106 protein-coding genes, 1 tRNA gene and 2 pseudogenes are annotated in these 110,603 nt (G+C 66.9%); 65 read left to right on the forward strand and 44 right to left on the reverse strand.

The window, feature by feature from the left end:
* On the forward strand, positions 1-304 hold a 304-nt coding region (locus VK92_RS42590), incomplete at its 5' end, for a hypothetical protein (RefSeq protein WP_048029161.1).
* 683 nt (positions 305-987) lie between these two features.
* Here VK92_RS42590 and VK92_RS43135 read toward each other — a convergent pair.
* Positions 988-1,350, reverse strand: a pseudogene (locus VK92_RS43135) (IS5/IS1182 family transposase); the annotation flags it as partial.
* Positions 1,351-1,707: 357 nt separating this feature from the next.
* On the opposite strand from VK92_RS43135, the gene VK92_RS42025 reads away from it, so the two are divergent.
* The 4 genes from VK92_RS42025 to VK92_RS25550 all read left to right on the forward strand — a co-directional run bounded on the left by VK92_RS42025 (position 1,708) and on the right by VK92_RS25550 (position 7,464).
* Positions 1,708-2,178, forward strand: a complete 471-nt coding sequence (locus tag VK92_RS42025) for a hypothetical protein (RefSeq protein ID WP_131723361.1) — start codon at positions 1,708-1,710, stop codon at positions 2,176-2,178.
* Positions 2,179-2,709: 531 nt separating this feature from the next.
* The gene (locus VK92_RS25540; RefSeq protein ID WP_048025700.1) at positions 2,710-3,999 is read left to right on the forward strand and encodes a dicarboxylate/amino acid:cation symporter; all 1,290 of its coding nucleotides are present in this window, start codon (positions 2,710-2,712) and stop codon (positions 3,997-3,999) included.
* A gap of 4 nt (positions 4,000-4,003) precedes the next feature.
* The gene (locus tag VK92_RS25545; RefSeq protein ID WP_048025699.1) at positions 4,004-6,013 is read left to right on the forward strand and encodes a sensor histidine kinase; all 2,010 of its coding nucleotides are present in this window, start codon (positions 4,004-4,006) and stop codon (positions 6,011-6,013) included.
* A 95-nt stretch (positions 6,014-6,108) separates the two neighbouring features.
* Positions 6,109-7,464: a sigma-54-dependent transcriptional regulator gene (locus VK92_RS25550; RefSeq protein WP_027789045.1), complete on the forward strand. Its 1,356-nt coding sequence runs from the start codon at positions 6,109-6,111 to the stop codon at positions 7,462-7,464.
* 97 nt (positions 7,465-7,561) lie between these two features.
* Here VK92_RS25550 and VK92_RS25555 read toward each other — a convergent pair whose 3' ends face one another.
* Positions 7,562-8,098, reverse strand: a complete 537-nt coding sequence (locus VK92_RS25555; RefSeq protein ID WP_027789046.1) for a TlpA disulfide reductase family protein — start codon at positions 8,096-8,098, stop codon at positions 7,562-7,564.
* Positions 8,099-8,258: 160 nt separating this feature from the next.
* Here VK92_RS25555 and VK92_RS25560 point away from each other — a divergent pair, with 160 nt between their 5' ends.
* A complete protein-coding gene (locus VK92_RS25560) occupies positions 8,259-8,831 on the forward strand; it encodes a hypothetical protein (RefSeq protein ID WP_048025698.1) in 573 nt (190 codons plus the stop codon).
* Between the two features lie 332 nt (positions 8,832-9,163).
* Here the strand turns inward: VK92_RS25560 and VK92_RS25565 are convergent, their stop codons facing one another.
* Entirely contained in the window at positions 9,164-10,792 is a 1,629-nt protein-coding gene (locus VK92_RS25565; protein WP_048025697.1) for a YifB family Mg chelatase-like AAA ATPase, read from the reverse strand.
* A 310-nt stretch (positions 10,793-11,102) separates the two neighbouring features.
* Entirely contained in the window at positions 11,103-11,354 is a 252-nt protein-coding gene (locus VK92_RS25570; protein WP_006489451.1) for an accessory factor UbiK family protein, read from the reverse strand.
* Positions 11,355-11,709: 355 nt separating this feature from the next.
* Between VK92_RS25570 and VK92_RS25575 the strand changes: the two genes are divergently transcribed.
* The 7 genes from VK92_RS25575 to ptsP (VK92_RS25605) all read left to right on the forward strand — a co-directional run bounded on the left by VK92_RS25575 (position 11,710) and on the right by ptsP (VK92_RS25605) (position 19,128).
* Entirely contained in the window at positions 11,710-12,048 is a 339-nt protein-coding gene (locus VK92_RS25575) for a P-II family nitrogen regulator (RefSeq protein WP_027789049.1), read from the forward strand.
* Between the two features lie 37 nt (positions 12,049-12,085).
* Positions 12,086-13,585, forward strand: coding sequence for an ammonium transporter (locus VK92_RS25580; RefSeq protein ID WP_048025696.1), 1,500 nt, complete (start codon positions 12,086-12,088; stop codon positions 13,583-13,585).
* A 243-nt stretch (positions 13,586-13,828) separates the two neighbouring features.
* Complete coding sequence (gene gshA, locus VK92_RS25585; protein WP_011353295.1) at positions 13,829-15,118, forward strand: glutamate--cysteine ligase; 1,290 nt, start codon at positions 13,829-13,831, stop codon at positions 15,116-15,118.
* 26 nt (positions 15,119-15,144) lie between these two features.
* Entirely contained in the window at positions 15,145-16,101 is a 957-nt protein-coding gene (gshB, locus tag VK92_RS25590) for a glutathione synthase (RefSeq protein ID WP_027789051.1), read from the forward strand.
* 230 nt (positions 16,102-16,331) lie between these two features.
* Complete coding sequence (locus VK92_RS25595; protein WP_021163157.1) at positions 16,332-16,802, forward strand: PTS sugar transporter subunit IIA; 471 nt, start codon at positions 16,332-16,334, stop codon at positions 16,800-16,802.
* Positions 16,803-16,875: 73 nt separating this feature from the next.
* A complete protein-coding gene (locus VK92_RS25600; protein WP_006477716.1) occupies positions 16,876-17,145 on the forward strand; it encodes an HPr family phosphocarrier protein in 270 nt (89 codons plus the stop codon).
* A 210-nt stretch (positions 17,146-17,355) separates the two neighbouring features.
* Complete coding sequence (gene ptsP / locus VK92_RS25605; protein ID WP_021163156.1) at positions 17,356-19,128, forward strand: phosphoenolpyruvate--protein phosphotransferase; 1,773 nt, start codon at positions 17,356-17,358, stop codon at positions 19,126-19,128.
* A gap of 73 nt (positions 19,129-19,201) precedes the next feature.
* Here the strand turns inward: ptsP (VK92_RS25605) and VK92_RS25610 are convergent, their stop codons facing one another.
* The 3 genes from VK92_RS25610 to gpmA form a co-directional block, all read right to left on the reverse strand.
* Positions 19,202-19,954, reverse strand: a complete 753-nt coding sequence (locus VK92_RS25610) for a HesA/MoeB/ThiF family protein (protein WP_048025695.1) — start codon at positions 19,952-19,954, stop codon at positions 19,202-19,204.
* A gap of 106 nt (positions 19,955-20,060) precedes the next feature.
* Positions 20,061-21,608, reverse strand: coding sequence for a S41 family peptidase (locus VK92_RS25615; protein ID WP_021163154.1), 1,548 nt, complete (start codon positions 21,606-21,608; stop codon positions 20,061-20,063).
* Between the two features lie 278 nt (positions 21,609-21,886).
* Complete coding sequence (gene gpmA / locus VK92_RS25620) at positions 21,887-22,633, reverse strand: 2,3-diphosphoglycerate-dependent phosphoglycerate mutase (protein WP_021164239.1); 747 nt, start codon at positions 22,631-22,633, stop codon at positions 21,887-21,889.
* Between the two features lie 136 nt (positions 22,634-22,769).
* On the opposite strand from gpmA, the gene VK92_RS25625 reads away from it, so the two are divergent.
* The 5 genes from VK92_RS25625 (at position 22,770) to VK92_RS25645 (ending at position 25,696) form a co-directional block, all read left to right on the forward strand.
* Positions 22,770-23,192 (forward strand): rhodanese-like domain-containing protein, encoded by a 423-nt coding sequence (locus tag VK92_RS25625; protein ID WP_021164238.1) that lies wholly within the window; start codon positions 22,770-22,772, stop codon positions 23,190-23,192.
* Complete coding sequence (grxC, locus tag VK92_RS25630; protein WP_021164237.1) at positions 23,189-23,449, forward strand: glutaredoxin 3; 261 nt, start codon at positions 23,189-23,191, stop codon at positions 23,447-23,449. The genes VK92_RS25625 and grxC overlap by 4 nt, the downstream gene beginning before the upstream one ends.
* Before the next feature lie 107 nt (positions 23,450-23,556).
* A complete protein-coding gene (gene secB, locus VK92_RS25635) occupies positions 23,557-24,039 on the forward strand; it encodes a protein-export chaperone SecB (protein WP_011353285.1) in 483 nt (160 codons plus the stop codon).
* A 28-nt stretch (positions 24,040-24,067) separates the two neighbouring features.
* Positions 24,068-25,066: an NAD(P)H-dependent glycerol-3-phosphate dehydrogenase gene (locus VK92_RS25640; protein WP_027789057.1), complete on the forward strand. Its 999-nt coding sequence runs from the start codon at positions 24,068-24,070 to the stop codon at positions 25,064-25,066.
* A 105-nt stretch (positions 25,067-25,171) separates the two neighbouring features.
* A complete protein-coding gene (locus VK92_RS25645; RefSeq protein ID WP_048025694.1) occupies positions 25,172-25,696 on the forward strand; it encodes an O-acetyl-ADP-ribose deacetylase in 525 nt (174 codons plus the stop codon).
* Between the two features lie 33 nt (positions 25,697-25,729).
* Here VK92_RS25645 and trmL read toward each other — a convergent pair whose 3' ends face one another.
* Together trmL and VK92_RS25655 are read right to left on the reverse strand one after the other, a co-directional pair.
* Positions 25,730-26,200: a tRNA (uridine(34)/cytosine(34)/5-carboxymethylaminomethyluridine(34)-2'-O)-methyltransferase TrmL gene (gene trmL / locus VK92_RS25650; RefSeq protein WP_048025693.1), complete on the reverse strand. Its 471-nt coding sequence runs from the start codon at positions 26,198-26,200 to the stop codon at positions 25,730-25,732.
* A gap of 105 nt (positions 26,201-26,305) precedes the next feature.
* Positions 26,306-27,109, reverse strand: coding sequence for a ComF family protein (locus VK92_RS25655; RefSeq protein ID WP_048025692.1), 804 nt, complete (start codon positions 27,107-27,109; stop codon positions 26,306-26,308).
* Between the two features lie 81 nt (positions 27,110-27,190).
* Here VK92_RS25655 and VK92_RS25660 point away from each other — a divergent pair, with 81 nt between their 5' ends.
* The 8 genes from VK92_RS25660 to VK92_RS25695 all read left to right on the forward strand — a co-directional run bounded on the left by VK92_RS25660 (position 27,191) and on the right by VK92_RS25695 (position 34,275).
* Positions 27,191-28,156: a methyltransferase domain-containing protein gene (locus tag VK92_RS25660; protein ID WP_027789060.1), complete on the forward strand. Its 966-nt coding sequence runs from the start codon at positions 27,191-27,193 to the stop codon at positions 28,154-28,156.
* 195 nt (positions 28,157-28,351) lie between these two features.
* Positions 28,352-28,876 carry a DUF2244 domain-containing protein gene (locus VK92_RS25665; protein WP_021163744.1) on the forward strand — a complete coding sequence of 175 codons (525 nt, stop codon included), beginning with the start codon at positions 28,352-28,354 and terminating at the stop codon, positions 28,874-28,876.
* 57 nt (positions 28,877-28,933) lie between these two features.
* Positions 28,934-30,532 (forward strand): cytochrome c oxidase subunit II, encoded by a 1,599-nt coding sequence (coxB, locus tag VK92_RS25670; protein ID WP_048025691.1) that lies wholly within the window; start codon positions 28,934-28,936, stop codon positions 30,530-30,532.
* 43 nt (positions 30,533-30,575) lie between these two features.
* Positions 30,576-32,183 (forward strand): cytochrome c oxidase subunit I, encoded by a 1,608-nt coding sequence (gene ctaD / locus VK92_RS25675; RefSeq protein ID WP_021163746.1) that lies wholly within the window; start codon positions 30,576-30,578, stop codon positions 32,181-32,183.
* 80 nt (positions 32,184-32,263) lie between these two features.
* Positions 32,264-32,404, forward strand: a complete 141-nt coding sequence (locus tag VK92_RS42030; RefSeq protein ID WP_027789063.1) for a cytochrome oxidase small assembly protein — start codon at positions 32,264-32,266, stop codon at positions 32,402-32,404.
* Between the two features lie 35 nt (positions 32,405-32,439).
* The gene (locus VK92_RS25685; RefSeq protein WP_048025690.1) at positions 32,440-33,048 is read left to right on the forward strand and encodes a cytochrome c oxidase assembly protein; all 609 of its coding nucleotides are present in this window, start codon (positions 32,440-32,442) and stop codon (positions 33,046-33,048) included.
* Between the two features lie 16 nt (positions 33,049-33,064).
* A complete protein-coding gene (locus VK92_RS25690; RefSeq protein ID WP_021163748.1) occupies positions 33,065-33,265 on the forward strand; it encodes a DUF2970 domain-containing protein in 201 nt (66 codons plus the stop codon).
* Between the two features lie 152 nt (positions 33,266-33,417).
* On the forward strand, positions 33,418-34,275 hold the full coding sequence (locus VK92_RS25695; RefSeq protein ID WP_021163749.1) for a cytochrome c oxidase subunit 3: 858 nt from the start codon (positions 33,418-33,420) through the stop codon (positions 34,273-34,275).
* A 174-nt stretch (positions 34,276-34,449) separates the two neighbouring features.
* Here VK92_RS25695 and VK92_RS25700 read toward each other — a convergent pair whose 3' ends face one another.
* Positions 34,450-34,659 (reverse strand): twin transmembrane helix small protein, encoded by a 210-nt coding sequence (locus VK92_RS25700; RefSeq protein WP_011353273.1) that lies wholly within the window; start codon positions 34,657-34,659, stop codon positions 34,450-34,452.
* 84 nt (positions 34,660-34,743) lie between these two features.
* On the opposite strand from VK92_RS25700, the gene VK92_RS25705 reads away from it, so the two are divergent.
* The 5 genes from VK92_RS25705 to VK92_RS25725 are packed head-to-tail and all read left to right on the forward strand — an operon-like array spanning position 34,744 to position 38,825.
* Complete coding sequence (locus VK92_RS25705) at positions 34,744-35,454, forward strand: SURF1 family protein (protein WP_048025705.1); 711 nt, start codon at positions 34,744-34,746, stop codon at positions 35,452-35,454.
* Positions 35,455-35,514: 60 nt separating this feature from the next.
* Entirely contained in the window at positions 35,515-36,141 is a 627-nt protein-coding gene (locus VK92_RS25710; RefSeq protein WP_048025689.1) for an SCO family protein, read from the forward strand.
* Positions 36,142-36,165: 24 nt separating this feature from the next.
* Positions 36,166-37,278, forward strand: a complete 1,113-nt coding sequence (locus VK92_RS25715; protein WP_021163752.1) for a COX15/CtaA family protein — start codon at positions 36,166-36,168, stop codon at positions 37,276-37,278.
* A gap of 8 nt (positions 37,279-37,286) precedes the next feature.
* Complete coding sequence (gene cyoE, locus VK92_RS25720; RefSeq protein ID WP_006477738.1) at positions 37,287-38,189, forward strand: heme o synthase; 903 nt, start codon at positions 37,287-37,289, stop codon at positions 38,187-38,189.
* Positions 38,190-38,207: 18 nt separating this feature from the next.
* Complete coding sequence (locus VK92_RS25725) at positions 38,208-38,825, forward strand: SCO family protein (protein ID WP_042978155.1); 618 nt, start codon at positions 38,208-38,210, stop codon at positions 38,823-38,825.
* 144 nt (positions 38,826-38,969) lie between these two features.
* Here the strand turns inward: VK92_RS25725 and VK92_RS25730 are convergent, their stop codons facing one another.
* On the reverse strand, positions 38,970-39,260 hold the full coding sequence (locus tag VK92_RS25730) for a YciI family protein (protein ID WP_021163754.1): 291 nt from the start codon (positions 39,258-39,260) through the stop codon (positions 38,970-38,972).
* 225 nt (positions 39,261-39,485) lie between these two features.
* Between VK92_RS25730 and VK92_RS25735 the strand changes: the two genes are divergently transcribed.
* Together VK92_RS25735 and VK92_RS25740 are read left to right on the forward strand one after the other, a co-directional pair.
* Positions 39,486-41,123: a methyl-accepting chemotaxis protein gene (locus tag VK92_RS25735; RefSeq protein ID WP_048025704.1), complete on the forward strand. Its 1,638-nt coding sequence runs from the start codon at positions 39,486-39,488 to the stop codon at positions 41,121-41,123.
* A gap of 204 nt (positions 41,124-41,327) precedes the next feature.
* The gene (locus tag VK92_RS25740; protein WP_048025688.1) at positions 41,328-42,143 is read left to right on the forward strand and encodes a MetQ/NlpA family ABC transporter substrate-binding protein; all 816 of its coding nucleotides are present in this window, start codon (positions 41,328-41,330) and stop codon (positions 42,141-42,143) included.
* A 108-nt stretch (positions 42,144-42,251) separates the two neighbouring features.
* Here VK92_RS25740 and VK92_RS25745 read toward each other — a convergent pair whose 3' ends face one another.
* On the reverse strand, positions 42,252-42,560 hold the full coding sequence (locus VK92_RS25745; RefSeq protein ID WP_048025687.1) for a VF_A0006 family four-cysteine protein: 309 nt from the start codon (positions 42,558-42,560) through the stop codon (positions 42,252-42,254).
* A 333-nt stretch (positions 42,561-42,893) separates the two neighbouring features.
* Between VK92_RS25745 and VK92_RS25750 the strand changes: the two genes are divergently transcribed.
* The 11 genes from VK92_RS25750 to nagE all read left to right on the forward strand — a co-directional run bounded on the left by VK92_RS25750 (position 42,894) and on the right by nagE (position 59,119).
* Entirely contained in the window at positions 42,894-43,859 is a 966-nt protein-coding gene (locus VK92_RS25750; protein ID WP_048025686.1) for an ABC transporter substrate-binding protein, read from the forward strand.
* Between the two features lie 139 nt (positions 43,860-43,998).
* Positions 43,999-44,895, forward strand: coding sequence for an ABC transporter permease (locus tag VK92_RS25755; RefSeq protein WP_021163152.1), 897 nt, complete (start codon positions 43,999-44,001; stop codon positions 44,893-44,895).
* 1 nt (position 44,896) lies between these two features.
* On the forward strand, positions 44,897-45,691 hold the full coding sequence (locus tag VK92_RS25760) for an ABC transporter ATP-binding protein (protein WP_048025685.1): 795 nt from the start codon (positions 44,897-44,899) through the stop codon (positions 45,689-45,691).
* 348 nt (positions 45,692-46,039) lie between these two features.
* Positions 46,040-46,747: a translesion DNA synthesis-associated protein ImuA gene (gene imuA, locus VK92_RS25765; RefSeq protein ID WP_027789072.1), complete on the forward strand. Its 708-nt coding sequence runs from the start codon at positions 46,040-46,042 to the stop codon at positions 46,745-46,747.
* Entirely contained in the window at positions 46,680-48,185 is a 1,506-nt protein-coding gene (locus VK92_RS25770; RefSeq protein WP_048025684.1) for a Y-family DNA polymerase, read from the forward strand. Before imuA ends, VK92_RS25770 begins: the two co-directional genes overlap by 68 nt.
* A gap of 6 nt (positions 48,186-48,191) precedes the next feature.
* Positions 48,192-51,395 (forward strand): error-prone DNA polymerase, encoded by a 3,204-nt coding sequence (locus VK92_RS25775; protein ID WP_048025683.1) that lies wholly within the window; start codon positions 48,192-48,194, stop codon positions 51,393-51,395.
* A gap of 321 nt (positions 51,396-51,716) precedes the next feature.
* Complete coding sequence (locus VK92_RS25780) at positions 51,717-52,451, forward strand: GntR family transcriptional regulator (RefSeq protein ID WP_048025682.1); 735 nt, start codon at positions 51,717-51,719, stop codon at positions 52,449-52,451.
* 99 nt (positions 52,452-52,550) lie between these two features.
* The gene (gene nagA / locus VK92_RS25785; protein ID WP_048025681.1) at positions 52,551-53,654 is read left to right on the forward strand and encodes an N-acetylglucosamine-6-phosphate deacetylase; all 1,104 of its coding nucleotides are present in this window, start codon (positions 52,551-52,553) and stop codon (positions 53,652-53,654) included.
* On the forward strand, positions 53,647-54,654 hold the full coding sequence (locus VK92_RS25790; protein WP_048025680.1) for an SIS domain-containing protein: 1,008 nt from the start codon (positions 53,647-53,649) through the stop codon (positions 54,652-54,654). The genes nagA and VK92_RS25790 overlap by 8 nt, the downstream gene beginning before the upstream one ends.
* A 15-nt stretch (positions 54,655-54,669) precedes the next feature.
* The gene (gene ptsP / locus VK92_RS25795) at positions 54,670-57,252 is read left to right on the forward strand and encodes a phosphoenolpyruvate--protein phosphotransferase (protein ID WP_048025679.1); all 2,583 of its coding nucleotides are present in this window, start codon (positions 54,670-54,672) and stop codon (positions 57,250-57,252) included.
* Positions 57,253-57,349: 97 nt separating this feature from the next.
* The gene (gene nagE, locus VK92_RS25800) at positions 57,350-59,119 is read left to right on the forward strand and encodes an N-acetylglucosamine-specific PTS transporter subunit IIBC (protein ID WP_021161277.1); all 1,770 of its coding nucleotides are present in this window, start codon (positions 57,350-57,352) and stop codon (positions 59,117-59,119) included.
* 154 nt (positions 59,120-59,273) lie between these two features.
* On the opposite strand, the gene VK92_RS25805 is transcribed toward nagE, so the two are convergent.
* The 6 genes from VK92_RS25805 to rpoH form a co-directional block, all read right to left on the reverse strand.
* Positions 59,274-61,757 (reverse strand): family 20 glycosylhydrolase, encoded by a 2,484-nt coding sequence (locus VK92_RS25805; protein ID WP_048025678.1) that lies wholly within the window; start codon positions 61,755-61,757, stop codon positions 59,274-59,276.
* 589 nt (positions 61,758-62,346) lie between these two features.
* Positions 62,347-62,463, reverse strand: coding sequence for a cytochrome bd-I oxidase subunit CydX (cydX, locus tag VK92_RS39230; protein ID WP_021163033.1), 117 nt, complete (start codon positions 62,461-62,463; stop codon positions 62,347-62,349).
* 55 nt (positions 62,464-62,518) lie between these two features.
* Positions 62,519-63,655, reverse strand: a complete 1,137-nt coding sequence (gene cydB / locus VK92_RS25815; RefSeq protein ID WP_021163034.1) for a cytochrome d ubiquinol oxidase subunit II — start codon at positions 63,653-63,655, stop codon at positions 62,519-62,521.
* 31 nt (positions 63,656-63,686) lie between these two features.
* Complete coding sequence (locus VK92_RS25820) at positions 63,687-65,267, reverse strand: cytochrome ubiquinol oxidase subunit I (protein WP_021163035.1); 1,581 nt, start codon at positions 65,265-65,267, stop codon at positions 63,687-63,689.
* The gene (gene cydP, locus VK92_RS25825) at positions 65,257-65,541 is read right to left on the reverse strand and encodes a cytochrome oxidase putative small subunit CydP (RefSeq protein ID WP_027789087.1); all 285 of its coding nucleotides are present in this window, start codon (positions 65,539-65,541) and stop codon (positions 65,257-65,259) included. The genes VK92_RS25820 and cydP overlap by 11 nt, the downstream gene beginning before the upstream one ends.
* A 372-nt stretch (positions 65,542-65,913) precedes the next feature.
* Entirely contained in the window at positions 65,914-66,849 is a 936-nt protein-coding gene (rpoH, locus tag VK92_RS25830) for an RNA polymerase sigma factor RpoH (RefSeq protein WP_021163037.1), read from the reverse strand.
* A gap of 358 nt (positions 66,850-67,207) precedes the next feature.
* On the opposite strand from rpoH, the gene VK92_RS25835 reads away from it, so the two are divergent.
* Complete coding sequence (locus VK92_RS25835; protein ID WP_021163039.1) at positions 67,208-67,777, forward strand: acyloxyacyl hydrolase; 570 nt, start codon at positions 67,208-67,210, stop codon at positions 67,775-67,777.
* A 45-nt stretch (positions 67,778-67,822) separates the two neighbouring features.
* On the forward strand, positions 67,823-68,206 hold the full coding sequence (locus VK92_RS25840) for a nuclear transport factor 2 family protein (RefSeq protein WP_027789089.1): 384 nt from the start codon (positions 67,823-67,825) through the stop codon (positions 68,204-68,206).
* Between the two features lie 140 nt (positions 68,207-68,346).
* Here the strand turns inward: VK92_RS25840 and leuA are convergent, their stop codons facing one another.
* Positions 68,347-69,993: a 2-isopropylmalate synthase gene (gene leuA / locus VK92_RS25845; protein WP_048025677.1), complete on the reverse strand. Its 1,647-nt coding sequence runs from the start codon at positions 69,991-69,993 to the stop codon at positions 68,347-68,349.
* A gap of 379 nt (positions 69,994-70,372) precedes the next feature.
* Positions 70,373-71,347: a DNA-binding protein YbiB gene (gene ybiB / locus VK92_RS25850; RefSeq protein WP_021163043.1), complete on the reverse strand. Its 975-nt coding sequence runs from the start codon at positions 71,345-71,347 to the stop codon at positions 70,373-70,375.
* Between the two features lie 193 nt (positions 71,348-71,540).
* Between ybiB and maiA the strand changes: the two genes are divergently transcribed.
* Positions 71,541-72,185, forward strand: a complete 645-nt coding sequence (gene maiA, locus VK92_RS25855) for a maleylacetoacetate isomerase (RefSeq protein WP_048025676.1) — start codon at positions 71,541-71,543, stop codon at positions 72,183-72,185.
* Between the two features lie 83 nt (positions 72,186-72,268).
* On the opposite strand, the gene ftsY is transcribed toward maiA, so the two are convergent.
* Entirely contained in the window at positions 72,269-73,423 is a 1,155-nt protein-coding gene (gene ftsY, locus VK92_RS25860; RefSeq protein WP_021163045.1) for a signal recognition particle-docking protein FtsY, read from the reverse strand.
* Positions 73,424-73,639: 216 nt separating this feature from the next.
* Between ftsY and rsmD the strand changes: the two genes are divergently transcribed.
* The 3 genes from rsmD to VK92_RS25875 all read left to right on the forward strand — a co-directional run bounded on the left by rsmD (position 73,640) and on the right by VK92_RS25875 (position 75,189).
* Positions 73,640-74,254, forward strand: a complete 615-nt coding sequence (gene rsmD, locus VK92_RS25865) for a 16S rRNA (guanine(966)-N(2))-methyltransferase RsmD (protein WP_048025675.1) — start codon at positions 73,640-73,642, stop codon at positions 74,252-74,254.
* 111 nt (positions 74,255-74,365) lie between these two features.
* A complete protein-coding gene (gene coaD / locus VK92_RS25870; RefSeq protein WP_021163047.1) occupies positions 74,366-74,863 on the forward strand; it encodes a pantetheine-phosphate adenylyltransferase in 498 nt (165 codons plus the stop codon).
* A 59-nt stretch (positions 74,864-74,922) separates the two neighbouring features.
* Positions 74,923-75,189, forward strand: coding sequence for a YfhL family 4Fe-4S dicluster ferredoxin (locus VK92_RS25875; RefSeq protein WP_006477774.1), 267 nt, complete (start codon positions 74,923-74,925; stop codon positions 75,187-75,189).
* Positions 75,190-75,273: 84 nt separating this feature from the next.
* Here the strand turns inward: VK92_RS25875 and hisC are convergent, their stop codons facing one another.
* From hisC to VK92_RS25915, 8 genes are all read right to left on the reverse strand, one after another.
* On the reverse strand, positions 75,274-76,341 hold the full coding sequence (gene hisC, locus VK92_RS25880) for a histidinol-phosphate transaminase (RefSeq protein WP_021163049.1): 1,068 nt from the start codon (positions 76,339-76,341) through the stop codon (positions 75,274-75,276).
* Positions 76,342-76,454: 113 nt separating this feature from the next.
* Complete coding sequence (gene pth, locus VK92_RS25885; protein WP_021163050.1) at positions 76,455-77,054, reverse strand: aminoacyl-tRNA hydrolase; 600 nt, start codon at positions 77,052-77,054, stop codon at positions 76,455-76,457.
* 120 nt (positions 77,055-77,174) lie between these two features.
* Positions 77,175-77,780, reverse strand: a complete 606-nt coding sequence (locus VK92_RS25890; RefSeq protein ID WP_021163051.1) for a 50S ribosomal protein L25/general stress protein Ctc — start codon at positions 77,778-77,780, stop codon at positions 77,175-77,177.
* A gap of 161 nt (positions 77,781-77,941) precedes the next feature.
* Positions 77,942-78,904 carry a ribose-phosphate pyrophosphokinase gene (locus tag VK92_RS25895; RefSeq protein WP_027789096.1) on the reverse strand — a complete coding sequence of 321 codons (963 nt, stop codon included), beginning with the start codon at positions 78,902-78,904 and terminating at the stop codon, positions 77,942-77,944.
* Between the two features lie 44 nt (positions 78,905-78,948).
* Positions 78,949-79,025, reverse strand: a tRNA-Gln gene (locus tag VK92_RS25900).
* Positions 79,026-79,080: 55 nt separating this feature from the next.
* Entirely contained in the window at positions 79,081-79,962 is an 882-nt protein-coding gene (gene ispE / locus VK92_RS25905; protein ID WP_048025674.1) for a 4-(cytidine 5'-diphospho)-2-C-methyl-D-erythritol kinase, read from the reverse strand.
* A 25-nt stretch (positions 79,963-79,987) separates the two neighbouring features.
* Entirely contained in the window at positions 79,988-80,608 is a 621-nt protein-coding gene (gene lolB / locus VK92_RS25910) for a lipoprotein insertase outer membrane protein LolB (protein ID WP_021163054.1), read from the reverse strand.
* On the reverse strand, positions 80,608-82,431 hold the full coding sequence (locus VK92_RS25915; protein ID WP_048025673.1) for a tetratricopeptide repeat protein: 1,824 nt from the start codon (positions 82,429-82,431) through the stop codon (positions 80,608-80,610). Before VK92_RS25915 ends, lolB begins: the two co-directional genes overlap by 1 nt.
* An 86-nt stretch (positions 82,432-82,517) precedes the next feature.
* Here VK92_RS25915 and mutM point away from each other — a divergent pair, with 86 nt between their 5' ends.
* Together mutM and mutY are read left to right on the forward strand one after the other, a co-directional pair.
* Positions 82,518-83,345, forward strand: coding sequence for a bifunctional DNA-formamidopyrimidine glycosylase/DNA-(apurinic or apyrimidinic site) lyase (gene mutM / locus VK92_RS25920; RefSeq protein ID WP_048025672.1), 828 nt, complete (start codon positions 82,518-82,520; stop codon positions 83,343-83,345).
* 38 nt (positions 83,346-83,383) lie between these two features.
* Positions 83,384-84,490: an A/G-specific adenine glycosylase gene (mutY, locus tag VK92_RS25925; RefSeq protein WP_021162604.1), complete on the forward strand. Its 1,107-nt coding sequence runs from the start codon at positions 83,384-83,386 to the stop codon at positions 84,488-84,490.
* 107 nt (positions 84,491-84,597) lie between these two features.
* On the opposite strand, the gene VK92_RS25930 is transcribed toward mutY, so the two are convergent.
* From VK92_RS25930 to kdsD, 11 genes are all read right to left on the reverse strand, one after another.
* On the reverse strand, positions 84,598-85,233 hold the full coding sequence (locus tag VK92_RS25930; RefSeq protein WP_021162603.1) for an LON peptidase substrate-binding domain-containing protein: 636 nt from the start codon (positions 85,231-85,233) through the stop codon (positions 84,598-84,600).
* Positions 85,234-85,260: 27 nt separating this feature from the next.
* Positions 85,261-86,169: an RNase adapter RapZ gene (gene rapZ / locus VK92_RS25935; protein WP_021162602.1), complete on the reverse strand. Its 909-nt coding sequence runs from the start codon at positions 86,167-86,169 to the stop codon at positions 85,261-85,263.
* A gap of 75 nt (positions 86,170-86,244) precedes the next feature.
* Positions 86,245-87,213, reverse strand: a complete 969-nt coding sequence (gene hprK, locus VK92_RS25940) for an HPr(Ser) kinase/phosphatase (RefSeq protein ID WP_011353227.1) — start codon at positions 87,211-87,213, stop codon at positions 86,245-86,247.
* 131 nt (positions 87,214-87,344) lie between these two features.
* Positions 87,345-87,884 (reverse strand): PTS sugar transporter subunit IIA, encoded by a 540-nt coding sequence (locus VK92_RS25945; RefSeq protein WP_034195946.1) that lies wholly within the window; start codon positions 87,882-87,884, stop codon positions 87,345-87,347.
* Positions 87,885-88,052: 168 nt separating this feature from the next.
* Complete coding sequence (gene hpf, locus VK92_RS25950) at positions 88,053-88,412, reverse strand: ribosome hibernation-promoting factor, HPF/YfiA family (RefSeq protein ID WP_006477786.1); 360 nt, start codon at positions 88,410-88,412, stop codon at positions 88,053-88,055.
* A gap of 158 nt (positions 88,413-88,570) precedes the next feature.
* The gene (locus VK92_RS25955; protein WP_048025671.1) at positions 88,571-90,076 is read right to left on the reverse strand and encodes an RNA polymerase factor sigma-54; all 1,506 of its coding nucleotides are present in this window, start codon (positions 90,074-90,076) and stop codon (positions 88,571-88,573) included.
* Between the two features lie 171 nt (positions 90,077-90,247).
* Positions 90,248-91,024 carry an LPS export ABC transporter ATP-binding protein gene (lptB, locus tag VK92_RS25960; protein WP_021162599.1) on the reverse strand — a complete coding sequence of 259 codons (777 nt, stop codon included), beginning with the start codon at positions 91,022-91,024 and terminating at the stop codon, positions 90,248-90,250.
* Positions 91,021-91,686, reverse strand: coding sequence for a lipopolysaccharide transport periplasmic protein LptA (gene lptA, locus VK92_RS25965; protein WP_021162598.1), 666 nt, complete (start codon positions 91,684-91,686; stop codon positions 91,021-91,023). Before lptA ends, lptB begins: the two co-directional genes overlap by 4 nt.
* 20 nt (positions 91,687-91,706) lie before the next feature.
* The gene (gene lptC / locus VK92_RS25970; RefSeq protein ID WP_021162597.1) at positions 91,707-92,321 is read right to left on the reverse strand and encodes an LPS export ABC transporter periplasmic protein LptC; all 615 of its coding nucleotides are present in this window, start codon (positions 92,319-92,321) and stop codon (positions 91,707-91,709) included.
* 3 nt (positions 92,322-92,324) lie between these two features.
* Positions 92,325-92,861: a KdsC family phosphatase gene (locus VK92_RS25975; RefSeq protein WP_021162596.1), complete on the reverse strand. Its 537-nt coding sequence runs from the start codon at positions 92,859-92,861 to the stop codon at positions 92,325-92,327.
* Positions 92,861-93,844 carry an arabinose 5-phosphate isomerase KdsD gene (kdsD, locus tag VK92_RS25980; protein WP_048025670.1) on the reverse strand — a complete coding sequence of 328 codons (984 nt, stop codon included), beginning with the start codon at positions 93,842-93,844 and terminating at the stop codon, positions 92,861-92,863. Before kdsD ends, VK92_RS25975 begins: the two co-directional genes overlap by 1 nt.
* A gap of 126 nt (positions 93,845-93,970) precedes the next feature.
* On the opposite strand from kdsD, the gene VK92_RS25985 reads away from it, so the two are divergent.
* The 5 genes from VK92_RS25985 to purU all read left to right on the forward strand — a co-directional run bounded on the left by VK92_RS25985 (position 93,971) and on the right by purU (position 99,112).
* Positions 93,971-95,977 (forward strand): monovalent cation:proton antiporter family protein, encoded by a 2,007-nt coding sequence (locus tag VK92_RS25985; RefSeq protein ID WP_048025703.1) that lies wholly within the window; start codon positions 93,971-93,973, stop codon positions 95,975-95,977.
* A gap of 82 nt (positions 95,978-96,059) precedes the next feature.
* Positions 96,060-96,626, forward strand: coding sequence for an adenine phosphoribosyltransferase (locus VK92_RS25990; RefSeq protein ID WP_011353218.1), 567 nt, complete (start codon positions 96,060-96,062; stop codon positions 96,624-96,626).
* Between the two features lie 41 nt (positions 96,627-96,667).
* A complete protein-coding gene (locus VK92_RS25995) occupies positions 96,668-97,282 on the forward strand; it encodes a LysE family translocator (RefSeq protein WP_021162592.1) in 615 nt (204 codons plus the stop codon).
* A 5-nt stretch (positions 97,283-97,287) separates the two neighbouring features.
* Positions 97,288-98,154 (forward strand): NUDIX hydrolase, encoded by an 867-nt coding sequence (locus VK92_RS26000; RefSeq protein ID WP_048025669.1) that lies wholly within the window; start codon positions 97,288-97,290, stop codon positions 98,152-98,154.
* A gap of 73 nt (positions 98,155-98,227) precedes the next feature.
* Positions 98,228-99,112, forward strand: a complete 885-nt coding sequence (gene purU, locus VK92_RS26005) for a formyltetrahydrofolate deformylase (RefSeq protein ID WP_021162590.1) — start codon at positions 98,228-98,230, stop codon at positions 99,110-99,112.
* A gap of 85 nt (positions 99,113-99,197) precedes the next feature.
* Here the strand turns inward: purU and VK92_RS26010 are convergent, their stop codons facing one another.
* Entirely contained in the window at positions 99,198-100,283 is a 1,086-nt protein-coding gene (locus VK92_RS26010) for an AI-2E family transporter (protein ID WP_048025668.1), read from the reverse strand.
* 253 nt (positions 100,284-100,536) lie between these two features.
* Positions 100,537-103,422: an excinuclease ABC subunit UvrA gene (gene uvrA / locus VK92_RS26015; protein ID WP_048025667.1), complete on the reverse strand. Its 2,886-nt coding sequence runs from the start codon at positions 103,420-103,422 to the stop codon at positions 100,537-100,539.
* A 263-nt stretch (positions 103,423-103,685) separates the two neighbouring features.
* Here uvrA and VK92_RS26020 point away from each other — a divergent pair, with 263 nt between their 5' ends.
* From VK92_RS26020 to VK92_RS26030, 3 genes are all read left to right on the forward strand, one after another.
* On the forward strand, positions 103,686-104,873 hold the full coding sequence (locus VK92_RS26020) for an MFS transporter (RefSeq protein WP_048025666.1): 1,188 nt from the start codon (positions 103,686-103,688) through the stop codon (positions 104,871-104,873).
* A gap of 101 nt (positions 104,874-104,974) precedes the next feature.
* Positions 104,975-105,532 carry a single-stranded DNA-binding protein gene (locus VK92_RS26025; RefSeq protein ID WP_021162583.1) on the forward strand — a complete coding sequence of 186 codons (558 nt, stop codon included), beginning with the start codon at positions 104,975-104,977 and terminating at the stop codon, positions 105,530-105,532.
* Positions 105,533-106,160: 628 nt separating this feature from the next.
* On the forward strand, positions 106,161-106,442 hold the full coding sequence (locus tag VK92_RS26030) for a hypothetical protein (protein ID WP_131723340.1): 282 nt from the start codon (positions 106,161-106,163) through the stop codon (positions 106,440-106,442).
* A 12-nt stretch (positions 106,443-106,454) separates the two neighbouring features.
* Here the strand turns inward: VK92_RS26030 and VK92_RS43140 are convergent.
* A pseudogene (locus VK92_RS43140) lies at positions 106,455-106,782 on the reverse strand (IS5-like element ISCARN85 family transposase); the annotation flags it as partial.
* 52 nt (positions 106,783-106,834) lie between these two features.
* On the opposite strand from VK92_RS43140, the gene mug reads away from it, so the two are divergent.
* The 3 genes from mug to VK92_RS26050 all read left to right on the forward strand — a co-directional run bounded on the left by mug (position 106,835) and on the right by VK92_RS26050 (position 108,859).
* Positions 106,835-107,383, forward strand: coding sequence for a G/U mismatch-specific DNA glycosylase (gene mug, locus VK92_RS26040; protein ID WP_048025663.1), 549 nt, complete (start codon positions 106,835-106,837; stop codon positions 107,381-107,383).
* A complete protein-coding gene (locus VK92_RS26045; protein WP_048025662.1) occupies positions 107,370-107,993 on the forward strand; it encodes a DNA-3-methyladenine glycosylase in 624 nt (207 codons plus the stop codon). Before mug ends, VK92_RS26045 begins: the two co-directional genes overlap by 14 nt.
* A gap of 101 nt (positions 107,994-108,094) precedes the next feature.
* Positions 108,095-108,859 (forward strand): ParA family protein, encoded by a 765-nt coding sequence (locus VK92_RS26050; RefSeq protein WP_048025661.1) that lies wholly within the window; start codon positions 108,095-108,097, stop codon positions 108,857-108,859.
* A gap of 34 nt (positions 108,860-108,893) precedes the next feature.
* On the opposite strand, the gene VK92_RS42040 is transcribed toward VK92_RS26050, so the two are convergent.
* Positions 108,894-109,079, reverse strand: a complete 186-nt coding sequence (locus tag VK92_RS42040; RefSeq protein WP_124924046.1) for a hypothetical protein — start codon at positions 109,077-109,079, stop codon at positions 108,894-108,896.
* Positions 109,080-109,364: 285 nt separating this feature from the next.
* Here VK92_RS42040 and phaP point away from each other — a divergent pair, with 285 nt between their 5' ends.
* Together phaP and VK92_RS40615 are read left to right on the forward strand one after the other, a co-directional pair.
* Entirely contained in the window at positions 109,365-109,949 is a 585-nt protein-coding gene (gene phaP, locus VK92_RS26055) for a TIGR01841 family phasin (protein ID WP_048025660.1), read from the forward strand.
* 291 nt (positions 109,950-110,240) lie between these two features.
* The coding region (locus tag VK92_RS40615) for a beta-ketoacyl synthase N-terminal-like domain-containing protein (protein WP_048028489.1) at positions 110,241-110,603 on the forward strand (363 nt) is incomplete at its 3' end.

Genomic DNA, 110,603 nt, shown 5'->3' on the forward strand with positions numbered 1-110,603 from the left:
CAGCGCGCTCGGTATGGCCAGCGGTGGTTATTACGTGTTCGGACCGTCGGGCGTACATGGCGGCATTCACTATGAGTCGGCGATGGCCAACCTGCTGTCCCTTGACGAGGGCATTGGCGCCATGACCAAAGGCGAAGTGGTCGCCTACCGGATCAATCGCGAATACCCCACTTCCCCCGGGGCGGCCAATGTGCCGACGACCGCCGAATCCACCTCGGTGGCCTTCAGTATCGGCTTTGTCCTGACAAGTCACGTCACACCCTGGAATATCCGATCGGCAATAAGCTCACTTGTTCTTGGATAATATCTGTAAAGACATCGTGGAGTAAGTCGTGACTGTCCTTGTGAGATGGGGTGTGCTTGTCGCCGTTATATTTTATGCTTCCGCAGTGACTGCGAGGGAGGTTTATCACACTGTGGAGGATGACGGGCTGACAAATCAAAATCATGATCTGACGAAGGAAGTTGCTGCTCATAGATCATTTTCTGTATACAAATCTTTAGGTTGCCGCTTAATAGGTGAGCCCATCAATTTGGATGACAAGGGAAAAGCATTTCTATTCACCACGAAGGATGCATGCGGATGGGGAACTGCTCTCGGACCTATGTGGATCGTGCATGTGAGAAACGGTCATGCTGGCAAAGTGATTTTGGCCGCAGGGGGCTACTCTGTCGAGGGCAGGTCTAGTTTCTCGCATGGAATGCGAGACGTAGAAATCCGATGGGGTAACGCGGGGTTTATAGCGGCACAAAGTTACCGCTTTGACGGTGTGCGATACAGATCCGTCGGCCCCGCGAGAAGGCTCGCTCCGGCGGGGGGGCTCCGATAAGGGAAACAAAGATGGAGGTGGGACGTGAGACAGATCGTGTAGCCAAACGGCAAGTGAGTTCTCTTACGCTAGAGGCAAGGAGAACTCGATGAAGATCGTCGTCTGCCTGTTAGAGACGGTTTCATAAAGACTGCTAATTCCGCAGCAAGGTGTTCCATCAGATCAAACAGCAACCGAGTTCGAGGAAAGCTTGATGGATATCGGCGCGATGCTCAAAACCGATGCGGGGACGTCGGAGGTGATGCAATCAGGCATGCGTGCGCGCAACGACCCAGCGAACCTTTACGAGACCGCTGCCGTGAGGTTCCCCGAGCGTGGCGATACTGGTTGGAATGCCGTGTTCGTGCAGGATGCGTCGGTGATCGTAATCACGATTCGCGTAGACGCGTCTGGGACGGCTCAGTGGTCGAGCGCGAACACTTTTGAGCGGCGCAGTCGACTCGATCAAGGGAGTCAATTGCGTGACGGCGTTACGGTTTGCGCCAGTCAGGATCGCCGCGATCGGCGTGCCTTGGGCGTCGGGAGTTTTTTTGTATCCACTTCATTTTTGATGATGGGGAGTATGCCATCGAGTTCAGTGTTGAAAATGCAGGTTGAGGCCTGAGTTGTGTGTTGCTTATTAATGGATTTCGTGAGGGGTGATGCGCAAAAGTGAATTGTATTTGGTTGATCTGGGGCAGTTTTTTTGCGCTTGTCGGTAATCGTTTTTCTGTTTCTTTTTGGGCTCCCTGTCTCGGAACTCAGTGAGTCGATGCAGCATTATGGTTTTTATCAGAACTGTGGCCTGTCACTTAGCCTTCCAAGGATCCTTGCTCCCGTTGTTGATTCTGAGGTCAGTCCTTGTGCGAACTCGTATCGAGAGCAAAGTGGAGCAACGATGCTGATTGGTTCTTTAGTTGGTGGCCGGAGAAATCCAGATCTACTCGAAAAATTGCCAGCGTTACACATCTACAGGCGGGATCTCGATCGTGTTCTGAATTCATTGAATGGAAGTGGCTTGCGTCGAATTGCAAATGGATCTGTCATCTCGACAAGCGAACTGGAAGAGGCAGAGTGTGGATTATCTGGGGCGGCACATATATCCGAGATCGCGGGAGCGAATTGGAGCGGCTGGATCGCAGAGGATTTTTACAAAAATAACCAAGGCATTGCATCGAGTCGTGGCCACTGCGAGCGATTTGACAATCGGCACCGATGTATCAGGTTGGTCATTGGAAACGTGAAAGAAACAGTGGCAATGAGCCAATATTGCCTGGTGCGTCGAGATGGAGACTTCGACCTGGATGACGGGCTGAGCTACGAAATTTTTATGGAAATCCTCAAGTCTGTAAAACTGCTTGGAGAGTGAGACAAGAACCAGGGGCCACGTCACCGCTACCATGATGGCCTCTAGAGCATTAACAGGGTCGGATCGCTATCTGACGAGACACTTCACTTCGGCAAATAGTGAATGTAGGCGCAGTTGGTCCCGTCGCTCAGGCTCCACCGCAACCCCTGCATCCGTCCGAATCCCCGGACGGATACTTTCCGGAAATCCGGAAAGCCGGATTTCCTTGCCTGCCGCATTATGAGAAATACAATGAAAACAACGGCTTGAGGGGTTACGGAAACCTGGCATCGACCTTGCGATATAAAGCGCACGGCCATCCCCCGGCCGAACTACTACAGCAAGCAGCTATGCATGGGACTGGAGTAAGCGCTGAAGCGCTAACTCCAATCGACAGGAGACAACCGATGACCACTGCCTTCCTCCCCCTCCGGATGTCCTGAGGCATCGCTTGTTGCGGCACGGCAGCCGCGCGGGCGATTTGTTTCCCCTGACATTCGTCCGCGCGCGTGACGCCGTTTCCACGGCTCATCTACTTCAGCAGGAACCATCGTGAAGAAGAAACCCTTCTACAAAGTGCTCTATGTGCAGGTGATTTTCGCCATCATCGTCGGCGTGATCCTCGGCCATTTCTACCCGTCGATCGCCACCGACATGAAGCCGCTCGGCGACGGCTTCATCAAGCTGATCAAGATGGTCATCGGCCCGATCATCTTCTGTACGGTCGTCACCGGCATCGCCGGCATGGAGGACATGAAGAAGGTGGGCCGCGTCGGCGGCAAGGCACTCCTGTACTTCGAGATCGTGTCGACCTTCGCGCTGGTGCTCGGCCTCGCGGCCACGCACATCCTGCGTCCGGGCGTCGGCTTCAACATCGATCCGGCGACGCTCGACGGCAAGGCCGTCGCGTCGTACGCGGCGAAGGCGCACGGGCAGTCGACGGTCGACTTCCTGATGCACATCATCCCGAACACGATGGTCGATGCGTTCGCGCAGGGCGAGATCCTGCAGATCCTGCTGATCGCACTGCTGTTCGGCAGCGTGCTCGCGCACCTCGGCGAGCGCGGCAAGGTCGTCACCGACTTCATCGACGGGCTCACGCGCGTGCTGTTCGGCATCGTGCACATCGTCACGAAGCTGGCACCGATCGGCGCGTTCGGCGCGATGGCGTTCACGATCGGCAAGTACGGCGTCGGCTCGCTGGTGCCGCTGCTCAAGCTGATCGGCACGTTCTACCTGACGTCGGTCGTGTTCGTGCTCGTCGTGCTCGGCACGATCGCCCGCGTCACGGGCTTCTCGATCATCCGCTTCGTGTCCTACATCAAGGAAGAACTGCTGATCGTGCTCGGCACGAGCTCGTCGGAAGCCGCGCTGCCGCAGCTGATGGAAAAGCTCGAGAAGGCCGGCTGCTCGCGCTCGGTCGTCGGCCTCGTCGTGCCGACCGGCTATTCGTTCAACCTCGACGGCACCAACATCTACATGACGATGGCCGTGCTGTTCATCGCGCAGGCGACCAACATCGAACTGACGTGGATGCAGCAGCTCACGCTGCTGGCTGTCGCGATGCTGACGTCGAAGGGCGCGAGCGGCGTCACCGGCGCGGGCTTCATCACGCTCGCCGCGACGCTGGCCGTCGTGCCGACGATCCCGCTGTCGGGCATGGTGCTGATCCTCGGCATCGACCGCTTCATGAGCGAATGCCGCGCGCTGACCAACATCGTCGGCAACGGCGTCGCGACGGTCGTCGTGTCGGCATGGGAGAAGGAACTCGACCGCAACAAGCTGCGCCAGGCGCTGAAGGGCAGCGGCGAAGTCACGCCGACCGAGACGGCCGGCGTCTGACGTCATGAAGGAGCAGGCGGCGGCATCGCCCGCGGGCGGTGCGGCCCGCGGCGGCCAGGGCGGGCAGGTGGAGGCCTATGACACAATAGGCGATCCGCATCGCCAGGAAGCCTCGACCGTGACGCGCCGCCTGCTCATTCTCGTCGTGCTTGCCGCCGCGCTCGCCGCGGCGTGCACGCTGACGTGGACGATCACCTGGCGGCGCGGCGTCGCAGAGTTGCAGCGCAACGCCGCGGTGCGCGTCGACCGCACCACCAACGCGCTCAAGAGCACGCTCGACCGCTACGAATCGCTGCCTTATCTGCTCGGCAGCCATCCGTACGTGCAGGACCTGCTCGCCGAGCCGAAGCGCACCGACTACACCGCACGCGTCAACCGCTATCTCGAAGACCTCAACGAACACGCGCACGCGACCGTCACCTACGTGATCGGCGCGGACGGCCTGTGTGTCGCCGCCAGCAACTGGCGCGCGCCCGACAGCTTCGTCGGGATCGAATACCGCTTCCGCCCGTATTTCCTCGATGCGATGAACGGCCAGGTCGGCCGCTTCTTCGGGATCGGCACGATCTCGCGCGATCCCGGCTACTACATCTCGCAGCCCGTGTGGCGCGACGGCAGGATCGCGGGCGTCGTCGTCGTGAAGCTCAACCTCGAATGGTTCCAGGGCGCCGATGCGTCCGAGCCGCTCGTCGTCGCGGACGACCACGGCGTCGTGTTCCTGTCGTCGGTGCCCGCCTGGAAGTACCACACGCTGCGGCCGCTGACGGGGTCTGTCGCCGCGTCGATCTACGAGACGCGCCAGTACGCGCAGCAGCCCGTCACGCCATTGCCGCTGCGCATCGAGCAGGTGCTGGGCCCCGATGCGGAAATCGTGCGTCTCGGCGCGGGCCTGCGCGCGCCGCGCTACCTCGCGAGCAAGCGCCGGATCGGCGAGCCCGACTGGCTGCTCGTCACGCTGGCGCCGATCGCGCCCGTCGATGCCGATGCGCGCAACGCGACGATCGTCACGGGCTTCGGCTTCGTGTCGGTCGCGCTGCTCGCGTTCTACTGGCGGATGCGCCGCGCGCGCGTGCGCGAAATGATCCGCGGCCGCGCGCTGCTGCAGCAGGCGTACGCGGAGTTGAACCGGCGCGTCGAAGAGCGCACGGCCGACCTGTCGGAAGCGAACGAGCAACTGCAGAAGGAGGTCGGCGACCGGATCCGCGCGGAACAGGAACTGCGTGCCGCGCACGACGAACTGATCCAGGCGAGCAAGCTCGCCGCGCTTGGCCAGATGGCGGCCGGCATCACGCACGAACTGAACCAGCCGCTCGCGGCGCTGCGCAGTTTCTCGGACAACACGCGTGTGCTGCTCGATCGCGGCGAGCAGGCGGCCGCGCGCGAGAACCTCGAGGCGATCGCCGCGCTCACGGAGCGGATGGGCAAGATCACGAACCAGCTGAAGCTGTTCGTCGGCCGCGCGAAGCCGCGCAACGAGCAGGCGCTCGTCGTGCGCGCGCTGCGCAGCGTGCTGTCGTTGCTCGACGAGCGCTTGCGCGGCGTCGCGCTCACGCTGACGTTGCAGGATGCGACCGTGTCGCCCGCGCACGATGCGCCGCTCGACCTGGCGCGCGACTATCCCGAACTCGTCGCGCGCTGCGAGGACCTGCGCCTCGAACAGGTGCTGATCAACCTGCTCGGCAACGCGCTCGACGCGGTCGCCGGTGTGGCGGCGCCGGCGATCGAGGTGACGGTCGCGGTGTCGGCCGCGACGCTCGCGATCGAGGTGCGCGACAACGGCTCCGGCATCGCGCCCGACCTGCTGCCGCGCCTGTTCGAGCCGTTCTTCACGACCAAGGAAATGGGGCGCGGGCTCGGGCTCGGGCTCGCGATCTCGTCGTCGATCGCGAGCGACGCGGGCGGCGCGCTGACCGCGCGCAACGCGCCGTCGGGCGGCGCGCTGTTCGTCTTGACGCTGCGGCGCGCCCGCACGCATCATCCGGACTCCGTGTCCGAGCCGGCGGGCTCGCGCTAGGCGCGCCATGCCGCCCGCCCGATCGGTGCACGATCGGTATCAACCGACGCCGCGCGCGCTGCCGCCGTGCGGCCCGTCAGGAGCAAGTGAGTACGATGGCCAACCGCCTGCAAGTGATCTATATCGAAGACGATGCGCTCGTTCGCCGGGCAAGCGTGCAGAGCCTTCAGCTGGCGGGGTTCGACGTCGCCGGCTTCGAGTCGGCCGAGGCAGCCGAGAAGGCGATCGTCGCGGATACCGCCGGCGCGATCGTCAGCGACATCCGGCTGCCCGGCGCGAGCGGGCTCGACGTGCTCGCGCAGTGCCGCGAGCGCGTGCCCGACGTGCCCGTGATCCTCGTCACCGGGCACGGCGACATCTCGATGGCCGTGCAGGCGATGCGCGACGGCGCATACGACTTCATCGAAAAACCGTTCGCGGCCGAGCGCCTGATCGAGACGGTGCGCCGTGCGCTCGAGCGGCGCGAGCTGGTGCTCGAGAACCACGCGCTGCGGCGCGAGCTTGCCGGGCAGAACGTGGTCGCGCCGCGCATCATCGGCCGCAGCCCCGCGATCGAGCAGGTGCGCAAGCTGATCGCGAACGTCGCGCCGACCGACGCGTCGGTGCTGATCAACGGCGACACGGGCGCCGGCAAGGAGCTGATCGCGCGCAGCCTGCACGAGCTGTCGCCACGTCGCGACAAGCCGTTCATCGCGGTGAACTGCGGCGCGCTGCCCGAGCCGATGTTCGAATCGGAGATGTTCGGCTACGAGCCCGGCGCGTTCACCGGCGCCGCGAAGCGTCGGGTCGGCAAGCTCGAGTACGCATCCGGCGGCACCTTGTTCCTCGATGAAATCGAAAGCATGCCGCTCGCGCTGCAGGTGAAGCTGCTGCGCGTGCTGCAGGACGGCGTGCTGGAGCGGCTCGGCTCGAACCAGCCGATTCGCGTGAACTGCCGCGTCGTCGCGGCCGCGAAGGGCGACATGAGCGAGCTCGTCGCGGCCGGCACGTTCCGGCGCGACCTGCTGTACCGGCTCAACGTCGTGACGATCGCGCTGCCGCCGCTTGCCGAGCGCCGCGAGGACATCGTGCCGCTGTTCGAGCACTTCATGCTCGACGCGGCCGTGCGTTACGCGCGGCCCGCGCCGGTGCTGACCGACCGGCAGCGCGCGAGCCTGATGCAGCGCGACTGGCCCGGCAACGTGCGCGAGCTGCGCAACGCGGCCGACCGCTTCGTGCTCGGCGTGGCCGACATGCCGCAGGAGACGGGCGCGAACGGCGGCGACGCCGACAACGAGCAGACGCTGAAGGAGCGCATCGAGCAATTCGAGCGCGCGGTGATCGCCGAGGCGCTGAACCAGACGGGCGGCGCGGTCGCCGCGACGGCCGACCGGCTGCATGTCGGCAAGGCGACGCTGTACGAGAAGATGAAACGCTACGGGCTGTCGGCGAAAGGCGAAACCGAGCGCTGAAAAGCGAACGGACCGCGGAACCGGGTTGCCCGGTCGTGCGGTCCGTCGTGCAGGGAAGGGCGCGGCGCGCGGCCCTTCGAGCCGGATCGGGCGGCGCTCAGGCCGCGTTGCTGTCGAGTGCCTTCTTGAGCAGTGCGTCGAGTTCCGCGAACTGCGGTGCGCCGACGTAGCGCTTCAGGATCTTGCCGTCCTTGTCGACAACGAAGGTCGTCGGCGTGAGCTGCACGTTGCCGAACTGCTTCGCGACGCTGCCGTCGTCGAGCGCGACCTTGAACGGCAGCTGGCGCGTCTGCGCGTAGTTCGCGACGTACATCGGCGGATCGTAGTTCATCGCGACCGCGACGAATTCCAGCCCCTGACCCTTGAAGCGATTATAGGTATCGACCATCTGCGGCATTTCCTGCATGCAGGTCGCGCAGCTCGTCGCCCAGAAGTTCACGAGATAGACCTTCCCTTTCAGGTCGCCTGCGGTCGAGACCTTCTGGCCCGACAGCAGCGTGAACGTGGCGTCCGGCACGGTGGACTTGCCGTTGAACGCGAAGAAGCCGGCAACGGCGATCGCCGCGACGACGGCGGCGGCGACGATGTAGCGGACGGGGCCGGCGCTGCGCCGGGCGGGAGGCGTGGTGTTCATCTGGGGCTCTCGGAGTCGGTCGATGACGCGGATCGAAGCAAAGGACATCGAAATTCGGCGCTCATTTTAGCGCGAATGCGGGATGTGCACCGACGGCGGCCGCACATCCCGGAATTCACGTTCGGCGGATAATGCCCGTTTTGCCTGCCCGCTCCACGCCATGCCGAAGGAAGTCACCGATTCGTTGCGCCCCCTTTTTCGTCCGCTGCGACACTTCGCCGCGCTCGCGTGCATCAGCGTCGCGCTGGCCGCGTGCTCGCCGTCGTATGACTGGCGCACGCTGCACAACGACGCCGGCTACACCGTCGACCTGCCGGCGAAGCCGACCGTCGAGCAGCAGCCGGTGGCGATCGGCGGCGCGTCGATGCCGATGCGGATGCAGGCCGCGCACGTGGACGGCGCGGTGTTCGCGGTCGGCACGCTGACGCTGCCGGACGACAGCGACGACACGCGCCGCGCGGCGCTCGAGTTCCTGCGCACCGGGCTGTCGCGCAATCTCGACGGCGCGCCGCAGACGGCTGCGGTGCCGGTGCCGCTTGCGGCCGGCGGCGCGGTGAACGGGCTCGAGCTGCGCATCGCGGGCGCGGCCGCTGGCGGCGATCGCGCGCGCAAGACGATCGTCGCGCGGCTTGTCGCGCGCGGTCGGCATGCGTACCAGGCCGTCGTGATTGCCGACGGGCCGCTTGCCCAGGAGCAGCTCGACCAGTTTTTCGGGTCGTTCAAGCTCGACTGACGGCATCGGCGAGCGCGCCGGGGCACCCCCTGACAACTGAAAGTTCGTTCGCAACTTTCGGCGCTAGTCGCCGGATTTTGCGAGGTTTTTTCGGCTATCCACAGCGCATGTGGATAACTTTGTTGAAAAGTTGCCCGAATTTCCCGCCAAGCCGCGCGGGACGGCCTTCCGGTCCATTTGGTCGCTCGCTCGCGTTTTTGGAAAAGCCAATCAAAACAACGAGATACGGATTCCGTGCTGCAAAGGTCCCGCCGAGCCCCGATCCGGGGCCGGATTGGTGGAATTGTGCATAAGTCAAGTCTTGACAGCCGGATTTTGTCCTCCGAGGGCACTCACAGCGCCGTCAGCGCGCGTCGGTAGCGGATCGCCTCGGCGATTTGCGCGGCCGTCGGCAGCGGGTCGCCGGCCAGGTCGGCGATCGTCCGCGCGACCTTCAGCACACGGAAATACGCGCGCGCCGACCAGCCGAAACGCTCGCCGGCCTCGCGCAGCAGCCGCTCGCCTTCGTCGGTCGGCCGGCACAGGTCGTCGGTTTCGCGGCCGCTCAGCATGTGATTCGTCTTGCCCTGCCGGTCGAGCTGCAGCGCACGCGCGTGTGCGACCCGTGCGGCCACCGCGGCACTCGGCTCGCCGGGCGCCGTCGCGCGCGACGCGAGTTCGGCCGGCGACAGCGCGGGGAGGTCGATCTGGATATCGATGCGATCGACGAGCGGCCCCGACAGCTTGCGCAGGTAGCGCGCGGCGACGTCCGGCGTGCAGCGGCAGCGGCCGGACGGATCGCCGTGCCAGCCGCACGGGCAGGGATTCATCGCGGCGATCAGCTGGCACGCGGCGGGAAAGTCGGCCTGCTGCGCCGCGCGCGAGATCGTGATGCGGCCGGCTTCCAGCGGCTCGCGCAGCATTTCGAGCACGTGCCGGTCGAATTCCGGGAGCTCGTCGAGAAACAGCACGCCGAGATGGGCGAGCGTGATCTCGCCCGGTTGCGGCGGGTTGCGGCCGCCGACCAGCGCGGCGGCGCTCGACGAATGATGCGGGGCACGGAACGGCCGCCGGCGCCACTGTGCCGGTGAAAAGCCGACGCGGCTGGCGGAGAGGAGCGCCGCCGACGTCAGCGCCTCGTCGTCGGTCAGCGGCGGCAGGAGGCCCGGCAGCCGTGCGGCCAGCATCGACTTGCCGGCGCCCGGCGGCCCGACCATCAGCATGTGATGGCCGCCCGCGGCCGCGACTTCCAGCGCGCGGCGGGCACCGCGCTGGCCGACCACGTCGGCGAGATCGGGGGCGGCCGGCATCGGCAGGCCGTCGAGGCACGGTGCCGCGACCGGTGGGAGCCGGGCGTCGGGCGTGCCGGCGAGGTGGGCGCACAGCGCGGGCAGGTCCGGCGCACCGAACACGGTGACGCCCGGCACGAGCGCCGCCTCGGCGGCGCTGGCGAGCGGCAGGTACAGCTCGGGAGCATTTGACGCGACGGCGGCCGGATCGGGGGCGGCCCGTTGATCACCGCTGCCCGAACCGGAAGGCGCGCTGGCGCCCGAACCGGAACCCGCACCGCTCTCCGCGACCTGCGAGTCCCGCGCGACCCCGCACGCCATCGCGAACGCGCCGCGCATCGGCCGCAGCGCGCCGGTCAGCGACAGTTCGCCCGCGAATTCGCGGCCGGCCAGCGCGTCGGCCGGGATCTGGCCGTTCGCGGCGAGGATGCCGAGCGCGATCGGCAGGTCGAACCGCCCCGACTCCTTCGGCAGGTCGGCCGGCGCGAGGTTGACGGTGATGCGGCGCACCGGGAATTCGAAGCCGCAGTTCTGCAGCGCGGCACGCACGCGCTCGCGGCTTTCGCGGACCTCGAGATCGGGCAGGCCGACGATCGAGAACGACGGCAGCCCGTTGGCGAGATGGACTTCGACGGTGACGTCCGGCGCACGGCCGGAGGCGGGCGCGCGACTGCGCACCACGGCGAGCGACATGGCGAGGCTCCTGTAAACAAGACGGACGGGCGACGCTGTTCGTGGCCGCGTGCCGCGGTAATCGGAGAAATCGGTGCGCGCTTGCCGGCGTGGCGCGAGGAAAGAACGAGGTGTTGCGAACGACGAACAGCGAAGAGCGGAGGTGCTGCGAAGAGCGATGAACGGCTAAGAGCGGCGTGCTGCGAAGAGCGATGGACTACGAAGAGCGGAGGGTGCTGCGAAGAACGACGGACGACGAAGTGCGGAGGAAGGTGCCGGACGCGGGCCGCACGAGGCGGCCCGCGTCCGGACCTTGCGGCCGGGTGGGGCGTCAGGCTTGCGGCGCGGCGAGCTTCTGCTCGAGTTCGGCGACGCGCTTTTCGAGTTCCTCGAGGCGCACACGGGTGCGGGCGAGCACTTGCGCCTGCGTGTCGAATTCCTCGCGCGTGACGAGGTCGAGTTTCGAAAAGCCTTGCGACAGCATGGCCTTCACGTTGCGCTCGACGTCCTTGGCCGGCGAGTTTTTCAGCAGATCGCTGACGCGCGACTGCAGATCGTTGAAAACATCGCTGGGTTGCTTCATGTGATTCCCCTTCCTTGCACAAAAAATGTGCATCTTCAGTTGCGTACGTGCCCATGATGCACGCATGACCGGAAATGGTGCGCCGGGAGCGCGAATTCCGGGCATGGCGCCGGCATGGGTGAATGGCCCGGTGACCCGGGACGTGCGTGCACTCTAGCAACGTTCCTTTCGCCGCGCCAGCAAACCCGCCCGCGTTGGCCATTCGGCCGGGCTTGCGCACCTTACATCGCGGGATGCGACCCCTTGATGAAGCCCTTTGAAACGGTGCTCGAACCGACATGGCATGCGAGTTGCTGAGGAGAGTCCGTTACAACTTTCCAACCAATTCGACGGGACAACTCAGCGAGAGGACTTCATGAAACTCATTACCGCAATCATCAAGCCGTTCAAGCTCGATGAGACGCGCGAGGCGCTGTCGGCGCTTGGCGTCTCGGGAATCACGGTGACCGAGGTAAAAGGGTTCGGCCGCCAGAAGGGGCACACCGAGCTGTATCGCGGCGCCGAATACGTGGTCGATTTCCTGCCGAAGATGAAGATCGAGGCAGCGGTGTCCGACGATCTCGTCGACCAGGCGGTCGAGGCGATCGAGCGGGCCGCGCGCACCGGCAAGATCGGCGACGGCAAGATCTTCGTCACGGCGATCGAACAGGTGATCCGGATTCGCACCGGGGAGACGGGCGCAGACGCGCTGTAACAGAACAGACAAGACAAGCGACAAGAGGAAACCCAAGATGCGCAAACTTCTGATGTCCCTGCTGATGGCCGGCTCGCTGATCGCGGCAGGCGTCGGCCCCGCGCTCGCCGACGACGCGGCGTCCGCGCCCGCCGCAACGGCTTCCGACGCCTCGGCTGCCGCCGCGCCGGCCGCTTCGGCACCGGCCGCAACCGATGTATCTGCACCGGCCGCTGCCGCCGCACCGGCTTCGGGCGCCGCCGACGCATCGGCCGCCGCCGCCGCGTCCGCGCCGGCCGCACCGGCTGCGCCGACCGCACCGTTCTCGGTCGATTCGTCGAAGATCAGCGCGGGCGACACCGCGTGGATGCTGACGTCGACCGCGCTCGTGCTGTTCATGACGATCCCGGGCCTCGCGCTGTTCTACGCGGGCATGGTCCGCAAGAAGAACGTGCTCGCGACCGTGATGCAGAGCTTCGCGATCACCGCGGTGATCACGGTGCTGTGGACGGTGGTCGGCTACAGCCTCGCGTTCACGCCGGGCAACGGCTTCATCGGCGGCCTGTCGCGTGCATTCCTGCACGGCATGAACTACATCAAGGGCGACAAGGCGACGACGCTGACCGTCAGCCATCTCGCGACGACGATTCCGGAATCGGTCTACTTCGTCTACCAGATGACGTTCGCGATCATCACGCCGGCGCTGATCTGCGGCGCGTTCGCCGATCGCATGAAGTTCTCGGCGATGCTCGTGTTCATGACGCTCTGGTCGCTGATCGTCTACGTGCCGGTCGCGCACATGGTGTGGGAGCCGACCGGCTGGCTGTCGGCCGACGGCGTGCTCGACTTCGCGGGCGGCACGGTGGTGCACATCAACGCCGGTATCGCGGGCCTCGTGTCGTGCCTCGTGCTCGGCAAGCGCGTCGGCTACGGCCGCGAATCGATGGCGCCGCACAACCTCGTGCTGACGATGATCGGCGGCTCGATGCTGTGGGTCGGCTGGTTCGGCTTCAACGCGGGCTCCGCGGTTGCCGCTGACGGCCGTGCCGGCTTCGCGATGCTGACCACGCAAGTGGCGACCGCCTGCGCGGCGCTCGGCTGGATGTTTGCCGAGTGGATCGCGAAGGGCAAGCCGTCGGTGCTCGGCATCGTGTCGGGCGCGGTCGCGGGTCTCGTGGCGATCACGCCGGCCGCCGGTTTCGTCGGCGTGGCGGGCGCACTGGTGATCGGCATCGCCGCCGGCGTCGTCTGCTTCTGGTCGGCGACCTGGCTCAAGTCGAAGCTCGGCTACGACGATTCGCTCGACGCGTTCGGCGTGCACGGCATCGGCGGGATTCTCGGCGCGCTGCTGACGGGGGTGTTCGCGGTCAAGGACATCGGCGGCGCCGACGGCAGCCTGCTGCTGCAGGCGAAGGGCGTGCTGATCACGCTGGTCTACAGCGGCGTGCTGAGCTTCGTGCTGCTGAAGCTGATCGACCTGACGATGGGCCTGCGCGTGTCCGAAGAGGAAGAGCGCGAAGGTCTCGACGTGATCCTGCACGGCGAGCACGTGGAATAAGTCACACGAATCAATGGCGGGCCGCCGCGACGACGGCGCCCGCCCCGAATGAGCGCAGCGACTTCGGCCCGCCCACCCGGCGGGCTTTTTTTCTCCTGTCACGCACTGACGTAGCGGATAACCCTTCACTCTATCGGGTCAATAGCCGAAAACTTCCTGCATATCCTTGTGAAGCCGGGAACAATCCCCAAATGGGCAAGGCAATTGCTCTACAATCTTCATTCTCCCGCTCGCGAGTGATTCATGGTTCCCCACCTCGTTACGGCGTTGAACGGTCCGCTGCTCGAACTCGAGCAGAAGATCCTCGACGCGACGCCTGCGATCGAACGCTGGTTCAGGCTCGAATGGCAGGAACACACCCCGCCGTTCTATTGTTCGGTGGACCTGCGCAATGCCGGCTTCAAGCTGGCGCCCGTCGACGCGAACCTGTTTCCCGGCGCGTTCAACAACCTGCCGTCCGAAGTGCTGCCGCTCGCCGTGCAGGCCGCGATGGCCGCGATCGAGAAGATCTGCCCGGACGCGAAGAACCTGCTCGTGATTCCCGAGCTGCCGACCCGCAACGCGTTCTACCTCGAAAACGTCGCGCGCCTCGCGACGATCATGCGCCAGGCCGGCCTGAACGTGCGCTTCGGCTCGCTCGACCCGAGCATCACCGACATGACGCCGATCACGCTGGCCGACGGCCAGAAGATCGTGCTCGAACCGCTCGAGCGTTCGCAGCGCCGCCTCGGCCTGAAGAATTTCGACCCCTGCTCGATCCTGCTGAACAACGACCTGTCGGCCGGCATTCCGGCCGTGCTGGAAAACCTGCACGAGCAGTACCTGCTGCCGCCGCTGCACGCGGGCTGGGCCGTGCGCCGCAAGTCGACGCACTTCTCGTGCTACGACGACGTCGCGAAGAAGTTCGCGAAGATGGTCGGCGTCGATCCGTGGATGGTGAATCCGTATTTCGCGCACGTGGAAGGCGTCGACTGGCAGGCGCATGAAGGCGAACAGGCGCTCGCCGACGCGATCGACGGCGTACTGAAGAAGATCGCGCGCAAGTACCGCGAATACGGGATCAGCGAGAAGCCCTACGTCGTCGTGAAGGCCGACGCGGGCACGGCGGGGCGCGGCGTGATGACCGTGCACGACGCGGCCGAGATCGGCCGGATGTCGAAGGCCGAGCGCGCGCAGATGGCCGAGTCGAAGGCCGGCCTCGCGGTGCGCGACGTGATCGTGCAGGAAGGCGTGTATACGTTCGAGCGCGTCGGCGACGAAGTGGCCGAGCCCGTTGTATACATGATCGACCGCTACGTGGTCGGCGGCTTCTACCGCACGCACGCCGGCCGCGAGCGCGACCAGAACCTGAACGCGCCCGGCATGCACTACGTGCCGCTCGGCTTCGAGCACACCGCGCTGCCGGATGCCGGCGCGAAGCCGGGTGCCGCGCCGCCGAACCGTTTCTACATGTACGGCGTCGTCGCGCGGCTGTCGCTGATCGCGTCGTCGATCGAACTGGAAAAGACCGACCCCGAAGCCATCCAGGTATAACGGACCTTCGCCACGTACAGGACCTCATGGACATTCTCTTTATCGCCGACCCGCTCGAGCGCTTCAAGATCTACAAGGATTCGACCTACGCGATGATGGCCGAGGCCGCGCGGCGCGGGCATGCGGTGTACGCGTGCCAGCCGCACCAGCTCGCATGGACGGGGAGCGGTGTCGAGGCGGACGTGCAGCGCGTGACGATCGTCGGCGACACGGCCGACCTGCACCGCGAACCGTGGTACGAGGCGGCCGCTCACGAGTCGCGTGCGCTGACGTCGTTCGGCGCGGTGCTGATGCGCAAGGATCCGCCGTTCGACATGGAATACGTAACGGCCACGTGGATGCTCGAGCTTGCCGAACGGGCGGGCGCGCGTGTGTTCAACAAGCCGCAGTCGATTCGCGATCACTCGGAAAAGCTCGCGATCGGCGAGTTTCCGCAATTCGTCGCGCCGACGCTCGTCACGCGCGATGCGGCGCGCCTGCGCGCCTTCCACGCCGAGCACGGCGACGTGATCGTGAAGCCGCTCGACGGGATGGGCGGGATGGGCGTGTTCCGCGTGAAGGCCGACGGCATGAACCTCGGTGCGATCATCGAGATGCTCGGCCATGACGGCACGCGCTCGCTGATGATCCAGAAGTTCATTCCCGAGATCAAGGCCGGCGACAAACGCATTCTGCTGATCGCGGGCGAGCCGGTGCCGTATTCGCTCGCGCGGATTCCGCAGGGCAGCGAGGTGCGCGGCAATCTCGCGGCGGGCGGGCTCGGGGTCGCGCAGCCGCTGACCGCGCGCGATCGCGAGATCGCCGACACGCTCGGGCCCGTGCTCGCGGCGCGCGGGCTGTTGCTGGTCGGCCTCGATGCGATCGGCGACTGGCTGACCGAGGTGAACGTCACGAGCCCGACGTGCTTCCGCGAGATCATGGAGCAGACGGGCTTCGACGTCGCCGCGATGTTCATCGACGCGCTGGAGCGTGCGGCCGCGTAGGCCGTCTCCCGCGCAACCCCGGCGGCGGCCGCGCAGGTCCCCCGTCGCCGGAGCAGCTCGACCGGCCTGCTACAATGCCCGCTTGCCCGGTGCCGCGATCGCGCACCAAAGGCCCGGCGGTCGGGCCGAAACTGTTGCAAGGCTGACCATGAAACGTTTCCCACACTCGCTACGCTCATTGCCCCGCCGCGGGGTATCGGCCCGCCAGGGGCGGCCGGGAGCGATCTGACATGGCCGGGATCCTGATCATCGCGCACGCCCCGCTCGCCACCGCGCTGCGGGACTGCATCGCGCACATCTATGGCGGCGTGCCCGCCCGCATCGGCTGTATCGACGTGATGGCGGACAGCGATCCGGCCCAGGTGATGGCGTTCGCGCATGCGGAGCTCGCGCGGCTCCGGGAAGACAACGGCGTGGTCGTGCTGACCGACATGTACGGCGCGACGCCGGCGAACATCGCCGGCCAGCTCGCGAAGCTCGACAACGTGCGCGTGCTGGCGGGCGTGAACCTGCCGATGCTCGTGCGGGCCGTCTGCTACCGCACCGTGCCGCTCGACAAGCTCGTCGACAAGGCGCTGTCCGGCGGCGCGAAGGGCGTCCACGAAGTGTCGGCCGGCACGCCGCCGCCGCCGACGGAAACCGGCTGCGGCCAGTGCGCGCCGATTCCGCCGGAACCGCAACCGCGCACCGAGTCGCACTGATTTCCCGTTTTCCGTTTTAGACAGCACCGCCGGCGCGCGCCGCCGGCGATCCCGACCGACCCGACCGAGAATCATGCTTCAACAAGAAACCACCATCGTCAATAAATTGGGGCTCCATGCGCGTGCATCGGCCAAGCTTACGCAACTGGCCGGCAACTTCCAGTCGGAAGTCTGGATGACGCGCAACGGGCGCAAGATCAACGCGAAGAGCATCATGGGCGTGATGATGCTGGCGGCGGGCATCGGCAGCACCGTGACGATCGAGACCGAAGGGCCCGACGAGCGGGAAGCGATGGACGCACTGCTGAAACTGATCGCGGACAAGTTCGGCGAAGGCCAGTGATCCGCGCGCGCCGCGCACGGGATCGTTGCCGTTTCCAGTCAGAATGCCGCGGATTCCGCGGCATTTTTTTCGTCGGAAGCATTGATGCGGAATGCGCAATGCTGCGGTGCATGCAGTCAGCGGGGAGTCGCGGAATTTATAATCGCTAACCGGGGTCATAAGCGCATCGCAGCAGTGTGCCGCGGCTTTACTTGTACAGAGGAGGTGCGCGTGTCCTTCACGCTGCATGGCATTCCCGTCTCACGAGGTATCGCGATCGGGCGAGCGTACCTGATCGCGCCGGCGGCGCTCGACGTCGCCCATTACCTGATCGACGCAAACCAGACCGATGCCGAGGTCGAGCGCTTCCGCACGGCGCTCGATGTCGTGCATCACGAACTCGAGGCGCTGCGCGCCGACCTGACCGACGACACCCCGAGCGAGGTCGGTGCATTCATCGACGTCCACGCGATGATCCTGGGCGACGAGATGCTCGTGCAGGAAACCATCGACCTGATCCGCACGCGCCGCTACAACGTCGAGTGGGCGCTGACCGAGCAGCTCGAGCTGCTCACGCGTCACTTCGACGACATCGAGGACGAATACCTGCGCGAGCGCAAGGCCGACATCGAGCAGGTGGTCGAGCGCGTGCTGAAGGCGCTCGCCGGTGCACCGTCCGCGTCGCAGGCGCTCGACCGCGCGGCCGCGAACGGCACGAACGAGATGATCGTCGTCGCGCACGACATCGCGCCGGCCGACATGATGCAGTTCAAGTCGCAGTCGTTCCAGGCGTTCGTCACCGACCTCGGCGGCCGCACGTCGCACACGGCGATCGTCGCGCGCAGCCTCGGCATTCCGGCCGCGGTCGGCGTGCAGCACGCGAGCGCGCTGATCCGCCAGGACGACCTGATCATCGTCGACGGCGACCAGGGCATCGTGATCGTCGATCCGGCGCCGATCGTCCTCGAGGAGTATTCGTACCGGCAGTCCGAGAAGCTGCTGGAGCAACGCAAGCTGCAGCGTCTGAAGTTCTCGCCGACGCAAACGTTGTGCGGCACCAAGATCGACCTGTACGCGAACATCGAGCTGCCCGACGACGCGAAGGCGGCCGTCGAGGCCGGCGCGGTCGGTGTCGGGCTGTTCCGTTCCGAGTTCCTGTTCATGCATCAGAAGGAGATGCCGGAAGAGGAGGAGCAGTTCGCCGCCTACAAGCGGGCCGTCGAGTGGATGAAGGGCATGCCGGTGACGATCCGCACGATCGACGTCGGCGCGGACAAGCCGCTCGAGGCGCTCGACGAAGGCTACGAGACGGCGCCGAACCCCGCGCTCGGCCTGCGCGCGATCCGCTGGAGCCTGTCCGAGCCGCAGATGTTCCTCACGCAGTTGCGTGCGATCCTGCGTGCGTCCGCGTTCGGCCAGGTGAAGATCCTGATCCCGATGCTCGCGCACGCGCAGGAGATCGACCAGACGCTCGACCTGATCCGCGAGGCGAAGCGCCAGCTCGACGACGCGGGGCTCGCGTACGATCCGAACGTGCGCATCGGTGCGATGATCGAGATCCCGGCCGCGGCGATCGCGCTGCCGCTGTTCCTGAAGCGGTTCGATTTCCTGTCGATCGGCACGAACGACCTGATCCAGTACACGCTCGCGATCGACCGTGCGGACAACGCGGTCGCGCACCTGTACGACCCGCTGCACCCGGCCGTGCTGCACCTGATCGCCTACACGTTGCGCGAAGCGAAGCGCGCGGGGGTATCCGTGTCGGTGTGCGGGGAGATGGCGGGCGACCCGGCGCTCACGCGCCTGCTGCTCGGGATGGGGCTCACCGAGTTCTCGATGCACCCGAGCCAGCTGCTCGTCGTGAAGCAGGAGATCCTGCGCGCACACCTGAAGGCGCTCGAAAAGCCGACGGCCGACGTGCTCGCCGCGTTCGAGCCGGAGGAAGTGCAGGCCGCGCTGCAGCGCCTGTCGGTTGCCGAGCCGCGCGCGGATGCGGCCGCATAGGCGCCCAAGCCGCCGCTGAAACGGTAGCGAAGTGTCACCACGCATGCGCCGCCTGGCGCATGCCCGTCGCGCGTCAGTGCCGGCCCCCGCACACGGGGCAGTCGGCCTGGCGCGCGATTTTCATCGTCGTCCATTCCATCCGCAGCGAATCGAGCATCATCAGCCGCCCGTTGAGCGTCTTGCCGATGTCGCCGATCACGCGCAGCGCCTCGGCGGCCTGCATCGCACCGATGATCCCGACCGTCGGCGCGAACACGCCCATCGTCGCGCACGCGACCTCCTCGAACGGCTGGTCTTCCGGAAACACGCATGCATAACAGGGCGCGGCCGGGTCGCGGAAATCGAACGTGCTGATCTGGCCGTCGAAGCGCAGCGCGGCGCCCGACACGAGCGGCACGCCGTGTGCGACGCACGCGCGGTTGATCGCGTGCCGCGTCGCGAAGTTGTCAGTGCAGTCGAGCACGACGGTCGCGTTCGGCACGTGCGCGTCGAGCCATGCGTCGTCGACGCGTGCGGCGACCGCATGCACCTTCACCTCGGGGTTCAGTTGCGCGAGCGTGTCGCGCCCCGATTCGACCTTGCTGCGGCCGACCGAGGCCGTCACGTGCAGGATCTGCCGCTGCAGGTTCGTGAGATCGACCGTGTCGGCGTCGACGAGCGTGATCGTGCCGACGCCCGATGCCGCGAGATACATTGCGGCGGGCGAGCCGAGGCCGCCCGCGCCGACGACGATCGCATGCGCATCGAGAAAGCGCTGCTGCGCCTCGATGCCGATTTCGTCGACGAGGATGTGGCGGGAGTAGCGAAGGAGTTGATCGTCGTTCATGGGGGGAGTCGTGGGCGAAGCGGCGGACGTGTCGTTATTTTAGGCGCGCATGAAAAACGGGCCATCGCGGTCTTCCCGCGATGGCCCGTCGGATGCCGGCCGGCGCTTACTTCGGCGCCGACGCGGGCTTCGGTGCGGAAGCCGGCTTCGCGCTTGCGCCCGATGCCTTCGGGGCCGTGGCGGCCTTGCCGGCCGTGGCCTTCGTGCTTTCGGCGAGCAGCGACTTCGATTCCTGCACCGGCTTGCCTTCGAGCTTGTTGAGCGCCTGCTGCATCATGAAGTCGTCGGCGCTGCCGAACTCGATCGGCTTGCGATCGCGATCCTTCTGGCGCTGCTCCGGCGTCTTCTTGTCGTTCTGCTCTTCGAGGACGCGCAGTTGATCCATCCGGCGCTGCTCGCGCTCTTCCTGTTCCTTCTTCTCGTTCGGATCCTGCGTGTTCGCGAGGTGGTTCGTGTAGTCGACCTCGCGCGTCACGAGCACGTCGTCCGGATCGCCGTCCGCGTACTGATCGACCGGCACGTCCGGCGTGATGCCCTTGTTCTGGATCGAACGGCCGCTCGGCGTGTAGTAGTACGCGGTGGTCAGGCGCAGCGCGGTGTCGGCCGTCATCGGGCGGACCGTCTGCACCGAACCCTTGCCGAACGTCGTCTTGCCCATGATCTGCGCGCGCTTCGAATCCTGCAGCGCACCGGCGACGATTTCCGACGCGGATGCCGAATAGGCGTTCGTCAGCACGATCATCGGCACCGTCTTGAAGACCGGCGGCAGGTTCTTCAGCGGATCGCCGTCGAAGGACGGCAGGCGATAGTTGTCGTACGTATCGCGGTAGACCTGCTTCGAATCGGGGATCTGGCCGTTGGTCGACACGACGACGGAGTCGGGCGGCAGGAACGCGCCGGCCACGCCGACCGCGCTCTGCAGCAGGCCGCCGCCGTTGTTGCGCAGGTCGAGGACGAGGCCCTTCAGGTTCGGCTGCTGGCGTGCGATGTCCTGCAGCTTCTGCGCGAGATCGGGCGTCGTGCGCTCCTGGAAGCTCGTGATGCGGACATACGCATAGCCCGGATCGAGGATCTTCATCTTCACGCTCTGGACCTTGATGATCGCGCGCGTGACGGTGACCGGGAACGTGCGGTCGTCGCTCTTGCGGAAGATCGTCAGCGTGACCTTGGTGCCCGGCTCGCCGCGCATCTGCTTCACGGCCTTGTCGAGCGTCATGCCGCGCACGGGCTTGTCGTTGATGCGCGTGATCAGGTCGCCCGGACGGATGCCGGCGCGGAACGCGGGCGTATCTTCGATCGGCGAGATCACCTTGACGAGGCCGTCTTCCTGCGAGATCTCGATGCCGAGACCCGCGAAGCGGCCCTTCGTCTGCTCCTGCAGCTCGTCATAGTCGGTCTTGTCGAGGAACGACGAGTGCGGGTCGAGGCTCGACACCATGCCCTTGATCGCGGCCGTCAGCAGCTTCTTGTCGTCGACCGGTTCGACGTACTCGCGCTTGATCTGTCCGAAGACTTCCGCGAACAGGCGGAGCTGGTCGAGGGGAAGCGGCGCCGTGGCGGTCTGCTCGGCCGATGCGGAAACCTGCAGCGTGGCGAACACGCCCGTGGCAAGGCCCGCGGCAATCAGGCCGATGTTCTTCAATTTCATTCGCATAGAGATCTGGTGCGGTCGGGAAGCGCGTGGCGGTAGCGGGGATGATGTAGCGGACAAGTATAACTGTTCGTCCGATAACTCAGTGGAACGGCGCGAAAAGCGTCGAACAGGCCCGGAGCCGGCCCGGCGGGGCGCCGCCGGATGCGCTGCGGGTTCGAAAGCGGTTTCGACAGCGCCGGGGCCGCGAAGGTTCGCGCGGCGCTCGCGACAAGGGCCTGGGGCGGGGCCGGACGGGCCGCAGCGGACGCCGCCCGCCCGGTTCGCCCGGCCGACGGGCGTCAGCCCGCCTTGCCCTGCTTCGCGACGGCGGCCTGCGCCTGCGCGATCGCGTCCTGATCGCCGAGGTAATAGTGCTTGATCGGCTTCAGGTTCTCGTCGAGTTCATACACGAGCGGCACGCCGTTCGGGATGTTCAGGCCGACGATGTCGCTGTCCGAGATGCCGTCGAGGTACTTGATCAGCGCGCGCAGCGAGTTGCCGTGCGCGGCGATCAGCACCTGCTTGCCGGCGCGGACCGCCGGGGCGATCGACTCGTTCCACAGCGGCAGCACGCGCGCGACCGTGTCCTTCAGGCACTCGGTGAGCGGCAGCTGCTCGCGCGGCACCTTCGCGTAGCGCGGGTCGTTGAACGGCGCGCGTTCGTCGGTCGGCTCGAGCGCGGGCGGCGGCGTGTCGTAGCTGCGGCGCCACACGAGCACCTGGTCGTCGCCGAACTTCGCCGCCGTTTCCGCCTTGTTCAGGCCCGACAGCGCGCCGTAGTGGCGCTCGTTCAGGCGCCACGAGTGGACGACCGGCAGGTACATCAGGTCCATCCGGTCCTGCACGTGCCACAGCGTGCGGATCGCGCGCTTGAGTACCGACGTGTACGCGATGTCGAACGTGTAGCCGGCCTCCTTGAGCAATTCGCCGGCCTGGTAGGCCTCGTTGCGACCCTGTTCGGTCAGGTCGACGTCGACCCAGCCGGTGAAGCGGTTTTCCTTGTTCCACGTCGATTCGCCGTGGCGGATGAGAACGAGTTTGTACATGGATCTTGCGGTCGGTAGTGATAGGGAAGCGGGGCGCGTCGTACGGGACCCGACCGGGGCCCGCCATCGCGCAAGACGGTTATTTTATAATGGCGGGATTGTCCTCATCCGATTTCTCTTTTTCCGGCGGAATTCCGTGACGTTCTTTACCGATTACACCAACCTGGCCCTTATCGCGATCCTGGTGGTATCCGGCGGCCTGCTGGCCTGGCCCGCGCTGCGCCGCGGTCGCGGCGGCCTGTCGGCCGCAGAGGCGACACAACTCATCAACCGCCGCAACGCGGTCGTGATCGACGTGCGCGCCGCGTCCGACTTCGCGGCCGGCCACCTGCCGTCGGCCCGTCAGGTCGCGGCGGGCGAGATCGGCGCGAAGATCGCGCAGGTCGCGAAGAACAAGAGCACGCCGGTGCTGCTCGTCTGCCAGAACGGCCAGCAGTCGCAGAAGGCGGCGCGCGAGGTCGAGGCGGCGGGCTACGCCGAGGTGCACGTGCTCGAGGGCGGCGTGGCTGCCTGGCAGCAGGCCGGGATGCCGGTCGTCAAACAAGGAGTGGCGAAGTGAACAAGGTTTTGATGTACAGCACGCAGGTGTGTCCGTATTGCATCCAGGCCGAGCGCCTGCTGAAGCTGCGCGGTGTCGAGCAGATCGAGAAGGTGCTGATCGACCGCGATCCGGCCCGCCGCGACGAAATGATGTCGCGCACGGGGCGCCGCACGGTGCCGCAGATCTATATCGGCGACACGCACGTCGGCGGCTACGACGATCTGTCGAAGCTCGACCGCGAAGGCGGGCTCGTTCCGCTTCTGCAAGCGGCCTGATTAGGGCAGAATGGCCGCCGGCCGCGCCGCGGCTTGGGCGCGCAGGATTCATCCGTGGCGGCCGGCGCGAAGCCGGGCCGCCCCGTCACCACTTTTAGGGAAACACCATGTCCGACGTCGAAAACCAACCGTTCTTCAACATCCAGCGCGTCTACCTGAAGGATATGTCGCTCGAGCAGCCGAATTCGCCGGCGATCTTCCTCGAGCAGGACATGCCGTCGGTTGAAGTCGAAGTCGACGTGAAAGCCGACCGCCTCGCGGAAAGCGTATTCGAAGTCGTCGTGTCGGGCACCGTCACCGCGAAGGTGAAGGACAAGGTCGCGTTCCTGATCGAAGCGAAGCAGGCCGGCATTTTCGACATCCGCAACATTCCGGACGAACAGCTCGACCCGCTCGTCGGCATCGCGTGCCCGACGATCCTGTTCCCGTACCTGCGTTCGAACATCGCCGACGCGATCACGCGCGCGGGCTTCCCGCCGATCCACCTGGCGGAAATCAACTTCCAGGCGCTGTACGAACAGCGTCTCGCGCAGCTTCAGCAGCAGGCCGGCGCCGCAGCAGGCGCGCCGAACGGCACGACGCTGAACTGACGTTTTGCTCGGAGGACCGGTGCTGGGTATGAAAGTAGCCGTTCTCGGCGCCGGTGCCTGGGGCACCGCGCTCGCGGGCCATCTGGCCGCGCGGCACGATACGCTTCTGTGGGCGCGCGATGCCGCGCTCATCGCCGGGCTGCAGGCCCGGCACGAAAATTCCCGCTATCTGGACGGCATCGCGCTGCCTGACGCGTTGCGCTACGACGCCGATCTCGGCGCCGCGCTCGCGCACGGCGCCGCGGACGACGCTCTGTGCGTGATCGCCGCGCCGGTGGCCGGGCTGCGCACGCTGTGTCACGCGATGCGCGCTGCGGGCTGCGTGCCCGCGCACATCGTCTGGGTCTGCAAGGGCTTCGAGGCCGATACGCATCTGCTGCCGCACCAGGTGATCGCGGCCGAGCTGCCCGAACAGCACAGCAACGGCGTGCTGTCGGGGCCGAGCTTCGCACGCGAGGTCGGGCAGTCGCTGCCCGTCGCGCTGACGGTGGCGAGCACGTCCGCCGAATGCCGCGAGCGCACGCTCGCTGCGTTCCATCACGGCGCGATGCGGATCTATACGGGTGACGACGTGGTCGGCGTCGAGGTCGGCGGCGCGGTGAAGAACGTGCTCGCGATCGCGACCGGTATCGCCGACGGCCTCGGCCTCGGGCTGAACGCGCGTGCCGCGCTGATCACGCGCGGCCTCGCCGAAATGTCGCGGCTGGGCGTCGCGCTCGGCGGCCGTGCGGAAACCTTCACGGGCCTGACCGGCCTCGGCGACCTGATCCTCACCGCAACGGGCGACCTGTCGCGCAACCGCACGGTCGGCCTGCAACTGGCGGCCGGCCGCACGCTGAACGACATCCTCGGCGCGCTCGGCCACGTGGCCGAAGGCGTGCGCTGTGCGCAGGCCGTGCTGGCCATCGCGCGGGCGCAGTCGATCGAAATGCCGATCACCGAAGCCGTGTGCGGCGTGCTGTTCGACGGCATCGCGCCGCGCGACGCCGTCAGCGGCCTGCTGCGGCGCGACGCGCGCGCCGAATAGCGCGGCCGGGCGCGGCCGGGCGCCGCCTGGCGCCGTGTTCGCCGCGGGCGCGCGGCGTCAAAGCGCGCTACGCTTGAACAGTCTCCGGCGTTCCGGGAGGTTGTCATGCTGCAGATCCATTCCACCACGCTCGATGCGCAGGTCGTCGACATCACGACGCTCGATGTCGACGCGATCGTCAACGCCGCGAACGGCTCGCTGCTCGGCGGGGGCGGCGTCGACGGCGCGATCCACCGCGCGGCCGGCCCCGGCCTGCTCGCCGAGTGCCGCACGCTCGGCGGCTGCGACACGGGCGACGCCAGGCTCACGCGCGGCCACGGGCTGCCGGCGCGTTACGTGATCCATGCGGTCGGGCCCGTGTGGCATGGCGGCGGGCGCGGCGAGGCCGACCTGCTCGCGTCGTGCTACCGCCGCGCGATCGAGCTGGCCGAGGAGGTCGCGGCGACGTCGATCGCGTTCCCGGCGATCAGCTGCGGAATCTATCGTTATCCGGCCGAAGAAGCCGTCGACATCGCCGTGGGCACCGTCGCCGAAATGTTGCCGCAGGCGCCGAACCTCGCGCGCGTGGTGTTCGCGTGCTTTTCCCCCGACATCTACGACCTGTACCGCGCGCGGCTCACGCGGATGTGACGCCTTCCGCGGGGCGGGAGGCGCCGTCCCGGGTCATGCGCCGCCTTCGAACCCGGCCTGGCGCCACGCCTCGAACACGACCACCGCGACCGTGTTCGACAGGTTCAGGCTGCGGTTGTCCGGCCGCATCGGCAGGCGCACGCGCTGTTCGTTCGGGAAGCGCTCGAGCAGTTCGGCGGGCAGGCCGCGCGTCTCCGAGCCGAACACGAACCAGTCGCCGGGCAGGAATGCATGATCGTGGAAGCGGCCCGAGCCGCGTGTCGTGAACGCGAACATTCGCGCCGGATCGGGCGTTTCCGCCGCGATGAACGCGTCCCAGTCGCGGTGTACGCGCATCTGCGCATACTCGTGATAGTCGAGGCCCGCACGGCGCATCCGCGCGTCGTCGAGCGGGAAGCCGAGCGGCTCGATCAGGTGCAGGTGCGCGCCCGTGTTGGCGCACAGGCGGATCACGTTGCCGGTGTTCGGCGGGATTTCGGGGGCGACGAGGACGACGTTGAACATGTTCCGGTTTGGCTGGGCCGGCCGGGGCGGCGCTACGCGCGCGTTCCCGGCCGGCCGGTTCGTGACGGCCGCCGCCGTGTCCGGTCGGTCGGCCTCTCTATCTAATTAATCCCTGGCGGTGCGCAGCGCAACCAGATTCGTCACGCGTGCGGCACCCGCCGCCTTCAGTGCGTGCGCGGCGGCCGCGAGCGTCGCGCCGGACGTCATCACGTCGTCGACGAGCGCAACGTGGCGGCCGGCGACGCCGCCCGCCACTGCGAATGCCGCGATCACGTTGTCGCGCCGTGCGTGCCGGTCGAGCCGCGACTGCGGCGCGGTGTCGGCGATGCGCGCGAGCAGCGCCGCATCCGCGCGCACCCCGAGCCGCCGCGCGAGCGGGCGCGCGATCGCCCACGCCTGGTTGTAGCCGCGCGCGACGAGCCGCCGGTGTGACAGCGGCACCGGCGCCAACAGGTCGAAGCCGCCGGCGCCGGGCGTATCGTCGATCAGCCGAGCGAGCCGTGCCGCGAACTCGGTGCCGAGCGCGAGTTGCCGGTGAAACTTCAGGCCGCGCGCGAGCCCGTCGAGCGGCGTGCGGTAATCCGCCAGCGCGAGCGTCGCATCGAACGGAGGCGGTGCCGCACGGCACGCGTCGCAACGGTACGCGGCCGCGCTGCCGGCGCCGGCGCGAGCGCCGCGAGGCCGGTGCGAACGCGGTTGCCCGATGCCCAGCGGTATCGCGCAGACGCCGCAGCGCAGCCGCGCTTCGTTCCAGTACGCGGCGTCGCAGGAGACGCAAATCATCGTGTGTGACAAATTGCCGCACAGTGCGCAGCGATTCGGCAGCGCGACCGCGGCGACGCGCGCGGCCAGCGCGCGAACCTGCGACAAAGCGACGCGCATCGTGCGCCGGGCGGAACTGCGGATCATCGCAACACTCCTGACACCCCGCCTCAATGAAGCCTGCTGGGCGAGCGAGTATACTTCGGGCTCTTCGCCAGTGTGCCCGACATGTCCCCAGCTTCGACTTCAACCGGCCGTCCGGCCAATGACGCAAGGCGCCTGCGGCGGATCTTCGACCGCCGCGCCGCCACGTTCGACGCGGTCGCGTTCCTGCCGCGCGAGATCGCGCAGCGGATGAACGAGCGCCTCGAATACATCAAGGTCAGCCCCGCGGCGGTGCTGGACGCGGGCTGCGGCCCGGGGGACGACCTGCCGGCGCTGCGCGCGCGCTTTCCGGAGGCACCCGTATTCGGCGTCGACCTGTCCGGCGCGATGCTCGCGCGAGCCGGTCAGCGCGAGGTCGAGCAGACGAGCTGGCGCCGCTGGCTGCCGGCCTCGCTCGGCCGTGCGCTCGGCCAGCGCGGCCCCCGCGTCGCCCAGGCCGACTTCGCCGCGCTGCCGTTCCCGGGCGGCGCGTTCGACCTGATCTGGTCGAATCTCGCGCTCCACTGGCATTCGCGTCCGGACACGGTGCTGCCCGAATGGCAGCGCGTGCTGCGCGTGAACGGGCTGCTGATGTTCAGCACGCTCGGCCCCGACACGCTGCGCGAACTGCGCGCGGCCTGCGCGGATGCGGAAGCGGCGCTCGGCATCGCGCCGCCCGCCGCGCGCGTGATCGATTTCGTCGACATGCACGACCTCGGCGACATGCTCGTCGAGAGCGGCTTCGAGATTCCCGTGATGGATCAGGAAGTGCTGACCGTCACCTACAAGACCCCCGATTCCCTGCTGGCCGACGTGCGCCGCTGGGGCGCCTATCCGTTCGAGCGCGAGGCGCCGCAGCGCGCGACCCGGCGCTTTCGCGCGGCGCTCGGCGACGCGCTGGAGGCGCGCCGGCGCGCGGACGGCACGATCGCCCTGACGTTCGAAGTGATCTACGGCCATGCGTGGAAGGCCGTGCCGCGCACGACTGCCGAGGGGCACGGGATCGTGCGCATCGAGGACATCGGAAAGGGGCGTCCGAAGAATCGGTAGAGCGGTAAAGAGGGGTTTTGTTATGTCTGAAATTAGCGGCGCAAAGCGGGGTCGAATTGGCGCCTGAAATGGCCGGAAAGCTTGTCGCGCTTGGCTTGCGGGGCGATAGCCGCTTGCTTGTGGATGCCATTGAACCCGCCTATAATGCGTCAGCTTGTCGTCCCGGGGTCCCCGCAATACGGGGCGACGAGTCCGATGCAGGCATGCATCGCATGCCATTCGCGTGAGGCGGCGATGGAAGCAGCGAGGGTTTTGGCGGAGACGACGAACGGCGAGCCGGTCCTCGAAGACTGGCTGATGAAACGCAATTGTTCGGCGTCGCCGCGCCAGTTCGTGCTGTTTTACGCGTCGCTCGCGGGCTTCTCGCTGGTGATCGCGACATTGCTGATGTGGCGGGGGGCCTGGCTCGTCATGCCCTTCACCGGAATCGAGTTGCTGGCGGTGGGTGTCGCATTTGCGATCTATGCTCGCCATGCGGTCGATTACGAACGCATCAGGCTGTATCCGCACCGGCTCGTGATCGAGCGGATGGATGCGGAGCGGCTCACGCAGATCGAATTCAACCCGCGCTGGGTGCGGGTCGAGCCGGGTGCGACGCCACGCGATCCGATTCGGCTGGTATCGCGCGGGCAGACCGTCGTAATCGGGCAGCATCTCGCGCAGTACAAGCGTGCGCAGTTCGCCGACGAACTGCGTGCATCGCTCAGGCGCTGCGGCTGACGAGGCGCGGGCACTGGCCGGAAACGGGCCGGGGGCTTGCGACGGGGGAGGGTTTGAATGGAAATTTTGGGTAAGGATGCTATGAAAACAATCAAGCGAGCCCTCACGGGCGTGCTGGCATGCAGCGGATTGCTCTTTGCCGGTGCCGCCCTGGCGGTCGGTGATAGCCCGGGCGGCCCCCGCGTCAACGAGATCAACTTTCAGCCGCCGGTCACGAAAATCGCCGAGGAGCTCTACGATCTCCACACGATGATGCTGATCCTGTGTACGGTGATCTTCGTCGGCGTGTTCGGTGTGATGTTCTATTCGATCTTCGCGCACCGCAAATCCAAGGGCCACAAGGCCGCCAATTTCCATGAAAGCACGACCGTCGAGATCATCTGGACGATCGTGCCGTTCGTCATCGTCGTGCTGATGGCGCTGCCGGCGACGAAGGCCGTCGTCGCGATGAAGGACACGACCAACGCCGATCTCACGATCAAGGTCACCGGCTACCAGTGGAAGTGGGGCTACGACTACGTGAAGGGCCCGGGCGAGGGCATCGGCTTCCTGTCGACGCTGTCCACCCCGCGTGACGAAGTGATGGGCAAGAAGCCGATCACCGACACCTACCTGCAGGAAGTCGACAACCCGCTCGTCGTGCCGGTCAACAAGAAGATCCGCATCATCACGACCGCGAACGACGTCGTCCACTCGTGGTACGTGCCCGCGTTCGGCGTGAAGCAGGATGCGATCCCCGGCTTCGTGCGCGACACGTGGTTCAAGGCCGACAAGGTCGGTACGTTCCGCGGTTTCTGTACCGAGCTGTGCGGCAAGGAACACGCGTACATGCCGGTCGTCGTCGAAGTCCTGTCGGACGACGACTACGCGAAGTGGGTCACCGCGCAGAAGGCCAAGCTGGCCGGCGCCGCAGTCGATCCGAACAAGGTCTACACGATGGCCGAACTCGTCGCGCACGGCGAGGAAGTCTACAAGGCGAACTGCGCGGCCTGCCACCAGGTGAGCGGCAAGGGCCTCGGCGCATTCCCGGCCATGGACGGCAGCCCGATCGTGAACGGCCCGATCGCCGGCCACGTCGAGCGCGTGCTGCACGGCAAGGGCGCGATGCCGTCGTGGGCGTCGCTGTCGGATCTCGACATCGCTTCGGTCGTCACGTACGAACGCAACTCGTGGGGCAACCACAAGAACGACCTGCTGCAGCCGAAGCAAGTGGCCGACGCGCGTAACGGCAAGATGCCGGAAGACGCGGCGGGCGCGGCAGCGGCACCGGCAGAAGCGGCTTCGGCACCGGCGCAAGCCGCGTCGGGCGCCGCTGAACAGCCGGCGGCGGCAGCGGCATCGGCCGCGCTGTCGACGATCTACTTCGAAACGGGCAAGAGCGTGCTGCCGGCCGACGCGAAAGCGGCGATCGCCGCCGCGGCCGACTATGCGAAGGCACATCCGGACGCGAAGCTCGCGCTGTCGGGCTTCACCGACAAGACGGGCTCGGCCGACGCGAACGCCGAACTGGCGAAGCATCGCGCGCAAGCCGTGCGCGACGCGCTGAAGGCAGCAGGCGTGGCGGAAGACCACATTATTCTCAAAAAGCCGGAAACGATCACGGGCGGGGCGGACGCGAAGGAAGCCCGGCGTGTCGAGATCGGGCCGGCGGCTTGACGTGTCGCTGAGTTAGTCGACGTATTCGCATTAGGAGATTCTCATGTCTAGCATCGGGCACGACGTAGCCGCGGACCACGCGCACGACGACCACGCGCACGAAATGCCGCACGGCTGGCGGCGCTGGCTGTTCGCCACCAACCACAAGGACATCGGTACGCTGTACCTGCTGTTCTCGTTCATCATGTTCCTGTCGGGCGGCGTGATGGCCCTCGGCATCCGGGCCGAGCTGTTCGAGCCGGGCCTGCAGATCATGCGTCCGGAGTTCTTCAACGAACTCACGACGATGCACGGCCTGATCATGGTGTTCGGCGCGATCATGCCGGCGTTCGTCGGCTTCGCGAACTGGATGATTCCGCTGCAGATCGGCGCATCCGACATGGCGTTCGCGCGGATGAACAACTTCAGCTTCTGGCTGCTGCCGGTCGCTGCCGTGCTGCTGGTCGGTTCGTTCTTCGCGCCGGGCGGCGCGACGGCCGCCGGCTGGACGCTGTACGCGCCGCTGTCGACGCAGATGGGCCCGGGCATGGACTTCGCGATCTTCGCGGTGCACATCATGGGTGCGTCGTCGATCATGGGCGGGATCAACATCGTCGTGACGATCCTGAACATGCGCGCACCGGGCATGACGCTGATGAAGATGCCGATGTTCGCATGGACGTGGCTGATCACGGCGTACCTGCTGATCGCGGTGATGCCGGTTCTGGCGGGCGCGATCACGATGGTGCTGTTCGACCGTCACTTCGGCACGTCGTTCTTCAACGCGGCAGGCGGCGGCGACCCGGTGATGTACCAGCACATCTTCTGGTTCTTCGGCCACCCCGAGGTGTACATCATGATTCTGCCGGCGTTCGGGATCGTGTCGCAGGTGATCCCGGCGTTCGCACGCAAGACGCTGTTCGGCTATAGCTCGATGGTGTACGCGACGGCTTCGATCGCGATCCTGTCGTTCATGGTCTGGGCGCACCACATGTTCGCAACGGGCATGCCGGTCACCGGCCAGCTGTTCTTCATGTACGCGACGATGCTGATCGCGGTGCCGACGGGCGTGAAGGTGTTCAACTGGCTCGCGACGATGTGGCGCGGCTCGATGACCTTCGAAACCCCGATGCTGTTCGCGATCGGCTTCCTGTTCGTGTTCACGTTCGGCGGCCTCACGGGCCTGATGCTTGCGATGGCGCCGCTCGACATCCAGTATCACGGCACCTACTTCGTGGTGGCGCACTTCCACTACGTGCTGGTGGCGGGCTCGCTGTTCGCGCTGTTCTCGGGCTGGTACTACTGGGCGCCGAAGTGGACGGGCTGGATGTACAACGAGACGCGCGGCAAGATCCACTTCTGGGCGTCGATGATCTTCTTCAACCTGACGTTCTTCCCGATGCACTTCGTCGGTCTCGCCGGCATGCCGCGTCGTTATGCGGACTACCCGGCGCAGTTCACGGACTTCAACCAGGTCGCGACGATCGGCGCATTCGGCTTCGGCCTCGCGCAGGTGTACTTCCTGTTCGCGGTCGCGCTGCCGGCCTACCGTGGCGGCGGCGAGCTGGAAAAGGCGTCGGACAAGCCGTGGGACGGCGCGACGGGCCTCGAGTGGACGGTGCCGAGCCCGGCTCCCTTCCATACGTTCGAGCAACCGCCGCACGTCGAATAAGTTTCACCCTGCGCTCCGCCGTTGCCTGCCGCGCAGGCAGGCGCGGCGGGCGCGGAATTGAAATGTCAGCGAAGTTTCAGATGAACCGGAATCCACAACAAAGACGAACGCCCGAGCAGATCCGCGCGGGCAACAAGCGGCTCGGCCTCATCCTGCTCGTCATCGCCGCCGTTTTTTTTGTGGGTGTCGTGATCAAGCAGTGGTGGCTGTCCACTCACTGATGCAGCAACAGACGCAGTAGCGAGGAAGTTGTCGTATGTCGAAGCCGGAAGAGGGCGCCGTCGATCGCGCGTTCAATCGTTCGATGCTGGTGAAGCTCTTCGTCGTGGCCGGGCTGATGTTCGGTTTCGGCTTCGCGCTGATCCCGATGTACCGGGCGATCTGCCAGATCACCGGCATCAACAACCTGGTGCAGCGCGATGTGAGCGAGCGCGAGGTGAAGAATTCGCAGGTCGACACCAGCCGCACGGTGTCGGTCGAGTTCGACGCGAATGCGCGCGGCCCGCTCGGTTTTAAACCGGAGCACAACAGCCTCGACGTGCATCCGGGTGAGCTGACGACGATCGTGTACGACGTAACGAACGGGCGGGGCAGGCCGGTCGTTGCACAGGCGATTCCGAGCTACGCGCCGAAGCAGGCGACGGAGTTCTTCAAGAAGATCGAGTGCTTTTGCTTTACGCAGCAGACGCTGGCCGCGAACGAATCGCGCAAGATGCCGGTGGTGTTCGTGATCGATCCGAAACTGCCGAAGGACGTGAAGACGATCACGCTGTCTTACACGTTCTTCGAGCTGAATACGCCGGCCACGCCGGCGCCGGCGCCGGGCAAGACCGCGGCGCAGGGCGCGGCGAAGCCGGACGCATGACGACGGAGGCGGGGCGATGACGGAGGTCAAGCGGGGCGGGTCGTTCGGTCAGGCGCTGAAGGCCGTGCTGTGGTCGTTCTTCGGGGTGCGCAAGCGGCGCGACCTGGAGGCCGACGCGACGCAGCTGAATCCGCTGCACGTGCTGATTGTCGCGTTGCTGGCGGCCGGTGTGTTCATCGGCGTGCTGATCCTGATCGTGCGTGCCGTCGTGGGCTGAGGTGCGCGGCTAGCGGCCCACGGCCACGAAAGAATGCAGTGCGCGGCGCCACGGCGCCGCGTGCAGGAAAGAGCGGTGGCGGTCACGCCGCGCAAGAAATAAAGCCGGAGCGGTTTCCGGTACACAAATTGGACAGAAGTGGAGAATCAAGCATGAGCGGTCAAAACCAGACCCCGTACTATTTCGTGCCGCATCCGTCGCACCATCCGATCAGTGCGGCCACCGGCCTGCTGGTCATGCTCGGATCGGCGGCGCTGTGGATCAACGGTCACGACTGGGCGCCGTTTACGGCACTGCTCGGCCTGCTGTGGTTGCTCTTCACGCTGTATCACTGGTTCGGCGACGCGATCGCCGAGTCGGAAGGCGGTCATTACGGCAAGAACGTCGACAAGTCGTACCGCTGGAGCATGAGCTGGTTCATCTTCTCGGAAGTCATGTTCTTCGGCGCGTTCTTCGGCGCGCTGTTCTATGCACGTGAAATCGCGCTGCACCAGCTCGGCAGCCTCGACTACAAGCTGATCTGGCCGGATTTCTCCGCCGTGTGGCCGAACGAAGGCCCGGCAGCACTCGCAGGTCACTTCAAGACGATGGGCCCGTGGCCGATCCCGACGCTGAACACCGCGTTCCTGCTGTCGTCGGGCGTGACGCTGACGATCTCGCACCACGCGCTGCGTGACGACCATCGCAAGAAGGCGATCGCATGGCTGGCCGCGACGCTCGTGTTCGGTATCTGCTTCCTGTTCCTGCAGGGCTTCGAGTACTACCACGCGTACAACGAACTGAACCTGACGCTGAACTCGGGCGTGTACGGTTCGACGTTCTTCCTGCTGACGGGCTTCCACGGTTTCCACGTGTTCCTCGGCGGCACGATGCTCGCGGTGGTGCTGGTGCGGATGATCCGCGGCCACTTCAAGCCCGATCATCACTTCGCATTCGAAGGCGCCGCGTGGTACTGGCACTTCGTCGACGTCGTCTGGCTCGGCCTGTACGTCGTCGTCTACTGGCTGTAAATGGAAAAACGGCCCGCGCAGCAATGCGCGGGCTGTTTTCATTGGTGTCGTGGGCGCGGCAGCGAGGCTGCGAGCGACACCACCCTGGCGCCGCCGCGACTCAGTCAGGCGGCGCTTTTGCTTGGTGGCGCGGCCGTGCGGCGAAATGTCACAGCGGCAGCCACGGCAACGGCATCAACGCCCGATCGGCAGGCCGGTCGAATGGATCCAGCCCATCCAGTTTGCGATCAGGATGAGCAGGAACAGCGAGACCGACAGCCCGACGCGGGTGGCGAGCGACCAGACCATGCGTTTCGTGTGGCCGCGGTCGTGCATCATGAAGTAGAGCGCCGAGCCCATGCTGGCAATGATGAGGACGAAGGCGATGGGAACGAGTATGTGCATGACACGAACCGGACGACGGCAATTCGGAAGGAAGAGGATAATTATCGCACTTCGCATTCCGGCACATGCCGGGCGGGCCGCATGATGAAGATTCGCTGGCTGCCTGCGCTGCTGATTCTCGTCGTCGTCGCGGTCACGATCCGTCTCGGTTTCTGGCAGCGCGACCGCGCGCACCAGAAGGAAGCGCTGCAGGCGAGCATCGAGCGCTACGAGCAGGCGGCGCCCATCGACGTCGGCGCGCAGCCGATGCCGCTCGCGTCGATCGAGTTTCACCGCGTGCGGGCGAAGGGCCGTTTCCTGCCTGAACAGGCGGTGTTCCTCGACAATCGGCCGTATAACGACCAGCCGGGTTTTTACGTCGTGATGCCGTTTAAACTCACGGGCGGCGGCGTCGTGCTCGTGAACCGCGGCTGGCTGCCGCGCAATATCGCCGATCGCACGGCGATCGAGCCGTTCGCGACGCCGACGGGCGACGTCGAGATCGTGGGCATCGCGCGTGCCGACGCGTCGCGTGCGTTCGAGCTCGGCGAAGGCGGGTCGGCGGCGCACCAGAAGATCCGGCAGAACCTGGACGTCGCCGCGTATGCGAAGGAAACCGGGCTGCCGCTGCAGCCGTTCGTGATCCAGCAGACGAGCGACGACGGCGACAAGCTCGTGCGCGACTGGCCGGCGGCGACGACCGGCGTCGAGCGCAATTACGGTTACATGTTTCAGTGGTGGGCGATGGCGGCGGCCGCGCTCGGCTTCGGCCTGTATGCCGCGCGGCGTGCGGCGAAGAAGTCGGCCGGCGCGTGAGCGCCATGCCAGGACGCGGCGCCGGCGCCGCGGGTTCGTTTCGAGAGGTCTGATTTGTCCATGCAATCTTCCCGTCAGGGTTCGGCCGCTGCGCCGATGTTGCCGGCGGCCCGCAAGCGCGGCCGCTGGATGCTCGTGCTGCTGGGTCTCGTGTGCGCGGCACCGATGATCGCGTCGTACTTCACCTATTACGTGATCAAGCCGAAGGGCGGCTCGACGAACTACGGCACGCTGATCGAGCCGCAGCGTCCGATCCCCGCGGATCTGCAGGTGACCGACGAAACCGGCAAGACCGTGCCGCTGTCGTCGCTGCGCGGCGTGTGGCTGTTCGTGATGACCGACCGCAGCGCGTGTGACGACGCATGCGCGCAGAAGCTCTATTTCATGCGCCAGATCCGCGTCACGCAGGCAGGCGAGCGGCACCGGATCACGATGGTGTGGCTGCGCAGCGATGCGGGCGCGATGCCGCAGAAGGTGCTCGACGCGTACCCCGACACGCGCCGGCTCGTCGCCGATCCGGCCGCGGTGGCCGCATGGCTGCCGGCCGATGCCGGCACGAAGGACAGCGACCACCTCTACTTGGTCGACCCGAACGGCAACCTGATGATGCGTTTCCCGAAGGATCCGAACCCCAGCAAGATCAAGTCGGACGTGACGAAGCTGCTGAAGTGGTCGAGCATCGGCTAAGGCAAGACGAGAGGCAAAGAACCGATGTCGTATCTACTGCAACTCGGCCTGATCGGCCTGTGCATCGCGCTGCTGCCGCTGTCGTACGTGTGGGTGAAGGCCGACGACAACAAGTTTCGCAAGCTGGTGTGGATCACCACCTTCCTGACGCTCGACCTCGTGATGTTCGGCGGCTTCACGCGGCTGACCGACTCGGGGCTCGGCTGCCCTGACTGGCCGGGCTGCTACGGCACGTCGTCGCCGTTCATCGCGCATGCCGCGATCACGGCCGCGCACCAGGCGATGCCGACAGGCCCCGTCAGCATGACGAAGGCGTGGATCGAGATGATCCACCGCTATTTCGCAATGGCGATCGGCGTGCTGATCATCGCGCAGGTCGTGATCGCGTGGTCCGCGAGGCTGCGCCGCCGCCCGCTGCACGTGTCGCCGTGGTGGCCGACGAGCCTGCTGCTGCTGATCCTCGTGCAGGGCGCGTTCGGCGCATGGACGGTCACGATGAAGCTGCAGCCGGTGATCGTCACGATCCACCTGCTGCTCGGCCTGACGCTGCTCGGCACGCTCGGGTGGCTTGCGGCGCGGCAGACGCCGCTGCCGTCGTACGATCCGGAAGCCGGCCGCTATCGCGCGGCCGCGCTCGCGGCGCTCGTGCTGCTGGTCGTGCAGATCGCGCTCGGCGGCTGGGTGAGCACCAACTACGCGGTGCTCGCATGCACCGACTTCCCGACCTGCAACGGCCAGTGGATTCCGCCGATGGACTTCCAGCACGGCTTCCACCTGTGGCGCGCGCTCGGAATGACGAAGGACGGCGACGCGATCACGCAGGACGCGCTGGTCGCGATCCACTGGACGCACCGCACGTTCGCATTCGTCGTGGTCGCGTATCTGGTCGCGTTCGCGCTGAAGATGCGCCGCTTCGAATCGCTGCGGCGGCCCGCGAACGGCGTGCTGCTGGTCGTCCTGCTGCAGTTCGTGACGGGCCTGACCAACATCGTGCTGCAGTGGCCGCTGCCGGTCGCCGTCGCGCACAACGGCGGGGCCGCGATCCTGCTGCTGCTCGTCGTCATGTTAAACTTTCGCATCCTTTCAAGCCGCCCCGGCCGTGTCGCGCAGCCTGCGCGCGACGCCGCCCCGGCGTGACCGCCCCCATGCAAAGCACCCTCTCCCAATCGCCCGGTAGCCGCTTTTCCCAGTACATGGCGCTGACGAAGCCGCGTGTCACGCAGCTCGCGGTGTTCTGCGCGGTGATCGGCATGTTCCTCGCGACGCCGGGCATGGTGCCGTGGCACGTGCTGATCGGCGGTACGGTCGGCATCTGGCTGCTGGCCGGCGCGGCGTTCGCGATCAACTGCCTCGTCGAACAGAAGATCGACGCGATGATGCGCCGTACCGCGTGGCGCCCGTCCGCGCGCGGCGAGATCACGACGCCGCAGATCCTGCTGTTCTCGGCCGTGCTCGGCAGCGTCGGCGCATGGACGCTCTACACGTTCACGAACCCGCTGACGATGTGGCTGACGATCGCCACCTTCGTCGGTTATGCGGTGATCTACACGCTGCTGCTCAAGCCGATGACGCCGCAGAACATCGTGATCGGCGGCGCGTCGGGCGCGATGCCGCCGGCGCTCGGGTGGGCCGCGGTCACCGGCGCGGTGCCGGGCGACGCGTGGATCCTCGTGCTGATCATCTTCGTGTGGACGCCGCCGCATTTCTGGGTGCTCGCGCTGTATCGCCGCAAGGACTACGAAAACGCGGGGCTGCCGATGCTGCCCGTCACGCACGGCGAGAAGTTCACGCGGCTGCACATCCTGCTGTACACGGTGATCCTGTTCGCGGTCACGCTGATGCCGTTCATCTCCGGGATGAGCGGGGCCGTCTACCTGACGAGCGCGGTGCTGCTCGGCGCGGTGTTCCTCGCGTATGCGTGGAAGATCCATCGCGACTATTCGGACGAACTCGCCCGCAAGGCCTTCCGCTACTCGATCGTCTACCTGTCGCTGCTGTTTGCCGCGCTGCTCGTCGATCACTATGCACGCCCGCTGCTCGGCGTGTAACCGCACGGTTTGAACGCAATGCTCCAATCACGGTTCGGGCGCCGCGCGCGCCAAGGCTGGATGCTCGCATGCGCATTCACGGCAGCGCTGCTGCTCGCCGGATGCGACAACGCGCCGAAATTCCAGAATCTCGACATCACCGGCAACACGCAGTTCGGCAGCGACTTCTCGCTGCCCGATACGGCCGGCAAGGTGCGCACGCTCGGCGATTTCAAGGGCAAGGCCGTCGTGATGTTCTTCGGTTATACACACTGCCCGGACGTGTGCCCGACGACGATGGCCGAGCTGTCCGAAGCGTTGAAGCAGCTCGGGCCCGATGCCGCGAAACGCGTGCAGGTGCTGTTCGTCACCGTCGACCCGGAGCGTGACACGCCGGCGCTGCTCGGCCAGTACGTGCCCGCGTTCGATCCGTCGTTCATCGGCCTGCGGCCGGCCGACGAAGCCGCGCTGAAGAAGGTCACGAAGGATTTCCGCGTGTACTACGCGAAGGTGCCCGGCAAGACGCCCGGCAGCTACACGATGGATCACACCGCCGCGAGCTACGTGTTCGACCGCGACGGCAAGCTGCGCCTGTTCGTGCGTGACGGCCAGGGCCCCGGCCCGTGGGTCCACGACCTGAAGCTGCTGGTCGACTGACCGGCCGCCGCCGGGCGCCCGGCCCGGCGTTGCGCGTGACGGCCGTCACGCGCTATCACCCTGGTTCTCTCCTCGTTGTTCGCATGCGCCGCCCGTCGGGCGGCGTGTCGGCGCGCGCGCATCGCGCACGCGTCGCATGTCGCGTTACGGCAGCGCGGGTACGTTGAAGCCGGATGCGGCACGCGTGATCCGGAATTCCGTCACGCGATACGTGGCAAGCCCCTCGGTGACGAACGGATCGGTCTTCAGGATCGCGTCCAGCTCGTCGCGATCGATGCGGGCCGCGAGGATCACGCCGCCTTCGCGCGGCACCTTCGGCCCGGCCGCGATGAAGATGCCCTTGTCGAACTGCGGCTGCAGGAACGCGCGATGGCGTTCGAGCGCATCGTCGATATGTTCGAGCGATGCGGTGTAGTGGATGTCGATGACGTACATGGATGGCCCCCGGAATGGTGCCGGCTCCTCGTGTGCCGGCCAGCCGGTCTTTTTAGCACAGCGGATGCGGGCTGTCGCGCTGCGGGCGGCCGACCGACCGGCGGTTTGCCGCACCCGCGCGTATTCAAGTTGTAAGCCTCGGTGCCGTAAATAAAAAGGCAAGCGTTTGCGCGGGGCGGGCCGTTCGCGCGCAGCGTGCGCATCGACATCGACAAAGGCACGCAGATGAGCAGAATGAGTTTGAACCGCAAGCTGTGGCTCGCGCTTGCGCTGGTATGGATCGGTCTGCTGGGCGTCGGCGCATGGAGCGCATACGAGACGCGCGCGACGATGCTCGCCGAACGCAAGGCAGGCATCGCGAATCTCGTCGACTCGGCGGCCGGCATCGTGAAGGCGTATCACGCACTCGCGCAGGGCGGCACGTTGCCCGAGGCCGACGCGAAGCGCGACGCGCTCGCGAGCCTGGCCGCGATGCGCTATGGCGATTCGGGCTACGTGTTCGTGATGGATTCGAAGCCGGTCGTGCTGATGCATCCGACGCTGCCGAAGCTGGTCGGCACGCAGGTCGGCGACTATCTCGACCCGGACGGCAAGCCGCTGTTCGTCACGATCCTGAACGCCGCGAAGGAAACCGGCAGCGGCTTCGCCGAGTACCGCGGGCGCCTGCCGCACAGCGAAACCGCCGTGCCGAAGATCAGCTACGTCACGCGCTTCACGCCGTGGGACTGGAACATCTCGAGCGGCGTCTTCCTGAAGGACATCGACACCATCTATTACCGGACGCTGCTCGGCCACCTCGCGGTCGTGTTCGTGATCGGCTTCGTGATCAGCGCGGCGATGCTGGTGATCATCCGCAACGTGCGCGGCAGCCTCGGCGGCGAGCCCGACGAAGCGGCCGCGCTCGCGGCGCGCATCGCGCAGGGCGACCTGACGCAGCCGGTGCCCGTGCGCGCGGGCGACCGTACGAGCATGATGGCCGCGATGCACGACATGCAGGCCCGCCTGCAGGCGACGATCGGCGGGATTCGCCAGTCGGCCGGATCGATCGCGTCGGCGAGCCGCCAGATCTCCGCCGGCAACGACGACCTGTCGCAGCGCACCGAGGAGCAGGCCGCGTCGCTGGAGGAAACCGCCGCGAGCATGGAGCAGCTGACCGCGACGGTGAAGCAGAACGCCGACAACGCGCGACAGGCGAGCGGGCTCGCGAACAACGCATCGGAGATCGCGCGCACGGGGAGCGACGTCGTGAACCGCGTGATCGGCACGATGGGCGAGATCGACGACAGCTCGCGCAAGATCGCCGACATCATCGGCGTGATCGAGGGCATCGCGTTCCAGACCAACATCCTCGCGCTGAACGCGGCGGTCGAAGCCGCGCGCGCGGGCGAGCAGGGCCGCGGCTTCGCGGTGGTCGCGGGCGAAGTGCGCTCGCTCGCGCAGCGCAGCGCGACGGCCGCGAAGGAGATCCGCGAGCTGATCGTCGACTCGGTCGAGCGCGTGCGCAACGGCTCGACGCTGGTCGGCCAGGCCGGCACGACGATGGGCGAGATCCTGCAGGCCGTCGCGCGCGTGACCGACATCATGGGCGAGATCGCGGCCGCGTCCGAGGAACAGGCGAGCGGCATCACGCAGGTCGGGCGCGCGGTCACGCAGATGGATCAGGTGACGCAGCAGAACGCGGCGCTCGTCGAGGAAGCGGCGGCGGCCGCCGCGTCGCTGCAGGAACAGGCCGCGCGGCTGCGCGATGCGGTCGGCGCGTTCCGGGTCGTCAATGCAGACGGCCTGTCGCCGCGCCGGGCCGGCGGGCAGACGGGCGAGCCTGCATTCGGCACGAAGGCGGCCGACCATGCGGCGGCGGCGTGACGCGCACCGGCTGACGCGCACGTCGCTAGAACGCAACTAACGGCCGAGTCGCGCAGCTTCCGCCGGCACCGCTGCGGTGCATACCCATATGAGCGGGATGTATTTCACTTCCCGCCGATCCTGTGACACCATTTGCCCCTTCCTGCGAGTCGGGGCTTACCCGTATCGCGCCCTATTTCCAGTAAGCAAGAAAGCGAGAAACAGATGAAGCGTCGCAGTCTCCTGAAGGTATTTTCCGTGCTGGCCACCGGCGCAGCGCTGACGCTGTCGGCAGGCGCGCACGCCGAAGACAAGGTGATCAAGGTCGGCACGGTGGCCGGCCCGGATGCGGAAGTGTGGCAGCTCGTGCAGAAGGTCGCGAAGGAGAAGGAAGGCCTGAACGTGAAGGTCATCGAGTTCAACGACTACGTGCAGCCGAACGCGGCGCTCGATTCGGGCGACCTCGACGCGAACAGCTTCCAGCACCAGCCCTACCTCGACAGCCAGGTGAAGCAACGCGGCTACAAGATCGTCAGCGCGGGCCTGACCTACATCTCGCCGATCGGCGTGTACTCGAAGAAGTTCAAGACGCTGAAGGACCTGCCGCAAGGCGCGAAGCTCGCGGTGCCGAACGATCCGTCGAACGAGAACCGCGCGCTGCTGCTGCTGCAGACGCAAGGCGTGATCAAGCTGAAGGCGGGCGCCGGCACGGGCGGCAACAACGCGACGGTGCTCGACATCGCCGAGAACCCGAAGAAGCTGAAGATCTCCGAACTCGACGCCGCGCAACTGCCGCGCGTGCTGTCGGACGTCGACGCGGCCGTGATCAACACGAACTACGCGCTCGCCGCGAACCTGCAGCCGACCAAGGACGCGATCGCGCTCGAATCGCTGACGAGCCCGTACGCGAACCTGATCGCCGTGCGCGCGAAGGACAAGGACCAGCCGTGGGTGAAGAAGCTGGTCAAGGCGTACCAGTCGCCGGAAGTGCGCGAATTCATCAAGAAGCAGTTCAAGGGCTCGATGGTCGCGTCGTTCTGAACGTCGCACACCGGCCGGACAGCTGAACGAAAGGGCCTGCATCGCGCAGGCCCTTTTTCATTGGCGCGGCCGGTCGGGGGGCCGCGGGATGCCGCGTTCGGCGCCGTCTCACATCTCGCCGCGCCGCGAGCAGATCGACATGATCTGCTGGATCGCATAGTTGTCGCGCACACCCGGCAGCGACTGCACGACGCACTCGTGAAAGCGCCGCTCGCGCGGCAGCAGCATCGCGTTGTTGCGGTACAGCGCGTCGCACGAGCGCTGGATCAACTGGGCCGCCGCACCGTTGCGGCTCTCGCGCAGCGCATTGAGCATGCAGTCGTCGTATTGCGCGCTGCCGTCGGTCAGCGCGAACGCCGCTCCCGGCAACACCAGCGCGACAGCCGCGAATGCGATGGCTCGGATCCCCCGTTTCATGTCGCCTCCGATGGCGTGGACTGGGTCGGCCGACAGCATAACGTAAAGCCGCGAGCACGGCTGACGCGTTGCGCCGGGGCCGGCCGAAACCGCCGTCGGCCGGGCTTCGCGCGCGGTCGCGGCGCCCCGGCGGGCGCCGCGACCCGGCCTCTTCAAGAAAGCCGGGAGTCAGGCGGTGGTCTGCGGAAATGGTATCCTCGTGCGTTCGCCGCTGCGCGCCTTCCCGGGGCGCGCACGGGCCGGCCGCCACCGCGTCGCACGCGTGGCGGCGCCCGCACGACGGCGGCGGGAATCCATCATCCAGAACCGACACAATACGGGGGAGACACACCCATGAAGCGTTTCAAGACTTTCGCGATCCGTTCGATCACGGCCGGCGTGGCCGCACTCGCGCTGGCCGGTGCCGCGCACGCCCAGACCGTCAAGGTGCTGTCGATCGTCGACCACCCGGCGCTCGATGCGATCCGCGACGGCGTGCGCGCCGAACTGAAGGCGGAAGGTTACGGCGACGACAAGCTCAAGTGGGAATACCAGAGCGCGCAGGGCAACACGGGCACGGCCGCGCAGATCGCGCGCAAGTTCGTCGGCGACCAGCCCGACGTGATCGTCGCGATCGCGACGCCGGCCGCGCAGGCGGTGGTTGCATCGACGAAGAGCGTGCCGGTCGTCTATTCGGGCGTGACCGATCCGGTCGCCGCGCAGCTCGTGAAGGGCTGGGGCCCGTCGGGCACCAACGTGACGGGCGTGTCCGACAAGCTGCCGCTCGATCGCCAGGTCGCGCTGATCAAGCGCGTCGTGCCCAACGCGAAGACGGTCGGCATGGTCTACAACCCGGGCGAGGCGAATTCGGTCGTCGTCGTGAAGGAGTTGAAGGGCATTCTCGCGAAGCAGGGGATGACGCTGAAGGAAGCGGCCGCGCCGCGCACCGTCGACATCGGCCCGGCCGCGAAAAGCCTGATCGGCAAGGTCGACGTGATCTACACGAACACCGACAACAACGTCGTGTCCGCGTACGAAGCGCTCGTGAAGGTCGCGAACGAAGCGAAGATCCCGCTCGTCGCCGGCGACACCGACAGCGTGAAGCGCGGCGGCATCGCGGCGCTCGGCATCAACTACGGCGACCTCGGCCGCCAGACGGGCAAGGTCGTCGCGCGCATCCTGAAGGGCGAGAAGCCGGGCGCGATCGCGTCGGAAACGAGCAGCAACCTCGAGCTGTTCGCGAACACGGGCGCGGCCGCGAAGCAGGGCGTGACGCTCGCGCCCGATCTGCTCAAGGACGCGAAGACGGTCATCAAGTAAGCCGCGGCCCGAGCGCCGCGCCTGCAGGCCCGATCCGGGCCTGAACGACACCGCCGGACGGGCGGCTCCCACCCGGGGCCGCCCGTTCGCTTCGCCCGGCCGTACACGTCCGGCCGGGAAGCAACAGGATTTCCCCATCATGTCTCTGTTCTCGTTTCTGGGCGCCCTGGAGATCGGCCTGATCTTCAGCCTCGTCGCCCTCGGGGTGCTGATCTCGTTTCGCATCCTCAACTTCCCCGACCTCACCGTCGACGGCAGCTTTCCGCTCGGCGGCGCCGTCGCCGCGACGCTGATCTCCGCCGGCTACGACCCGTTCAGCTCGACCTGCATCGCGATCGTCGCGGGCGCGGTGGCCGGCTTCATCACCGGCTGGCTCAACGTGCGCCTGAAGATCATGGACCTGCTCGCCAGCATCCTGATGATGATCGCGCTCTATTCGGTGAACCTGCGGATCATGGGCCGGCCGAACGTGCCGCTCATCACCGAGCCGACCGTCTTCACCGTGCTGCAGCCCGACTGGATGCCCGATTACGTGCTGCGCCCCGCACTGCTCGCGATCGTCGTCGTGGTCGCGAAGCTCGGCCTCGACTGGTTCTTCTCGTCGCAGCTCGGCCTCGCGATGCGCGCGACCGGCGCGAACCCGCGGATGGCGCGCGCGCAGGGCATCGCGACCGGCCGCGCGACGCTCGCCGGGATGGCGCTGTCGAACGCGCTCGTCGCGCTCGCCGGTGCGTTGTTCGCGCAGACGCAGGGCGGCGCGGACATCTCGATGGGGATCGGCACGATCGTGATCGGGCTGGCCGCGGTGATCATCGGCGAGACGCTGCTGCCGGCGCGCCGGCTCGTGCTGACGACGCTCGCCGTCGTGCTCGGCGCGATCGTCTACCGCTTCTTCATCGCGCTTGCGCTGAACAGCGAATTCATCGGCCTGAAGGCGCAGGACCTGAACCTCGTGACGGCCGCGCTCGTCACGATCGCGCTGGTGCTGCCGGCAACGCGCAAGAAGCTGTTCGCGCGCAAGAACGGAGGGGCCTGACATGCTGTCCGCACAAGACCTGAAACTGACGTTCAATCCCGGCACGCCGATCGAGACGCGCGCGCTGCGCGGGCTGTCGCTCGAGATTCCCGACGGCCAGTTCGTCGCGGTGATCGGCTCGAACGGCGCCGGCAAATCGACCTTCCTCAATGCGATCAGCGGCGACCAGGCCGTCGATGCGGGACGCATCTCGATCGACGGCACGGACGTCACGCGCAAGGCCGCGTGGGACCGCGCGCACCTCGTCGCGCGTGTGTTCCAGGATCCGATGGCCGGCACCTGCGAGGCGCTGACGATCGAGGAGAACATGGCGCTCGCGATGGCGCGCGGCGCGCGGCGCGGCTTTCGCGCGGCGCTCGACCGGCCGTCGCGCGAGCTGTTCCGCGACAAGCTGCGGCTGCTGAACCTCGGGCTGGAAAACCGGTTGACCGACCGGATCGGGCTGCTGTCGGGCGGCCAGCGGCAGGCGGTGAGCCTGTTGATGGCGTCGCTGCGGCCGTCGCGGATCCTGCTGCTCGACGAGCATACGGCCGCGCTCGACCCGAAGACGGCCGCGTTCGTGCTGGAGCTGACCGCGCGCATCGTCGCCGAGAGCAGGCTGACGACGATGATGGTCACGCACAGCATGCGGCAGGCGCTCGACTACGGCGACCGCACGGTGATGCTGCACCAGGGGCAGGTCGTGCTCGACGTGTCGGGCGACGCGCGCAAGGGGCTCGACGTGCCGGACCTGCTGCAGATGTTCGAGAAGGTGCGTCACGAGCAGCTCGACGACGACGCGCTGCTGCTCGGCTGACGAGCGGCTGGCGGGCCGGCGCGGCGCGGGGTGTTGCATCGTGCCGGTTCGCGTGAGGGGGGGCGTGCCGGCCCGGCGAGTCGGGGCGACAAATCTGCCCGACGAATCAGTCCGGCGAATCATCCCGACGAATTGGGGTGGCGCGGCGGGTCGGCAATTCGGCCCGGTTGGCGGTGGCGCGCGTTCGGGCGGCACGATCCGGCCATACCCGCTCCGGTGCGGCGTAACATGACGACCGCGCCGGCTTACCCGTCGTTTTTCCTCTGACGAAAACCGGTTTCGCGCCGGTGCTGTGCGACGCGAGCGCATTGCCATATACTGTATATCCATACAGTTGTGGGTGGCGTCATGCTCGCATCCTCCATTTCTCCCGAATCCCTTCATCCGTCCCTTTGGCGCGGTTCCCAGCTCGCGCGCGGCGGCCCGCGCACGATCGATACCGGCTTCGCCCCGCTGTCGGCCGAGTTGCCGGGCGGCGGCTGGCCGGTCGGCGGGCTTGTCGAACTGCTGGCCGCGCAGCCGGGCTGCGGCGAGATGCGGCTGCTCGCACCCGCGCTCGCACGCACCGTCAGCGCGCGCCGTCCGCTTGCGCTCGTCGCGCCGCCTCAAGCGCCGCATGCGACCGCGCTCGCCAGCCTCGGCGTACCGTCCGACGCACTGCTGTGGCTGCGTGCCGGCAGCCGCACCGATGCGCTGTGGGCCGCCGAGCAGGCGCTCAAGACGGGGTGCTGCGGCGCGCTGCTGCTCTGGCAGGATGCGCGGCCCGATGCGCTGCGGCGCCTGCATCTCGCAGCCGCGCGCACGGGCGACACGCTGTTCGTGATGCTGCGTCCGCTGTCGGCCGCGCGGCAACCGTCGCCGGCCGTGCTGCGTGTCGCGCTGTATCCGGTGCCGGGCGGCGTGTCGCTCGACATCGTCAAGCGTCGCGGCCCCGCACGCGGCGAGCCGCTCGTGCTCGACCTGCCGTCGCCCATCGTGGAGAGCCGCTATGCGCGTCTTGCTCGGCATCCATCTGCCGCGCCTGCCGCTCGACGTGTGCGCCCCGCCGCCGTCTGACGGCGCGGCGCAACGCGTAGACGAAGCGGACGAAGCAGGCTGCGCGGTGCTCGAGCAGGGTGTCGTGCTGATCGCCGATGCACCCGCGCGCCGGCAGGGCGTGCGCGCGGGCATGAAGCGCGGCGGCGTGCTCACGCTCGCGCCGCACACGCGGCTCGTCGAACGCGACCCCGCGCGCGAGGCCGATGCGCTGCGCGCGGTCGCGCTCGCGTTGCTGCGCTTTTCGCCGTGCGTTGCGCTCGACGACGAAGCCACGCTGATCGTCGACGTCGGCCCGAGCCTGCGCCTGTTCGGCGGCCTGCCGTCGCTGTGCCGACAGGTGCGCGCGACGCTCGCGGCACTCGGTTATGCGGCGCGCCTGTCCGCCGCACCGACCGGGCGTGGCGCGTGGCTGCTCGCGCGCGTGTCGGCCCGTGCACGCATCCGGCGCCGCGTCGCCGGCCAGGTGTCGCTCGTGCGTTCGCTCGACAGGCTGCCGTACGTGCTGCTGCCCGAGGCGCGTCCGTATGCGGGCTGGTTCGACGGCCTCGGCTGCCGCACGCTCGCCGACCTGCGCAACCTGCCGCGCGCGGGGCTGCAGCGCCGCTGCGGTCCCGCGTTGCTGGCCGCGCTCGATCGCGCGTACGGCGATGCGGTCGAGCCGCTCGCATGGATGGCGGTGCCGCCGGTGTTCGACGTGCGGCTCGAATTGCCGGAGCGCGTCGAATACGCGGAAGCCGTGCTGTTCGCCGCGCGGCGGCTCGTCGTGCAGCTGTGCGGCTGGCTGGTCGCGCGGCAGCTGTCGCTGGCCGCGATGACGTTCGATCTCGAGCACGAGCGCGGCCGCCAGGCCGTGCCGCCGACGTCGCTCGAACTCGCGTTCGCCGCGCCCGTGCGCGACGAGACGCACTTCATGCGGCTGCTCGGCGAGCGGCTCGCGCGCGTCGAGTTGCCGGCCGCGGTGATCGCGGTGCGTCTGACGGCCACGCGCGTCGAATCGGTCGCGCCGCCGGCCGACGATCTGTTCCCCGAGCCGGGCGGCACGAAAGAGACGCGCGCGCGGCTGTTCGAGCTGCTGGTCGCACGGCTCGGCGCGGAGAACGTGCTGCGCGCGGCACCCGTCGCCGATCACCGGCCCGAGGCCGCGAACCGCTGGCTGCCGCTCGATGCGCAGGCCGGCAAGCCGGCCGGCGGGCCGCCGGCCGTGCCGCCGAGGCCCGCGTGGTTGCTGGACGAGCCGCTGCCGCTGCTGATGCGGGGGGAGCGGCCGGTATTTCATACGCCGCTCAGGATGATGTCGTCGGTGGAACGGATCGAGGCCGGGTGGTTCGATGGCCAGCTCGCCGCACGCGATTACCACGTCGCGCAGGACGAAACCGGTGCGTGCTACTGGGTGTTCAAGGAGCGGGCAGCGAGCGAGGCCGAGCCGCGCTGGTTCCTGCACGGCCTGTTCGGGTGAACGGTCATGGTTGCGGAATTCAGCTGGCTGCCCGATTACGCGGAGTTGTTCTGCCGTTCGAACTTTTCGTTCCTGCATGGCGCGTCGCATGCGGAAGAACTGGTCGAGCGTGCGGCGGAACTCGGCTATCGCGGGATCGCGATCACCGACGAATGCTCGCTCGCCGGTGCACCGCGCATGCACGTCGCGGCGAAGGCGAAAGGGTTGCCGCTCGTCATCGGTTCGTACTTCGAAGTCACACCGGATGAAGTCGCACCGGGCCACGATCCGGGCCCCGGCGCGTTCGGGCTCGTGCTGCTCGCGCAGAATCGGGAAGGCTACGGCAACCTGTCCGAGCTGATTTCGTGGCGGCGGATGGAAGCGCCGAAGGGGACGTACACGCTGACGTCGCACATGCTGTCGAGGCCGCCCGAGGCATTCGCACACCTGCGCGGCATGCCCGACTGCTTCGCGATTCTCGTGCCCGCGTACCCGGTGCGCGCGGACGTGCTCGATGCACAGGTCGCGTGGTTTCGCGCGACGTTCGGCGAGCGTGCACGGCTCGGGCTCGTGCAGTTGCAGCGCGCGCTGGACGGTGCGCAGCGCGAGGAGATTCGTGCGGCCGGCGAGCGGCGCGGCGTGCGCATCGTCGCACTCGGCGACGTGACGATGCACCGGCGCTCGTGCAAGGAACTGCAGGACGTGATGACGGCGATTCGTGTCGGGATGCCTGTCGCGGAATGCGGTTATGCGCTCGCGCCGAATGCGGAGCAGCATCTGCGTGCGCGCGGGCGGATCGGGAAGCTGTTTGCGCCGGAGGAGATCGCGCAGACGTGCGCGATGCTCGACGGCTGCAATTTCTCCCTCGACGACCTGAAGTATGAATACCCGCTCGAACTCGTCCCGCGCGGGCATACGCCGGCGAGCTACCTGAAGCAGGAGACCTGGGCGGGTGTGGCCCGGCGTTACTGGAATGGTGTGCCGGAGAAAGTCGCCAGGCAGATCCGGCATGAACTCGCCCTGATCGCGAAACTGAATTACGAGCCGTTCTTCCTGACCGTCTACGACATCGTCAAATTCGCGCGCAGCCAGAACATCCTGTGCCAGGGACGCGGCTCGGCGGCGAACTCGGTGGTCTGCTATTGCCTCGGCATTACCGAGGTCGATCCCGATCAGAGCACGATGCTGTTCGAGCGCTTCATCAGCGTGGAACGCGGCGAGCCGCCCGATATCGACGTCGATTTCGAGCATCAGCGCCGGGAAGAAGTGATTCAGCATATCTACGAGAAGTACGGGCACGATCGCGCCGCACTGGCGGCCGCCGTATCGACCTATCGCCCGCGCGGCGTGCTGCGCGAGACCGGCAAGGCGCTCGGTGTCGATCCGGTGCTGGTCGATCGCGTCGCGAAAGCGCATCGCTGGTTCGACGGCAGTCGCGACCTGCTGCAGCAATTCTCGACGACCGGGCTCGATCCCGAGACGCCGCTCATCCAGGCGTGGGCCCGGCTCGCCGCGCGGCTGCTGAACTTCCCGCGCCATCTGTCGCAGCACTCGGGCGGCTTCGTGATCAGCCGCGGCAAGCTCACGCGGCTCGTGCCGGTCGAGAACGCGGCGATGGACGGGCGGCGCGTGATCCAGTGGGACAAGGACGATCTCGAAGCACTCGGGCTGATGAAGGTCGACGTGCTCGCGCTCGGCATGCTGTCGGCGCTGCATCGCGCGTTCGACATGCGCACCGCATGGCGAGGCCCGCCGAAGGCAGACGGCAAGCCGTTCACGTTGAAGCACATTCCGAAGGATGACGTCGCAACCTACGACATGATCTGCCGCGCCGACACGGTCGGCGTGTTCCAGATCGAATCGCGCGCGCAGATGTCGATGCTGCCCCGCCTGCGGCCGCGCACTTATTACGACCTGGTGATCGAGGTCGCGATCGTGCGGCCGGGGCCGATCCAGGGCGGGGCAGTGCACCCCTATCTGAAACGACGCCAGGGCCTCGAAAAGGTCAGTTATCCAAAGGAGGACCTGAAGCCCGCACTCGAACGGACGTACGGCGTGCCGATCTTCCAGGAACAGGTGATGCAGATCGCGATGATCGCGGCCGGCTTCACGGCCGGCGAGGCCGACCAGTTGCGTCGCGCGATGGCCGCGTGGAAGCGCAAGGGCAATCTGGAGCAATATCACGGCAAGATCGTCGACGGGATGCGCGAGCGCGATTACCCGCCCGAGTTCGCCGAACAGATCTTCGAGCAGATCAAGGGTTTCGGCGATTACGGTTTCCCCGAGAGCCACGCGGCGAGCTTCGCGAAGCTCGCCTACGCCAGCAGCTGGCTCAAATGCCACGAACCGGCGATCTTCCTCGCCGCATTGCTGAACAGCCAGCCGATGGGTTTCTATCCGCCGTCGCAACTCGTGCAGGACGCGAAGCGTCACGGCGTGCAGGTCCTGCCGATCGACGTCACGCAAAGCGGCTGGGAGGCATCGCTCGAAGCGCTGCCCGGCCAGCCGCCTCCGCACGGACAGCCGGCCGTCCGGCTCGGGCTGTCGCTCGTGAGCGGTCTGGGAGAAGCCGCTGTCCGCAGGATCGAAGCCGCACGCGCGGCGGGCCCCTTCGACAACGTCGACACTCTCGCGCGCCGCGCGCAGCTCGAACGCCGCGATCTCGAGGCGCTCGCCGCCGCGAACGCGCTCGCGACCCTCGCCGGCCACCGCCGCGACGCGCTGTGGCAAGCGGTCGCCGCGGCACCCGAGCGCGACCTGCTCGCGACTGCACCGATCGACGAAGCGGAGAAGCCGGCACTCGGCGCGCCGTCGGAGGCCGACGACATCCTCGCCGACTATCACACCACCGGCCTCACGCTGAACCGCCACCCGGTCGCGCTGCTGCGGCCCGAGCTGCGCGCGCGGCGGCTGTCGTCCGCGGCCGAACTGCACGACCGGCCCGACGGCCGGCTCGCGCGCGCGTGCGGGCTCGTGACCGCACGGCAGATGCCGGGCACCGCGAAAGGCGTGATGTTCATGACGCTCGAGGACGAAACCGGCTGCGTGAACCTGATCGTCCGGCCCGAGCTGCTCGCGCGGCAGCGCCGCGAAACCCTCGATTCGCGGCTGCTCGCCGTGTCCGGCGTGTGGCAGGTCGCGAGCGACGTGAGGCACCTCGTCGCGCAGCATTTCGAGGATCTGACGCCGCTGCTCGGCGGCCTGCGCACGTCGAGCCGCGAGTTCCATTGATGCCGGGGTGCCCCCGTCGTACCGGCACCCCCTACGCCGATGCATACCAGTCGGCCGAACTGGTTCTATTCCGGTATCGTTTCCCCCCCTCCAAACCCGGCAAATCCGGCGCTTGAACTGTCCCCTTGCATACCAATCCGGGTAAATCCCTATCCCGCATCGCGTTGTAAACAAAGGCTTTCTCGCAACTAAAACGCTTGCCGGGCAAGGCTTTCGGCGATTTTTGCGTCACTAATACCAGTTCGTTGACTGGTATTATGGTGGTTATATAATGCCCTCACTTTCGACGGCCCGAGGTCGTCGTCCGACACCCGGAGGCACATGGAAACCGGCTGGTCCGAACTGGCGCCCGATCCCCTCAGCGACACGCCGCTCTATCTGCAGCTCGCCCGCAACCTGGCGAGCGCGATCCACGCCGGCGCGTGGCGGGCCGGCGAGGCGCTGCCGTCGGAGCGGCTGCTGTCGGTGTCGGTCGGCGTATCGCGGATCACGGCCCGTCGCGCACTCGCGCTGCTGGTCGAGCAGGGGCTGATCAAGCGGGCGCGCGGAGCGGGCAGCTTCATCACGCCGCGCGTCGCCGATCCGCTGTCGCGTCTCGTCGGCTTCACCGCGAAGATGAAGCAGCGCGGCTTCGTGCCCGATTCGGTATGGCTGTCGCGCACGCTGCGCGCCGCGACCCGCGACGAGATCACGCATCTCGGTCTCGCCCCCGGCGCGACGGTGGCGCGGCTCGAACGGCTGCGCCGCGCGGACGGCATCGTGATGGCGGTCGAGCATTCGACGCTGCCGGCCGCGGTGGTGCCCGATCCGCAGGCGCTCGGTGCGTCGCTGTACGAGTACCTCGACACGCGCGGGATGACCGTCGTGCGCGCGCTGCAGCACTTTCGCGCGGCGAACGCGACCCACGCGATCGCGAAATGGATGGCGGTGAAACCGGGCTCGGCGCTGCTGGTGATCACGCGGATCGGCTACGGTGCCGACCAGCGCGCGATCGAAGTGAGCGAAACGTATTGCCGCGACGACTACTACGACTTCGTCGCCGAACTGAAACGCTGACGCGCGAGACTTGCCCGCGCGCGACAGCCGTGAAGCAACGACACGGAATTGCAAATCACGACGCGGATACCCGCGTCACCAGATCATCAAGAGAACGTCATGCTGACTGGAAACATCCTTACCCCCGACGGCTGGATTCAGGGTTCGCTCGATAGCGAGAACGGCCGCATCACGACACTCGACGGCAAGCCCGTCGATCCCGCGAAGAACGACGCGCCTTACATCCTGCCCGGCTTCATCGACCTGCACGTGCACGGCGGCGGCGGCGCCGACGTGATGGAAGGCGGCGACGCGATCGAGACGATCGCCCGCACGCACGCGCAATTCGGCACGACGAGCCTGCTCGCGACGACGATGACCGCGCCGCGCGACGAACTGATGAAAGTCGTCGGCAACCTCGGCAGCGTCGCGCGTACCCGCACGCCGGGCGGCGCGCGCGTGCTCGGCGTGCACCTCGAAGGCCCGTACATCAACCCCGGCAAGCTCGGCGCGCAGCCCGACGCGGCCGTCTCGGCCGTGCTCGACGAAGTGCTGAAGTACCTGTCGATCGCGCCGATCCGCGTCGTCACGCTCGCGCCGGAAATCGCCGGCCACATCGAGATCATCGGCGAGATGGCCGCGCGCGGCGTGCGCGTGCAGCTCGGCCACTCGCTCGCGACCTACGACGACGCGGTGGCCGCGCTCAAGCACGGCGCGTGCGGCTTCACGCACCTGTTCAACGCGATGTCGCCGCTGCATCACCGCAACCCCGGCCTGGTGGGCGCGGCGCTTGCTCACGCCGAATACGCGGAAATCATTCCCGATCTGCTGCACGTGCACCCGGGCGCGATTCGTGCGGCGCTGCGCGCGATCCCGCGCCTGTACGTCGTGACCGACAGCACGTCCGCGACGGGCATGCCCGACGGCGAATACCGGCTCGGCAGCCAGCACGTGACGAAGTGCCTCGGCGGCGTGCGTCTCGCCGACGGCACGCTCGCCGGCAGCACGCTGACGATGGACCAGGCGCTGCGCAACCTCGTGTCGCTCGGCCTGCCGATCGCCGACGTGTCGAACCGGATGTCGCGCTATGCGGCCGACTACCTCGGCATCGCCGATCGCGGCCGCCTCGAGCGCGGCGCATGGGCCGACCTCGCGGTGTTCGATCGCGACCTGAACCTCACCGCGACCTATGTCGAAGGAGAATCGATTGTCGAATATGCTTAAGGAAGCGCGCGAGTCCGCCCAGGTCGTCGCCGCGCAGATCGCCGACACCGCGCGCGTCGAAGCGCTCGCCGGCCAATTGCTCGATCACCCGCCGGCCGTCGCGCTGACGGTCGCGCGCGGCAGCTCGGATCACGCCGCGAGCTATTTCGCGAGCCTGACGATGAGCCGCCTCGGCGTGCCGGTCGCGTCGCTGCCGATGTCGGTCGCCACGCTGCAGCAGGCGCCGCTGAAGGTGCAGGACCAGCTCGCGATCGCCTTCTCCCAGTCGGGCAAGAGCCCCGATCTCGTCAACACGATGGCCGCGCTGCGCGAAGCCGGCGCGCGCACCGTCGCCGCCGTGAACGTGCTGCCGTCGCCGCTCGCCGACGCGTGCGAGCACCAGTTGCCGCTGCTCGCCGGCCCCGAATTGTCGGTCGCCGCGACGAAGAGCTATATCGCGATGCTGTCGCTGTCCGCGCAGATCGTCGCGTACTGGCAGCGCGACGCCGCGCTGATGACCGCATTGCGCGGCCTGCCCGACGTGCTCGCGCAGGCCGGCCGGCTCGACTGGTCGCAGGCCGTCGCCGCGCTGGCGGGTGTCGAGCGGATGATCGTGATCGGCCGCGGCCTGGGCCTCGCGATCGCGCAGGAAGCCGCGCTGAAGCTGAAGGAAACCTCCGGTATCCAGGCCGAGGCGTTCTCGAGCGCCGAAGTCCGTCACGGCCCGATGGAGCTGATCGACCGCGACTATCCGCTGCTCGTGTTCGCCCCGCCGGGGCCCGAGCAGGCCGGCCTGCTGCAGCTCGCGCAGGACATGCGCGCACGCGGCGCGGCGGTGCTGCTCGCGGCGCCCGCCGGCACGCCCGGCGCGACCTTGCCGCTCGCGCAGTCCGCCCACTCGGCGCTCGACCCGATCGCCGCCATTCTTTCGTTCTACGTGATGGCGGCGGATCTCGCCGTCGCGCGCGGCCGCAACCCCGACACGCCGCGCCACCTGAACAAAGTCACCGAAACGCACTGATAGCCGAGACAGCCGATGAGACGCGCCGAGGAGTCCCAGTTGAAGAGTTCTACCCATGATCAGATCGTCCTGCTCAGCCCCTTGACCGGGCCGATCGTCGCGCTGGCCGACGTGCCCGATCCGGTGTTCTCCGGCGGGATGTTCGGCGACGGCATCGGCATCGACCCGCTCGCGGGCCAGCTCGTCGCGCCGTGCGCGGGCGTCGTGTCGCATCTCGCGCGCACCGGCCACGCGGTGACGATCACGACGCCGCAAGGCGCGGAAGTGCTGCTGCACATCGGCATCGACACCGTCGAGCTGAACGGGCAGGGCTTCACCGCGCACGTCGAGGCCGGCGCGCGTGTCGAGGCGGGCGCGCTGCTGATCGAGTTCGACCAGGACGCGGTGGCGCGCAGCGCGCATTCGCTCGTGTCGGTGATCGCGATCGCGAACTCGGATGCGTTCGAGGTCGTCGATCGTGCCAGCGGCTTCGCGACGGCCGGCAAGACGCCGCTGCTCACGCTGCGCGGCAAGGGCGAAGCGGCTGCGCAGGCGGCACAAACCGGCGCAGCCGCGCATCACGAAGTGCGCCGTGAAATCGTGCTGGCCCAGCCGGGTGGCCTGCACGCACGGCCGGCCGCGCGGGCGCGCGAAGCCGTGCGCGGGTTCGACGCGACCGTCGACGTGCTGTTCGACGGCCGCAAGGCGTCGATCGCGAGCGTCGTCGGCCTGCTCGGCCTCGGTGCGGGCGAAGGCGCGACGGTCGAACTGGTCGGCCGTGGCGCGCACGCACAGCAGGCCGTCGATGCGGTCGAGCACGAGCTGCTGCGCGAAGCGCACGGTGAAGTCGAGGAAAAGCCGGCGCGGCTGAGGTCGCCCGCGCCGCAGACGGTTGCGCGCAACGTCGGCGCACCCATTGACCCGAATACGCTCGCGGGCGTGTGCGCGGCACCCGGCATCGCGGTCGGCACGATGGTGCGTCTCGACGATGCGGAGATCGTGCCGCCCGAACAGGCCGCCGGCACGCCCGCGTCGGAGAGCCGCCAGCTCGACCAGGCGCTGAAGGCCGTCGACGCCGAACTCGACGAAACGGTGCGCCACGCATCGGCGCGCGGCGCGGTCGGCGAAGCGGGCATCTTCGCGGTGCACCGCGTGCTGCTGGAAGACCCGACGCTGATCGACTCAGCACGCGACCTGATCAGCCTCGGCAAGAGCGCGGGCTTCGCATGGCGCGCGACGATCCGCACGCAGATCGACACGCTGTCGAAGCTCGACGACGCGTTGCTCGCCGAACGCGCGGCCGACCTGCGCGACATCGAGAAGCGCGTGCTGCGCGCGCTCGGTCATACGAACGGTGCCGCGCGTGCGCTGCCCGACGAAGCGGTGCTCGCGGCCGAGGAATTCACGCCTTCCGATTTGTCGTCGCTCGATCGCCAGCGCGTGACCGCGCTCGTGATGGCGCGCGGCGGCGCGACGTCGCACGCGGCGATCATCGCGCGCCAGCTCGGCATTCCGGCGCTGGTGGCGGTCGGCGATGCGCTGTACGCGATCCCGGACGGCACGCAGGTCGTCGTCGATGCGAGCGCTGGCCGGCTCGAACATGCACCGACCGCGCTCGACGTCGAGCGCGCGCGGCACGAGCGCCAGCGCCTGGACGGCGTGCGCGAGGCGAACCGGCAACTGGCGGGGGCCGCGGCCGCCACCGTCGACGGGCGCGCGATCGAGGTCGCCGCGAACATCGCGACGCTCGACGATGCGAACACCGCGGTCGACAACGGCGCCGACGCGGTCGGCCTGCTGCGTACCGAGCTGATGTTCATCCATCGCCAGGCCGCGCCGACGGTCGTCGAGCACCAGCAGAGCTACCAGTCGATCGTCGACGCGCTGCAGGGCCGCACGGCGATCATCCGCACGCTCGACGTCGGCGCCGACAAGGAAGTCGATTACCTCACGCTGCCGCCCGAACCGAACCCGGCGCTCGGCCTGCGCGGCATCCGTCTCGCGCAGGTGCGCCCCGACCTGCTCGACGATCAATTGCAGGGCCTGCTCGCGGTGAAGCCGTTCGGCGCGGTGCGCATCCTGCTGCCGATGGTGACCGACGCGGGCGAGCTCGTGCGCCTGAAAAAGCGCATCGACGAATTCGCGCGCGCCCAGGGCCGCACCGAGCCGGTCGAGGTCGGCGTGATGATCGAGGTGCCGTCGGCCGCGCTGCTGGCCGACCAGCTCGCGCAGCACGCGGATTTCCTGTCGATCGGCACCAACGACCTGACGCAGTACACGCTCGCGATGGACCGCTGCCAGGCCGATCTCGCCGCGCAGTCCGACGGCCTGCACCCGGCCGTGCTGCGCCTGATCGACATCGCGGTGCGCGGTGCCGCGAAGCACGGCAAGTGGGTCGGCGTGTGCGGCGCGCTCGGCGGCGATCCGCTCGCGGTGCCGATCCTGGTGGGCCTCGGCGTGACCGAGCTGTCGGTCGACCCCGTATCGGTGCCGGGCATCAAGGCGCGTGTGCGCCGTCTCGATTACCAGTTGTGCCGTCAGCGCGCGCAGGATCTGCTCGCGCTCGATTCGGCACAGGCGGTAAGGGCAGCAAGTCGCGAGGTCTGGCCGCTCGACTGAGCGTCGACGGCAGGTTCGCGACCCGTATTACGACGAAGGCAGTCAGCTCAACGACGATTAACGACGCTTAACGACGAGACAAGGATTGGAGGACTGAATGAACGGGAATCCGTTTCTGAAAATACAGGGCCTGGGCCGGGCACTGATGCTGCCGATCGCGGTATTGCCGGTCGCCGGCATCCTGCTGCGACTCGGCCAGCCTGACGTGTTCAACATCAAGATGATCGCCGACGCCGGCGGCGCGATCTTCGACAACCTGCCGCTGCTGTTCGCGATCGGCGTGGCGGTCGGTTTCGCGAAAGACAACAACGGCGTGGCGGCACTCGCGGGCGCGATCGGCTACCTGATCGAAACCGCGATCATGAAGGACATCGATCCCAAGCTGAACATGGGCGTGCTGTCCGGGATCATCGCGGGTGTCGTCGCGGGCCTGCTGTACAACCGCTACAAGGACATCAAGCTGCCGGACTACCTTGCGTTCTTCGGCGGCAAGCGGTTCGTGCCGATCATCACGGGGCTGGTGTGCGTGGTACTCGGCATTGCGTTCGGGTACGTGTGGCAGCCGGTCCAGCATGCGATCGACGCGGCCGGCCAGTGGCTGACGACGGCGGGCGCGATCGGTGCGTTCGTGTTCGGCTTCCTGAACCGCCTGCTGCTCGTCACGGGCCTGCACCACATCATCAACTCGCTCGCGTGGTTCGTGTTCGGCAACTTCACGCCGCCCGCCGGCGGCGAGATCGTGCACGGCGACCTGCACCGCTTCTTCGCAGGCGACCCGACCGCGGGCACCTTCATGGCCGGCTTCTTCCCGATCATGATGTTCGGCCTGCCGGCCGCGTGTCTCGCGATGCTGCACGAGGCACCGAAGGAGCGCCGCGCGATGGTCGGCGGCCTGCTGTTCTCGATGGCGCTCACGTCGTTCCTGACCGGCGTGACCGAGCCGATCGAATTCAGCTTCATGTTCCTCGCACCGGTGCTGTACGTGATCCACGCGGTGCTGACGGGGCTGTCGCTCGCGATCTGCCAGATCCTCGGCGTGAAGCTCGGTTTCACGTTCTCGGCGGGCGCGATCGACTACGTGCTGAACTACGGGCTGTCGACGAAGGGCTGGATCGCGATCCCGCTCGGCATCGCGTACGGCGCCGCGTATTACGGGCTGTTCCGCTTCTTCATCCGCAAGTTCAACATGGCTACGCCGGGCCGTGAGCCGGCATCGGCCGACGCGGCTGCCGAATCGTACGCATCGGGCGGCTTCGTCGCGCCGGCGGCGGGCGCCGCTGCGGTGGCTGCCGCGCCGCGCGCGCAGCGCTACATCGCCGCGCTCGGCGGGGCGGGCAACCTGTCGGTCGTCGACGCATGCACGACGCGCCTGCGCCTGACCGTCGTCGATCCGGAGAAGGTCTCGGAGCCGGAACTGAAGTCGATCGGCGCGCGCGGCGTGCTCAAGCGCGGCGGCAACAGCGTGCAGGTGATCATCGGGCCCGAGGCGGACATCATTGCCGACGAGATGCGTGCCGCGATCGGCAGCGGCGCGACCGGTGCCGCGTCGACGGCGACGGCCGCCGCGGCGCAACCCGTCACGGGTGCGGCCGCCGGTCCGCTCGATCCGGAGCCGACGCGCTGGCTCGCGGTGTTCGGCGGCGCGACCAACGTCGTGTCGCTCGACGCGATCGCGACCACGCGCCTGCGTGTGGTCGTGCGCGATCCGTCGGCGGTCGATCGCGATCGTCTCGGCGCACTCGACGTCGCGTGGGTGTCGCTCGACACGTTCCACATCGTCTGCGGCAATGCGGCGGCACGCTACGCCGAACAGCTCGGCGCGCGCCTGCCGCCGTCGGGCAGCGGGGCGGCCGCGCAGCCGGCCTGACGTGACCAGGCCGGCCCGATCTGCGATGCGGATTCGGGCCGGCCGGCAAAACGAAAACGGCTTGCGATCCTTGCGTCGCAAGCCGTTTTTTCTTGGTGCGGGCGATGGCGCGATGCACGTGTTTGCATCGCGCATCGCCCGGTCGTTCAGCCGATCACGGATTCGTCAGCGTGAAGGTCGGCTTCCGGTAGCCGACACCGGCCCGGTCGAGCTTCGGCAATTCGCGTTGCGTGAGCAGCGTCGCGAAACCGGCCCAGTCGCGCTGCAGCGCGGCCGTGTCGACGTGATGCGTGTCGCCGCGCTTGTAGCGCACGCCGGCCGCATACGGCAGTTCCCAGTCGGCGCGGTGCCAGGCGCGCTCGGCGAGCGCGAGCAGCCGCGGATAGGCCATGTACTCGAGGAAGGTGTCGTTGCGCATCACCTCGCCCCATGCCTGGCCCTGCATGCCTTCGATGCGCGGCGCGGGGCCCGTGCCGGTTACCTCGAACGGGTTGCCGTCACGGTCGCCCATCACTTCGGCGTTCTGCGGCAGGTTCTCCGGCGCGAGCGAGAACACCTTGTACTCGTCCGTCGCGTGCGAGCCCCAGTAGTAGCCGCGCTCGCGCGGGTTGAGCGTGTACGGGAAGTCGAAGTACAGGTAGTCGGGCAGCGCGAGCACCGTCAGGTAGCCCTTGCCGCTCAGGTCGCGCGCGCTGTCCGACGCCCCCCAGAAGATCGTGTCCCACAGCGACACCATCACGTGGCGCGTGCTGAAGTCCTGCGGCCCGTTCGCATGCTTGATGCCGTCCTGCCACGCGGCCATCGTGTCGATCCCGTTTGCGCTGACCGCCGCGCTCACCTGCTGAGCGAAACGCGTCGGCAGCTCGTCGATCGACTTGATCTCGCCGCGCTGGAGCAACGCCGTGCATGCGGGCGAACGCGCCCACGGCTTGTCCTGCGCGGCGAGATCGATGCGCCCCTTGTTCGGATCGGTGCCGTTCAGCGGCTGGAAGCCCGCGCCGAGGAAGATGTTCTTCGCCTCGTCGCCGCCGTAATGCCAGATGTGCAGCGGCGCCTGCGCATCCGCATGCATCGCCGCGATCTCGCGGATCACCTTCGATGCGAAATTGAGCGCGCCCGGCACGCACGGGTTCAGGTCGCTGCGGCGGTCGTAGAACTGCACCGTCGTCAGGTTCGACGTGTCCTGCGGATCGAGCAGCCGGTATGCGTTCGCTTCCTGCTCGCGCCCGGCCGCATGCAGCCGCCGGTAACGTGCCTCCATCGTCACGACGGCCGCGCGCGCATGTGCGGGCATGTCGATCTCGGGGACGATCTCGACGAAATGCGCGGCCGCGTAACGCACGAGCGCCACGTAGTCGTCGCGGGTCAGGTAGCCGCCGCCCGAGCGGTTGTCCGGGCCGGAGCCGAGCTGCGGCAGCAGGCAGCGCGTCTCGCTCGGGTCGTGACAGCGGCGCGAGCCGATCCCGGTCAGTTCGGGCAGGCCGGGAATCTCGATGCGCCAGCCCTCGTCGTCCGACAGGTGCAGGTGCAGGCGATTGAGCTTGTACGCGCTCATCTGGTCGATCAGGCGGCGCAGCGTCGCCGGGTGCTTGAAGTTGCGTGCGAGGTCGACGTGCATCCCGCGATGCATGAAGCGCGGCGCATCCTCGACGAGCATCGCCGGGATCGGGCCGCCGCCGGCCGGTGCGAGCGAGTAGAGCGTCTGCACGCCGTAGTAGAGGCCCGCGCGATCGTAGCCCTCGATCAGCACGCCGCGCGGCCCGATCGCGAGCCGGTAGCCGCCCGGCGTCGCGATGTCGGCCGGCAGCCGGCGCGGCGCGACCGCGCCCCGCACCGGCACGCGCGCGCCGTCGAGCCCGAGTGTCGTCGCACGTTCGCGCAGCGCCGCGACCTGCGCGTCCGGCAGATCGGGCAGGGCGAGCTCGACACCGCGCAGCTCGAGCGTGCCGGGTAGCGGCTGCTCGCGCTTCACGCTCGGCAGCGCGCGGCTCGGGTCGGGCCGTGCGGCCACCGGCGGCGCGTTGCCCGTCGAGTTGTTCTGCGCGTCGGCCGGCAGCGATTCGACGTAGCGCAGCTCGTCGTCGGTGTCGTTGTAGCGGAGCACGGCGGGCGGCGCGCCCTCGACAACCACGTACGGGCGCGGGATCACGTCGCTGTAGCGCAGCAGCCAGTATTCGGCGACGAACGGCAGTTCGATGCGCTCGCCCGGTGCCAGCCGCACCGAGCCGGGTTGCGGTGTCAGCTCGTACAGGTCGCCGGTGAGCCGCCGCAGCGCGAAGCCGGGGCGATCGATTCGCAGCAGGCGGCGGATGCTGTGCAGGTAGAGCTTCCAGCCGCCGTCGGCGATCGCCTGATGGCCGCGGTTCTGCAGGATCAGGCGGCCCGTCGCGCAGGCCGCGCCGTCGGCACCGAGGTCGGCGCACTGCACGCCGGCCGAGGCCGCGTGATTGTTGTCGACGGCGACGCGCAGCGCGAGGCCGTTCGACAGCCGCGCCGCGAGATCGGCCGGCGGCACGGGCGGGCGGACGGCACCGGCCGCCGCGACCGCCGCACTCGACGCGGGCAGCGCGCCGAGCGCGACCGGCGGCAGTGCCGCGATCAGCACGCCGGCAAACAGGGTGGACAAAGTTCGGCTCATGCGGACTCCTGAGAAAAAGGGGGGCGTAGCGGCGTCACGGGATGACGTCGCTGCGGGCGGGTCTTTCAACGGAGCTGCGGGGACAACAGGATGCGCGGGCGATGCGGCTGCCCTGCGCGCAGTCGGCACGCGGAAGCGTGCGTTACGGAACGGGTGGCGGGCAGGCGTGCCGGTCGGATCGGCGCGGGCGGGTGCGCGTCCTCATCGGCCGGGCACGGCGGCGGCCGCGGTTGCGGACGATGCTGACCCTGACGCGGTGGCGACGCGCCCGGTGACAAAGGCGCACGCGTGACCGGCGCGGACGACGGCGGCGCCGGGCGCGGACGAAGCGTAACCGGCCGCCGCGCGGCGACGGCGAGATGGCGCGCACGTGCGCGCCGCATACGGGATTCGCATGTCTCCCCCACCCAGATGGATTCGGCCTGTCAGCGGCCGTGTCCAAAGATCTTATGAAACCTTTTATTGGTATTCAAGTGGTATCAATCTGGCGCTAAATTGGCATCGGCATGTCCGGCTTGTCCGGGCGAAAAAAAACCTCGCGCGAGGCGAGGTTCCTTCCGGGCGGCGGCCGCTCGATCGGCCGAACGCGTCAGTTGCGGGTTACGCGTGCTTCCTGCGTTTTCTGCCGTGCTTCGAGCCACATCGCATTGACGATGCCGAACGACAGCGCGACGCCGATACCGAGAATCCAGCTGAAATACCACATGATCCGACTCCTTGCGAAACGGGGGCGGCGGGGCGCCTGCGCGCCCCGGCCGGGTTCAATACATCGAATGCGTGTTCTCTTCGAGCACCTCGCGCGTGACCTTGCCGCGCATCACGCGATACACCCAGCTCGTGTAGAGCAGGATGAGCGGCAGGAACACGATCACCGCGAACAGCATCACCTGCAGCGTCATGTGGCTCGACGTCGAATCCCACACGGTCAGGCTGCTCCTCGGGTCGAGCGACGACGGCATGATGAACGGGAACATCGAGAAGCCGGCGGTCAGGATCACGCCGACGATCATCAGCCCCGTGCAGAAGAAGGCCGTCTTCTCCTGCTTCGAGCCGGCGAGCAGCATCGCGAGCAGGCCGCCCGCGATCCCGACGACGGGCGCCGCGATCATCCACGGGAATTCGCCGTAGTTCGCGAGCCACAGGCCCGAGCCCGCGGCGACGTCCTTGAGCAGCGGGTTCGCGACCGTATCGGTCGGCGCGGCGTGCGTGATGTGGAAGCCGCCGACATACGAAGCGATCAGCACGCCGGCCAGCACGAACAGCACGACGGCGAGGAACGACGCCACGCGCAGCGCGATCGATGCGCGGCGCGCGATCACGCCTTCCGTCTTCATCTTGATGAAGGCCGCGCCGTGCGCGACGAGCATCGTGAGGCTGACGAGCCCGCAAAGCAGCGCGAACGGATTCAGCAACGCCCAGAAGCCGCCGTAATAGGTCACGCGCAGGTCGCTGTCGAACTTGAACGGCACGCCTTGCAGCAGGTTGCCGAACGCGACGCCGAACACGAGCGCCGGCACGAAGCCGCCGACGAACAGGCCCCAGTCCCAGCCCGCGCGCCAGCGCGGGTCAGGGCGCTTGCTGCGGTAGTCGAAGCCCACCGGCCGGAAGAACAACGCGAACAGCACGAGCAGCATCGCGAAGTAGAAGCCGGAGAACGACGCCGCGTAGACGAGCGGCCAGGCCGCGAACATCGCACCGCCGGCCGTGATCAGCCACACCTGGTTGCCTTCCCACGTCGCACCGACGGTGTTGACGATGATGCGGCGTTCCTCGTCGGTCTTGCCGAGGAACGGCAGCAGCGCGGTCGCGCCCATGTCGAAGCCGTCGGTGACGGCGAAGCCGATCAGCAGCACGCCGACGAGCAGCCACCAGATCACCTTGAGAGTTGCATAGTCCATAGCGATTCCTTGTTCCGTTTCAGGTGCGTGCTCAGGCCGGGGCGCGCTCGCTGGCGGCCACGAGTTCGTGGTGATAGCGGCCGGTATGCAGCGACGACGGGCCGAGGCGCGCGTACTTGAACATCAGCTTGATCTCGATGACGAACAGCGCCGTGTAGAACGCGATGAAACCGGCGAGGCTCAGGTACAGGTCCGTCGAAGTCAGGCTGGACGCGGACAGATGCGTCGGCAGGATGCCCGCGATCGTCCACGGCTGGCGGCCGAGCTCGGCGACGACCCAGCCGAATTCCGCGGCGAGCCACGGCAGCGGGATCGCCCACACCGCATAGCGCAGGAACCAGCGGCGGTTGTCCTGCAGCAGCTGCCGGCGCGCACAGAGCCAGAACGCGGCGACGAAGGTCGCGAGGAACAGGAAGCCGAGGAACACCATGATCCGGAACGAGAAGAACACGGGCGCGACCGGCGGGATCGTCTTCTTCGCGGCGGCCTTGATCTGCTCCGGCGTCGCATCGACCACGTTCGGCGTGAACTGCTTGAGCATCAACCCGTAGCCGAGATACTGCTTGTGCTGGTCGAACAGTGCGCGGGTCGCATCGCTCGTGTCGCCTTCCTTGATCTTCTGCAGGGCGCCGTACGCGAGCATCCCGCTCTGGATGTGCTCCTCGCTGCGCTTCGCGAGCTCGCGCAGGCCGATCACCGGCTCGTCGATCGAGCGCGTCGCGATCAGGCCGAGCGCATACGGGATCTTGATCGCGTAGTCGGTGCGCTCTTCCTTCTGGTTCGGAATGCCGATCAGCGTGAACGAGGCCGGTGCCGGCTGGGTTTCCCATTCCGATTCGATCGCGGCGAGCTTCATCTTCTGCACTTCGCCGGTCGTATAGCCCGACTCGTCGCCGAGCACGATCACGCACAGCGTCGCCGCGAGGCCGAAGCCGGCCGCGACCGCGAACGAACGCAGCGCGAAGTCGGTGTCGCGCTTCTTCAGCAGGTACCACGACGAGATGCCGAGCACGAACATCGCGGCCGTCACGTAGCCGGCCGACACGGTGTGCACGAACTTCACCTGCGCGACCGGGTTGAACAGCACGTCGAACAGGCTCGTCAACTCCATGCGCATCGTCTGGTAGTTGAACTCGGCGCCGACCGGGTTGTTCATCCAGCCGTTCGCGACGAGGATCCACAGCGCGGACAGGTTCGAGCCCAGCGCGACGAGGAACGTGACCATCAGGTGCTTGACCTTCGACAGGCGGTTCCAGCCGAAGAAGAACAGGCCGACGAACGTCGATTCGAGGAAGAACGCCATCAGGCCTTCGACCGCGAGCGGCACGCCGAAGATGTCGCCGACGTAGTGCGAGTAGTACGACCAGTTCGTGCCGAACTGGAATTCGAGCGTGATGCCGGTCGTCACGCCCATCGCGAAGTTGATCCCGAACAGCTTGCCCCAGAACTGGGTCATGTCCTTGTAGACCTGTTTGCCGGTCATCACGTAGACGGCTTCCATGATGACGAGCAGCCAGGACAGGCCGAGCGTCAGCGGCACGAACAGGAAGTGGTAGAGCGCCGTGATGCCGAACTGCAGACGCGACAGATCGACGACTTCGCTACTTATCATGGTGGTCTCCCTCGGTGGGTGCAGGCGCCGGCACCGAGAGCAGCTTCTCGGCGACGGCGGCAGGCGGAAGCGACATGTGCTCGGCCTGCGGATGATTGAAGAATGCGTATTTGAGCGACATCAGGAGGATCAGCTTGACGATCAACACCAGGCTGATGTCGCGGGCGAGGGTCGGGCCGCGTGCCCACGCGGCGATGCGCGCACGCCAGCCGATCGTACCGGCCGGCCGCGGGGGAGGCGGCGCAGGCTCTTTATTGATCGAGATCAAGGCGATTATCCTGAATCGATGTAGGTCGGAATTGGGGCGACTTTACGTCGGATTTATGACGGCCGTGAAGCTGTTTTAATCCTTTTGCGCCTGACATGCCAATTTTAAAAGGACTGCTTTCCGATGCCGAGTGCTGCGCTGCGGCAGACCGTCGCGAAACACGGGCCGAAACTTGAGGCAGATCAAGCTTATGCGGAAGGGGCCCGCGAACCGTCCAATACCTGATCAAACAGGTCGATTAATCGACGGAGAAACGAGCGAAGAGGCGGGCGGAAAGGCGAGTGATAAACCGGCCAAAAACCGGTGAAAAAGGCGGGCAAAAAAAACGCTGCCGGTCAGGCAGCGGTTTTCGATGAGGCGCTTTGAATCGCCAGTGATTTACGCGTATTCGGCGAGGGCAGTGCGCATCTTTTTCATTGCGCTCGCCTCGATCTGGCGGATGCGTTCCGCCGACACGCCGAACTCGGCGGCGAGATCGTGCAGCGTCGAGCCGCCCGAGCCGTCGTCGTCGACGTGCAGCCAGCGTGCCTCGATGATGCGGCGGCTGCGCGCGTCGAGCGCGTCGAGTGCCTGCGCGATGCCGTCCGTCTGCAGCGAGTCGCGCTGACGCGCGGCGAGCACGGCGGTCGGTTCGTTGTGCGAGTCGGCCAGGTAGGCGATCGGTGCGTACGACTCCTCGCCGTCTTCGACCTGCCCTTCGAGCGCGATATCGCCGCCCGACAGGCGCGTTTCCATTTCGGTCACGTCTTCGCGCTTGACGTTGAGCTCTTGTGCGAGGCCGTCGATTTCCTCGGGCGTCATCGCCTGCATGCTCTTCTTGTGGCTGCGCAGGTTGAAGAACAGCTTGCGTTGCGCCTTCGTCGTCGCGACCTTCACCATGCGCCAGTTGCGCAGGATGTACTCGTGGATCTCGGCCTTGATCCAGTGGATCGCGTACGACACGAGACGCACGTTCTGGGCCGGATCGAAGCGCTTCACGGCCTTCATCAGGCCGATGTTGCCTTCCTGGATCAGGTCGCCGTGCGGCAGGCCGTACCCGAGATAGTTGCGCGCGATCGACACGACGAGCCGCAGGTGCGACAGCACGAGGCGGCGTGCCGAGTCGAGATTGTTGCTTTCGCGGAATTCGGTCGCGTACTGGCGTTCCTCTTCTGCCGTCAGCAGCGGAATGCGATTGACGGCCTGGATATACGCGTCGATGTTGCCAAGCTGGCCCGGCAACATCGATTGAGCTGCGAGCGCCAGCGAGCCTGCCGATTCGGCCTTGGCCGGCGTCGGGCTCAGGGTGTTCGGGAGGGTCAGGGCGTTGCTCACTAAAAACTCCTTTGGAATCAGGGACAAACCCCCGGTCTCGAATGAGATTCCGTGGGGCATCTTAGCACTCCCGCAAGCTGAGTGCTAATTCCTTAGAGCAAGCGTGGGCATCGGAGTTCCCGTTTTTCTATCGAGTTAGTCGAGTCGATAGTCTATTCTGCGACAGGGGAGGTGAGGCGAAGTTCCGTAAGCCGTTGTTTCAGATGGAAATCAGTAGACGATTTCAATTTTTGTTGTTTTGGAAGGAAGCCATTTCGCTTCGTGATGCCGATCCGAAAAGTCCTTTACCATACCATTCAGTTCGCTCGAACCGGCCGCAGCGGCAGGTTCCATTCAACCCACAAAGTTGGAGTGTCAGATGAACAATAAGAAGAATCGCCGGCCCCGCAGCCGGCTTGTCCTGCACGCGATGCTGGCGGCGTCCCTTCTGGGAGGATCGGGCGCGGCATTCGCGGATCGGTGGGGGATTCAGGCGGGCGGCGGTTTTTCGGATCGCCACGGGGTCGACAAGGGCGATCTCGGCGTGGTGTGGGATCCGGGCTGGAACTGGTGGGAAATGGGCGGTTGGCACTTCGCGTTCGTCGTGGAAGGGCACGCCGGCTACTGGCACACGGGCGGCAACGTTCACGGCAGCATCGGCGAATTCGGCGTGACGCCGTTGTTCCGCTTCATCAAGAGCGCCGGGGAGATTCGCCCGTTCATCGAGGCCGGCGGCGGCGTCCGGCTGCTGACGCACCCGACGATCTCGGATCATTTCTCGCTCGGGACCGCGTTCCAGTTCTCGCCGACCGCGGGGGTGGGCGTGCAGTTCGGCCAACGGCAACAGTATCAGGTCGGCTACCGTTTTGAACATGTGTCTAACGCGGGTATCAAAGAGCCGAATCCTGGTATAAATTTCCACCAGTTCTACGTGCAGTACAACTTCTGATCCGCACGCCCGCGCACGGCGTGCGCGTTGCCGAGGAGTCAGGCGATGGCGAAGGTGATCGATGCGATCCGCGCGCTCGAGCGCGATCGGTTCCGGGCGATGGTGGACGGCGACGGCGAGGCGCTCGGCGCGCTTTTGTCGGACAAGGTGTTCTTCGTGCACACCAACGGCAAACGCGAAACCAAGCAGCAGTTCATCGACGCCATCGTCGCCGGCCGCCGCCGCTATCGCCAGATCGAAATCCAGTCGCAGGACGTGCTGCCCGTCGGCGATGAAACCTGCGTCGTCACCGGGCGTGCGTTGATCGAGATGGAAACGAACAACGGCGGCCTGGTCTTCCCGATTGCGTATACCTCCGTCCACACCCACGAACAGGGCCGCTGGAGCCTGTTCGCGTGGCAGGCGACGCGGTGCGCGACCGAGACATGAGCGCGCGTGGCGCCCGTTTTCATGTCCCTCGAAGCGGCCTTCTGGGCCGCTTTTTGCTGCCTCGTGCGGCGCGGATCGCGCGGCGCACGAGCGGTCACGCACCGCTCGCTGACGTTTGAACCCTGAAACGGAACCGGCCGTCAGGCCGCCGCGCGGCGATCCGCGCAGTGCCAGGCCGAGCGGTTGATCGCGCTGACGAGCGCATCGAGCGCGGCGCCCGACGCATCGGCGTGCAGGCCGACGCCGTGCCGCAGCGGCGCATCGCCGACCCGGCAGCCCACCGATACCGCGATCCGCCCATCCGTCGTGCGCGCGTGTTCGCACGAAGCAATGTCGATCGCGACGCCGGCGGCGGCCGCGAATGCAGCGGCCAAACGTCGCACGGCATCGTCAGGCGCGATATCCGCCGCGGGCGCCGTCGCGATCTCGCGGTTCCGCCAGCGTGCGCCGTTGCCGTGGCGCGCGGCCGGGCCGTCGGTCTCGAAGAATTCGCGCGCGAACAGCGCGCAGATCGCGTCGCCCGTCACTTCCTCGCCCGACGCGTCGGCAAGCGTCTGCACCGCGTGGCTGAATTCGATCTGCACGCGCCGCGTCGGCGTGAAGCCCATCCCGCGTTCGAGCAGGAACGTCGCGCCGCCCTTGCCGGACTGGCTGTTGACGCGGATCACCGCGTCGTAGCTGCGGCCGAGGTCGGCCGGGTCGATCGGCAGGTACGGCACTTCCCACGGCGCGTCTGGGCGCTGCTGCGCGAAGCCCTTGCGGATCGCGTCCTGGTGCGAGCCTGAGAACGCGGTGAACACGAGGTCGCCCGCGTACGGGTGGCGCGGATGCACCGGAATCTGGTTGCAGCGTTCGACGACGCGGCGCACCGCGTCGATGTCGGAGAAGTCGAGGCCCGGGTCGATGCCCTGCGTGTAGAGGTTCAGCGCGAGCGTGACGAGATCGACGTTGCCGGTACGCTCGCCGTTGCCGAACAGGCAACCCTCGATGCGGTCGGCGCCCGCGAGCAGCGCAAGTTCGGCCGCCGCGACCGCCGTGCCGCGGTCGTTGTGCGGATGCACGGACAGCACGATGCTGTCGCGATACGCGAGGTTGCGGTCCATCCATTCGATCTGGTCGGCGAACACGTTCGGGCTCGCGGCTTCGACGGTGGCCGGCAGGTTGACGATCATCTTGTGGTCGCGGGTCGGGCGCCAGGTTTGCGCGACCGCGTCGCAGACCTCGCGCGCGAACGTCAGCTCGGTCATGCTGAAGGTTTCCGGCGAGTACTGGAAGGTCCACTGCGTGTCGGGGCGCGCGGCGGCGTGCTCCTTGATGATGCGCGTGCCGTCGATCGCGAGCGCCTTCACGTCGGCCTTCGACATCCCGAACACGATGCGGCGGAACGACGGGCAGACCGCGTTGTACAGGTGCACGATCGCGCGCGGCACGCCCTCGAGCGCGTCGAACGTGCGTGCGATCAGGTCCTCGCGCGCCTGCACGAGCACTTCGATCGTCACGTCGTCGGGAATCCGCTTGTCGTCGATCAGCTTGCGGACGAAATCGAAGTCGGTTTGCGACGCCGACGGAAAGCCGACTTCGATCTCCTTGAACCCGATCGCGACCAGCATCTCGAAGAATTCGAGCTTCTGCTCGATGCTCATCGGCTCGATCAGCGACTGGTTGCCGTCGCGCAGGTCGGTGCTCATCCAGACGGGCGCGCGCTCGATGGTGCGCGACGGCCATTTGCGGCCATTGAGGCGGACGGGCTCGAACGGACGGTACTTGTCTTGCGGATTGCGCTGCATCTTCTGGACCTCGGGTCTCAAGTCGCGAGCGAAGACGGGCGGCATGGGCGACGGTTGGCGCTGCCTCGCTCCGCGGCACGTGAGCGCGCTGCGGATGCGGATGATCTTCGCGAATCGGCCGACGGATAGACGGACGAATGCTGACGACTTCGGGTTGTAAAAACTGCGAGAGGGGTACTGCGAGGAACTGCTGGGAGGACCGTGCGGACAGCACACGGCGCTACGACAGCCTTAGGCTAGTCGTAGCGATAGCGGCCGCGCTAGGCGGCCGGAGGTAATTCGGAGGGTGTTCGGAAAGGAACGCATGACGGCAACTCTATGCCAGGATGCGCCCGCGTGTCAAATGCCCGGCGCGCGGGGCCGGTTCGCGGGCGTGCCGTCAGCGCGCGATGCGGGTGATCTGCACGATCGTCGCGACCTGGCGGGCGACGGTGTCGGGCACCGGCACCTCGCCGCGCAATACGGCGTCCGTCCACGCGGCCGTCGTGGCCGCATCGCGCGATTCGGGCAGGGCGACGGGGGGCGCATCGGTCGACGAGCGCTCGGCCTCGATCAGCGTGTCGCACACGCCGTCGTGCAGCCAGTCGACCTGCACCTGGCGCCGCGTGTCGGCAACGGCTTCGCCCTCGGTGCCGCGCGCCAGCAGCGCGCCGCCGAGCGCGGCGTCCGGATGGTCGCGGAACAGCTGCGCAAGGCTGTCGCGGTACGGCGGATGCGTGTAGTTGACGAGCCGCAGGCCGGCCGGTGCGAACGGCTGCAGGATCTTCACGAGCGTGTGCGTCGAATTGCGCACGCCGAGCACGCGACGCATCGACAGCAGGCGGGCGATGCGCGGCGCCAGCACCTCGATCGACGCGAACGCGACGCGGCGCTCGGCAAGCGTGTCCTCGATCGCATCGTGCGACGCCGACGGCGCGAGCGACAGCGCCGAGAAGATCTCGGCGCTCGTCACGCGGCCCGGATCCTGCTCGACACCATGCACGAGCACCGGCACGCCTTCGCGTGCGAGCAGCAGTGCGAGCAGCGGCACGAGGTTCGGCTGCTTGCGCGCGCCGTTGTAGCTCGGGATCGCGACGGGGCGGAACGCCGCGTCCTGTACGTGCACGGGCTCGAAGGACGCCTGCGCGGCGGCGAGCATCGCGGCCAGCTCGTCGGCGGATTCGCCCTTCAGCCGATAGGCGATCAGGATCGCGCCCAGTTCGACATCCGACACGCGCGCGTCGAGCATCGCGCGATAGAGCTCGAACGTGTCCTCGGCGGACAACGCGCGGGCGCCGTTCGGGCCGCGGCCGATTTCCTTGATGAAGCGGGCGCACGGGAACGGGACGGCGGCGGGATCGTGGGAAGCGGTCATCGGGGCGTGGGGCGGGCGGCCGGCATCGGGCCGCGCTGTGAGCGGTGAGGAATGCCCGAGTATCGCATGGGCACGGCCGGCGCAAGCAAGGGGGCGCATCGCGGCGCGCTACACTCTGGTTCCCGGCGGTGCGCGCGCCGGCTGCGCCGCGCCCGTGCCGTTGCCGGCCGAATACGACTACGAGAGACATCCCATGAAGCTTTACAGCTATTTCCGCAGTTCCGCGTCGTACCGCGTGCGGATCGCCCTGAACCTGAAGCAGCTGCCGTTCGACTATGTTCCCGTGCACATGCTGCGTGACGGCGGCGAGCAACTGAAGGACGCGTACCGCGCGCTGAATCCGGACGCGGTCGTGCCGACGCTGACCGACGGCGACGCGACGCTGCAGCAGTCGCTCGCGATCATCGAATATCTCGAGGAAACCCATCCGGAACCGGCGCTGCTGCCGAAGCAGCCGGTCGATCGCGCCTATGTGCGTGCGGTCGCGCTGCAGATCGCGTGCGAAATCCATCCGCTCAACAACCTGCGCGTGCTGAAGTACCTGAAGCACACGCTGAAGGTGTCCGAAGAGGCGAAGAACGCGTGGTACCGGCACTGGATCGAGGCGGGCTTCGAATCGCTCGAGACGCGTCTCGCGAGCGATCCGCGCACCGGCAAGCTGTGTTTCGGCGACTCGCCGACACTCGCCGACGTGTGCCTCGTGCCGCAGGTGTTCAACGCGAACCGCTTCTCGATCGATACGACGCGTTATCCGACGATCCAGCGGATCGTCGACCATGCGTCGACGCTCGATGCGTTCAAGGCCGCCGAGCCCGGCGCGCAGCCCGACGCCGAATGAGCGCGGTGCGCCCGGCATGCATGACCGGGCGCGCATGAAAAAGGGCGCCCGAAGGCGCCCCGTGCGATGCGTGCCGGCGGTGTTCAGCCGAGCAGCGCGTCCGCGAATTCGACCGCGCTGAACGGCTGCAGATCCTCGACCTTCTCGCCGACGCCGATGAAGTAGACCGGCACCGGGCGCTGCCGCGCGATCGCGGCGAGAATCCCGCCCTTCGCGGTGCCGTCGAGCTTCGTGACGATGAGGCCGGTGAGGCCGAGCGCGTCGTCGAATGCCTTGACCTGCGTGAGCGCGTTCTGGCCGGTGTTCGCGTCGATCACCAGCAGCACTTCGTGCGGCGCGCCGTCGTGCGCCTTCGAGATCACGCGCTTCACCTTCTTCAGCTCTTCCATCAGGTGGAGCTGCGTCGGCAGGCGGCCGGCCGTGTCGGCCATCATCACGTCGATCTTGCGCGCGCGCGCGGCGCTGACCGCGTCGAAGATCACCGCGGCCGGATCGCCGCTTTCCTGCTGCACGACCGTCACGTTGTTGCGCTCGCCCCAGACCGCCAGCTGTTCGCGCGCTGCCGCGCGGAACGTGTCGCCTGCGGCCAGCAGCACCGACTGGTCGAAGCTCTGCAGATGCTTTGCGAGCTTGCCGATGCTGGTCGTCTTGCCTGCACCGTTCACGCCGGTGATCATCATCACGAGCGGCTGCGCGCGGCCGAGCATCAGCGACTTCTCGAGCGGCGTCAGCAATTCGACGAGCAGGTCGTGCAGCGCAGCCTTCACCTGCTGCGGGTCGGTCAGGCGGCCCGCGCGCACCTTTTCGCGTAGCGCGCCGAGCAGGTACTCGGTCGCGTCGACGCCCGCGTCGGACATCAGCAGCGCGGTTTCGAGCTCCTCGTACAGATCCTCGTCGATCTTCGTGTTGACGAAGACGCCGGTGATGCTCGAGCCCGTCTTGGCGAGCCCCGTTTTCAGGCGGGCGAGCCACGATTTCTTCGCGGTGGCGTCCTGCAGCGGCGGCGGAACGATTTCGACCGTCTCGACGACTTCGTCGCGCCCGTCGTTGGTCGGCGTGACCGTCATCACGACGGCCGGCGCGGCCGGTTGCGCGGGCGCTTGCGGCACCTCGGCCGCAGGCGGGGCCTCGACCGCGGGCGCATCGGACGGTTCGTCCGTTTGCTGCGCGTCGGCCGATTGCGATTCCGCCGGATCGGGCTCCTGCGTTTTCTTGAATCGTTTGAAGAAGCTGAACATGGTCTGACGTCGGGAAGAGGGCGGGCCGCCGCCAGAAGCGGGGCACCGGACGGGCCGTCCTGCGTTCGCGCGGGCGCGGCGCACGGCGGCCGAAACCGTGCATTTTATCAGTGCGGCGTGGCGCTCGCGTCAGTGCGCGCCGCCGCTGTGGTAACGTGCGCCTGTTTGGCGGTGCGCCCCTGCGCGCGCCCGGTCCCTCCGTCGTCGATATTCCGTATGTCCCGTTCCTCTTCCGGCCGCCCGGCGGCCCCTTCCAGCCGCGGCAAGCCGCACACGATCCGCATCATCGGCGGCGACTGGAAACGTACGCCGCTCGCGGTGCTCGATCTCGACGGCCTGCGGCCGACGCCCGATCGCGTGCGCGAGACGCTGTTCAACTGGCTCGGCCAGGATCTCGAAGGCCGCCGCTGCCTCGACCTGTTCGCGGGCACGGGCGCACTCGGTTTCGAGGCCGCGTCGCGCGGCGCGGCGAGCGTCGTGATGGTCGAGCGCCATCCACGCGCCGCGCAGCAGCTGCGTACGATCAAGGACAAGCTCGGTGCGCGCGCGGTCGAGGTCGCGGAGGCGGACGCGTTGCGGCTCGCGGCCGGGCTCACGCCGGGCGCGTTCGACGTCGTGTTTCTCGATCCGCCGTTCGGCGAACCGGCGGTGCTCGATCGCGCGGTCGCGCTGGCGGCGCCGCTCGTCGCGGCGGGCGGCGCGCTGTACGTCGAAACGGGCGCGGAACTCGACCCGGCCGCGCATGATGCGCTCGCGGGCTGGGAGGTGGTGAAGCACGGCAAGGCCGGTGCGGTTCACTATCATTTGCTGCGGCGCGAAAATGATGAATAATGCGCGTTCCATACGAGGCGGCGCGCTGCAAAGGCGACGCATGCCCATCTCGGCAGTCGCGTGCGCATGGCACCGCTGCCATCCCGTTTGCGTGATGACAGGAGGAGCGACATGGTAGTCGCCGTGTATCCCGGTACGTTCGATCCGCTGACGCGCGGGCACGAAGACCTCGTGCGGCGTGCGTCGAGCATTTTTGATACGCTGGTGGTCGGTGTGGCCGACAGCCGCGCGAAAAAGCCGTTCTTCTCGCTGGAAGAACGTCTGACGATTGCGAACGAGGTGCTCGGCCATTACCCGAACGTGAAGGTGATGAGTTTCACCGGCCTCCTGAAGGACTTCGTCCGCACCAACAACGCACGCGTGATCGTGCGCGGCCTGCGTGCCGTGTCCGATTTCGAATATGAGTTCCAGATGGCGGGGATGAACCGCTATCTGTTGCCCGACGTCGAGACGATGTTCATGACGCCGTCCGACCAGTACCAGTTCATCTCGGGCACGATCGTGCGCGAAATCGCGCAGTTGGGCGGTGATGTCAGCAAGTTCGTGTTCCCGTCCGTCGAGAAGTGGCTGACCGAGAAAGTGACGGCGATGGGAGGCCCTGCCGCGTGACGCGGTGCCGGCCGGTTTCGTCGCGAAGCCGGCCGCCGGCCTGAAGAAGTGAGATCAGTATGGCTTTGATGATTACCGACGAGTGCATCAATTGCGACGTGTGCGAGCCCGAGTGCCCGAACGGCGCGATTTCGATGGGCCCGGACATCTACGTGATCGACCCGAACAAGTGCACCGAGTGCGTCGGCCATTTCGACGAACCGCAGTGCCAGCAGGTGTGTCCGGTCGAATGCATTCCGCGCGATCCGCAGCATGACGAATCGCACGCGCAATTGATGGAGAAGTATCACGCGTTGATCGCCGTGAAAGGCGACGACGCGTCGTGACCCCGTGGTGACGCGCGCGCCTGGGTTGTTCGGCACGCACGTCACGCATCCGGATCGGCGCCGCCTGGCGCCGGTTTCTTCATGTCAGGCCAGCAGCTCGCGCAATGCCGCGACGAGCGTATCGCATTCGGCATCGGTGCCGACGGTGATGCGCAGGTGCTGGTCGATTCGCGGCAGCCCGAAGTGCCGCACGAAAATTTCCCGTTCCTTCAGTTTGGCCGCGATGGCGCCCGCGTCGTGCGCGGGATGGCGTGCGAACACGAAATTCGCGGCCGACGGCACGACGTCGAAGCCGAGCGTGCCGAGCGCGTGCGTGAGCCGCGTCCGGCTGTCGATCACGCGCCGGCAGGTTGCGCTGAAATAATCGGTGTCTTCGTATGCCGCCTGCGCGGCGACTTGCGCGAGCCGGTCGAGCGGGTACGAGTTGAAGCTGTCCTTCACGCGGTTCAGCGCGTCGATCAGCGCGGCATCGCCGAATGCGAAACCAACGCGCATGCCCGCGAGCGAGCGTGCCTTCGACGTCGTGTGCACGACGAGCAGGTTCGGGTAGCGATCGATCAGCGCAATCGCGGACTGCGCGCCGAAGTCGACGTAGGCTTCGTCGATCACGACGACCGATGACGGATTCGCGGCCGCGATCCGCTCGACATCCGCGAGCGGCAGCGCGCGCCCGGTCGGCGCGTTCGGGTTCGGAAACAGCACGCCGCCGGCATCGTCGAGATAGTCGTCGACACGGATCGAGAGGTCATCCGCGAGCGGCACGACCGTCGTCTCGACGCCGTACAGGCGTGCATAGGTCGGATAGAAGCTGTACGTGATGTCGGGGAAGCGCAGCGGCCGGTCGTGCTTGAGCAACGCCTGGAATGCGTGCGCGAGCACCTCGTCGGAGCCGTTGCCGACGAACACCTGCTCGGGCTGGATGCGGTGATGGGCCGCGACCGTCTCGCGCAGTGCGCGTGCAACCGGGTCCGGATAGCGGCGCAGCGTGTCGCCGGTCGCGCCGAGTTCGCGCGCGATCGCCGCGACGACGCGCGGCGACGGCGGATAGGGATTTTCGTTGGTGTTCAGCTTGACCGGGTGTGCGAGTGCGGGCTGCTCGCCCGGCACGTAAGGCACGAGTTGCTGAACGACGTCGCTCCAGTAACGGCTCACCGCTTGGCTCCTGTCGGGCAAAGCGACCAGATTACCGCAAGTGTGCGCAGGATGGGGCGGACCGGGCCGCCCGGCGACGCCGGACGGCGCGACGGTCGTGGTGGAGCGTGCGGTCAGTTGCGATGCAGCTGCATCGTCGCGCGGTCGAGTTCGCCCTTGACGACCATCGGCATCACGGCGAGCGCGCGTTCGATCGACGCGTCGATCACGTCCTGTTCCTCGCGGCGCGGCGGCTTCAGCACGAAGTTCGCGACATCGGGCTTCGCGCCGGCGCGGGCGCTTTCCGGAATCAGGTCGCGCGGATGGCCGATGCCGATTCGCAGCCGCCAGTACTGTTGCGACGACAGGTGTGCGGTGATGTCCTTCAGGCCGTTGTGGCCGCCGCTGCCGCCGCCGAGCTTCAGCTTCACGGTGCCGGGCGGCAGGTCGAGCTCGTCGTGTGCGACGAGGATCTGGTCGGGCAGGATCTTGAAGAACTGGGCGAGCGCGACGACCGACTGGCCGGAGCGGTTCATGTAGGTTTGCGGCTCGAGCAGGTGGACTTCCTCACCGTGCAGGCGCGCTTTCGCGTAGAAGCCATGGAAGCGGCGTTCGTCGCGCAGCGTCGCGCCTGCTTCGCGGGCAAGCTGGTCAATCAGCCAGAAGCCGGCGTTGTGGCGCGTCGCGGTGTATTCCGCCCCGGGATTGCCGAGGCCGACGATCAATTTGATCATGACGTTTCGAAGGCGGCAGCCGCCGCCTGGGCGCAGAAAAAGAAAAACCCGCCGGGCAAGCCGCGGCGGGTTGCGTCGACCGTTTCGTGAAACGGATCGATGGGGCGCGTAGGCAGCCGCTTAGGCAGCCGGCGTTTCGCCTTCGGCTGCGTCCGACACGGCACCAGCCGGGACCGTCGCCGATGCGACAACCGGGTTTTCCGCATCGACGTGCGCGACCAGCGCGACGCCCTTCGGCAGTGCGATGTCCTTCGCGTGCAGCGATTGACCGGCTTCGATCTTCGACAGGTCGACTTCGAGGAACTCCGGCAGGTCAGCCGGCAGGCACTCGATTTCGATTTCCGTCGCGACGTGCGAAACGATCGCGCTCGACAGCTTCACGGCCGGGCTGATTTCAGCGTTCAGGAAGTGCAGCGGAGCCTTCGTGTGCAGCTTCTTCTTCGCGTCAACGCGCTGGAAGTCCACGTGCAGCACCAGTTGCTTGAACGGGTGGTATTGCACGTCGCGCAGCAGAACCTGTTGCGACTGGCCAGCCACTTCGAGGTCGAGGATCGACGAGTGGAAAGCTTCCTTCTTCAGGGCGTGCCACAGGGCGTTGTGATCGAGTTCGATCTTTTGCGGGGCTGCTTCGCCACCGTAAACGATACCCGTGGTCTTACCGGCGTTGCGCAGGCGGCGGCTCGCACCCGTACCTTGCTGTTGGCGCTCGAAAGCGACGACTTTCATATGATTCTCCAATGGCTGCCCGCGACCAGGCAGTAAAACGGGGCCGTCAAATGTCGGCCCCCGATGAAGCGGACGGGGTTTCGTCTATCCCGTCCGATTGTGCAAAAAGCGAAGCGTTGCCGCTTCGCTTTCTGCGCATGCTTTGTTCAGTCGATTCGCGATCAGGATTCCGCGAACAGCGACATCACCGAATCGCCGCGGCGGATCCGCGAGAACGTTTCGGCCAGCAGGCTCGCGCTCGTCAGTGCACGGATCTTCGAGCAGCCGAGCGATTCGGCGGACAGCGGGATCGTGTCGGTGACCACCAGCTCGTCGAGTGCCGATGCGGCGATGCGGTCACCGGCGCCACCCGACAGCACCGGGTGCGTCGCGTAGGCGAAAACCTGTTTCGCGCCGCGCTCCTTCAGCACTTGCGCGGCCTTGCAGAGCGTGCCTGCCGTATCGACCATGTCGTCCATGATCACGCAGGTGCGGCCTTCGACTTCACCGATGATGTTCATCACCTCGGAGACGTTCGCCTTCGGGCGACGCTTGTCGATGATCGCGAGATCGCAGTTGAGCTGCTTCGCGAGTGCCCGGGCACGCACCACGCCGCCGACGTCCGGCGACACGACGAGCAGATCCGGGTAGTTCTGCTTGCGCAGGTCACCCAGCAGGATCGGCGTTGCGTAGATGTTGTCGACCGGGATGTCGAAGAAGCCTTGAATCTGGTCGGCGTGCAGATCCATCGTGATGATCCGCTCGACGCCGGCGATTTCCAGCATGTTCGCGACGACCTTTGCCGAGATCGCAACGCGCGCCGAACGCGGGCGGCGATCCTGACGGGCGTAGCCGAAGTAGGGGATGGCTGCAGTGATCCGGCCGGCGGATGCGCGCTTGAGCGCATCGACCATGATCATCAGTTCCATCAGGTTGTCGTTCGTCGGTGCGCACGTGGATTGCAGGACGAAGACGTCCTTGCCGCGCACGTTTTCCTGGATCTCGACCTGGATCTCGCCGTCGGAGAAACGGCTGACCATTGCTTTGCCGAGGGGGATACCAAGGATATTGACGACTTCCTGGGCGAGCGCGGGATTCGCGTTGCCAGTAAAGACCATCAGGCCATCATGGCTGTGGCTGCTCATCGTGCACCTGCTTCAGGCTTGGGCGGGAAATGCGGGAAAATTTTTGGCAGGGGAGGAAGGACTCGAACCCTCGCATGCCGGAATCAAAATCCGGTGCCTTGACCAACTTGGCGACTCCCCTACACTTAACTGACTGCTTCACCGAACTCGTGTAGGCCGTTCGGCAAAGTAAAACTTCATGACGCGAAAGCGAAGAGCGGATGCTCGTTCAGGCTCTCGGCAACTTCACCCTTCCAACTGGCGGGCAGCTTGGCTTTCGCCGCTTCTGCCTCGTGCTTGCTGTGAAACGCTGCAAACACGCTTGCTCCGGAGCCGGTCATCCTCGCGGGGGTCAAATCATACAACCTTTTAACCACCTGCGCAACTTCCGCGTACTTCCTTGTTACAACTTCCTGCATGTCGTTCCGGCCGAAGCTATCTGGCCATCCCGCATCGCTGGTTTGCTGTGCAAGAAAGTCAGCAATTGTGACGGGCTTCGTATCTCTTGTCAACAACTCATCTGAAAATATTTCAGCGGTCGGGACATGAACGCTTGGCGTCACAACCAAGAACCAGCGAGTCGGCAATTGTACCTCAGCTAATTCTTCTCCGATACCCTCTGCGAACGCATTTTTTCCAAAAATAAAAAACGGAACGTCTGCGCCGAGTTTGACCGCGAGCGACTGAAGCTCGGCGCGCGGCAGGTCGAGTCGCCACAGGCGGTTCAGTGCGAGCAGCGTCGTTGCGGCGTCGGAGCTGCCGCCGCCAAGGCCGGCCCCCATCGGCAGGCACTTGTCGATCTCGATGTCGACGCCGTGCGCGGTGCCCGTATGTGCTTTCAGCAGGTTGGCCGCGCGCACGACGAGGTCGCTTTCCTCGGGCACGCCGGGCACGTCGGTGACGCGCGCGACGCGACCGTCGTCGCGCAGCGTGAAATGCAGCGTGTCGCCCCAGTTCAGCAACTGGAACACGCTCTGCAGATCGTGATAGCCGTTCGGGCGGCGGCCGGTGATGTGCAGGAACAGGTTGAGTTTCGCGGGCGCAAGGCAATTGCGCAGCGAGCGGGTCGAATCGGTCATGCGTATGTCTGGGCTGGGCCGGTGCTCACTGGTCGAGCACGAGCTTGATGTCGAGCGGCGGGGTCGCGCGCACGAGGTTGACGCGTTTGACGCCCGTGGCCGGGGCATCCGCGTAGGCGAGGTAGTCGATCGTCCAGCCGTCCTGGCGGATCTGCTTGACGCGCGTGCCGTCGGCCGGGTCGCGCACCGTCTCCGCAGGGGTCGCGGGCGCGGCCGTGGGCAGCAGCCAGTAGCGCAGGCCCGCGAGCGGCAGTTCGAAGCCGAGCGTTTTCTGCATCAGGTCGCCGACGTCCGGCGCATATTGCGTCGGACGGTTCGGCAATTCGAGCGATGCCGCCTGCGGCGTCGATTTCACGACCGCGAGCGTCTGGCCGAGCGGGCTGCGCAGCTCGAGCGACACGTCGTCGCCGTGCTCCTGCCAGTCGAAGTTGCCGTACACGTTCTGCTGCTTGCCGAGACGGTCGTCGTACTGCACCGCGAAGCGGCCATGGTAAGCGTGCGTTGCGGCGGTCTGCAGCGGTGCGCCCGTCGGCGCGCTGGCCGACGGCGGCGTGCTCGCGCAGCCGGCGAGCGCGAGCGCCGCGCCGGCTGCGGCCAGCGTGCGCTGCGCGCGGGAGGACAGGGAAAACGTCGGGAACATCTGCATCAGAGGCCGTTGATCTGGAGGCGCTTCAGCGTCTGCACGAGCGTTTCGTTGTCCGGCTCGAGCTTCTGCGCGTCACGCCACGCGGAACGCGCGTCGTCCTGCGCGCCGCTCTTCCACAGCACTTCGCCGAGATGCGCGCCGATTTCGGCGTTCGGCTGCAGTTCGTACGCGCGCCGCAGCACCTTCGCCGCGCCGGCCGTATCGCCCATCCGGTACTTCACCCAGCCGAGACTGTCCATGATGTAGGCATCGTTCGGCGCGAGCGTCATTGCCTTGTCGATCAGCTTGCTGGCTTCGGGCAGCCGCTGGTTGCGGTCGGCGAGCGAATAGCCGAGCGCGTTGTACGCCTGCGGATTGTCGGGCTGCGTGCGGATCAGCTCGCGCAACTGCTTTTCCATCGTCGTGTAGTGGCCGGTTTTTTCGGCCGCCATCGCGTAGTCGTAGCGCAGGTCGGGATCGTCCGGGAAGTCCTGGACCGCCTGCCCGAGCCGGGCCTCGGCTTCCGGATAGCGCTTCGCGGTGAACAGGATCGACGCGTCGGTGCGAGCGACCACGGCGGCATCGCGCGGATCCGTGATCGGCAGGTTGTCGAGCACCTTGCGCGCCTCGTCGGTCTTGCCCTGTTTCTGCAGCAGTTGCGCGCGCGTGATCTGCGCGGGGAGATAGTGCTGGCTCGTCTGGTCGACCTTGTCGAGCCATTGCGACGCCTGCGCGTCGTTGTTCTGGTCGATCGCGATCTGCGCGAGGTAGATGTAGCCCTGGCCGACGTCGAGGTTCGGCTGCTTGTCGCCGAGCTGCACGTACTGCTTCAGGTAGGCGGTGGCTTCGTCGAGCTTCTTCTGCTGGATCTTGATCAGCGCGAGCGCCATCAGCGGCGTCGGATCCTTCGAGTCGAGCTTGCGCATCGTCTCGAACTGCTTCTGCGCGTCGTCGAGGCGATCGTCGGCGAGATAGAGCTGCGACAGCGCGAGCCGCGCATCGCGCGACTTCGGATTCTGCTGAACATACTTCTCGAACGACGCGATGCCCGCCGCGCGTTCCGCAGGCCCCATCTGCGACAGCATCAGGGCCGCCGGCAGGTAGTCGGGGCGGATCTGCAGCGCCTGCTTCAGCGACTGCGCGGCGCCGTCCTTGTCGTCGACCGCAAGCTGCTGGCGCGCGATCGCGAGCTGAGCCTCGGGCCGGTTCAGGTCGTTCTTCAGCATGTCCTTCAGCACCGCGAGGCCGCCGACGCGGTCGGGGCCGCGCACGAGCAGCGCCTGCAGCGCGAGGATCGCCGGGCCGCGCGTCTCGCCGGTCGCCCGGGCCAGCTCGCGCGCGAGCATCGGCTGCGCGTCGGCCGGCTTGCCGGCGAGCACCAGCAGCGCGGCGTCGACTTGCGACGCCCGGTTCGATTCCGGTGCGTACTGGCGCCACAGGTTCGCGGCGGACAGCGCGTCGGCCGGGCTCTGCGCACCGAGCGCGATCTCGGTCGCGCGCTGGGCCATGCGCGGATCGCGCGTGTCGCGGGCAAGCGCGAGGTAGGTCTGGTAGGCCGGCGCGGGCTGGTTGCGCTGGAGCGCGACCTCGGCGGCGAGCACCTGGTAGACGATCTGGCTCGTCAGCGGAACGCCGGGGAGATTCTTCTGCTCGTCCGGCATCACGTGCTCGAACGCGCCCTGCGGTTCCGCGTCGTCCGATGCCGGATCCTGCGCGTGAGCCGGGAAGGCGGTGAGGGTCCAGGCGGCGAACAGCGCGGCGCCGAGCGCACGGCGGACCGGGAAGGCGCGCGCGCCGCGCACGGCGGCGGGGCGCTTCAGAAGCAGCTTCGAGGGCAGGGTCATGGAAATCCGTTCGATGTTTCAACCGATTGTAACGCGCTCGCTACAATACACGCACGATCGTGAATCCAGCCTCAGACCCGTAAAACATGCCAGAGTTGCCAGAAGTCGAAGTCACGCGCCGGGGCATCGAGCCCTTTGTCGCGGGCCGCCGCGTCGAGCGCGTCGACGTCCGTACCGAGATGTTGCGCTGGCCCGTGCCGGCAGGGCTCGCCGAGCAGTTGCGCGCGCGCGAGGTGCTCGCCGTCGAGCGTCGCGGCAAGTACCTGCTGTTCGAGGTCGACGCCGGCTGGTTCATCGTCCATCTCGGCATGACGGGCACGCTGCGCGTGCTGCCCGCCGACGGCGTGCCGGTCGCCGCCAGGCATGACCACATCGACTGGATCTTCGACGAGTTCGTGCTGCGGTTCCGCGATCCGCGCCGTTTCGGCGCGGTGCTGTGGCACCCGCGCGAAGCAGGCGACGTGCATGCACATCCGCTGCTCGCGAGCCTCGGCGTCGAGCCGTTCTCGCCGGCGTTTACCGGCGCGCTGCTGCACGCGCGCACGCGCGGCCGCACCGTGTCGGTCAAGCAGGCGCTGCTCGCGGGCGACATGGTCGTCGGCGTCGGCAACATCTATGCGTCGGAGAGCCTGTTTCGCGCGGGCATCCGGCCGACGACGGCCGCCGGCAAGGTCTCGCTGCCGCGCTACGAGCGGCTGGCCGACGCGGTGCGCGCGACGCTCGCCGACGCGATCGAGCGTGGCGGCAGCACGTTGCGCGATTTCGTCGGCAGCAACGGCGAAAGCGGTTATTTCCAGCTCGACTGCTTCGTCTACGACCGTGCCGGCCAACCCTGCCGCGCATGCGGCACACCGATTCGCCAGATCGTGCAGGGCCAACGGTCGACTTATTTTTGCCCGACCTGCCAGCGTTGAAACCTCAGCGTTGAAACCTTTTTCCCCGATCAGATAACTTGAAGCCGCCCCGCATCGCCCCCGCTCCGTTCCCCGTCACGCCGCTGCATCGCACGTTCGCCACGCGCCTGGTCGCATGGCAGCGCGAGCATGGCCGCCACGACCTGCCGTGGCAGAACACGCGCGATCCGTACCGGATCTGGCTGTCGGAAATCATGCTGCAGCAGACGCAGGTATCGACCGTCATCCCGTATTACACGCGCTTTCTCGAACGCTACCCGGACGTCGCCGCGCTCGCGGCCGCGCCGACCGACGACGTGATGGCGCTGTGGGCGGGCCTCGGTTACTACTCGCGCGCGCGCAACCTGCACCGCTGCGCGCAGGCCGTCGTCGCCGAGCACGGCGGCGCGTTTCCGGCGACGCCCGACGCGTTGGCCGAACTGCCGGGTATCGGCCGTTCGACGGCCGCGGCGATCGCGTCGTTCGCGTACGGCGCGCGCGCGACGATCCTCGACGGCAACGTGAAGCGCGTGCTTGCCCGGGTTTTCGGCGTCGAGGGCTTTCCGGGCGAGAAGCGTGTCGAGAACGACATGTGGGCGCTCGCCGAATCGCTGTTGCCCGACGCCGCGAATGCGGCCGACGTGAGCGCGTACACGCAGGGGCTGATGGATCTCGGCGCGACACTGTGCGTGCGCGGCAAGCCCGATTGCGCGCGGTGCCCGTTCGCGGGCGATTGCGTTGCGCAATCGACGGGCCGCCAGCGCGAGCTGCCGGCCGCGCGGCCGAAGAAGGCGGTGCCGACACGCAAGACCTGGATGCTCGTGCTGCGCGACGGTGACGCCGTGCTGCTCGAGCGCCGGCCGCCGACCGGCATCTGGGGCGGGCTGTGGAGCCTGCCGCAAGCGGACGGCGACGCCGCGCTTGCGGAACTCGCGCGCGGCTTCGGCGGCGGCGGCACGGTGCCGCTCGCGCCGCTCACGCACACGTTTACGCATTTCCGGCTCGAGATCGAGCCTCGGCTGAGCGACATGGCCGACGGCGGCGGCCTGCTTTCGGGCGCGCGGGACGCGGATACCGCGTGGGTCCCGCTGAGCCGGCTCGACGCGTACGGCGTGCCGGCGCCCGTGCGCAAGCTGCTCGATGCGCTGAGCGGGCCGCTGCTGTAACGAATGGGAAGGGCGCGGCGCGGGCCGGGTTCGGGAACGCGCCGGGATGCCGCTGGCGGGAAAGGTCTTCCGGCGGGTGCGACGCGCGACGGAATCGGCCGCGGTAGTTACAGCCAGCCGTGCCGGTCGAGTACGTGGTGCACGGCATCGATGCGTGCGCCGACGTCCGGAAACTCCATCAGCTTCTGCCGTGCGCGCAGGTCGAGCGGCAGCAGTTCCGCGAGGCGGTTCGACACCCAGCTCGGATCGTCGAGGCGGAACGGTTCGCCGAACGGCATTTTCTCCGGATCGGACTTCTTCAGCGCGTCGATGATGCGCTCGAGCACCTCGGCGCACGAGCCGAATTGAGCGAGCGCCTGCTCGCCTTCGAGCGGGATGTCGTCGGGCAGCGGCTCCGCGATGCCGACCAGCAGCCCGTTGCCTTCGACGCGATACGACAGCAGCTCGAAACGCTGCGTGCCGACGGCCTGCAGATAAAGCATGCCGAATTCGCCGGTATCGCACTCGGTGATGCGCGCCATGCAGCCGATGGTCTCGGGCACCGACACGGCGCCGTCCTGCGCGACTTCGGGCCCGCTCTTCAGCAGGCACACGCCGAACGGCGCGTTGTCGCGCAGGCACGCGCGGGACATGTCGAGATAACGCGCCTCGAACACCTTGAGCGGGAGCAGCCCCCCCGGAAACAGCACCGTGTGCAGCGGAAACAGCGGCAGGTCGATCAGGGTGGTCGATAGGGAGGACATGGCGCGCGGGCGTTGGGGCGTGCGTCGCTAGGGTCGGTCGACCTCTGAGACGAGCCGCGACGACGCGTCGACATCCACTGGCGCGTCACGATGCCGCACGATCACGTTCGCCTCGCGCGCAAGGCGCGCGGCAAGCGTTTCCGCGATGAACACCGAACGATGCTGCCCGCCCGTGCAGCCGATGGCGACGGTCAGGTAGCTGCGGTTGTCATCGCGGAAGTGCGGCAGCCATTTCATCAGGAACGCATGGATGTCGTCGATCATCTGGTGGACGATCGGCAGTGCGTCGAGAAAGGCGATGACCGGTTGGTCGAGCCCGGTGAGCGGGCGCAACTCGTGGTCGTAGTACGGGTTCGGCAGCGCGCGCACGTCGAACATCAGGTCGGCGTCGAGCGGCACGCCGCGCTTGAAACCGAACGATTCGAACATCACCATCAGGTCGTTGTTCTTCTGCTCGATGAAGCGCTTGACCCACGTACGCAGCGCGTTCGCGCGCAGCGTGCTCGTGTCGATCTGGTGGCCGAATTCGGCGAGCGGCGCGACGAGGTGGCGTTCGCGCTCGATCGCTTCCTCGAGCGACGACAGCAGGCCGACGTCCGCATCGTGCGACAGCGAGCCGGACAGCGGATGACGGCGGCGCGTTTCGGAGAAGCGCTGGATCAGCGACTGGGTGCTCGCGTTGAGGAACAGCACGCGGACGTCATGCTCGCGCGACAGCTCGCGAATCAGGCCGGGCATTTCGTCGAGCGATGCGCTCGAGCGCGCGTCGATCGCGACCGCGAGCCGGTGCTGACCGTCCTCCGCGAGGTAGCGGGCAAGTTCGGGGAGCACGTGCGGCGGCAGGTTGTCGACGCAGTAATAGCCTGCGTCTTCGAGCGCGTTCAGCGCGACGGACTTGCCTGAGCCGGAGATGCCGGTGATGAGGACGATGCGCATGGGAAGCAGAGAATCCTGACGTTTCATCATAGCACCGGCTCGACGCGTCGGCGTTGCGTGGCCGGCGCGTGCGGGTTACACCAGTTTGCCGGGGAATTGACTGTCGGGATCTTGCATCGCGAGTCGTTGCCGATCCATGAAATCGCGCAACGTGTCGATTCCGCGCAACTGCAGGATCGTGTTCCGGACGGCTGCCTCGACGAGCACCGCGAGGTTGCGGCCGGCTGCAACCTGGATCGTGACCTTGCTGATCGGCAAACCGAGCACGTCGACGGTCTGGCTTTCGAGCGGCAAGCGCTGGAATTCGCCGTCGGGGCGCCGCACGAGCTGCACGATCAGCTTCAGCTTCATTTTCCGCCGCACGGCGGTTTCACCGAAGATCGTCTTGATGTCGAGCAGGCCGAGGCCGCGCACTTCGAGCAGGTTCTGCAGCAGCGGCGGGCAGCGCCCTTCGACGAAATCGGGGCCAAGTCGGACGAAATCGACCGCGTCGTCGGCGACGAGGCCGTGGCCGCGGCTGATCAGCTCGAGGCCGAGTTCGCTCTTGCCGAGGCCCGAATCGCCGGTCAGCAGCACGCCCATCCCGAGGATGTCGATGAACACGCCGTGCAGCGTCGCGCGCGGCGCGAGGATCCGCGACATGTAGAGCCGCAGGCTGTCGATCACCGCGGCGGCCGACATCGGCGTCGTGAACAGCGGGGTCGACGAGCGCGTACAGCGCAGCACGAGTTCGGGCGGGGCGGCGGCGCCGCCTGCGACGACGAGGAACGGCGGTTCGAGGGCGATCAGTTCGGCCATGTGGCGCGAGCGGTCTTCGTCGGTCTGCCGCTGGTAGTAGTCGATTTCGGCTTCGCCGAGCACCTGGATCCGGTTCGGGTGGATCAGGTTCAGGTGGCCGACGAGGTCGGCGCTCGAGGTGGCATTGCCGACGGTGTCGGCCGAAAAGCCGCGTTCCCAGCCTTCATGCCCCGTCAGCCAGCTCAGTTTCAGCGTGGCCGCGTTGTCGTCGAAGATGCTCTGGGCGTTGATGCTGGACGTATCCATGACTGCTCCGTCACTCCAATGGGCCGGTGCATGCGCGCGGCGACGGACGTCGCCATGCCGGGCCGGCGCCGGGCGGCCCTGGACGGCGGCATGTGCCGCCTCGTACGGGAAAATAATCCGCCCGGATCAACTCAAGGTTGCCACTGAGTGAGCAGGCGATGCAACTCGGCGATATCCGTTTCGTTGTGCAGACGCTCGCGCGCGTCGCGATCGGACAGCAGTTGCGCGATTTCCGACAGGATCTCGAGGTGTTGCTGGGTGGCTTGCTCGGGCACGAGCAGGAAGATCAGGAGGCCGACCGGCTGGCCGTCGGGGGCTTCGAACGGGATCGCATCGGCGAGCCGGACGAACGCGGCGAGCGGGTGCTTGAGACCCTTGATGCGCCCGTGCGGAATCGCGACGCCCTCGCCGAGCCCGGTCGAGCCGAGGCGCTCGCGCGCGAACAGGTTGTCCGTGACGGTGCTGCGGGCGATGCCGTTCTGATTCTCGAACATCAGCCCGGCTTGTTCGAACACGCGTTTCTTGCTGGTGACTGAGAGGTCGATGACGACGTTCTCTATGGGCAGGATTTTGGCTAGGCGATTCATGTTGGCAGGCGATTGGGCGGCCTGGGGTCTCCTTGCGGCGGCAGACTGATCATCCATGTTCGGCGATATCAAGGCGTTCTGCATCGGCAATCTGCAAGGCAGCTACCGCATCCAGCGCCCCCCGGCGATAACCGGAACATTATAGAGCACAGCTGCGTGCGTGGCGCAGCGTGGACGGACCGGTTGCACCACCGCGCGGAGTCGCAAAAAAAACGCCCGGCGAGCCGGGCGACGTGTGTGTTGCGGTGAAGGTTACTGCGGCGGCAGTTCGATCTGGTCGATCGACGGTTGAAGCTTGATCGGGTCGTGCGCGTGCGTTTGCAGGCGCTCCATGTGCTTGACGACCTGACGGTCCAGCTTGTCGATCAGCAGGTCGATCGCCGCATACAGGTTACCGTTCGCGCTTTCGACGAAGATGTCCTTGCCCTTCAGGTGCAGATTGATTTCCGCGCGCTGCTGCTTGTCCTTTTCCTTGTGATTGTCGACCGAGAGGATCACAGTGCCATCGATCACCTGATCGCTATGCCGTAGCACCCGGTCCAGCTTGGTGATCACGTATTCGCGAATTGCAGGCGTGACTTCGAGATGATGTCCACTGATCTTCAGGTTCATAGTGCTTCTCCAAGCGAGTGACCACCCGGCCGCATCGAGGCGGCGCTCCGGTCGACTTGCCCATGCCGCACGAGGCGGCGTATCGCGGACAGGTCGCCCGGCCTGTTCCCCGTGTGCGCGGTGGCCGGAACACGCCCGCCGCCGGGCAGGCAGCAGGCTTAAAGAGACTTGCGCAGATTCACTGCCGGGATCTTGAGGGCTTCGCGATACTTCGCAACCGTGCGGCGCGCGACCACGAACCCCTGTTCTGCCAGCAGCTCGGCAATGCGGCTGTCCGAAAGTGGCGATTTTGGGTCTTCAGCTCCTATCAGTTGCTTGATGAGGGCTCGGATGGCGGTCGACGAGGCGGCGCCACCGGTGTCGGTCGAGACGTGAGATCCGAAGAAGTACTTAAATTCAAGCGTCCCGAACGGGGTCAGCATGTACTTCCCGGTTGTCACACGGCTGACAGTCGACTCGTGTAGGCCCAGCGTATCAGCTATTTCCCGCAAAACCAAGGGGCGCATGGCAATTTCACCGTGCGCAAAGAAGTTCTTTTGACGCTCGACAATCGCCTGCGCGACACGCAGGATCGTGTCGAATCGCTGCTGGATGTTCTTGATCAGCCAGCGTGCTTCCTGGAGCTGCTGCTTGAGCGAGCCGGCCGACGGATCGCCGCGGCTGTTGCGCAGGATGTTCGCGTAGAGGTTGTTGATCCGCAGGCGCGGCACGACCTCCGGATTGAGCTCCGCGAGCCATCCCTGGCCGGCCTTCTTCACGATGATGTCGGGCACGACGTAGTCGGCCTCGGCCTTGCCGTATGCGGCGCCGGGAAACGGCTCCAGCGAGCGGATCAGCGTGTGCGCGTCGCGCAGCGCGTCGTCGCTCGCCTTCAGGTGCTTGCGCAGCCGCGTGAAGTCGCGGGCGGCGAGCAGTTCGAGATGCTGCGACACGATCTCGAGTGCGAGCGTGCGTGTCGGGGACGGATCGAGGCGCAGCAACTGCAGCTTCAGGCATTCGGATGCCGAGCGGGCGCCGACCCCGGCCGGGTCGAAGCTGTGCAGCAGCGCGAGCGCCGCGTTCAGTTCGTCGCAGTCGATTTCCAGCTCGGGCGGCAGGTCGGCGAGCACTTCGTCGAGCGTGGCGGTCAGGTAGCCGTCGTCGTCGAGCGATTCGATCAGGAACATCACGAGCGCGCGATCGCGCGGGCTGGCCTGCGTGACGCGCAATTGCGCGGACAGGTGGTCGCGCAGCGACGTCGCCGCTTCCTGCACCTGCAGCGGCGGGAGGTCGTCGTCGTCGGACGCGCCGCTCGCGCGGCCGAATTCGTCGAGGTTCCACTGCGGGCCGTCGTTGCCGTCGCCGGACGCGTAACCGTCGTATTCGTCCGCGCCGGCCGGTTCGTCGCGCTCGGCGCGCTCGCTCGACGAACTGCCACTGTTTGTCGCAGCGGGCTCGGTGTTCTGGGCGGGAGGCGTCTGCGCGATCAACGATCCGTCCGCTGCGACACGCAGCGGGCTCGCGATCCATTCGTCGTCGTTCTCGAGCAGCGGGTTCTGCGCGACGGCCATCGCGACTTCCTGCTGCAATTCGAGCGTCGACAACTGCAGGAGCCGGATCGACTGCTGTAGCTGGGGCGTCAGCGCCAGATGTTGCGACAGGCGGAGTTGAAGGCTGGCTTTCATGGCGAGGAGGGAGTCATACCGGCAGTTTGCCACGACCCAGGCGCGTTGAGCCATCCGCGATTACGCGCGGCGCGCCGCCCGGCCGCGGGCACGGCCGCGGGCGTGGTTGCAAAGCAGGGCGCGGCCCCGCGCGGCGATGCCGGGCGGGGTGCAGCCAGCCACGAAGGGGAGTTACATCCGGAAGTGTTCGCCGAGGTACACGCGGCGCACGCTTTCGTTTTCGATGATTTCGCTCGGCGCACCGGCGGCGAGCACCGAACCGTCGCTGATGATGTATGCGTGGTCGCAGATGCCGAGCGTTTCGCGGACGTTGTGATCGGTAATCAGCACGCCGATGTTGCGCTGCTTCAGGAACTTGACGATCTTCTGGATCTCGAGCACCGCGATCGGGTCGACGCCGGCGAACGGTTCGTCGAGCAGGATGAAGTTCGGGTTGGTCGCGAGCGCGCGCGCGATTTCGACCCGGCGCCGCTCGCCGCCCGACAGCGACAGCGCGGGGTTCTCGCGCAGGTGGCCGATCTGCAGCTCGTCGAGCAGCGCTTCGGTGCGCGACGCGATCGCGTCCTTCGACAGCCGCTTGCCGTCTTCGCCGTGCTGCAACTCGAGCACCGCGCGGATGTTTTCCTCGACGGTCAGCTTGCGGAACACCGACGCTTCCTGCGGCAGGTACGACAGGCCGAGCGACGCGCGCTTGTGGATCGGCAGCAGGCTGATCGAGCTGCCGTTCAGCGAGATCTCGCCCGCATCGAGCGGCACGAGGCCGACGATCATGTAGAACGACGTGGTCTTGCCGGCACCGTTCGGGCCGAGCAGGCCGACGACTTCGCCGCTCTTCACGTCGAGCGACACGTCCTTGACGACCGTGCGCGAGCCGTAGCGCTTCTTCAGGTTGCGGACCACGAGCGAACTCGTGGTGCCGGCCGGCTGGCGGTTCGGTAGTGCGTTCATTGGCCCGGCGCCCCCTGGATCGTGGTCGACGGCGACAGCTTCGCCGGCGCGCCGTTCAGCGGCGCGGGGCCGCCGTTCTTCGGCGACAGCATCGCGCGCACGCGGCCGTTCGGGTTGCCCGGCGCGGCGACGTCCTTGCCGCCCTTCGCGGTGTAGAAGTCGCGCTGGCCGTCGTACGTGATCACGCTGCCGTGCACGGTATCGGCGACGGTCGACGTGCCCTGCAGGCGGCGCACGGTCGCGGCGGTGGTCAGCGTGGTCAGGTCCTGCTTGCCGTCGTAGTCGATGCGCTCGGCGTCGCCGTCGATGTACTCGTCGAGGCCTTCGCGCTTCTGGCGGAACGTCGCGTGCTTCTTGCCGCTGCCGAACGAGGTGGCGTACTGATAGCCTTCCGGGTCCTGGCGCACTTCGACGCGATCGCCCTTGATGATGATCGTGCCCTTCGTGATCACGACGTTGCCGGTCGCGACCGTGACCTGCTTCAGGTCGTCATAGGTCAGGTTGTCGGCCTCGACGTTGATCGGCTTGTTCTGGTCGGCCTTCTCGGCATGGGCGAGCGGCGCCAGCCCGGCCAGCGGGAGCGCCACGAGCGCCGCGGCAAGCGCGGCGCGGACGGCGCGCGCAGCGCCGCCGGAATTCTGTCGAGGGAACGGTTCGTTCATGCAGTCACGTGAGGGATGCGTCACTTGGGTTGACCTTTCGAGCCGCCGGACGTGTCCGCCGCGGCGATCGTGCCGCGCACGTTGCCGTAAAGCTCGATGACCCGGGTGACGTTGTTGTACTTCATGCCGTCGGTCGCGTTGACGAGCGACAGGCCGCGCTGAAGTTTAACCGGCTTTTCGGTCTGGATCACATCGTCATTGACGAAGATCCGGAAATGCTGGGAATCGGCCTGCATCTGCGGATCGCCGCCGCCGGCCGCGCGCAGGATGCGCGCGTCGTCGTACAAGTCGACGATCGACACGTCGCCGTTGACGATGCCGCGCTTCGCGGTGGTCGTCACGACCGGCTTGCCGGGCTGGAACGCGCGCATCGCCGGATCGGTCAGGTCGCTGTTTTCGGTGTCTTCGTAGTGGATCAGCTTCGCGGCCGTGAGCCGGTACTGGGTCGAGCCGGACTGGTCGAGCTCGGTGACCGAGAAGTTGTCCGCGAAATAGTCGGGCGTGTGGCGCTTCGGCTGCGCGGTGCCCTCGCCGGGCGGCGGCAGCGTGGCCTGCAGCAGCCACCAGGTGATGCCCGCGAGCGCGGCGACCGCGACGAGCGGCAGCAGCTGGGTCCAGCGGAAATGCGTGTTCATCCGTCAGGCTCCGCAGGCGGCCGCGAGCAGCGCGTCGTAGCGGCGCTGCGCGCGCAGGATCGCGTCGCAGACTTCGCGTACGGCGCCGTGGCCGCCACGGGCCTCGGCCACCCAGTGCGCGCGGGCGATCACCTCGGGGTGCGCATTCGCGGGGGCGGTCGCGAAGCCGCAGCGCAGCATCACGGGCAGGTCGGGCCAGTCGTCGCCCATGTAGCCGCATTGGTCGGCGGCGAGGCCGAGCGATGCGATGAGATCGGCGAACACGGCAAGCTTGTTCTCGACGCCCTGGAACAGGTGCGCGATCTTCATTTCCTTCGCGCGTGCCGCGACGATTTCCGAGCGGCGGCCCGTGATGATCGCGGTTGCGATGCCGGCTTCGCCGAGCAGCTTCACGCCGTGGCCGTCGAGGGAATTGAACGACTTCATCGTGTCGCCGGCCGCTGTAAACAGCAGGCCGCCGTCGGTCAGCACGCCGTCCACGTCGAAAATCATCAGCTTCACGCGGCTCGCGCGTTCGGCCGCAGTCAGCGCTGCGCTCATCAGATCACCTTCTTCGAAAACAGGTCGTGCATGTTCAGCGCGCCGATCAGCGTGCCGTCGGCATCGACCACCAGCATCTGGTTGATCCGGTGGCGCTCCATCAGTTCCACGGCCTCGACCGCCAGGTGATCCGGTGCGATCGTGCGCGGGTCGCGCGTCATCACGTCGGTGATCGACAACGTGCGGAAGTCGCCGTCGCGCGCGAGCACGCGGCGCAGGTCGCCGTCGGTGAAGATGCCGGCGACCTTGCCGTCGGCGTCGACCACGGCGGTCATGCCGAGGCGCTTCGCGGTGATCTGGAACAGCGCGTCCGACAGCGTCGCGTTGAGCCCGACGGACGGGACGTCGTCGCCCGAGCGCATCACGTCGCGCACGTAGGTGAGCAGGCGCCGGCCGAGCGCGCCGCCCGGGTGCGAGCGCGCGAAATCTTCCGAACCGAAGCCGCGCGCGTCGAGCACCGCAACGGCGAGCGCGTCGCCGAGCGCGAGCGCGGCGGTCGTGCTCGCGGTGGGCGCGAGGTTCAGCGGGCAGGCCTCTTTCGAGACCGCGGCGTTCAGGTTCACGTCGGCGAGCGTGCCGAGGCTCGATCCCGCGCGGCCCGTGATCGCGATCAGTTTCGCGCCGATCCGCTTCACGAGCGGCAGGATCGCGACGAGTTCTTCCGATTCGCCGGAATAGGAGATGCCGATGAAGACGTCGTCGGAGGTGACCATCCCGAGGTCGCCGTGGCTGGCCTCGGCGGGGTGGACGAAGAAGGCCGGCGTGCCGGTGCTGGCCAGCGTGGCCGCGATCTTGCGGGCGATATGCCCCGATTTGCCGATACCGGACACCACCACGCGGCCGCGGCAGCCGAGCAGCAGCGCGACGGCCTGGACGAAGCCGCCGTCGAGCTGGTCGCGCAGCGCGCGCACGGCGTCCGCCTCGATGTCGAGCACGTCGCGGGCGAGCGCGAGCGCCCGATCATCATTGATTTTCGCTATCATGCGCGGAGTATAGCAAAGGCGTTTGTTCGCCGCGCCGGGCCTTCGGACTCGTCCGATGTCGCCTGTCCACCGCCACCCTGCCGCGCCCGCTTTCCCGTGGCCCCGACGAACGAGGACGCTTTGCCCGTGATTTCCCCGCTCGAAATGACGCTCCTGCTGCTGCTGGCATCGGTGGTGGGCGTCGTCGTATTCCGCTCGCTGAACCTGCCGCCGATGCTCGGCTACCTGACCGTCGGCATCCTGGTCGGCCCGCACGCCTTCGGCATCGCGGCCGACCTCGAGCGCGCGGAGCATCTCGCGGAATTCGGCGTGGTGTTCCTGATGTTTTCGATCGGCCTCGAGTTCTCGCTGGCGAAGCTGAGGGCGATGCAGCGGCTCGTGTTCGGGCTCGGGCTGCTGCAGGTCGTCGCGACACTCGTGCTCGCGCTCGTGCTCGGCATGCTGTTCGAGCACTGGGTACACATCACGTGGCAGGGCAGCATCGCGCTCGGCGGCGCGCTCGCGATGTCGTCGACGGCGATCGTGTCGAAAATGCTCGCCGAGCGGCTCGAGATCGAGACCGAACACGGCCGCAACATCTTCGGCGTGCTGCTGTTCCAGGATCTCGCGGTGGTGCCGCTGCTGATCGTGATCGCCGCGTTCGGCGCCGAATCGTCGAAGGACCTCGCGCTCACGCTCGGCTTCGCGGCCGTCAAGATCGTGATCGCGCTCACGCTGCTGCTGGTCATCGGCCAGCGCTTCATGACGCGCTGGCTCAACGTCGTCGCGCGGCGCCGCTCGCAGGAGCTGTTCGTGCTGAACCTGCTGCTCGTCACGCTCGGCGCCGCGTTCATCACCGACCGCTTCGGCCTGTCGCTCGCGCTCGGCGCGTTCATCGCGGGGATGCTCATTTCCGAGACGCCGTTCCGCCATCAGGTGGAAGAGGACATCAAGCCGTTCCGCGACGTGCTGCTCGGCCTGTTCTTCGTGACGACGGGGATGCTGCTCGATCCGCGCGTGATCTGGGAGCATCCGTTCCTCGTGCTCGGTTTCTTCGTCGGGCAGATCCTGTTCAAGGGGACGATGATCGCCGGGCTCGCACGGCTGTTCGGCGCGACGCCGGGTGTCGCGATGCGCACCGGCATCGGGCTCGCGCAGGCCGGGGAATTCGGCTTCGTGCTGCTGAACCTGATCCTCGACCGGCATCTCGTCGATTCGACGCTGCTGCAGGCGATCCTCGCGTCGATGCTGCTGTCGATGCTCGCCGCGCCGTTCCTGATCCAGAACGCCGACCGGATCGTGATGCGGCTTTCGTCTATGGAATGGATGCAGCAGTCGCTGCAGATGACGCGGATCGCGACGCAAAGCCTCAAGCAGCGCGGCCACGTGATCATCTGCGGTTATGGTCGCGCGGGCCAGAACCTCGCGCGGATGCTCGAACAGGAAGGCATTTCGTACGTCGCGCTCGACCTCGACCCCGATCGTGTGAGCGCGGCCGCGGCGGCCGGCGAATCGGTCGTGTTCGGCGACGCGGCGCGCCGCGAGTCGCTGCTCGCGGCCGGTATCCATCGCGCGGCGGCGGTGGCGATCACCTATGCGAACACGCCGTCCGCGCTGCGCGTGCTTCACCACGTACACGAACTCGAGCCGACGCTGCCCGCGATCGTGCGCACCGTCGACGACGCCGATCTCGAGAAGCTGCTCGCGGCCGGTGCGACCGAGGTGATTCCGGAGATCGTCGAGGGCAGCCTGATGCTCGCGTCGCACACGCTGGTGCTGGTGGGCGTGCCGATGCGCAAGGTCGTGCGGCGCGTCGAGGAAATGCGCGACGAGCGCTACAGCCTGCTGCGCGGCTATTTCCGCGGCGCGGACGATGCGGACGACGACGACCACGAGCAGGTGCGGCTACAATCGGTGCCGGTCGATGCGCGCGCGGACGCGGTCGGGCGTTCGCTGGAAGAACTCGGGCTGTATGCACTCGGGCTCGAAGTCACGGCGATCCGCCGGCACGGCATCCGCGGCGTCGAACCCGATCCGCAGACCAAGCTGCGCGCGAGCGACATCGTCGTGCTGCGCGGGCTGCCCGAGGCCCTCGCGCTCGCGGAGGAGCGGCTGTCGCGCCATCGGCGCGATCCGCCGGCCGCGGCAGCCTGAGCCGCGCATGGATTGATAACCTGACCCGTATTTATTCGAAACGGTGCCCGATCTTCGCGCACCGTTTTTTTCGGAGAGTTTCATGCCGCATTCGTCGTCGGGCGCACCGCTCGATCCGGTCGCCTTCATCCACAGCCAGATCCGCACGGTGCCCGACTGGCCGCAGCCGGGCGTGATGTTCCGCGACATCACGACGCTGCTGCAGAGCCCGAAGGCGCTGCGCATCCTCGTCGACCTGTTCGTCGAGCGTTATGTCGATGCGAAGCTCGACTATGTCGCGGGCCTCGACGCGCGCGGCTTCATCATCGCGCCGATCGTCGCGTACGAGCTGAGCGTCGGCTTCGTGCCGATCCGCAAGGTCGGCAAGCTGCCGTACAAGACGCGCTCGGAATCGTACGACCTCGAATACGGCAGCGCGACGGTCGAGATCCATGAAGACGCGTGCCGCCCCGGCGACCGCGTGATCATCATGGACGACCTGATCGCGACCGGCGGCACGATGATGGCGGGGCGCAACCTGCTGCAGCGGCTCGGCGCGGAGGTCGTCGAAGGCGCGGCGATCATCGACCTGCCCGATCTCGGCGGCTCGGCGCTGCTGCGCAACGCGGGATTGCCGGTTTATACCGTCACCGAATTCGCCGGCCACTGATCGCCGGCACGCCTGATTCCACGTTACACAGCGAGGTCTCGATGCCCAACTTCATGCTGTTTCTCGCCACGTCGATCGCGATTACGTTCGCGCCGGGTCCCGACAACCTGCAGGTGCTCGCACGCGGCATCTCGCAGGGCCGCGCGGCCGGTTTCGTCGCCGCGCTCGGCTTCACCGCCGGGATCCTGTTCCACACGACGCTCGCGGCGCTCGGCGTCGCGGCCGTGCTGCGTTCGTCGCCGGTCGCGTTCGAGATCCTGAAGCTCGCGGGCGCCGCGTACCTCGTGTGGATCGGCATCAAGGCGCTGCGCAGCCAGGGCCTCGCGAACGCGCACGAGCGGCCGCCGCAGCCGCTTGGCACGATCTTCCGGCAGAGCGTGATCGGCAACCTGATGAACCCGAAGGTCACGCTGTTCTTCGTCGTGTTCCTGCCGCAGTTCGTCGATCCGCACGGCGGGCAGGGCGTGACGCTGCAGATGTTCGAACTCGGCGCGCTGTTCATGCTGCAGACGGCCGTGGTTTTCTCGCTGTTCGGCGTCGGCGCGGGCATGATCGGCGCGTGGCTGAAGCGCCGCCCGAAGGCCGGCGTATGGCTCGACCGGATCGCCGGTGCGACGTTCATCGCGATCGGCATCCGCGTGGCGCTGAAGGACTGACGACGATGACGTTTCCGTGCATTGCGGCCGCGCGCCGTTTCGACCCGGCTGCGCACCTGCGTTTCGAGATGGCCGGCCAGGCGGTCGGCTGGGTGCGCCGCCAGGATGTCGCGATGCTCGCCCGCTGGCCCGACGTGTTCGAGCTGACTGACGAGCGCGTCGTGCTGTCGTCGCGCTACGACTCGGTCGACGCACGCAGCATGGCGCTGGCGAGCGCCATCGGCGCGCTCGCGGCCGATGGCGCGATTCCCGGTTGGCGCGACGAGATCTACGCGATCCGCAACCGCTTCGACGATCCGCCGCTCGCGTACATCGAGCGCGCCGCGTCGCGCTTCTTCGGCACGCAGACTTACGCGGTGCATCTGAACGGCATCGTAGAATATGCGGTTGCGCCGGGCGAGCCGCCCGCCGCGGCCGTCCCGCAGATGTGGCTCGGCCGCCGCAGCGAGACCAAGGCAACCGACCCCGGCATGCTCGACAACGTCGTCGCGGGCGGGATCGGCTGGGGCCTGGGCGTTCACGAGACGCTCGCGAAGGAATGCTGGGAAGAAGCCGGCATTCCCGCCGAACTGGCCGCGCGCGCGATCGCGGGCCGCGCGGTGCAGGTGCTGTGCTCGCTGCCGGAAGGCACGCAGTCCGAACTGATCTTCGTGTACGACCTGCCGCTGCCGCGCGACTTCGCGCCGCGCAACCAGGACGGCGAAGTGGCCGAGCACCTGCTGGCCGGCGTGCCCGAGGTGATCGGCTGGCTGCGCGCCGGCCGCGCGACGATGGATGCGAGCCTCGCGACGCTCGACACGCTGCTGCGCCACCGCTGGATCCCGGCGGCCGACGCGGCGGGCATCGACGCCCTGTTCGCACCGGCCGCGTGACGCGTGCCGCGCACGCAGTCCGGCGGCGCGAACGGGCAATTTGACGAATACGGAAACGAAGGGAGTAGCGGTCATGCCGACCGATCACAGCTTTATCTTGAAACTGTCGTGCCCCGACCGGCACGGCATTGTCCATGCGGTCTCGGGCTTCCTGTTCGAGCGCAGCAACAACATCCTCGATTCGGCGCAGTTCGGCGACAGCCGCACCAGCGAATTCTTCATGCGCGTGCACTTCGAGCAGGACGGCGGCGGTGCGGATGCCGCGACGGCGCTCGACACGCTTCGCAAGGAATTCGCGCCGCTCGCCGAGCAGTTCTCGATGCGCTGGGAACTGCATGACGCGGCCGTGAAGCCGCGCGTCGTGATCATGGTGTCGAAGATCGGCCACTGCCTGAACGACCTGCTGTTCCGCTATCGCACCGGCCAGCTGCCGATCGAGATCCCGGCGATCGTGTCGAACCACAAGGAGTTCTACCAGCTCGCCGCGAGCTATAACATCCCGTTCCATCACTTTCCGCTGATCGGCGGCTCGTCCGATGCCGCGAAGGCCGCGCAGGAAGCGCGTGTGCTGGAAGTGATCGACGAGCACCAGGCCGATCTCGTCGTGCTCGCGCGCTACATGCAGATCCTGTCGCCGAACATGTGCGAACAGCTCGCCGGGCGTGCGATCAACATCCACCATTCGTTCCTGCCGAGCTTCAAGGGGGCGAAGCCTTATTACCAGGCGTTCGATCGCGGCGTGAAGCTGATCGGCGCGACCGCGCACTACGTGACGACCGATCTCGACGAAGGCCCGATCATCGAGCAGGAAGTCGAGCGCGTCGACCACAGCATGACGCCCGACCAGCTGACCGCGATCGGCCGCGACGTCGAGTGCGTGACGCTCGCGCGTGCGGTGAAGTGGCACGTCGAGCACCGGATCGTGCTGAACGGGACGAAGACGGTCGTGTTCCGCTGATTCGCCGGCGCAGGCCCGTACAAGCAAAAACGCCGCACCCTTTACGGGGTGCGGCGTTTTTTGTTGCTTGAGCGCGCCGGCTGCTTCAGATCAGCCGCAGCAGGTACAACTCCCGCTTCAGGTACGCATAGAAGATCGGCGCGGCGATCACGCCGGGCAGCCCGAACGCGGCTTCCATGATCAGCATCGCGAGCAGCAGCTCCCACGCGCGCGACTCGATCTGGCCGCCGATGATCTTCGCGTTCAGGAAGTACTCGAGCTTGTGGATGACCACGAGGAACGCAAGCGACGCGATCGCGGTGCCCATGCTGACCGACAGCGACACGGCGACGATCAGCGTGTTCGAGATCAGGTTGCCGATCACGGGCAGCAGGCCGACGATGAACGTGACGAGCACGAGTGTTTTCGACAGCGGCAGCCGCTGGTGGAAGATCGGCAGCGCGACGAGCAGGTAGATGCCGGTGAACACCGCGTTGATCGCCGAGATCTTGATCTGCGCGAACACGATCCGGCGGAATGCGTCGGCGAAGCGCGACACGCGCGTGACGAGCGCGGTGGACAGCGGCCGGCGCACCTTGCCGTGCTCGACGCCGATCGCGATCATCGCGCCGATGATCATCCCGAACAGCACGTGGCCGAAGCCGCGCGCAACGCTCTTGCCGCTTTGCTGAAGCTGGTCCATGTGCGAGTGCATCAGCACGGCGGCCTTCGTCTTCATCTGCTCGACGTCGACGGGCAGCAGGTTCGCGATCCAGGCCGGCGTGCGCGCGCGGGTCTGCTCGACGATCTGCATCAGCTGGTCGAGCAGGCTCTGCAGGTTCGGCACCGTGCGTTCGAAGTGTTCGATGATGCCGATCGTCAGGCCCGTCAGCGCGCCGACGATCGCGATGGCCAGCAGCACGACGGCGACCCAGCGCGCGCGCATGCTTGTGGTGTGACGTTCGATCACGGGGGCGATCGTGTGGATCAGCTGGTAGACGAGCAGGCCGGCCAGCAGCCCGCCGAGCAGCTTGAGCTCGATCACGAGCCACATCGCGAGGATCGCAAACACATAGCTGCCGATCTCGAGTGCCGACAGTTTCGGCAGGCTGAAGTCGCTCGTCAGCCGCACGCTGCGCAGGTGCGGTTCGCGATTCTGCGTATCGCGAGACGAGTCTGGTTGCTTCTCCATCGTGGATTCCTGTCGTTCGTGTGTCATGCCGCGGAATGCGCGGCAGAGCCGTGTTCGCCCGGCGCCGCACCGGATTGGTGCGTACGGCGAACCTTACGACCGTAAAGTATAGCCGCCATTATGGGCCGCAACGGGGCCGTTTGGCGCATGGTGTAAACGCAGAAGGGAAAACGAGAGGAGGCCGGTTGCGCGGTGCGCAGAAGCGCGCGCGGCCGGGCGGCCGCGCGCGGGACGGGCAGGGCGGCGCGAAGCGTCAGCCCGCCGCGACCTTGCGGGTCGGGCGCTTGAGCAGCGGTGCGAGGTACTTGCCGGTAAAGCTCGCTTTCGTCTTCGCGACCTGCTCGGGCGTGCCCTGCGCGATGATCTGGCCGCCGCCGGCACCGCCTTCGGGGCCGAGGTCGATCACCCAGTCGGCCGTCTTGATCACGTCGAGGTTGTGCTCGATGATCACGACCGTGTTGCCCTGGTCGCGCAGCCGGTGGATCACTTCCAGCAGCAGCGCGATGTCGTGGAAGTGCAGGCCGGTGGTCGGCTCGTCGAGGATGTACAGCGTGCGGCCGGTGTCGCGCTTGGAGAGTTCGAGCGACAGCTTCACGCGCTGCGCCTCGCCGCCCGACAGCGTGGTGGCCGACTGGCCGAGGCGGATGTAGCCGAGGCCGACGTCGAGCAGCGTCTTCAGCTTGCGCGCAATGACCGGCACCGCGCTGAAGAACGCATACGCGTGCTCGACGGTCATGTCGAGCACTTCGCTGATGTTCTTGCCCTTGTACTGCACTTCGAGCGTTTCGCGGTTGTAGCGCTTGCCGTGGCACACGTCGCACGGCACGTAGACGTCCGGCAGGAAGTGCATCTCGACCTTCAGCACGCCGTCGCCCTGGCACGATTCGCAGCGGCCGCCCTTCACGTTGAACGAGAAGCGGCCCGGATCGTAGCCGCGTTCCTTCGAGGTCGGCACGCCCGAGAACAGCTCGCGGATCGGCGTGAACAGGCCGGTATAGGTGGCCGGGTTCGAGCGCGGCGTGCGGCCGATCGGCGACTGGTCGACGTTGATCACCTTGTCGAAGTGCTCGAGGCCCTCGATCGCCTCGTGCGGCGCCGGTTCGGCCGACGAGCCGTACAGGTGGCGCGCGACCGCGTGATACAGCGTGTCGTTGATCAGCGTCGACTTGCCGGAGCCCGACACGCCGGTGATGCAGGTCAGCAGGCCGACCGGCAGCTCGAGATCGACGTGCTTCAGGTTGTTGCCTTGCGCGTCGACGATGCGCAGCATCCGCTCGGGATCGGGCGCAAGCCGCTCGTCCGGGTACTCGATCGTGCGCTTGCCGATCAGGTACTGGCCGGTGAGCGACTGCGGGTTCGACTGCACCTGCTTCGGCGTGCCTTCGGCCACGATCACGCCGCCGTGCTCGCCGGCGCCCGGGCCCATGTCGACGACGTAGTCGGCCGTGCGGATCATGTCCTCGTCGTGCTCGACGACGATCACCGAGTTGCCGAGGTCGCGCAGGTGCTTGAGCGTCGCGATCAGGCGGTCGTTGTCGCGCTGGTGCAGGCCGATCGACGGCTCGTCGAGCACATACATCACGCCCGTCAGGCCCGAGCCGATCTGCGACGCGAGCCGGATGCGCTGCGCCTCGCCGCCCGACAGGGTCTCGGCGCTGCGCTCGAGCGACAGGTAGTCGAGGCCGACGTTGTTCAGGAAAGTCAGGCGCGCGACGATTTCCTTGATCACCTTGTCGGCGATCTCGCGCTTCGCGCCTTCGAGCGTCAGGCCGTCGAAATAGCCGAGCGCGTCGCGCAGCGGCCAGCCGCTGATTTCATAGATGCCGCGCGCGTGGTCGCCGGTGCCGATGCGCACGTGGCGCGCTTCGCGGCGCAGGCGCGTGCCTTCGCACGCCGGGCACGGCTGGTTGTTCTGGTACTTCGACAGCTCTTCGCGCACCGCGACCGAGTCGGTCTCGCGGTAGCGGCGCTCGAGGTTCGGGATGATCCCTTCGAACACGTGCTCGCGGATCGTCGTGCGGCCGCGCTCGTTGATGTACGAGAACGGGATCGTCTGCTTGCCCGAGCCGAACAGCAGCACCTTCCGGATCTTTTCCGGCAGGTCCTCGAACGCGGCGTCGATGTCGAATTCATAGAAAGCCGCGAGACTCTGCAGCATCTGGAAGTAGAACTGGTTGCGGCGGTCCCAGCCTTTCACGGCACCGGCCGCGAGCGACAGCGACGGGTGCGCGACGACCCGCTTCGGGTCGAAGAACGTGATCTGGCCGAGGCCGTCGCATTCCGGGCACGCGCCCATCGGGTTGTTGAACGAGAACAGGCGCGGCTCGAGCTCCTGGAGGGAGTACGAGCAGATCGGGCACGCGAACTTCGAGCTGAACAGGTGTTCCTTGTCGGTATCCATCTCCAGCGCGATCGCGCGGCCGTCGGCGAGGCGCAGCGCCGTCTCGAACGATTCGGCGAGGCGCTGCTTCATGTCCGGGCGCACCTTGAGGCGATCGACGACGACGTCGATCGTGTGCTTGTCGTTCTTCTTCAGCTTCGGCAGCGATTCGACTTCGTAGATCTTCCCGACGCCTTCGTTCGCGGTGCCGCCGCCCGAACGGACGCGAAAGCGCACGAAACCCTGCGCCTGCATGTCCTCGAACAGCTCGGCGTGCTCGCCCTTGCGGTCGGCGACGACGGGCGCGAGGATCATCAGCTTGGTTTCCTCGGGCAGCGCGAGCGCCGCGTCGACCATCTGCGACACGCTCTGCGCCTCGAGCGGGATCTCGTGGTCGGGGCAGTACGGCGTGCCGACACGTGCGTACAAAAGTCGCAGGTAGTCGTGGATTTCCGTGACCGTGCCGACGGTCGAACGCGGGTTGTGGGACGTCGCCTTCTGCTCGATCGAGATCGCGGGCGACAGACCCTCGATCAGGTCGACGTCGGGTTTCTCCATCAGCTGCAGGAACTGGCGGGCATACGCGGACAGGCTTTCGACGTAGCGGCGCTGGCCCTCGGCATAAAGGGTGTCGAACGCGAGCGACGACTTGCCCGACCCGGACAACCCGGTAATCACGATCAGCTTGTGGCGCGGCAGGTCGAGATTGACGTTTTTCAGGTTGTGGGTACGTGCCCCACGGATACGGATCTGTTCCATGAACCTGGCGAAAATGGAGGGAACCAAACCTGCTACTATAACGGCTTTTCGAGGCCGTCGTTTGGGGCCCCCGGCCTTGGCCGCAGGTGGCAGCAAGGCGGCGCCTGCGCCGGGAAAGCGGCCGCGCCGCGCGGTTCCGGGTGGCCCGCGGGCTGCCTGAATCCTGCCCCGACGTGTCGCCCGCCAAGCCTCCCGGCCGCTGGTCCTGATCTTCCGCCGCCCGGTGTCGGGCGGTCATCCCGATCATTCGAAATTCATTCCCGATGTCCAATCCGTCTGCCACGTCTTCCCGCATGACTGCGCCCGAATTGCGCGCGACCACGTCGCTCGCGGCGATCTTCGCGCTGCGCATGCTCGGCCTGTTCATGATCATGCCGGTGTTCTCGGTCTACGCGAAAACCATCCCGGGCGGCGACAACGTGCTGCTCGTCGGCCTCGCGCTCGGGGCCTACGGCGTCACGCAGTCGCTGTTCTATATCTTCTACGGCTGGGCGTCCGACAAGTTCGGCCGCAAGCCGGTGATCGCCACGGGCCTCGTGATCTTCGCGATCGGCAGCTTCGTCGCCGCGTCCGCGCACGACATCACGTGGATCATCGTCGGCCGCGTGATCCAGGGGATGGGCGCGGTGTCGTCCGCGGTGCTCGCGTTCATCGCCGACCTGACCTCCGAGCAGAACCGCACGAAGGCGATGGCGATGGTCGGCGGGTCGATCGGCGTATCGTTCGCGGTCGCGATCGTCGGCGCGCCGATCGTATTCCACTGGGTCGGGATGAGCGGGTTGTTCGCGATCGTCGGCGTGCTGTCGATCCTCGCGATCGGCGTCGTGCTGTGGATCGTGCCCGATGCGGCGAAACCCGTGCACGTGCCCGCGCCGTTCGCCGAGGTGCTGCACAACGTCGAGCTGCTGCGCCTGAACTTCGGCGTGCTGGTGCTGCACGCGACGCAGACGGCGCTGTTCCTCGTCGTGCCGCGCCTGCTGGTCGACGGCGGGCTGCCGGTCGCCGCGCACTGGAAGGTCTACCTGCCGGTGATGGGGCTCGCGTTCGTGATGATGGTCCCGGCGATCATCGTCGCGGAAAAACGGGGCAAGATGAAACCGGTGCTGCTCGGCGGCATTCTGGCTATCCTGATCGGCCAATTGCTGCTGGGCAGCGCGCCGCATACCATCCTGATTGTGGCGGCGATCCTGTTCGTCTACTTCCTCGGTTTCAACATCCTGGAAGCGTCGCAGCCGTCGCTCGTGTCGAAGCTCGCGCCCGGTTCGCGCAAGGGCGCGGCCACGGGTGTCTACAACACCACGCAGTCGATTGGGCTCGCGCTCGGCGGCATCGTGGGCGGCTGGCTGCTGAAGCACGGGGGCGCCAACACGGTGTTCTACACGTGCTCGGGGCTCGTTGCCGCGTGGCTTATAATCGCGGCCAGCATGAAAGCGCCGCCGCGCAAGGCCTGAACTTACTTCGGGCAGGCACCGGCGGCGTTCGCCGGCTTGCCCGGCGGGCCGCACCGGCAGCGTGAGCGGGCGGCCCGGCATCGAATTTACTGGAGAAACACATGGCATCCGTCAACAAGGTCATCCTCGTCGGCAATCTCGGCGCCGATCCTGAAGTCCGTTACCTGCCGAGCGGCGACGCGGTTGCGAACATCCGTCTCGCGACGACCGACCGCTACAAGGACAAGGCCAGCGGCGATTTCAAGGAAATGACCGAGTGGCATCGCGTCGCGTTCTTCGGCCGTCTGGCGGAAATCGTCAGCGAATACCTGAAGAAGGGTTCGTCGGTCTATATCGAAGGCCGCATCCGCACGCGCAAGTGGCAGGGCCAGGACGGCCAGGATCGTTACTCGACCGAAATCGTCGCTGACCAGATGCAGATGCTCGGCGGCCGCGGCGGTGCGGGCGGCGGCGGTGGCGGCGGTGACGAAGGCGGTTACGGCGGCGGCTACGGTGGTGGCGGCGGCGGTGGTCGCGGCGAACAGATGGAACGTGGCGGTGGCGGCGGCGGTCGTGCCGGCGGCGCGGCGCGTGGCGGTGCTGGCGGCGGCGCGCAAAGCCGTCCGAGCGCACCGGCAGGTGGCGGCTTCGACGAAATGGACGACGATATCCCGTTCTGATTTCCCGTATCCGAGAAATGTAAAGATCAACCCCGCCCTCTGGTGGGGTTTTTCTTTTGTATTCGCGATTCCGCGAATTTTCCTTCCCCGCAAGACGGAAGCCGAGACCAGGCCGGCAGGAACCAAGGGGGGTCTACGAACCCCCGAACCCGACAGCTGGCTCGATTTTTGAGCCTGCATCGTGAGCGGTGCGGTTCAGCGATTTCGTTGTGGATTTCTTCATTCCCGTGAGAAATTCCATATTTATCGAGACAGCTCCCGCGGATAGAGTGCGTTGTCGGCGCTGAATGTGATCGCAGATGCAGCCGGCCCAAGTCAACTTTTATCAGGATACCGAATCGATGCATGAGCTCAAATGAAGCGACCTGAAACAGGTCAGTGGCGCTTTTTCGTGTCAACTTGATCCGGCAGCCATCAATTGGGCGGCGGTTGGTGGGGCAGCCCTGGTGGGCGCCGCCCGTGGCCCGCAAGCAGCACTTCTGAGTGGCGCGGGCGCGTTCCTCGGACAGGCCTGGATCTGCAAGTTCTGAATATCGACGGGCAGTTTTGCCTGTCCGTAGGGTGTGTGCGAGCATTTCGATGCTCGCACGCCTGTCGTGTTCGATGTATTGAAATGTCGGGAGTCGTCATGCATTTTCGTGATTTGCGAAGCCCGGTCAGGAAGTTCTTGAGGTACGGCCTTTATCCCGAGCGCTTCAGCAAGGAGTTCGGCGATGGATGGTTTGCCGTCTTGCTGGGTGCGTTCGGCAGAACGCTTCCGATGTCGGTCGGGGTGGCCGCGTTGAGCAGTGTCGTGGCGCCGGGCGTGCTCACGACGGGGCGTCTGGCATTGACGTCGGCAATCCTGTTCGGACACAGCGCCTACCTGGAGTGGCATTTGATTCGCCGGTCCCGACGCGAAGAGGACTAGGATGTGTTCGCGCTAACGAAGGGCTTCGACGATCAAGGCGAAGTTGATAAAGGCAGTGAACATCAGATCGAGTTTGTCGACGCGGGAAGATGCGACGAAAGCCCTTCAATCGACGGAACGGCCGCCCGACTTCGTTGCGACGTTTGTACAACTCCCGGTCGCACTCCCAAGGCTCAACGTGCGTGCCCAACGGAGGAACGACGGGGGTGAAGCCGAGATCGAGCGCGAGTTGTCGGGCTTCGTTGCCTTCGTACGCCTTGTCCATCAGCAGGTGCAGCGGCCGATTCGGCGCTTCCAGACGTTCGAGCAGTGCTCGTCCGTGCGGCGCGTCGCCGGCCGAGCGCCTGGTTCCTTTTCATTGATGTCCTTGTCCCTCGCAATCCAGACGAACCGTGGCTGACGAACTTCCCGACCTCATCGCTCCGCATCTCGACGTGTTGTTCTGCGGGATCAATCCCGGCCTGACCGCTGCGGCAACAGGTCATCACTTCGCCGGGAGAAGCAACCGCTTCTGGCGCGTGATCCATCTCGCAGGCTTCACGCCGGCGGAAATTTCGCCGCAGGACGATCGCGCGATACTCGGCCATGGCTGCGGCCTGACGGCGGTGGTGAAGCGGCCGACCGCAAGCGCCGATCAGCTTTCGCGCGCGGAATTCATCGCCGCGGCCGCGGGGTTCGAGCAAAAGGTGGCGCGTTATCGGCCGCGCTTCGTTGCCTTTCTCGGCAAGGCGGCGTACTCGGCGCTTTCCGGCCAGCGTGAGGTCGGGTGGGGATTGCAGCCGGCCCGCATGCAGGGGGCAAGTGTCTGGGTGCTGCCCAATCCCAGCGGGAGAAATCTCGCGTTCGGCCTCGACGATCTGGTCGACGCCTACCGTCAACTGCGTCTGCACGCGAAGGCCGGTTCCGGTCTTCAACCGGAGAGGCGGGATGCGGCGCGGTGAACCCGCGCCTGCGTGGCCGGGCGCCGTGCTGCCCCGCGCGTTCTTCGACCGCGTGGCCACCGACGTCGCGCCGCAACTGCTCAACAAGATCCTCGCGGCCGCGGACGGGCGGGCAGGGCGGATCGTCGAAGTGGAAGCCTATGCCGGCGCGATCGACCCGGCCGCGCATACCTATCGCGGCAAGACGCCGCGCAACGCGACGATGTTCGGGCCGCCGGGGCACCTGTACGTCTATTTCACCTACGGCATGCACTGGTGCTGCAACTGCGTGTGCGGCCCGGACGGCACGGGGACGGGCGTGCTGATCCGTGCGCTCGAGCCGCTGTACGGGATCGAACGGATGCGTGCGGCCCGGCCGCCGCAGACGCGCGATCGCGACCTGTGCCGCGGGCCGGCGCGGCTGACGCAGGCGATGGGCATCAGTGGTGCGCAGGATGGCGTCGATCTCGTCGCTGCGCGCGAAGGGTTCGCGATCGTCGACGACGGTGCGGCACCGCCCGCGAATCTGGCGGGCGGCCCGCGCATCGGCATTCGCGTCGGCATGGACTTCCCGTGGCGGTGGTGCGTGCCCGGCAGCCGGTACGTGTCGGGGGCGCTTCCGCGCACCTGATGCGTGCCGTACACAAGTCGCACGCAATTCGACCTGCGTCACGCGGTCGCCATTATTGACCGGCTAAGCTGCTCTTTTCGACGTTCGATCGAGGGGGCACCATGCGGCGGGTCGTATTCAACCAGAAGGGCGGCGTGGGCAAGTCGACGATCGTCTGCAACCTGGCGGCGATCAGCGCGAGCGAAGGATTGCGCACGCTCGTCATCGACCTCGACGCACAGGCGAACTCCACGCGCTACCTGCTCGGCGACGCCGCGGCCGACGCGCAGCCGGGTGTCGCCGATTTCTTCGAAACCGCGTTGACCTTCAACTTCCGTCCGGTCGACGTCGCATCGTTCATCCATCCGACCCCGTTCGAAGGGCTCGACGTGATGCCCGCGCATCCGGATCTCGACACGCTGCACGGCAAGCTCGAATCGCGTTACAAGATCTACAAGCTGCGCGACGCGCTGAACGAGCTCGATGCCTACGACGCCGTGTACATCGACACGCCGCCCGCGCTGAATTTCTATACGCGCTCGGCGCTGATCGCGGTCGAGCGCTGCCTGATCCCGTTCGACTGCGACGATTTTTCACGTCGCGCGCTGTACACGCTGCTCGAGAACGTGAAGGAGATCCAGCAGGACCACAACGCGACGCTCGAGGTGGAAGGGATCGTGATCAACCAGTTCCAGCCGCGAGCGAGCCTGCCGCAGCGGCTCGTCGACGAACTCGTCGAAGAAGGGCTGCCGGTGCTCGCGTCGAAGCTGTCGGCCTCGGTGAAGATCCGCGAGTCGCATCAGCAGTCCAGGCCGGTGATCCATCTGGAGCCCGGGCACAAGCTCGCGCAGGAGTTCCTCGCGCTGCATCGCGAACTGGCCGGCTGATCTTCCGCGCCTGCCTGACCCGCACGCGGCCGCATCATGCGGCCGTTTTTTTATTGCGACCCGCAATTCGTCCGATCATTGATTTCGTCATTAATAATCCCGAAAACGATTTCATAATAAATCCGGAAAAAACGATTACATAAGCGACTGCTCCATTTTCAATGTGCGCCGGTTTTCTAATAAACGGAATAATGAATTGGTAAATGTTGCGCGACGTCATGATCGGCTATCCTGTAAAAAGGTAAAAATGCATTGCGGGACAGAGTGAAGCGCCGTCCCGTCTGCGATGTCGGCGCATCACGGGTTCCAGCGGTCGCCCGGGATTAGATTAGGGGTTTACACCTAGCATTAATGCCATTTAATTGACAATTAATCGATCTAGAATGGGCTCCTTCAACCTCCCGTACTCAAACGAGTGGCGGGTTGTCAATAAGGAAGTCTGCTATCGAACCGGCTTCCGATTTTCCTTACGTCGTCTCTCGCATTGCCAACAGGAGCGTGCCCGATGTCCGTATTTGCCCCCGAAAAACTCAACGCCGATTATCAGTCCGGTATCGCCGCGTGGTTTGCGATCGCCCGTCCGGCTATCCAAGGTTTCGAGGCTGTCGTCGAACTCAACCTGCAAGCGGCCCGGACGGCGCTCGAGGAATATGAGGACAAGCTGAAGAACGCGTTCAACAGCAGCAATCCGGCCGCGGGCTTCGCGCAACAGATCGCCGTGCCGCAGGAAGCGGCCGGCAAGGCCGTGTCCTACGGCCGCCACCTGTTCGACATCGCGGTGTCGACGCAATCCGAATGGGCAAAGGTCGCGCAAGCCCAATACGAACAGAACGACAAGCGCCTGAAGGACGTGCTGGGCGAGCTGTCGAAGCACGCGCCGGCCGGCTCGGCGCCGGTGGTGGCCGCGCTGAACTCGGCGTTGTCCGCGGCGACCGCCGCGGCCGACTCCGTACGCGCAGCGACGGGGCAGGCGATCGAAGCCGCCCAGAGCGGCTTCGACGCGGTCAGCGAAACGGCAACGCGTGGTGCGAAGCAAACGGCGGCCGCAGCGCGCAAGGACGTCGCGGCCGCCCGCGAATCGGCTGCGTGATCGCGTAGCCGCGCAAGCATGTGTCGCGCACGGGCGCGACACGATTGATCGGCGCCGGATGGCGCCGGACGCCGCGTGTGCCGCGCGGTGTACGGCTCGCGTCCGGTCTGCCGCAACGCGCCGGTGACCCGGCGAGCCGTGCTGGTGTGCCGCCCGTGCGAACGGGTGCGGTTCGCCGTACGGAGGCATGCGACCGCTACCGCGCCGGATGGCCCGGGGGCGCGTTCGCCGGCCGAGACCGGCTCGCACCGGCGTCGGAACGACGAACTGATTTCAATGCAGGAACTGGACATGACGGACGTAGTAATCGTATCGGCCGCGCGGACCGCGGTCGGCAAATTCGGCGGTTCGCTTGCGAAGATTGCGGCGCCCGAACTGGGCGCGACGGTGATCCGCGCGGTGCTGGAGCGCGCGGGCGTGAAGCCCGAGCAGGTGAGCGAAGTGATCATGGGCCAGGTGTTGACGGCCGGCTCGGGCCAGAACCCGGCGCGGCAGTCGCTGATCAAGGCCGGGCTGCCGACGGCAGTACCGGGGATGACGATCAACAAGGTGTGCGGCTCGGGCCTGAAGGCCGTGATGCTGGCGGCGAACGCGATCGTCGCGGGCGACGCGGACATCGTGATCGCGGGCGGCCAGGAGAACATGAGCGCGTCG

The sequence above is a fragment of the Burkholderia sp. LK4 genome, assembly GCF_001043615.1.
Taxonomy (GTDB): domain Bacteria; phylum Pseudomonadota; class Gammaproteobacteria; order Burkholderiales; family Burkholderiaceae; genus Burkholderia; species Burkholderia cepacia.

Bases quoted from the DNA above. Each gene is read 5' to 3' on its own strand.
- VK92_RS42025 (WP_131723361.1), top strand. From the start codon at position 1,708: ATGCTGATTGGTTCTTTAGTTGGTGGCCGGAGAAATCCAGATCTACTC.
- VK92_RS25545 (WP_048025699.1), top strand. From the start codon at position 4,004: ATGAAGGAGCAGGCGGCGGCATCGCCCGCGGGCGGTGCGGCCCGCGGC.
- VK92_RS25550 (WP_027789045.1), top strand. From the start codon at position 6,109: ATGGCCAACCGCCTGCAAGTGATCTATATCGAAGACGATGCGCTCGTT.
- VK92_RS25555 (WP_027789046.1), bottom strand. From the start codon at position 8,098: ATGAACACCACGCCTCCCGCCCGGCGCAGCGCCGGCCCCGTCCGCTAC.
- VK92_RS25560 (WP_048025698.1), top strand. From the start codon at position 8,259: ATGCCGAAGGAAGTCACCGATTCGTTGCGCCCCCTTTTTCGTCCGCTG.
- VK92_RS25565 (WP_048025697.1), bottom strand. From the start codon at position 10,792: ATGTCGCTCGCCGTGGTGCGCAGTCGCGCGCCCGCCTCCGGCCGTGCG.
- VK92_RS25570 (WP_006489451.1), bottom strand. From the start codon at position 11,354: ATGAAGCAACCCAGCGATGTTTTCAACGATCTGCAGTCGCGCGTCAGC.
- VK92_RS25575 (WP_027789049.1), top strand. From the start codon at position 11,710: ATGAAACTCATTACCGCAATCATCAAGCCGTTCAAGCTCGATGAGACG.
- VK92_RS25580 (WP_048025696.1), top strand. From the start codon at position 12,086: ATGCGCAAACTTCTGATGTCCCTGCTGATGGCCGGCTCGCTGATCGCG.
- gshA (WP_011353295.1), top strand. From the start codon at position 13,829: ATGGTTCCCCACCTCGTTACGGCGTTGAACGGTCCGCTGCTCGAACTC.
- gshB (WP_027789051.1), top strand. From the start codon at position 15,145: ATGGACATTCTCTTTATCGCCGACCCGCTCGAGCGCTTCAAGATCTAC.
- VK92_RS25595 (WP_021163157.1), top strand. From the start codon at position 16,332: ATGGCCGGGATCCTGATCATCGCGCACGCCCCGCTCGCCACCGCGCTG.
- VK92_RS25600 (WP_006477716.1), top strand. From the start codon at position 16,876: ATGCTTCAACAAGAAACCACCATCGTCAATAAATTGGGGCTCCATGCG.
- VK92_RS25610 (WP_048025695.1), bottom strand. From the start codon at position 19,954: ATGAACGACGATCAACTCCTTCGCTACTCCCGCCACATCCTCGTCGAC.
- VK92_RS25615 (WP_021163154.1), bottom strand. From the start codon at position 21,608: ATGCGAATGAAATTGAAGAACATCGGCCTGATTGCCGCGGGCCTTGCC.
- gpmA (WP_021164239.1), bottom strand. From the start codon at position 22,633: ATGTACAAACTCGTTCTCATCCGCCACGGCGAATCGACGTGGAACAAG.
- secB (WP_011353285.1), top strand. From the start codon at position 23,557: ATGTCCGACGTCGAAAACCAACCGTTCTTCAACATCCAGCGCGTCTAC.
- VK92_RS25640 (WP_027789057.1), top strand. From the start codon at position 24,068: ATGAAAGTAGCCGTTCTCGGCGCCGGTGCCTGGGGCACCGCGCTCGCG.
- VK92_RS25645 (WP_048025694.1), top strand. From the start codon at position 25,172: ATGCTGCAGATCCATTCCACCACGCTCGATGCGCAGGTCGTCGACATC.
- trmL (WP_048025693.1), bottom strand. From the start codon at position 26,200: ATGTTCAACGTCGTCCTCGTCGCCCCCGAAATCCCGCCGAACACCGGC.
- VK92_RS25655 (WP_048025692.1), bottom strand. From the start codon at position 27,109: ATGATCCGCAGTTCCGCCCGGCGCACGATGCGCGTCGCTTTGTCGCAG.
- VK92_RS25660 (WP_027789060.1), top strand. From the start codon at position 27,191: ATGTCCCCAGCTTCGACTTCAACCGGCCGTCCGGCCAATGACGCAAGG.
- VK92_RS25665 (WP_021163744.1), top strand. From the start codon at position 28,352: ATGCAGGCATGCATCGCATGCCATTCGCGTGAGGCGGCGATGGAAGCA.
- coxB (WP_048025691.1), top strand. From the start codon at position 28,934: ATGGAAATTTTGGGTAAGGATGCTATGAAAACAATCAAGCGAGCCCTC.
- ctaD (WP_021163746.1), top strand. From the start codon at position 30,576: ATGTCTAGCATCGGGCACGACGTAGCCGCGGACCACGCGCACGACGAC.
- VK92_RS42030 (WP_027789063.1), top strand. From the start codon at position 32,264: ATGAACCGGAATCCACAACAAAGACGAACGCCCGAGCAGATCCGCGCG.
- VK92_RS25685 (WP_048025690.1), top strand. From the start codon at position 32,440: ATGTCGAAGCCGGAAGAGGGCGCCGTCGATCGCGCGTTCAATCGTTCG.
- VK92_RS25690 (WP_021163748.1), top strand. From the start codon at position 33,065: ATGACGGAGGTCAAGCGGGGCGGGTCGTTCGGTCAGGCGCTGAAGGCC.
- VK92_RS25695 (WP_021163749.1), top strand. From the start codon at position 33,418: ATGAGCGGTCAAAACCAGACCCCGTACTATTTCGTGCCGCATCCGTCG.
- VK92_RS25700 (WP_011353273.1), bottom strand. From the start codon at position 34,659: ATGCACATACTCGTTCCCATCGCCTTCGTCCTCATCATTGCCAGCATG.
- VK92_RS25705 (WP_048025705.1), top strand. From the start codon at position 34,744: ATGAAGATTCGCTGGCTGCCTGCGCTGCTGATTCTCGTCGTCGTCGCG.
- VK92_RS25710 (WP_048025689.1), top strand. From the start codon at position 35,515: ATGCAATCTTCCCGTCAGGGTTCGGCCGCTGCGCCGATGTTGCCGGCG.
- VK92_RS25715 (WP_021163752.1), top strand. From the start codon at position 36,166: ATGTCGTATCTACTGCAACTCGGCCTGATCGGCCTGTGCATCGCGCTG.
- cyoE (WP_006477738.1), top strand. From the start codon at position 37,287: ATGCAAAGCACCCTCTCCCAATCGCCCGGTAGCCGCTTTTCCCAGTAC.
- VK92_RS25725 (WP_042978155.1), top strand. From the start codon at position 38,208: ATGCTCCAATCACGGTTCGGGCGCCGCGCGCGCCAAGGCTGGATGCTC.
- VK92_RS25730 (WP_021163754.1), bottom strand. From the start codon at position 39,260: ATGTACGTCATCGACATCCACTACACCGCATCGCTCGAACATATCGAC.
- VK92_RS25735 (WP_048025704.1), top strand. From the start codon at position 39,486: ATGAGCAGAATGAGTTTGAACCGCAAGCTGTGGCTCGCGCTTGCGCTG.
- VK92_RS25740 (WP_048025688.1), top strand. From the start codon at position 41,328: ATGAAGCGTCGCAGTCTCCTGAAGGTATTTTCCGTGCTGGCCACCGGC.
- VK92_RS25745 (WP_048025687.1), bottom strand. From the start codon at position 42,560: ATGAAACGGGGGATCCGAGCCATCGCATTCGCGGCTGTCGCGCTGGTG.
- VK92_RS25750 (WP_048025686.1), top strand. From the start codon at position 42,894: ATGAAGCGTTTCAAGACTTTCGCGATCCGTTCGATCACGGCCGGCGTG.
- VK92_RS25755 (WP_021163152.1), top strand. From the start codon at position 43,999: ATGTCTCTGTTCTCGTTTCTGGGCGCCCTGGAGATCGGCCTGATCTTC.
- VK92_RS25760 (WP_048025685.1), top strand. From the start codon at position 44,897: ATGCTGTCCGCACAAGACCTGAAACTGACGTTCAATCCCGGCACGCCG.
- imuA (WP_027789072.1), top strand. From the start codon at position 46,040: ATGCTCGCATCCTCCATTTCTCCCGAATCCCTTCATCCGTCCCTTTGG.
- VK92_RS25770 (WP_048025684.1), top strand. From the start codon at position 46,680: ATGCGCGTCTTGCTCGGCATCCATCTGCCGCGCCTGCCGCTCGACGTG.
- VK92_RS25775 (WP_048025683.1), top strand. From the start codon at position 48,192: ATGGTTGCGGAATTCAGCTGGCTGCCCGATTACGCGGAGTTGTTCTGC.
- VK92_RS25780 (WP_048025682.1), top strand. From the start codon at position 51,717: ATGGAAACCGGCTGGTCCGAACTGGCGCCCGATCCCCTCAGCGACACG.
- nagA (WP_048025681.1), top strand. From the start codon at position 52,551: ATGCTGACTGGAAACATCCTTACCCCCGACGGCTGGATTCAGGGTTCG.
- VK92_RS25790 (WP_048025680.1), top strand. From the start codon at position 53,647: ATGCTTAAGGAAGCGCGCGAGTCCGCCCAGGTCGTCGCCGCGCAGATC.
- ptsP (WP_048025679.1), top strand. From the start codon at position 54,670: ATGAGACGCGCCGAGGAGTCCCAGTTGAAGAGTTCTACCCATGATCAG.
- nagE (WP_021161277.1), top strand. From the start codon at position 57,350: ATGAACGGGAATCCGTTTCTGAAAATACAGGGCCTGGGCCGGGCACTG.
- VK92_RS25805 (WP_048025678.1), bottom strand. From the start codon at position 61,757: ATGAGCCGAACTTTGTCCACCCTGTTTGCCGGCGTGCTGATCGCGGCA.
- cydX (WP_021163033.1), bottom strand. From the start codon at position 62,463: ATGTGGTATTTCAGCTGGATTCTCGGTATCGGCGTCGCGCTGTCGTTC.
- cydB (WP_021163034.1), bottom strand. From the start codon at position 63,655: ATGGACTATGCAACTCTCAAGGTGATCTGGTGGCTGCTCGTCGGCGTG.
- VK92_RS25820 (WP_021163035.1), bottom strand. From the start codon at position 65,267: ATGATAAGTAGCGAAGTCGTCGATCTGTCGCGTCTGCAGTTCGGCATC.
- VK92_RS25835 (WP_021163039.1), top strand. From the start codon at position 67,208: ATGAACAATAAGAAGAATCGCCGGCCCCGCAGCCGGCTTGTCCTGCAC.
- VK92_RS25840 (WP_027789089.1), top strand. From the start codon at position 67,823: ATGGCGAAGGTGATCGATGCGATCCGCGCGCTCGAGCGCGATCGGTTC.
- leuA (WP_048025677.1), bottom strand. From the start codon at position 69,993: ATGCAGCGCAATCCGCAAGACAAGTACCGTCCGTTCGAGCCCGTCCGC.
- ybiB (WP_021163043.1), bottom strand. From the start codon at position 71,347: ATGACCGCTTCCCACGATCCCGCCGCCGTCCCGTTCCCGTGCGCCCGC.
- maiA (WP_048025676.1), top strand. From the start codon at position 71,541: ATGAAGCTTTACAGCTATTTCCGCAGTTCCGCGTCGTACCGCGTGCGG.
- ftsY (WP_021163045.1), bottom strand. From the start codon at position 73,423: ATGTTCAGCTTCTTCAAACGATTCAAGAAAACGCAGGAGCCCGATCCG.
- rsmD (WP_048025675.1), top strand. From the start codon at position 73,640: ATGTCCCGTTCCTCTTCCGGCCGCCCGGCGGCCCCTTCCAGCCGCGGC.
- coaD (WP_021163047.1), top strand. From the start codon at position 74,366: ATGGTAGTCGCCGTGTATCCCGGTACGTTCGATCCGCTGACGCGCGGG.
- VK92_RS25875 (WP_006477774.1), top strand. From the start codon at position 74,923: ATGGCTTTGATGATTACCGACGAGTGCATCAATTGCGACGTGTGCGAG.
- pth (WP_021163050.1), bottom strand. From the start codon at position 77,054: ATGATCAAATTGATCGTCGGCCTCGGCAATCCCGGGGCGGAATACACC.
- VK92_RS25890 (WP_021163051.1), bottom strand. From the start codon at position 77,780: ATGAAAGTCGTCGCTTTCGAGCGCCAACAGCAAGGTACGGGTGCGAGC.
- VK92_RS25895 (WP_027789096.1), bottom strand. From the start codon at position 78,904: ATGAGCAGCCACAGCCATGATGGCCTGATGGTCTTTACTGGCAACGCG.
- ispE (WP_048025674.1), bottom strand. From the start codon at position 79,962: ATGACCGATTCGACCCGCTCGCTGCGCAATTGCCTTGCGCCCGCGAAA.
- lolB (WP_021163054.1), bottom strand. From the start codon at position 80,608: ATGCAGATGTTCCCGACGTTTTCCCTGTCCTCCCGCGCGCAGCGCACG.
- VK92_RS25915 (WP_048025673.1), bottom strand. From the start codon at position 82,431: ATGACCCTGCCCTCGAAGCTGCTTCTGAAGCGCCCCGCCGCCGTGCGC.
- mutM (WP_048025672.1), top strand. From the start codon at position 82,518: ATGCCAGAGTTGCCAGAAGTCGAAGTCACGCGCCGGGGCATCGAGCCC.
- VK92_RS25930 (WP_021162603.1), bottom strand. From the start codon at position 85,233: ATGTCCTCCCTATCGACCACCCTGATCGACCTGCCGCTGTTTCCGCTG.
- rapZ (WP_021162602.1), bottom strand. From the start codon at position 86,169: ATGCGCATCGTCCTCATCACCGGCATCTCCGGCTCAGGCAAGTCCGTC.
- hprK (WP_011353227.1), bottom strand. From the start codon at position 87,213: ATGGATACGTCCAGCATCAACGCCCAGAGCATCTTCGACGACAACGCG.
- VK92_RS25945 (WP_034195946.1), bottom strand. From the start codon at position 87,884: ATGCAGAACGCCTTGATATCGCCGAACATGGATGATCAGTCTGCCGCC.
- hpf (WP_006477786.1), bottom strand. From the start codon at position 88,412: ATGAACCTGAAGATCAGTGGACATCATCTCGAAGTCACGCCTGCAATT.
- VK92_RS25955 (WP_048025671.1), bottom strand. From the start codon at position 90,076: ATGAAAGCCAGCCTTCAACTCCGCCTGTCGCAACATCTGGCGCTGACG.
- lptB (WP_021162599.1), bottom strand. From the start codon at position 91,024: ATGAACGCACTACCGAACCGCCAGCCGGCCGGCACCACGAGTTCGCTC.
- lptA (WP_021162598.1), bottom strand. From the start codon at position 91,686: ATGAACGAACCGTTCCCTCGACAGAATTCCGGCGGCGCTGCGCGCGCC.
- lptC (WP_021162597.1), bottom strand. From the start codon at position 92,321: ATGAACACGCATTTCCGCTGGACCCAGCTGCTGCCGCTCGTCGCGGTC.
- VK92_RS25975 (WP_021162596.1), bottom strand. From the start codon at position 92,861: ATGAGCGCAGCGCTGACTGCGGCCGAACGCGCGAGCCGCGTGAAGCTG.
- kdsD (WP_048025670.1), bottom strand. From the start codon at position 93,844: ATGATAGCGAAAATCAATGATGATCGGGCGCTCGCGCTCGCCCGCGAC.
- VK92_RS25990 (WP_011353218.1), top strand. From the start codon at position 96,060: ATGCCGCATTCGTCGTCGGGCGCACCGCTCGATCCGGTCGCCTTCATC.
- VK92_RS25995 (WP_021162592.1), top strand. From the start codon at position 96,668: ATGCCCAACTTCATGCTGTTTCTCGCCACGTCGATCGCGATTACGTTC.
- VK92_RS26000 (WP_048025669.1), top strand. From the start codon at position 97,288: ATGACGTTTCCGTGCATTGCGGCCGCGCGCCGTTTCGACCCGGCTGCG.
- purU (WP_021162590.1), top strand. From the start codon at position 98,228: ATGCCGACCGATCACAGCTTTATCTTGAAACTGTCGTGCCCCGACCGG.
- VK92_RS26010 (WP_048025668.1), bottom strand. From the start codon at position 100,283: ATGGAGAAGCAACCAGACTCGTCTCGCGATACGCAGAATCGCGAACCG.
- uvrA (WP_048025667.1), bottom strand. From the start codon at position 103,422: ATGGAACAGATCCGTATCCGTGGGGCACGTACCCACAACCTGAAAAAC.
- VK92_RS26020 (WP_048025666.1), top strand. From the start codon at position 103,686: ATGTCCAATCCGTCTGCCACGTCTTCCCGCATGACTGCGCCCGAATTG.
- VK92_RS26025 (WP_021162583.1), top strand. From the start codon at position 104,975: ATGGCATCCGTCAACAAGGTCATCCTCGTCGGCAATCTCGGCGCCGAT.
- VK92_RS26030 (WP_131723340.1), top strand. From the start codon at position 106,161: ATGCATTTTCGTGATTTGCGAAGCCCGGTCAGGAAGTTCTTGAGGTAC.
- VK92_RS26045 (WP_048025662.1), top strand. From the start codon at position 107,370: ATGCGGCGCGGTGAACCCGCGCCTGCGTGGCCGGGCGCCGTGCTGCCC.
- VK92_RS26050 (WP_048025661.1), top strand. From the start codon at position 108,095: ATGCGGCGGGTCGTATTCAACCAGAAGGGCGGCGTGGGCAAGTCGACG.
- VK92_RS42040 (WP_124924046.1), bottom strand. From the start codon at position 109,079: ATGACGTCGCGCAACATTTACCAATTCATTATTCCGTTTATTAGAAAA.
- phaP (WP_048025660.1), top strand. From the start codon at position 109,365: ATGTCCGTATTTGCCCCCGAAAAACTCAACGCCGATTATCAGTCCGGT.